The sequence below is a fragment of the Streptomyces sp. NBC_00104 genome, from assembly GCF_045160825.1.
Classification (GTDB): domain Bacteria; phylum Actinomycetota; class Actinomycetes; order Streptomycetales; family Streptomycetaceae; genus Streptomyces.
In genome coordinates, this window is record NZ_CP108215.1 from 2,244,702 (window position 1) to 2,360,044 (window position 115,343).

The window sequence follows — 115,343 nt, forward strand, 5'->3', positions numbered from 1 at the left end:
CGGGTGGCGGCGGCCAGCAGCCGCTGCGGTACGGGCGTACCGTCGCCGTCCGTCGTCCTGGGCACTGCCGCCACCTGCCTTCCGAGGTTCTGTTGTCGCCTACTGGTCGCCCGCCGGTCCTCGATCGGTTCCCCGACCGGCCGGAATCGGGCGCCCCCGCCGGAGGATCATCCCACTCTCCGGCACCCGGCCGCCGGGCAGGGCGGTCAGCCCGTCGTCTCCCACTTCCGCTGGATGTGGTTCATGTTCGTCAGCCAGCGGTCCGGATCGGCTGCCCTGGCCTGGTAGAAACCGGCCACCTCGGGGTGCGGCAGGATCAGGAAGCGGTCCTTGTCGATGCCCTCGAAGAGCGCGTCGGCGACGTCCTCCGGCTCGATCGCGGTCGGTGTGAGGACGAGGTCGCCGGCGCTGCCGGAGGCGGTCAGCATGTCGGTGCGCACCCCCTGCGGGCAGATCGCGTGGACCTTGACGCCCCGGTGCCGGTAGGTGAGGGACAACCACTCGGCGAAGGCGTACGCCCCGTGCTTGGTGACGCTGTAGGGCGCCGCGCCGATCATCGTCAGCAGCCCCGCCGCCGAGACCGTCGACACGAAACGCCCGCTGCCCCGCTCCAGCCACGCCGGCAGCAGCTCGTGGGCCGCCCTGACGTGCGCCATCACGTTCACGTCCCAGGCGAGCGCCCAGACCTTCTCGTCGGCCGCCTCCGTACCGCCGGAGGCGAGTCCCGCGTTCGCGCAGTACACATCCACCGTGCCGCCCAGCGCCTCCCTCGCCTCGGCGACGATCGAGGACGCGTCCCCGGGCACCGCGATCCCGCCGATCTCGTCGGCCACGGCCTCGGCCCGGTCACCGTCCAGGTCGTTCACGACGACCCGGGCCCCTTCGGCCGCGAACCGCCGCGCCAGGGCGGCCCCGATCCCACCGCCCGCTCCTGTGACGACCACACCCGCACCCTGCACGACATCCACGATCGCTCTCCCTCGACACGACACACCCGAACGGCTCCACTGCGACTGCCAGACTAACCGGTCGGTATGTGCCAGAGAAGAGCCACTCGATACCACGTCCCGCAGGAGCGCCCGAAGGGGCGCGGGGAACTGCGCGACCAGCCACAACCGCGTGGCAGGTTACAAACCACCTGCAGGGGCGCTTAGCTTGCCTGTAGGCCGTTTCCGCGACCGCGACCCGGAGGTCACCCCATGCACCTCTCCCGCCGCACCTTCCTCGCCGCCTCCACGGCAGCCACCGCGTCCACGGCAGCCACGGCCGGCCTCACCGCCGCTCCCCCGGCCGAGGCGGCCCGCCAAGGGCTGCGCACCGGCTTCGAGCGCCTGGCGCAGGACGGCTACAAACTCCTCGGCGGCCAGAAGGTCGGCATCGTCACCAACCCCACCGGCATCACCAGGGACGCCCGCCACATCGTCGACGTGATGCACACCGACGACCGCGTGGACCTCAGAGCCGTCTTCGGCCCGGAGCACGGCTTTCGCGGCACCGCCCAGGCCGGCGGCTCCGAGGGGCGCTACGACGACCCGGCGACCGGGCTGCCCGTCTACGACACGTACCTGAAGAGCGGCCGCCCCCTCGCGGACATCTTCACCGCCTCCGGCGTGGACACCGTCGTCTTCGACATCCAGGACGTGGGCGCCCGCTTCTACACGTACATCTGGACGCTGTACGACTGCATGGAGGCGGCCCAGTCGGCCGGAAAGCGTTTCGTCGTGCTGGACCGGCCGAACCCGGTGACCGGGCGGAGCGCTCAAGGGCCCGTGCTGCACAAGGAGTTCGCCACGTTCGTCGGACGGCAGCCCATCGCGCAGGCGCACGGGATGACGGTGGCGGAGCTGGCACGGCTGTTCAACGAAGAGTTCCTGACCACGCCCGTGGCGCTGGAGACCGTACTGATGTCGGGGTGGAGCCGTTCGCGGTTCCATGACGACTCCGGGCTGCCCTGGGTGCCGCCCAGCCCCAACATGCCGACGCCGGACACCGCGCTCGTGTACTCCGGGACGTGTCTCTTCGAGGGGACGAACCTGTCGGAGGGGCGCGGCACCACGCGGCCGTTCGAGCTGCTCGGCGCGGAGGGCGTCGACCGGCGGTGGGCGGCCGCCGCGAACGAACTCGGCCTGCCCGGCGCGCACTTCAGGGAGGCGTACTTCGCGCCGACGTTCTCCAAGTTCCAGGGGAAGACCATCGGGGGCGTACAGATCCACGTCCACGACCGGGCCGCGTACGACCCCGTACGCACCGGGATCGGCCTCCTCGTGACCGCCAGGAAGGTCTGGAGCGGCTTCGCCTGGCGGCCGGACAACTGGATCGACAAGCTGACCGGTTCGGCGCGGGTGCGGACGATGATCGACGCGGGGGCGGACACGGACGAGGTCGTGGCGGGCTGGCAGGAGGAGCTGGCCGCGTTCCGCAGGGTGCGCAAGGAGTACTTGCTGTACCGGTAGTCGGCGCCAAGGGCCGTACGCGACGTATGGCCATCCTTCGCCGCCCGCAGGACCATGCGCCTGAGCGCACCACCAACGGGGGCCGAAGGGGGCTCGTCATGGCGGATCCGGGAATGAGCGTGACTCCCTACTGGGAACTGACCTTCGACGCGGACGGGGACGTGGACACCGGTCAGCGGGACCGGCTCCTCGCCGGGGTCGGGGAGCGCGGGGTCGTGGATCTGGTCGTCTTCGCACACGGCTGGAACAACGACCGGTCCGGCGCGACCCGGCTCTACAGCAGCTTCCTCGCCCCGTTCCCGGAGCTCGCGCCGAAGGCGAGGCTGGGCTACGTCGGGGTGATGTGGCCCTCGATGCGGTTCTCGGACGAGCCGATCCCGGACCTCAAGCCGGTCCCGGCCGCGGCGCCCAGCCGTCCCGCGCTCGACAAGAACACCCGGCACGCCCTGTTGGAGGTCTTCCCCGGGCGGGCCACCGTCGTCGAGCAGCTCGCCCGGCTGCTGGACCAACGACCGGACGAAGGCGCCTCGTTGGAGGAGTTCGGGCGGCTCGTACGGCTGCTGGTGGAGGTGCCGCCCCAGGGGCCGCAGGGCGCGTTCACGGCGGACACCATCACGGAGGGGGTGCCGGAGGGCACGCCCGGGATGCTGTGCGGGGACGCGGTGCGGGTGTGCGCGGACTTCGCGGCGGCGCTGACGGAGGTCGAGGTCCCGGGGGTGATGACCGGGGCCGCCGTCACCCCGCCCCAGGCCTGGGACGGCGCCCATGAACTCCTGCGTCAGGCCACGTACTTCGCGATGAAGCGCCGGGCGGGGACGGTCGGCGAGCGTGGGCTGGGGCGGCTGCTCGGGCAGCTCGCGAGGACCGCGCCGCAGGTACGGGTGCACCTCGTCGGGCACAGCTTCGGCGCGCGTCTCGTGTCGTTCGCACTGCGCGGACTGCCTGAAGGGGTGCACTCCGTGAAGTCGGTGACGCTCCTTCAGGCGGCCTTCTCCCACTACGCGTTCGCGGCGCGACTGCCCCACGACGCACGCGCGAGCGGCGTGCTGAACGGTCAACAGAAGCGGATCGACGGCCCGTTGGTGTGCTGTCACTCCAAGCACGACTCGGCGCTCGGCACGATCTACCCGCTGGCCTCCCGGATGGCGGGCGACGCGCGCACCGTGCTGGGCCTGAGCGTGAACAGCCTGCTGGGCGCGAAGTGGGGCGCCCTCGGCTACGGCGGGGTGCGGGCGGTCAAGGGCACCCGGTCGTTCAAGCTGGCAGACGCCCTCAAGGCCCAGCTGCCGACAGCGGGCTGCGTGAACATCGACGCGGCGGCGGTGGTGCGGCGCGGCGGCGCGCCGTCCGGTGCCCACAGCGACATCTGCCACCGGGAGTTGGCCCGGGTGGTGCTGGCGGCGGGCCGTATCGTCTGATCCCGGCCCGCCGCCTCACTCACTCACTCACTCGCTCACTCACTCGCTCACCGGGGCTCACCTGTGCGAGGTGAACTCCACGACCTGCTGATAGGTGGGCCGGTTCTGCCAGCTGATCTTGTTGTGCTTGATGCCTCCGAGAGGCTGCTGGATGATCGAGTCGGCGCACCACTGGTCGCCCGCCGAGCAGTACTCGTCGCCGGGGTAGACCTGCGCGGCGGTCTTGCCGGCCGCCTCCTTGAGGGTGTTGATCAGGAGGGTGCGGCAGGCGCTCAGGCTGCCGCCGCCGCAGTACTGGTCCGCCAGCGGGCCCCGCACCGTCTCACCCAGCACCGAGCGGATGTCCTTGTCGACATAGCTCCACCAGCCGTACTGGAAGGAGCTGCCGGCGTGGGAGCCGGTCGGGCCGTGCGCGGCCGACGGGGACTCGTCGATGGGGAGGTTGGCGGTGATGGCGGTGTACAGGTCGGTGCCGAGGCCTGGTTCGAACTCGGCCTTCACCAACAGCGGCCACCAGGCGTCCAGGATGCGGATCGCCTCGGCGTTGGCGTAGGTCTTGGAGCCGGCGGAGGTCTCCGTGCGTTTCGAGCCGGACGTGACCCAGGTCTGGAGCTTGGCGACCGCCGCGGCGGCCGTGGAGTCCGTGACCGTGCTGCTGTTGACGACCTTCAGCAGGTCCGGGACGACGTCCTCGGCGCGCAGGTCGGCGAGGCCCGCCTCGGCCATGGCCTTCGTCAGCGAGGCCCGGGTGACGCCGCCGGCGGCGACCAGTCGCTTCACCCGGTCGTCGAGGAGGTTGCCGCGGTGGACGGAGCCGTTGCCCCAGGGGGCGGTGGTGTAGTCCTTGGCCTGCTTGTTGTTCCAGGAGATGTAGTAGTCCTGGTCGAGGGAGTTGGGGTGGGCCGAGGGGGCGGTGTAGTCGGCGGTGTTGGTGGCGGGGTTCCAGTTCCGCCACTCGTACGCCGCCTGCGCCCAGGCCGGGAACTCGGGGTCGACGTTCGCGGGGCGCACCGGGTTGTCGCCGCTGTTGTAGTACGCGGTGCGGGTGGAGTCGGCGTAGAACCAGTTGAAGGTGTAGTTGATGTTCTGGACGGCCTTCTGGAAGGTCTCGGGGCCCTTGACGTAGTTCGGGTCGTTCAGCATCTGGAAGCCGATGATCGACTCGGCCTCGTTCAGATACGAGGAGCGCAGGGTGGTGTAGGCGACCTTCTTGCCGCCGACCGTCGCGCGGTGCGTGACGGGGCCGTACTTGGTGCGCCAGACCTGCATGCGGTAGGAGCCGGCCGGGGTGTCGTCGGCGGTGGTCGGCTTCCAGGCGTTGGTCTGCTCGATCTTCTCCATGGCCGTACAGGTGCCGTGGTACAGGTAGTGCACGTCGTCCTGGCACAGTTCGACGGCGTAGGCGTCGATGATGTCCTGGCCCGAGGTGGTGGCGCTCCAGGCGTAGTCCTGGCCCCGGCCGAGTTCGACGTACATGCTCAGGCCGGCGAAGGAGGCGCCGCGGGCGCTGATCCCCGGGCCCTGGATCTCCTGGAGCATGAGCAACTGCGGGGCGAAGTAACCCGTCTGGGGCCCGAAGACGGCGACGGGGCGGCCGCTCGCGGTGTGCTCGCCGCTGACGACGAGGGCGTTGGACATGCCGCGCCGGGCGGAGCTGAGGGCGCTGTCGGTGGCCTCGGAGGAGACACTCGTCGAGGCCACCGTGGCCGCGCTGCCGGTGCGGTCGTGGACCAGCGGTTCCTCGGTGACGGTGCCATCGTCGGGAAGCGCCGTGCCCTGCGGGTTCGCGGGCTTGGTGGCGTAGGGGAAGCTGCCGTCGTGGACGGTGAGGGCGGCCTCGGGGTCGTTGCGCTCGCGGAAGGACTCCCAGACCTCGGTGCCCTCGGTGACGCCGTACTTCTCCTGGGCGGCCAGCAGGGACAGGGCGTTGTTGACCTCGCCGCCGCCTCCCGAGCCGAAGAGGGCGCCGATGACGGAGGCCAGGGCGACCAGGTCGGTGGGCTTGAACTTCTCGATGGTGCCGGCGTTGGTGACGGAGTCCTTGTGGCCGGTCAGGACGTACTCGCCGGGGAAGTAGCGGCCGCTGTCGGAGGCGTCGATGTAGGCGTTGATGCCGGCGACGTAGGCGTTGACGTCGGCGAGGGCCAGCTGCCCGCGCTCGCCGTTGGAGGCCACCGCCTTGTCGATCTGGGCCTGGAGGTCGGCCTCGGTGTAGGGGGCGTGGCGCCAGAACTCCTGCTCCAGGCCCTGGTTGGACGCGGCACCGCCCGCGAACGGGGTCAGCTTGCCGCGCCCGACGTGCCGGAAGACGTCCATCAGCCACAGCCGGTCCTGGGCGGCCGCGTAGCCCGCGCCGAACTCGGTGCCGTAGCGGGTGGTGCCCGTGATGTGCGGCACACCGGTCTTCTTGTCGCGGACGATCGTGACGTCGATGCGGCCTGCCGGGTTCAGGGTGGAGGCGACCTGGTCGGAGGCGACGCCGAAGGAGGCGTCGTTGAAGAAGGTGTTGATCGTGGAGTTGGTGAGGCCCGGGTAGCCGGTGGCCAGGTTGTTGTAGGGGCCGAGCTGGTTGCTCGCGTTCTCCGGCATGGAGCCGAAGCCCTGGTTGAGGAGGATCTGGGCGAGGGTGGCGTTGCCGTTCTGCCCGGGCGGCAGGATGTCGGAGCACTGGCCGCCGCAGTGGTCCGTCACCGCTGCCGCCTTGACGGCGTCGGCGTCGGTGTCGGCGGCCGCGGCCGGGGCAGCTGGGGAAAGAGGCGACAAAAGACCGGCAACGAGTGCGCATATGGAGGCGGCCTTGAGGAACTCCGGGAATCTACGGGGAGTTCTCACTCTGTCCGGTGCGTTGCGTGAGGTGCGTGGGGTGCGCCAGGGCATGGCAGCTCCTCCCGACGGGGGTGGGCCGGATGTTACCGCCGGTATCCCCGGCTTTGAAGATGAACATGCGTCACGTTTTTAGGATCACCGCCAACGGACAGGTGACTGACAGCGTGAACAGGTACTCAGAAGTAGTCGTAAGCAGACAAGAAGAAGTCAGAGGCAGTCAGGCGTAGGCAGGAACGGTCCGTGAACGGCTCAGCAGACGACTTATGGAGGTCATCGGAAATCGGATGGAGCCGAATCGCGTGTCGATACGTCTATTCGGCGACGTCCCCGACGACGACGCCGAAGTGACCGAAGTTCAGGTGCAGGTGTGACGGAGGTGCAGGGCGATGGCCGGTTTCCGGAGTCTGGCAAGACAGGTGCGAGATCCCAGGTGCGATCTGGCACTGCGGCGCTATTCGCTGCGCAAGTGCCTTGAGCGGTTCGCCCCCTACGGACATCGGGCGACCTGGGACCACTTGTGCTCACGGGCCGGGTTCGGCCCCGAGGACCGCGACCCCGATCCAGCGCGGCTCGTGGCCGCACTGGACGAGTTGGAGGAGGCCCGCTCCGTCTGGCTCGACTACGAGGTGCAGTTCGCGCAGCGCCGCAAGAAGGAGAAGCACGACGGGCTGCGCAGGCCGGGCAGTGTCGACGACTGGCACCGGCTGACCTGGGGCGGGTTCGGAGTCGCCTGGTGCGACGACCCGAAGGTCCATCCCGATGGACCGATGGCGGAGGTGCTGCGCCGGCTCATCGCCGCGCTGGAGCGCGAACCGGGCTCGACCTGCCCGGTGTGCGAGGGCGAGCGCCTCGTCTGGATGTACGACCTGGCCCACGAACCGTCCTCGGGCCCGGTCTGCACGGAATGCGGAATCGTGGTGCCACGGCCGGTGCTCACCTCCGAGGCCCTGGCGGAGTCCAGGCGCGGACGGCTGCTGGTCTCGGCCTAGCGCGGCGGGGGTGCGCCGGGGATGCCGCACCCCCGTGTATGAGCGGCGCGCACGACCGGAGTGACAGATACGGGCCCGATGCCCGCGCGGACACCTACGGCTTCTTGACGTCCGTGTGGATGGCGAGCTTGAACTCGGCGAGGGTCAGCGTCGTGGCCCGCTTGGTGTCCCCCGCCCCACGCGCGGATATCTTCAGTCCGAGCGGCATGCCCTGGTGGACGAACATCTGCCATGTGTAGGTGCGGAACTGCCCGCCCCGGGTGAGGGCGCTGTCCGTGGTACCCGTGGAGTCGTACTTCTTCTTCGTCAGGTTCAGCGGATCGCGCACGAAACGGGCCCGGTACTCCAGCGTCAGGGGGTCCGCCTCCCAGAACACCATCGCCGACAGCACGCCCCAGCCGTCGTGGCTGGGCCAGATCAGTCCGGAGCGCGGGTCGGGGAACTTCGACGCGGTCGCGCCACCGTTCGCCGGGTCGTGCATCTTCCAAGGGTCGTACGACTCCTCGGTCTTCTCGTACGGGAAGCGCACCAGGTGGTAGCCGTCCGAGTCGTAGGTGATCCGCTGCACCCCGGAGTGCGCCTTCTCCCACTTCAGCGAACAAATGACGACGCTCATCCACGTCCCTCCACTTGCCGGAGGGCACACCGCGAGGCCCTCTCTGTGTTCATGACACAGTCTCGGCGAAAGCGGTTGCGCGGGAGAGGCGGCTCTCGGGGGCACCGTCAGTCGATACCGAGAGCCGTGTCCACGTTCCGCGGAGACCAACGCTCGTCGTACGGCAGCGCGATGAGGGCGACACGTGCGGCGAGGGCCGACTCGCCCAGGGCCACGAGCCGTGCGTGGGCGCTCCGGACCAGCCACGCCCCGAGCTCCCGTACGCCGTTGTCCGGGACGTGGTCGTACCAGTGGAGCGGCGAATCGTCGACGAGCAGGTCGCGGGCCCAGGCACGGGACCGGTTCACGAGGTGGGTGTCGGCCACGGGATGTATCGGCCACCGGTCCAGGAAGACAGTCGCCGATCCGCCGATACCGGCGCAGGTCGCCAGTACGTCGTCGAGCGAGTACGGCGGCTCCGGCGTCAGCAGCATCGCCTCCCACCACGCGTACAGGAACGCCTCGATGGCGGCGGCCTGCTCGGCGGGCCATGTGCGCCAGTCCGTCCGGCTCAGCCCGTGGCGTCCCGATCCGATGTCGAAGCCGCCGTCCGCCATGGCCCGTGCCGTCTGCGGCAGCAGGCGGCGCATCACCGCGTCGTGGTCCTCGTAGTGGTCGCGCACCTTGTGGACGAAGGTGTGCAGCTCGTCCCTGGGCAACGGGACGTGCGGGACGCGCAGCAACGCCACCGCCTCGGGTGAGAAGCAGCGGTCGCATCCCGTCTCGGTGGGACTGGCGAAGCCGGCGAAGACGTGGTCGATGTCCGCGAGGGCGGCGTCGAGGGCGGGTGAACACATGGGAGTGATCCCGTCGGTACTCCGCGCCGGGCGGGCGGGTGCTCCGTGTCCGCCGGCCGAAGATCGCGACCCTACCAGCCGCAAATCCCCTCGCTCCACCCCTTTCCCGTACGGACAGTTGGGGGCGATGAAACAGCCCTGAGCGCCCCAGGAAACCCGAGGAGAGCCCCGATGTCGACGCTGCGCGTCACCGCCGAAGTGCTGACGATCCACGAACACCCGAACGCCGACGCGCTCGAACTGGCCCAGGTGGGCCTGTACCGAGCCGTCGTGGCGAAGGGCGCGTACCGCACCGGTGACACCGCCGTCTACATCCCGGAGCAGTCCGTGCTCCCGGCCGCGCTGATCGAGGAGCTGGGGCTGACCGGACGGCTCGCCGGCGGCAGGTCGGACCGGGTGAAGGCGGTACGACTGCGGGGCGAGCTGTCGCAGGGCATCGTCTGCCGGCCACGGGAGCTCGCGGACGTGGACCTCACGGCCGCCGTCACGGAGGGCACGGACTTCGCGGAGCGGCTCGGCATCGTCAAATGGGTGCCGCCGATCCCGCCCACGATGAGCGGCGAGGTCGAGTCGGCGCCGGATCTGCTGCCCTGGGTCGACATCGAGAACATCCAGCGCTATCCCGACATCTTCACGCCCGGCGAGCGGATCGTCCTGACGGAGAAGCTGCACGGAACGGCCTGCCTGGTGACGTACTTCGCCGAGGACGGCCGCGTCCAGGTGTCCTCGAAGGGCTTCGGCGCCAAGTCCCTCGCGCTGAAGGAGGACCCGCGCAACCTGTACTGGCGTGCCGTCCACGGCCACCGGGTCACCGAGGCCTCGGCCCGGCTCGCCGAACGGCTCGGGGCACGCCGGGTCGGGATCTTCGGCGAGGTGTACGGCGCCGGGGTGCAGGACCTGACGTACGGCGCCGACGGCCGGCGCGACACGCTCGGGTACGCCGTGTTCGACGTCTCGGCGGAGATCGACGGCGAGGTGCGCTGGCTCGGCTCGGCGGAGCTGTCCGAGCTGCTGGACGGCGAACTGCCGCTGGTACCGAGGCTGTACGAGGGCCCGTACTCCATCGACCGGGTCCTGGAGGTGGCCACCGGCCGGGAGACGGTCTCCGGGCGCGATCTGCATCTGCGCGAGGGCGTCGTGATCCGGCCGGCCACCGAGCGGTACAGCCCGGTGGCCGGCGGGCGGGCCGTCGCGAAGGCGGTCAGCCCGGCGTATCTGACCCGTAAGGGCGGCACCGAGTACGAGTGAGACCGGACCCCCACGGGATCTTCGGGGGACTCGTGGGGGTCCGGGAGCCCGGGAGTCGCTCAGCGGCAGCTCCTGGGCTCCTGCTCGTCGGCCGTCCGCCGCGACGGCCCCCCTCCGCTACGGGGCGTCTGCCGTACGGCGGCGGGCCGGCGCTCGACGAGGAGGCGGGAGCCGCTCTGCCGTTCACCGAAGACGTCGTCGGGGTTGGACAGCACGCAGGTGTCCATCGACAGGCAGCCGCAGCCGATGCAGTCGGTGAGGTGGTCGCGCAACCGGTTGAGCTGCTTGATCCGCTCGTCCAGCTCGGACCGCCAGACCTCGGAGAGATGGGCCCAGTCCTCGCGGGTCGGCGTCCGCCCCTCGGGCAGCTCGGCGAGCGCCTCGCGGATCGTGGCGAGCGGGATGCCGACGCGCTGCGCGGCCCGGACGAAGGCGACGCGGCGCAGGGTGTCCCGGCTGTAGCGGCGTTGGTTTCCCGTCGTACGGCGGCTGCTGATCAGTCCCTTGGACTCGTAGAAGTGCAGCGCGGAGACGGCGGCACCGCTGCGGGCCGACAGCTGGCCGACGGTCAACTCGTGGATCTTCTCAGGGATCTGGGGCACCCCTCCGACCCTACCCATACCCGGTGGCGCCGCCGTCCGTTGACAGGGGACGCGCGGCCGACCATGCTAAGCAGTTGCTTAGGCATGCGGGGATGCGTGCCGACATGGTTGACACGGATGCGCGGGCATCCGGGATGCGGGAGGCCGGGACATGGCAGAGCCGAGGATCTTCACGTCCGCCGAGGAACTCAAGGCGGCGGTGGGCGAGCAGCTGGGCCACAGCGAGTGGCTGGAGGTCGACCAGAAGCGCATCGACCTCTTCGCCGAGGCGACCGGCGACCACCAGTGGATCCATGTCGACCCCGAGAAGGCCGCGGCGGGCCCCTTCGGCACGACCATCGCGCACGGCTATCTGACGCTGTCGCTGCTCCCCCTGCTGGTGCCGCAGATCCTCAAGGTCGACAACGTCAGGATGGGTGTCAACTACGGCACCAACAAGGTCCGTTTCCCGGCGCCGGTGCCGGTCGGTTCGCGGCTGCGCGCGACGGCGACCCTCCAGGACGTCACGGAGGTGGGCGGAGGTGTCCAGGTCTCGGCCGCGGTCGTCGTGGAGCGCGAGGGCGGGGACAAGCCGGTGTGCGTGGCGGAGTCGGTGTCCCGGTACTACTTCTGAGGGCCGGCCGCCGGGCCGACGGTGAAGTGGCGCGGCGGTCGTGACCGCCGCGCCACGGGTGTGCCCGCTAGGGCGCGACGGCGCGGCCGGTCTGCGGGGAGATCATCCCGGCACACAGGCCCCGGCCGGTCAGACCCTGTGCGATGCGCGGGATTGCCGCCAGCGTGTTCGCGGACCAGTCGTGCATGAGGATGATCTGGCCGTGGGTGAGGCGGGCGGCGGCCTGCACGATCGCGTCCGTGGAGGCGCCGTTCCAGTCCCGGGAGTCGACGTCCCAGATGATCTGGGTCAGGCCGTACTTGGCCGCGACCGACTTCACCGTCGCGTTGGTCTCGCCGTACGGCGGCCGGAACAGCTTCGGGGTGCCGCCGCCCGCGCCCGCGATCGCCTGCTGGGTGCGGGAGATCTCCGAGTCGATCTGCGCCTGGCCGAGCCCGGTCAGATGCGGGTGGGTGTAGCTGTGGTTGGCCACCCACATCCCGGCGGCGACCTGGGCCCGGACCTGCGCCGGGTTGGCGGCGGCGTACTGGCCCTGGTTGAACATCGTGGCCCGCAGCCCGTTCCGCTGCAGCGCGCCGAGCAGGGCCGACGTGTTGCCGGACGGGCCGTCGTCGAAGGTGAGCCCGACGTACCCGTTGCAGGCTCCGGCGCGCGCCGGAGCCGCCGCGGCGGCCGTGAGCGCGAGGGGGACGGCACTCGCGACGGCCGTCGCGACGACGGCCAACCGCTTCCCCAGGACACGGAACGAGCGGCGCGGTCCGGTGTTCACGGCGCCACCGTGATGGTGGAGTTGCCGCTGCTCCGATATCCCTCGGTGGCCATGATCATGTAGTACCTGAAGCTGCCGAGGGGCATTCCGGCGCGGGCCCAGGCGTCGAAGTGGTTGCCGGTGGTGATGGCGCCACCCGTCCGCCGGGACTGACGGACGCTCCAGTACTGGTCGAAGGTACGGGTCCCCTCGACGGACGGAGCGTTGTACCGCGTCGTCCTGTAGATGTCGTACGTGCCGCCGTCGCTGGTGACCGTGCCCTTGTACGTTCCCGTGGGCCGGTAGGTGCCCCAGTTGTCGACGATGTAGTACTCGATGAGCGGACTGGTCGTCCAGCCGTAGAGGGTCAGGTAGGCGTTGCCGGACGGATTGAACGTGCCCGAATAGGTCACGGTCCTGCGGGAGCCGTTGCTCCAGCCCTTGCCGGCGACGAAGTTCCCGGTGTTGCTCCAGGAGGTCCGGTAGCTGCCGCCGGAGGCCAGGGTCATGGAGACCGTGCCCGGGGCGTCGGTCCAGAAGGAGTAGTAGAAGCCGTTGTTGGTGCCGGTCTGGTTGGTGGTGACGACCGTGTCCGCGTGGGCGGTGCCGGGCAGGGCCACCGCGGTCGCGGCGGCCAGGGCGGTCGCACCGAGACCGCCCATGAAGAGCCTGCGGCTCGGGGGCGGGGTGGGAGTGGGTCGGGGTGCGGGTGCGTCGTTCATACGCGCGCGTCCTCCTCGGGCTCGTGGGGTTCGCCCTTTCACCCAGGGAGTGTTGGCCTGCCCCTGTCAACTGTCAATAGTTTCGGCACCCACACCGAAACATTCGATCTAGTCGGAGAGCGGGAGAGAGTCCATAACCCCAGCTCAATAAGCATGAGCACACGCTCGAATGAGGGACAATATCAACAGCCCCAATTCGCCACCTATGCAGTGCGCGCAGATACTTCGAATGTTTCGAAGAGGATTCCGATCGCGCCAAGATCGGCCGGGCGACGCCTCGGGGTCACTTCTTCGCGCCCACCATGCGCAGCACGAGGTCCGCGTAGAGGGAGCCGACCTCGTCGGGGGTGCGCGGGCCGTTGACGTTGAACCAGCGGGCCACGTCGATGCAGAGGGAGAGGACGGCGATGGTGGTGCCACGGACGTCGGGCACGTCGAAGTCGCCGGCGGCGACGCCGTCCTCGATGATGCCGCGCACGGCCGCGTCGTTCTCCCGGCGGAGGGTGACGATCTCGGCGCGGGCGTCGGGACCGAGGGCGTCGAGCTCGTACTGGACGACCCGGGCGACGGTGTGCTGACCGGCGTGCCAGCGGACGAAGGAGCGTACGGCCTCGGCGAGGCGGTCGGCGGGACTGCCCTCGGTCTCGGCCGCCCTGCGCAGCACGTCGAGCGCCTTCTCGTGCCCGATGCGGCTGATCCGGTGGAGCAGCTCTTCCTTGGTCTTGTAGTGGATGTACAGCGCGGCCGGGCTCATCCCCGCGCGGCCCGCGATGTCACGGGTCGTCGTCGCGTGGTAGCCACGCTCGGCGAAGGCCTCCACGGCGGCCACCAGCAGCCGCCGGGCCGCGTCCGGGTTGACCTCGCCCCACGGCTGCGGCTCGTCGCCCGCCGTCTCCTCCGCCGCACTCATCGCTCGTTCGCCCCTTCCGATGGCTGGGCACCACCATACCGCCGAAAGGTGAGCGAGCGCTTAGAAGGCCCGCTCAGGGCTGTGCCGTACGGGACCGTGCCGTAGGAGACCATGCCGTGCGAGCCGGGGCTTGTCAGAGCTTCTCGAAGGGGTCGTGCTCCGCGAGGAGCTTCTCCAGTCTGGCCTGGTCGACCCGGCTGACGATCCGGCCGGCCTCCTGCCGGTCGCGGATCACCTTGGCCAGGGTGAAGGACGAGGTCACGAGGTAGAGGACCGCGATGGCCAGGAAGGCGCGGACCCAGGTGTCGGCGTCGAGGTTGTAGATGCCGACGGTGGTGGCCGCCATGGCGACGCCGAAGGACGCGACGGCCTGGCCGTAGAAGGCCGCCGTACTCTGCTGCTTGACCGATGTCTCACTCATGGGGACATGGTCCGGCAGGCGTGGCCGGGACCACATCCGTCGGGATACTCAGCCGGCGGCCTCACGTACTCAGGCGCGGACTCGGACTCAGAACGCCGAAACGCCCGTCAGCGCCCGCCCGATGAGCAGTTTCTGTATCTGGCTGGTGCCCTCGTAGAGGGTCATCACACGGGCGTCGCGCAGGAGCTTTCCGGCCGGGTACTCGTCGATGTAGCCGTAACCGCCGAAGACCTGCAGGGCGTTGTTCGCGGCGCGGACGGCGGCCTCGGAGGCGAAGAGCTTGGCCTTGCTCGCCTCGGTGGCGAACGGCAGGCCCCGGTCGACGAGGTCGGCGACGCGCCAGGTCAGCAGCCTGGCCGCGTCGACGTCGACCGCGATGTCGCTGATGAGTTCCTGGACGAGCTGGTGGTGGGCGATGGTCCTGCCGAACTGCTCGCGCTCGGTGGCGTGGCGCACCGCCACGTCGAGTGCGGCCTGGGCGATGCCGACGCAGCCCGCCGCGACCGACATCCGGCCCTTGGCGAGCGCGGACATGGCGACGGTGAAGCCCTTGCCCTCCGGACCGAGCAGGGCGGAGGCGGGGACGCGGACGTCCTCAAGGACCAGTTCGGCGGTGGCCTGGCCGCGCAGGCCGAGCTTGCCGTGGATGGCGCGGCGGGTCAGGCCGGAGGTGTCGGTGGGGACGAGGAAGGCGGAGACGCCCTTGTGGCCGGGGGCGTCGGTGGAGCGGGCGAAGAGGAGGACGACATCGGCCCAGGTGCCGTTCGTGATGAACATCTTGGTGCCGCTGATGACGTAGTCGTCGCCGTCGCGGACCGCGCGGGTGGCGAGGTTGCCCGCGTCGGAGCCGGTGCCGGGTTCGGTGAGGCCGAAGCAGCCGACGTACTCCCCCGCCGTGAGCCCCGGCAGCCAGCGGCGCTTCTGCTCCTCGTCGCCCCAGGCGGCGATCGTCTTCGCGACCAGGCCGAGGGAGACGGAGACGATGCCGCGCACGGAGGAGTCACCACGGCCGAGTTCCTCGGTGACCAGGCAGTACGCGAGGTGGTCGCCGCCGGAACCGCCGTACTCCTCGTCGACGGTGAGCCCCAGGAAGCCGACCTCGCCGAGCTTCTTCACGATGGCCCGGTCGACGTTCTCGGCGCGGTCCCAGGCGATGACGTGCGGGGCGATCTCGCGCTCCACGAAGTCCCTCGCGAGTCGGCGTACGGCGGTCTGCTCCTCGCTGAGCTCCAGGTTCATGCCACGCCGCCCTTCGACCCGTTCCGCTTTAAATTACCACTGCTAGTTTTATGTCGCAGCCCTACTATGTGCGCCATGGCCCGACCGCGCAAGCCCCTGTTGAGCACCGACCGCATCGTGGCGACGGCGCGGGCGCTGGTGGACGCGGAGGGGCTGGCGGCGGTCTCCACGCGCCGGCTCGCCGCCGAGCTGGGGGTGAGCGGGCCCTCCCTCTACAACCACTTCCGCACCATGGACCAGATCCTGGAGGCCGTCGCCGACTCGGTGAGCGCACAGGTGGACCTGTCGATGTTCGAGGACGGGCGGGACTGGCGGACCGCGCTGCACGACTGGGCGGTCTCCTACCGGGCCGCCCTGCGCGACCATCCGAACATCGTGCCCGTCCTCGCCAGGGGACCCGGGCGACGGCCGGCGGGGCTGCGGGTCGCCGACGTGGTCTTCGGGGCCATGGTCGAGGCCGGGTGGCCGGCGGCGCAGGCCACGTCCATCGGGGCGTTGATGCGGTACTTCATCATGGGGTCCGCGATCGGGTCGTTCGCCGGGGGGTTCGTGGACGACGAGAGCGCGTACGACCCGGCCGACTATCCGCACCTCGGGCAGGCCCACCTGCTGGCCGAGCAGCAGGAGAAGGTGGACGAGCGGGCGTTCGAGGTGGGGCTGACGGCGTTGCTGGACGGGTTGGAGCAGCAGTACGGGCGGGTCGCGCCCCACAGCCCCGAGCTGGGCGTCTGAAAACCGCGAGCTTTCGTGGCACTCCCCCACCTAGCCTCGGCTCCATGACGAACGGCTCCCGGTCCACGCCCACCCGCAAGGTCGAGCTGCTCGCGGCGGGGGCGGCCGCCGTCACCGTCGTGCTGTGGGCGTCGGCGTTCGTGTCGATCCGCAGTGCCGGGGAGGCGTACTCGCCGGGGGCGTTGGCGCTCGGGCGGTTGCTGGCGGGCGTGCTCGTACTGGGCGCGATCTGGCTGGTGCGCCGGGAGGGGTGGCCGCCGCGGGCCGCGTGGCGGGGGATCGCGGTGTCCGGGGTGCTGTGGTTCGGGTTCTACATGGTCGCCCTGAACTGGGGCGAGCAGCAGGTCGACGCGGGGACGGCGGCACTCGTCGTCAACATCGGGCCGATCCTCATCGCCCTGCTCGGTGCCCGGCTGCTGGGCGACCCGATGCCGCCAAGGCTGCTCGCCGGCATGGCGGTGTCGTTCGCGGGCGCGGTCGCCGTGGGTCTGTCGATGTCCGGCGAGGGCGGGGCCTCGGTGCTGGGCGTCGTCCTCTGTGTGCTCGCGGCCGTCGGGTACGCGGCCGGGGTCGTCGCGCAGAAGCCCGCGCTGGGCTCGGCGAGCCCGCTCCAGGTGACCACGTTCGGCTGTCTCGTGGGGGCGGTGGCGTGCCTGCCGTTCGCCGGGCAGCTGGTGCGGGAGGCGGCGGACGCGCCGGCCTCGGCGACCCTCAACATGGTGTACCTGGGCGTGTTCCCGACCGCCCTCGCCTTCACGACCTGGGCGTACGCCCTCGCCCGTACGACCGCGAGCCGGATGGGCGCGACCACGTACGCCGTGCCCGCGCTGGTCGTCCTGATGTCCTGGCTGGCGCTGGGCGAGGTACCGGGGCCGCTCACGCTGGCCGGTGGCGCGCTGTGCCTGGCGGGTGTGGCGGTGTCGCGGTCCCGCACCCGGCCGCGTACGCCCGGGGCGGTGCCCGGCGCCGAGGTCGCGGCCCCGGATGTCGTTCCGGAACCGCGACCCGGGCCGCCCGCGCGGGGCTAACCGTCCGTTCGTGAACCCGCCCTCCCCGCGAGGATCTTGATCGACACGAGGGCGATCACCGAGAGCCCGATGATGTACGCGGACACCGCCATGGACGTGTCGGTGGCCTCCAGCAGGAGGACCATCAGGAACGGGGCGAGGCCGCCGCCGAACACCGCCGCGATCTGGTAGCCGAGGGAGGCGCCCGTGTACCGCATCTCGGGGGTGAACAGCTCGGCGAACAGGGCGGCTTGGGGCCCGTACATGATGCTGAGGAAACAGCTGGCGACGAACGTGCCGACGGCGAGCCACAGCAGGGAGCCGGTGTCGATGAGCAGGAACAGCGGGACGGCCCACAGGGCGATGCCGACCGCGCCGAACGCGTAGATCCGGATACGGCCGACGCGGTCGGAGAGAGCCGCGGCGGCGGGGATCAGGATCAGCTGGGTGAGGCTGACGCAGAGGGAGACGGCGAGGACCGCACTGCGTTTCATGCCGAGTTCGCGGGTCGTGTAGTCGAGGACGCCGGTGATGAGGATGTAGAACGTCGCGGTGTTCACGGCGAAGGAGCCGCCGGCCAGGAAGACCGTGCCGAGGTGACCGCGGATGATCGTCCTGAGCGGGGAGCCCTTCTCACTCCTCTCCTTCTCCGTCAACTCCCGTTCCGCCGCTCTGAATTCGGGGGTCTCCTCGACGTGGCGGTGGATGTACCAGGCGAGGCCCAGGACGAACAGGCCGACCAGGAAGGGCACACGCCAGCCCCAGGCGGCGAACGCGGAGTCGCTGGTGGCGGCGCCCACGACGAGGAACATCGTGTTGGCGCTCACCACCCCGATGGGGACGCCGAGCTGGACGAAGCTGCCGTACACCCCGCGCTTGCCCTCGGGGGCGTACTCGGTGGCCAGCAGCATCGCGCCGCCCCACTGGGCGCCGACGGCGACGCCCTGCGCGACGCGGAGGAGGACGAGCAGGATCGGAGCGGCGATCCCGATCGTCTCGTAGGTGGGGAGGAGGCCGATCGCGGTGGTGGCCACGCCCATCAGGGTGAGGGCCAGGACCAGCATCGGCTTGCGGCCCCGCTTGTCGCCGAGGTGACCGGCGACGACGCCGCCGAGGGGGCGGGCGAGGAAGCCGACGGCGAAGGTGGCGAAGGCCGCGAGGACTCCCGCGGAGGAGCTGCCGGCCGGGAAGTAGAGATCGCCCAGGACCAGGGCCGCGGCTATGCCGAAGACGAAGTAGTCGTACCACTCCACGGCCGAGGCGAGCGCCGCGGCCGTGGCCACCTTGCGGTGACTCTGGGGGCGGGGAGCGGTGGGTGCGGGCGGTTGGGGGACGGAGGGGGAGGAAGGAGCGGTGTCCATGCGAGCACACTCCGATGGGTGCGGGGACGTTCCGGGGAACGTACTGACCGGACGGTATGGAGGTCAACGGTCGTGCACGGGTGAGTTCGCTCGAGGGATGGGTTGCCGCTGTGGGTGCGTGAGGGCTGGTCGCGCAAGTTCCCCGCGCCCCCGAGAAGCCCGGGGGCGCGCCCGGCGCCCTTTCAGGGGCGCGGGGAACCGCGCGAGCGACCACGCATCACCCGCGGCCGTTCTGATTCGGCTGCGGGCGACCACGAGTCACCCGCGGCAGAATCAGAACGTCACCAGAGCCCGGCCGCCCTTGCCCGCCCGCATGTTGTCGAAGGCCCCCGGGATGTCGTCCAGGGAGATGCGGTCGGTCACCAGGGCGCCCAGGTCCAGGCGGCCGGCCCTGATGTGGTCCGCGAGGAGCGGAACGTCGCGGGCGGGGTCGGAGTTGCCGTAGACGCAGCCGGAGAGGGTGCGGCCCCAGTGGAAGAGTTCCAGGGCGTTGAAGGTGACCTGCTGGTCCTTGCCGCCGATGCCGACGACGGTGGTGCGGCCGCCGCGCCGGGTCGACTCCCAGGCCGCCCGGATGGTGACCGCGCGGCCGACGCACTCCACGGCGACGTCCACGCCCTGCTTGCCGGTCAGGGCACGGATCGCGCGGGCGGTGTCCTCGGAGGCGACGACGTATTCCGTGGCCCCCGCCGCACGCGCCAGCTCCTCCTTCGCCGGGGAGACGTCCACGGCGACGATCCGGGACGCGCCGGCGATCCGCGCCGCCTGCAGCGCGGCCAGTCCGACCCCGCCCACCCCGAACACGGCGACGGTCTCGCCCTCGCGGACCCGCGCCGAGTGGTGGACGGCGCCGTAGCCGGTGAGGACCGCGCAGCCGAGCAGGGCCGCGTCGGTGAGCGGGACGCCGTCGGGGGCGGGGAGCACGCACCCGGCGGCCACGACCGTCTCCTCCGCGAAGGCGGCCACGTTCAGCCCGGGGTGGAGGTCGGCACCGTCGGAGGCGCGGCGGGCGTACACGTTCCCGGCGCCGAGCAGCGCGTTCGCGCACAGCCACACCTCGCCGAGCGAGCAGGCGTGGCAGCTCCCGCAGGAGGGAGCCCAGTTGAGGACGACGCCGTCGCCGGGCGCGACATGGGTGACCCCGTCGCCGACCGCGAGGACGGTGCCCGCCCCCTCATGGCCGAGCACGGCGGGCACCGGCACCCGCATGGTTCCGTCGGACAGCGACAGGTCGGAGTGGCAGACCCCGGCGGCGGCCAGCCGCACCCGGACCTGGCCGGGCCCGGGGTCCGGCAGCTCGATCCCGGTGATCTCCAACGGGGCACCGACGGCGGGCAGTACGGCGGCTCGAACGGCCATGGGGGACGACTCTCCTACGCTCGCTGGGAAACGACTCGCTCGGCCCGGCAGGCGGGAACGGTACGGACGGCGACGCGACCCTCGACCGGCGTCCGTCCGCAACCGCCCCCGCCGTCGGTCCGAACCCGCTCAGAACTGAAGGGACTTGGTCTGCAGGTACTCGGTCAGACCGTGGGCGCCGAGTTCGCGGCCCACTCCGGACTGCTTGTAACCGCCGAAGGGGGCCAGCGGGTTGAAGCGGCCGCCGTTGATGTCGACCTGGCCGGTGTCCATGCGGCGGGCGAAGGCCACGGCCTCGGTGTCGTCGCCGGCCCAGACGGCGCCGGCCAGCCCGTAGACCGTGCCGTTGGCGATCCGCAGGGCGTCGTCCTCGTCCTCGTAGCGGAGGATCGACAGGACCGGGCCGAAGATCTCCTCCTGCGCGACGGTCATCTCGGGGGTCACGTCGGCGAAGACGGTGGGACTGACGAAGTAGCCCTGTTCGCGCGGGGGTTCGGCGCCGCCGACGATCAGGCGGGCGCCCTCGGCGACGCCCTTCTCGATATAACCCCGCACCCGTTCCTGCTGCTTGGCGTTGACCAGCGGGCCGATGCGGTCGCCGTACTTCGCGGCGGCCGCGGCGGCCAGCTCGACGGCCTCGTCGTACTGGGAGGTGTGGACGAGCATGCGGGTCCAGGCGCTGCACGTCTGGCCGGAGTTGGACATGACGTTGGCGACGCCGACGCCGACCGCCTTGGTCAGGTCGGCGCTCGGGAGGATCACGTTGGCGGACTTGCCGCCGAGTTCCAGGGCCACCTTCTTGATGGCGGCCCCGGCGGTCGCGGCGATGCGCCGGCCCACCGCCGTGGAGCCGGTGAAGGAGACCAGGTCGACGCCGTCGTGCTCGGCGAGGGCCTGCCCGGCGACCGGGCCCAGCCCGGTGACCAGGTTGAACACCCCGGCGGGCACGCCCGCCTCGTGCACGGCCTCGGCGAAGAGCTGGGCGGTCAGCGGGGTGTCCTCGGCGGGCTTCAGGACGACCGTGCAGCCCGCGGCGAGGGCCGGGGCGACCTTGGCGACGATCTGGTGCAGCGGGTAGTTCCAGGGGGTGATCGCGCCGACCACGCCGATGGGCTCGTGGTGGACGGTCGAGTTGCCGACCTTCTCCTCGAAGGCGTGCTTCGCGGCCAGCTCGGCGTACGAGCCGGCGACCGCGACCGGCAGGTCCGCGTGCACCCGCTGGGAGAACGGCAGCGGCGAGCCGAGCTCCGCCGTCACCGTCCCGGCGATCTCCTCCCGGCGCGCGGCGAGCGCGTCGCGCAGCGCGCCGATGAGCGCGCCCCGCTCGGCGGGCGGGGTCGCGGCCCAGCCGGGGAGGGCGGCGCGGGCGGCCCGCACGGCGGCGTCGACGTCCTCGGCGGTGCCTGCCGGGACCCGGTCGATCACCTGCTCGTCGGCCGGGTTCACGACCTCGATCGTGTCGGTCCCGGCGGCGGGCCGCCAGGTACCGCCGATGTACATACCGTCGTGTGCCTTCATCGTGCTGCCTCCCGGGCGGGCTGTGTCGTCCGCCCCAAAAACTAGCTCTGATAGTTTTCCGGCACCAGAGCCCCGGACAGTGAGGCAGGACTCGTCACGACGGAACCGGCTGACGCGTCCTCGGCGAGGGTGGCGTACGCCGTCTGTCTGTCGGCCGACAGACAGACGGCGGCCACGACGGCGACCCGGGCCCGGGTGAAGGGGCGGGTGCGGGCTCCCGCCCGGCTCCGCGTGTCGTGCGGGTGCCGGTACTCGTGGGGATGGCAACTGTTCGCCGAAGGGCGCACATGGGGCCGCATTGACTCGATCGTGTGATGGTCGGCTTCCTGGCTTGTGGCGCCCTGGACCGTCCGGGTCAACGTGATCACGCGCTCTGGGACGCCGGATACGGCGCCGGCGTGCGGGGCCCCCGCTCCACCAGAGAGGTGGTCCGGGGCCTCCCCGTCGCCACTGGCCGTACCCAATTGCCCAGGTCGCGCAGGGCTGTGTTCATCAGCGGCCTCCGGCCGCGGGGGCCTCCCGGGATCGGACCACGCACAGGATGCGTGTCGCTGCCCCGGGGTCGAGTACGCCGGGGACCTGGGGGTACCTCCCACGCCCTTAAGGCAGTGGGGGAGCGCCCAAGACCGTTCGGGGCGTGCGACTGATCAGGCTCATTCTTGCTCAGTCTTCAGGAACGGTGGAGTGCAAGGTCATGCGTCCACCTCTACTGGGGCCGTCGCCTCCGGATCAGTCGGCCGCGCCGGGGGCGGGCCGCGTGTGCGCCCGTACGCCCCCGGGGCTCGCCAAGGCGCACGTCATGCGCTCTGCGCGCCGGTTCACGGCTTGCGCGCGGGTTCCCGGGTCGCGGTGAGGTGGGCGAAGACGACGACGTTGCTCGCGTAGCCCTTCCACCGGTCGTACGTCCCGCCGCAGGTGATCAGGCGCAGCTCGGGGCGGCCTCGGTGGCCGTACACCTCCTTGTTGGGGAATCGGGCCTTCTCGTACGTCCTCACGGCGTCCACGGTGTAGACGGCGGTGCGGCCGTCGGCCCGCAGGACCTCCACGATGCGGCCGGGCTTGATCACATCCAGCGCGGCGAAGACGGCGGGGCCCGTCCGGGTGTCCCGGTGACCGACGACGACCGCGGTGCCGGGCCCGCCGGGCGCGGGCCCCTCCGTGTACCAGCCGACCACCTTGGGTCTGTCGTCCGGCGGCGCGGGAAGCCGCCGCCGGCCGTCGAGGCGGAGCCCGATCACGGGCGCCTCGATGCCGAGGTACCGGATGGTGACGGTCTTCGCCGGGGAGGGCGGCAGCGTACGGGGCCGGGCGGGCCTCCTCGGCTCGGCCGGCGCGGTGGGGGGAGGCTGTGGGGGCTCGGCGGGCATCGGCCCGGCGGGTACGGCGGGAGTGGGCCGTGTCTGCTCGGCGGGCCTCTGGTCCACCCGCCCGGCCGGATCGGCGAGCCCCGGACTCACGCGCCCGACCGGCTCGGTGTACTCGGTCCGTCCGGCCGCTTCGGTCCGTCCGGCCGGTTCGGTCCGTCCGGCCGGTTCGGTCCGTCCGGCCGGTTCGGTCCGTCCGGCCGCTTCGGTCCGTCCGGCCGGTTCGGTCTGCGCGGTCCGTTTCCCGGCTGTCGCCCTCGGGGACGCGGCGTGCGCGGATTCGTCGGGTGGTGGGGGCGTGAGGTACAGGGACGCCTGGGCGCCCGGGGCCCCCGCGCCACGCGCCCCGGTGTCGGCCCAGGCGGAGGGCGCCTCGGCGGTCTCGCTCCGCTCCCTGCCCTCCGCCAGATGGACGCCGCCCACCACCAGCGCGACGGTCATCACGACCGTGCGCGTCAGGCGGTAGGCGCGCGTCCGGTACCAGGGCCTCGGCCGGCGTCTACGCGGCGCCATCGGCGCGGCGACGGCGCAGCCGCAGATAGGCCACCCCGCCGACCGCGGCGAGGCCCACGCCGGCCGCGCCGGCGACCGGCGCGAAGTCCTGGGTCATGGCGAGACCGCCGCCGCCGGCCGGGACGGCGCCTTCCGGGACGGCGCCTTCCCGGACGACGCCTTCCGGGACGACGCCTTCCGAGACGACGCGGTCGGGCCCCGCACCTCCGGGCCTGCCGGCTCCGGGCCTGCCGGCTCCGGGCCCGGTGAGCGGACAGTCGACGTCGATCTCCCTGCGCCCTTCCTCCAGCGTCCCGCCGATGGTCCGCCAGGTGAGCACGTAGTTCCCGTTGGGAAGCCGCGCCGCGTTCTCGGGCGCCACGGGCGTACTGTGCCCGGCGCCGTCGGGCCCGAGGGGGATCTCGCCCGTGGCGACGGGATCGGTGCGCGGCGCCGGGGGCTGCCGGTCGATCGTCCAGTTGATGCGCTGGGTCGGTGTGGGGTCCCTGGGGAAGTTGAAGGCAGCGAGGTAGAAGTCGCAGACCAGCTGCTGGTTGCGCTGATTGTCGAACGGGAAGCCCACCTTGTGGATCACGACCTCGGGGTCGCCGGGGGCGGCGACGGCGGCCGGTGCCGTGATGAGGCTGGCTCCCGTGACGGTGAGTGCCGCGAGGACGGCGGCGGCACTCACGCGCACTCCGGCGGGGCGCGGGCGGGACGAGGTGGACATGCAGAACCTCCGAGTCAGACGATTTTCACACAAATCGCTCTTTCGCCTGACTCTCTGTCACACCACACCGGGTACGGGGCGAGCCGCGCCCGACGACCCGTCAGATATCCCTCTTCCGGCCCAGGCACGCACGGGGCCGCGAGCCCTTCCTCTTCCTCTTCCCCTCCCCCGTCTCCTCCCCCGCCTTCGTCTCCGTCTCCGTCTCCTTCTCCTTCTCCTTCTCCTTCTCCTTCTCCTTCTCCGACGTGCCGCTCCCCCGCCCCGGCTGCGTCGGCGAGCGCAGGGCGATGCCCGACGACACCAGCAGCAGGGCGCCGAGCATCACGAACGGCGCGGCCACACCCGCGACGCCGGCGATCAGACCCGCGGCGGCGGGCGCCCCGGCCTGTCCCAGCCGGTTACCCGTGAGCCGCAGCGCGAGGGCGGTGGACCGGGCGTCGTCCGGCGCGGCCTGCACCACCGTCGTCATGGAGAGCGGCTGTCCGACCCCGAGGCAGAACCCGAGGGCGGCGAGTATCAGGGCCAGCGCCCACACCGGAACCGGCAGCGCGATCCCGGCGCACAGCACGGCCCCGAGCACACAGGTGACGGTGAGCAGCGCGGTCCGGCCGAGCAGCCGCAGCATCGGCGTCATCACCAGACGGCACGCGATGGTCGCCGCCGCGCGCAGACTCAGCAGGAGACCGATCACCGAGGGGGCGATGCCCCGGTGCTCGCCGACCACCGGCAGATACGCGGTGAGGATGTCCGTCGCCGACAGCACGGCGAGGCTGATGAAGATGCCGCCCGGCACCCCCCGGGTGCGCAGGATGCGGTGGACGGGTATCCGATCGCCCTGCGCCGTACGGGACTTGGGCTCGACCGGACGCTCTATCCGCCACAGCGAGGTGAACGAGACCGCCGCCCCCGCGCCGGCCACCACCAGCGCCAGGGCGCTCGTACGGACCATGTCCGCTCCGCCGATCAGGGCACCGGCGGCGACCGGGCCGACGAGTTGGCCGAGGGAGGCGCCGATGGTGAAGTGGCCGAAGTTGCGGTCGTGTTCGTGCGGCGCGGACTGGCGGGCCACCAGGGACTGGGCGCCGATCACGAACGAGAGATGGCCGAGGCCCATCACGCCGCTCCACACGGCCATCGCCACCAGCGAGTTCGCCAGTCCGCTCATGACACAGCCGCCGGATATGAGGACGACACCCACGGGCAGCAGGGGCGCGCAGCGGCCCTGGTCGGTCCTGCGGCCGAGCGGGACGGCGGCGAACAGCGGGAGCAGGGCGTAGACCCCCGCGATCACGCCGACCGCGCGCTCGTCGGCGCCCAAAGCGAGGGCCCGGTAGGACACGGCGGGCCGGGCCATCGACACCGCCCCCTGCGCGAAGCTGAAGGCGATGACGAGGCGGAGCAGCCAGCCGCGGTTCCTACCGGGCCTCACGATGCGGTTCCTCCTTGAGGAAGTTCACGCCGGTGCGAGGGAACTTCGCTCCGGAGCGGGGGAGTCGGGCGCCCCCGTTCAGACGATGCCGGACAGGGTTCAGATGATGCCGAACAGTACGCCCGCCCCGAGGATGATCAGCGAGGTCGCGGCCGCCCACTTCACCACGAACTTCGTGTGGTCGCCGAACTCGACCTTCGCCATACCCACGAGGACGTACACGGCCGGCACCAGCGGGCTGGACATGTGCAGCGGCTGGCCGACGAGGGAGGCGCGGGCGATCTCCAGCGGCGAGACCCCGTGGGCGGCGCCGGCCTCGGCGAGCACCGGCAGGACACCGAAGTAGAAGCCGTCGTTGGACATGAAGTAGGTGAGCGGCAGGCTCAGGAAGCCGGTGACGAGGGCCATGTGCGGGCCCATGCCGCCCGGGATGGCGTCGACGATCCACTTGGCCATCGAGTCGACCATGCCGGTGCCCTGGAGGACGCCGGTGAAGACGGCGGCGGCGAAGACCATGCCGGAGACGTTGAGGACGTTGTCGGCGTGGGCGGCGAGCCGCGCCTTCTGGTCGGGAATGTGGGGGAAGTTGACGGTCAGCGCGAGTGCGGCACCGATGATGAACAGCACCGGGATCGGCAGCCACTCCATGATCATGGCGGTGAGCAGCGCGACCGTGAGCAGCGCGTTGAACCAGTACAGCTTGGGGCGCAGGGTCGGGCGGTTGGGGTCCAGGCCCTGGAGGCGGACGTCGTCCTCGTCGTCGTCCTCGGAGTCGGTGCCGGAGCCCGCTCCGCCGGTGGTCTTGGCCGTACGGCCCTGGTCGTCACCGGATCCGGCGGCGGCGGACGAGGCGCCCGCGCCGACGAGCACGGTCTCCTCGGACTCGGACTTCTCCTCGTCCTTGACGATCTTCTCCTGCTCCAGCACCTCGTCGAGGCTCAGCACACCGAGGCGCTTGCGCTCCCGCAGGCCGAGGCCGTAGGAGAGGATGAAGACGAAGAGCAGGCCGACGAGGAGCGCGGGGATCATCGGGACGAAGATGTCGGCGGCGTCGAGCTTGAGCGCGGTGGCGGCGCGGGCGGTCGGGCCGCCCCAGGGCAGCGTGTTCATCACGCCGTTGGCGGTGGCGGCGACACCGGTCATCACGACCAGGCTCATCTTCAGGCGCTTGTACAGCGGGTACATCGCCGAGACGGTGATCATGAAGGTGGTCGAACCGTCGCCGTCCAGGGAGACGATCGCGGCGAGCAGGGCCGTGCCGACGACGATGCGCAGGGGGTCGGCCTTGCAGAACTTCAGGATGCCTCGGACGATCGGGTCGAAGAGACCGACGTCGATCATGAGGCCGAAGTAGACGATGGCGAACATCAGCATCGCGGCGGTGGGCGCGAGATTGCCCACCCCCTCGATGACGTAGTCGCCGAGATTGGCTCCCTTTCCGACGAACACGCAGAAGAGCGCGGGGATCAGTACGAGTGCCGCGATCGGCGACATCTTCTTCATCATGATCAGGACCAGGAAGGTCGCGATCATGGCGAAGCCGAGGATGGTCAACATGTGGATACCTAACGTTCGCCCTTGAACTCCCACCAGGGCACCGGCGGTGCGACGACGTTAGGGCGGGCCCGCAAGTCTTAACAAGACGTTGACATGCGAGCAATAAGAGCAGAACTCCAGGTCACAGCGTTGCGCCTGCTCGGGAGAGATCGACGGGGATGCCGTTGAGGACCGCGTTGCCCGACAGCGGGTCGAGCAGGGAGCCGTCGAGGAGTTGGTTGACGTTCACCCCGGGGTCGATCGCGGCGTGGCTCATACGGGTGCCCGGGCGGTCGTGTCCCCAGCCGTGCGGAAGGCTGACGACTCCGCGTCGTACGACGTCGGTGACCTCGACGGGAGCGGTGACCTCTCCCCCGGCGCCCTTGATCCGTACGGCGTCCCCGTCGGCGAGTCCGAGGCGGCTCGCGTCGTCGGGGTGGATGTGCAGGGTGCAGCGGTTGGTGCCGCCGGTGAGGGCGGGGATGTTGTGCAGCCAGCTGTTGTTGGACCGCAGATGGCGGCGGCCGATGAGGACGAGGCCGTCCGGGCGCTCCCGCAGGGCGGTGCGGAGCCTCGGCAGGTCGTCGACGATCGGCTGCGGCAGCAGTTCGATCCTGCCGCTCACCGTCTTCAGCGGCTGCGGCAGACGCGGCTTCAGCGGCCCGAGGTCGATGCCGTGCGGGTGGGCCAGCAGCTTCGCGAGGGTCAGCCCGTCCGGGTCGGCGCCGAAGCCGTCGCCGTACGGGCCGAGGCGCAGCATCATGTCGAGCCGGCGCTCGGGGCCACCCGTGCCGGTGAGCTGGGCGGCGAGTTCCTCGGGGTCGCGGCCGTGCACGGGCGAGTGGGCCTCCTTGACGGCCTTGCCCAGAGTCTGGCCGATGACCAGGTCGTCGACGGCGGAGGGGTCGGCGCCGTGCATGCCGGTGGCGGCGAGGACGAGCCGCGCGAGGATCTCCGTCTCGGACATGCGGCCGTCCTCCAGGGGGACGGCGGCGCGGTTGTAGCGGACCTGGTTGCGTACGGCCAGGGTGTTGAGCGCGAAGTCGTAGTGCGGGGCCTGGGAGGGCGGGGGCGGCGGCAGGACGACGTCGGCGTGGCGGGCGGTCTCGCCCAGGTACGGGTCGACGCTGACCATGAAGTCCAGGGAGTCGAGCGCCTTGTCGAGGCGGTCGCCGTCGGGTGCGGAGAGCACGGGGTTGGCGGCGATCGTGACGAGGGCACGGATCGGGCTGCCCTCGGGGGTGGCGGTGTCGATCTCCTCGGCGAGCGCGGACAGCGGCAGCTCGCCCTTGGCCTCGGGGTGGCCGCTGACCCGGCTGCGCCAGCGGCCGAGCGCGAAGCCGTGGCCGGGTCCGGCGGGCCGGGGCGTCCTGTCGGTCGCGGACTGCGGGAAGAGGGCGCCGCCGGGCCGGTCGAGGTTGCCGGTGAGGATGTTGAGCACGTCGACCAGCCAGCTGGCGAGGGTTCCGTGCGGGACGGTGCAGCTGCCGATGCGGCCGTATACGGCGGCGGTGGGCGCGGCGGCCAGTTCGCGGGCCAGCGCGCGGACGGTCGCGGCGTCGACGTCACAGGCCTCGGCCACGGCCTCGGGCGTGAACTCGCGTACGGCGACGGCCAGTTCCTCGACCCCTTGGACGTGCGGGGCGAGTGCCCCGAGGTCGACGAGGTCCTCCTCGAAGAGGACCTGCGCCATCGCCGCGAGCAACAGCGCGTCCGCGCCGGGGCGGATCGCCACGTGCCGGTCGGCGAGCTTGGCCGTGCGGGTCAGGCGGGGGTCGACGACCGTGAGGGTGCCGCCGCGGGCCTTGAGGGCCTTGAGCTTGCCGGGGAAGTCGGGGGCGGTGCACAGACTGCCGTTGGACTCCAGGGGGTTGGCGCCGAGGAGCAGCAGGTGGTCGGTGCGGTCGAGGTCGGGTACGGGGATGGCGTTGGCGTCGCCGTAGAGCAGTCCGCTGGAGACGTGCTTGGGCATCTGGTCGACCGTGGAGGCGCTGAACAGGCTGCGGGTGCCGAGGCCGCCGACGAGGACCGGCGGGTAGAGGCCGCCGGCCACGGTGTGCACGTTCGGGTTGCCGAGGACGAGACCGACGGCGTTCGGCCCATGGGCCTCGACGACGGGACGGAGGCCGGCGGCGACGGCGTCGAAGGCCTCCTGCCAGGTCGCCTCCCGCAGTTCGCCGTCCCTGCGGACCAGTGGGGTGCGCAGCCGGTCCGGGTCCCCGTCGGCCGCGCCCAGGGAGGCGCCCTTCGGGCAGATGAAGCCCTTGCTGAACACATCGTCCCGGTCACCGCGCGCCTTGGTCACCCGGGTGCCCTCGATGGTGAGGGTGAGGCCGCAGGTGGCCTCGCAGAGGGGGCAGACGCGCAGGGCGGTGCGGGAGTCGATGGTGGTGGACACGGGTCCTCCCGGAGGGGCGGCGGCGACGGTGACGCTCGGACGGGCGCCGCGCGCAGGGAGGCACGCGGCACCGAGGCCGAGCATACCGACCGGTATGCATCACGGGGAGGGGCTGCCGGGGGTCTTGTCGGGAAATCGCGAGACCCTCACCGGGCCGGGTCCCGGCCGACCCCGGCCGGGGCGGGGCCGTACAGCCCGCATCCCGGCTCGGACAGTCCGCACCCCGGCTCGCACAGCCCGCATCCCGGCTCGGACAGTCCGCGCCCGGGTCCGGCCAGGTGTCAGTCCAGCACGCGGGCGAGATAGGCCCGCAGCAGCTCCCGCATCTCCTGGATGATCCGCGCGTCGCCCGCCGGGGAGAGCCGGAAGGCCAGGTGCACCAGGGTGTCGGCGGTCTCGACGGCGATGAGGAAGGTGCGACGGAGATCCTCGTCGGGGGTGCGGTCGATGAACGCGGAGAGCAGTTCGGACAGCCGGTCGGCGACGCGGTGGTTCGGTTCCTGGCGGCTGCCGCCGACGGGGATCTGGTTGCCGAAGTCGATGAGGGCGAAGCCGGGGGCGTTGCGCTTCATGTCGAGGTATTCGTCGAGGACGGCGTCCATGGCGGTGCGCCAGTCCCGGCCGCCCGTCGCCTGGAGACGGCGGGTGACCCGGTCGGTGAAACGGTCCAGGTTGCGTTCGGCGAGGGCGTCGGCCATCGCGCGCTTGTTGCCGAAGAACCGGTACACGGAGCCGATGGGCACGCCCGCGCGCAGCGCCACGGCGCGGGTGCTCAGCGCGTCGTAGCCCACCTCGTCGAGGAGGTCGGCGCAGGCGTCGAGGATCCTGGTCAGTCGTTCGGCACTGCGCCGCTGCACGGGGGCGCGGCGCAGGGAGGTCGCCTGGGACACGGGCTTCATCGGAGTCCTTTCGTGGATCCCCTCGGCTTCAACCGGAGGAGGAAACGAAATCCCTGCGGAGCAGGGCAAGGAGCCGGGATCCGCCAGGGTGGATCCCGGCACTCTGACCTGGAGACCTAGGTTTCACATATAGCCATGTCAGTTTGTGAGGGTGACCACAAGCCATGTGAAGCGGGCATTCAAGTACCGCTTCCACCCGACCGATGCGCAGACGGCGGAACTGTCGCGCACGTTCGGATGCGTGCGGAAGGTCTACAACATGGCGCTCGCCGCCCGTACCGAGGCGTGGGCGCGTCAGGACCGGGTCAACTACAACCAGACCTCGGCCATGCTGACGGCGTGGAAGAAGACCGAGGAGCTGGCGTTCCTCAACGACGTGTCGTCCGTTCCGCTTCAGCAGGCACTGCGGCACCTGCAGACCGCGTTCACCCATTTCTTCGCAAAGCGGGCCAAGTACCCGCGCTTCAAGTCGCGCAAGAGGTCGCGGAAGTCGGCCGAGTACACCGTCTCCGGTTTCCGGTTCCGTGACGGGAAGCTGACCCCGGCCAAGATGAGCGAACCGCTCGACATCGTGTGGTCGCGCCCACTGCCAAACGGCGCGAAGCCGTCCACGGTGACCGTGTCTCAGGACGCGGCCGGACGCTGGTTCGTCTCGATGCTGTGCGACGACCCCACTGTCAGGCCCCTTCCCGCCACTGATGCAGCGGTTGGGATCGATGTCGGGCTGGACCACCTCCTGACCCTCTCCACGGGGGAGAAGGTCGTCAACGCGAGGCATGAGCGCCGTGACCGCGCCCGTCTGGCCATGGCACAGCGGGAGTTGTCCCGCAAGGCCAAGGATGACGGGACCAACCGGGCCAAGGCGCGGCGCAAGGTCGCCAGGGTCCACGCCCGGATCGCCGACCGGCGCCGGGACATGCTCCACAAGCTGACCACTCGGCTCGTGCGTGAGAACCAAACGCTCGTGATCGAGGACCTGGCCGTGCGCAACACGGTCAAGAACCACACACTCGCCCGAGCCATCTCGGACGCAAGCTGGAGCGAGTTCCGCTCCATGCTGGAGTACAAGGCCGCCTGGTACGGGCGGGAAGTGATCGCGGTGGACCGCTTCTTCCCGTCCTCCAAGCTGTGCTCCAGCTGCGGCACCTTGCAGAAAAGGATGCCGCTCGGCGTCCGTATGTGGACGTGCGACAGCTGTGGCACGACCCATGACCGGGACGTGAACGCGGCGAAGAATCTTCTGGCCGCCGGGCTGGCGGTGACAGTCTGCGGAGCTGGCGTAAGACCTCAACGGAGTTCTCCGGGCGGGCAGTCGGCGACGAAGCAGAAAACCCCACGGCGCGAGCCGTAGGAATCCGCCTCGTTCACGAGGGGGAGGAAGCCAAGATGCCTTTCCGCCGATGGTGATGGTGGTGGTGTGGTGGTTGGGGACGGCGGGCCCGCTGAGCCCTTCCGAATCAGTACGGCTGGTACCACCGCTCCCGCTCAGCCGTGGAGTACGACGGACAGCGAACATCCGCACGCCCACAGCCTGCCGGGAGACTAAGGCACCGCACTGACAGGACGGGTCTCCTCCCGATCCGGTTCTCCCTCTCCGCCCGATGCACCCGATCTGTCGACGTCCCGCCGGCGTCCGGTTGTCGCCCTGTCCTCTCGCCGCCCCCTGGCCGCCCACTTGCGCCCGCCCCGGCCGAATCCTACGGTGAAGCACAGGAATCAGGAGTGCGAGGGAGCAGGCATGAGCGGGGACGCGAGGAAGACGGCCGAGGGGCTGGAATACCTCTCCGGTTTCGGCAACGAGCACGCCTCGGAGGCGGTCCCGGGCGCGCTGCCGCACGGCCGCAACTCCCCGCAGCGCGCCCCGCTCGGCCTGTACGCGGAGCAGCTCAGCGGCACCGCGTTCACCGAACCGAGGGCCCACAACCGCCGCTCCTGGCTGTACCGGATCCGCCCGTCCGCCGCCCACCCCGCCTTCACGCGCACGGACCACGGTGCCCTCCGCACGGCGCCCTTCACCGAGACGGTCCCCGACCCCAACCGCCTCCGCTGGAACCCCCTCCCGGAGCCCCCCGCGGGCACCGACTTCCTCGGCGGCCTGTGGACCCTCGGCGGCAACGGCGACGCGGCGCAGCGCACGGGCGTGGCCGTGCACCTGTATCACGCCAATTCCGCCATGGAGCGGGTCTTCAGCGACGCGGACGGCGAGCTTCTGATCGTCCCGGAGCGCGGCGGCCTGCTCCTGCGCACGGAGTTCGGCCTGCTGCACGTCGAGCCCGGCGAGGTCGCCCTGATCCCCCGGGGCGTGCGCTTCCGCGTCGAGCTCCTGGACGCCTCGGCCCGCGGCTATGTCTGCGAGAACTACGGCGCCCCCTTCCGCCTCCCCGACCTGGGCCCGATCGGCGCCAACGGCCTCGCGAACCCGCGGGACTTCCGTGCGCCGGTGGCCGCGTACGAGGACGTCGAGGGCCCGGTGGAGGTGGTGAACAAGTTCTGCGGCAACCTCTGGGCGGCCACGTACGACCACTCACCGCTCGACGTGGTGGCCTGGCACGGCAACTCCACGCCGTACGTCTACGACCTGCGCCGCTTCAACGTCATCGGGACGATCTCGTACGACCACCCGGACCCGTCGATCTTCACGGTGCTGACCTCGCCGAGCGACACCCCCGGCCTGGCGGGGGTGGACTTCGTGGTCTTCGCGCCGCGCTGGCTGGTGGGCGAGGACACGTTCCGGCCGCCGTACTTCCACCGGAACGTGATGAGCGAGTACATGGGCCTGATCGAGGGCGCGTACGACGCGAAGACTGCCGGAAAAGGGGGGTTCGTGCCCGGTGGCGGCTCGCTGCACAACATGATGTCGGCGCACGGACCGGACCGGGAGACCTTCGACCGGGCGAGCGCGGTGGAGCTGGCGCCGCAGCGGGTCGACGACGGGCTCGCCTTCATGTTCGAGACGCGCTGGCCGATCCTCACGACCACGCAGGCGGCCCGGGCGGAGCACCTGCAGCAGGGGTACGACGAGGTGTGGTCCGGGCTCCAGCGCCACTTCGACCCGTTGCGCTGAACGCGCCGCGCCGGGTACGGATACCGTCGTGACCTCATTCGCTCCGGACTCGATCGTCCTGAACCGCAAACTGCCGCTCTGGTACCAGGTGTCGCAGTCGCTGCGCGCCTCGATACTCGGCCGGTCTCCCCGGGATCCCCTGCGGCTGCCCACCGAGGAGCAGCTGGCCGGGCACTACGGGGTGAGCGTGCTGACCATGCGGCAGGCGCTGAAGGAGCTGGAGGACGAGGGCCTGATCACCCGGCACCGCCGGCGCGGCACGTTCATCGAGCCGAGCGCCCAGCGGGGCTCGCCCGTACGCCTGCTCGGCTCGGTGGACGCGATCGTGGCCCAGCAGTCGGGCATGACGACCGAGCTGCTGGACCAGGGCAGCACCCCTGTGTCGGGTGAACTCTCGGAGTACTTCCCCGACTTGACCGAGGTGGCCACGTACCACCGGTTGCGCGGCGACGAGAAGACGGGCGAGCCCACCAACCACGCCCGCAACTACGTCCGCCCCGAGTTGGCCGAACGCATCGACCGCGACGACCTGCTCCGCTGGCCGATGACGAAGGTCCTCCGCGATGTCGTGGGCGTGGCCATCGGCCGGATCACCGACACGGTCGAGGCCCGCATCGCCGACCCGGAGACCGCCCGCCTCCTCCAGGTCCCCCTGCTCAGCCCGATCCTCCACTACACGGGCGTCACCCACGACGAGTCCGGCCGCGTCCTGGACGTGGCGGTCATCCACTACCGGGGCGACCGCTTCTCGTTCACGGTCACCCTCGATGCCCACTGATCCGTCACCGTCCCCCTCGACGCCCACGGATCCGTCACCGTCCCCCTCGACGCCCACGGACGAGGTCGTACGATGCCCAGCGTGACGCTCGACGACGCTCCGCTGCTCGCGGACCTCATGCCGTGGTCCGTCGCACCGCCACGGCTGGGCCGGGCGTGGCCGACGGCGCCCGACGCGGCCTCCCTGAAGGCCCGCTGGGACACCCTGCTGAAGGCGGAGGGCCCGGACCGCGAGGCCCTGTTCGCCCCCACCCGCTCCCGCACGCTCACCTCGGCGGTGGCCCAGCTGCCGGGCCGGTCCGGCGGTACCGGCCGGCTGGCCCGCGAGACGGGCCCCTGCCCCGAGCCCGTCCGTGTCCTGGCCGCCCCCTTCGACGAGCAGTGGCTCATCCCCGACCACCGCCTGATCGACGCCGCCCGCCCCGAGCTGTGGCGCGTGGCGGACGAGCGGCAGGTCTTCGTGGTCGAGCAGACGGTCGCACCGGAGTCGTCGGGCCCCGCTCTCCTGGCCTCCCCCGTCCTGCCCCTGCCCCCCGCCCACGGCCCACGCATCGGCCGCGTCCGCCCCCTGTACCGACGGCCGGGCGGCGTGGAGCCGAACCTCGCACCCGGCCTGCGGGAGTACGTCGGCGAGCGTCTCGGCACCGGCCCCGTCGATCCCGTCGACGTCCTCGCCTGGATCCTGGTGGCCGCGCGCCCCGGCCCCCACCGCGTCGATGTCCCCCTGCCCACCGACCCCGAAGCCTGGTCCCACGGCGTCGAGCTGGGGCGCCGCACCCTGTGGCTCATGCGCCGCGACGGTGACCGCCCCAAACTCCCCGGTGGCCGCCGCCCCTACGTCCGCGCCCCGCTCCCCTCCCGCCCCGTCGAAGTCGTCTACGACCGCGACGAGGAGACCCTGCTCGTCGACGCGGGCCGTGTCTCCCCCGTACCGGCCGACGCCTGGGACTTCCAGGTGGGGGGCGTCCGCGTCCTGGAGGAATGGTTCGCCCGCAGAACGGAACAGGCGGAGCCGGGCACGCTGGCGGCGATCCGCCCGACGACCTGGCCGCAGACCTGGACGTCGGAGCTGCTGGAACTGATCACCGTGCTCGCGTTGCTGGCGGAACTGCGGCCGCGGCGGGCCGGGCTGACGGTCGACCGGCCGATCACGACGGCGGACCTGCGCGAGGCGGGCGTCCTCCCTGTCCCGGAGTCGACCCGCGGGCCCGCCTCGGTCCTGGACCACCACGAGGAGGGCCCGGAGGGCCAGTTCACCCTGCTGTGAGAGGGGCGGGCACACGGCTTCGCCGTTCTCGGGGTGCGGGGAGCCGCGCGACGAGCCGCGAGGAACCCGTGGCCGCCCACCGCCCGGCCCCTACGGCGCGAACGAATCCAGCACCCTCCCGAGCATCCACTCGAACACCTGCTCAAGATCGATCGGCCCCGAGTCCTCCATGAACGCCGCGGCCAGCCTGGGAAACTCCCCGGACGCGATCTGACTGCCCAGGTAGGCGATCCGCACCGCGTTCTCCTGCTCCTCCGACCACGGCAGTGAGCGCACGCGCTCCGCCGTCGCCAGCTCGTTCGCGACGTACGTCGTCACACACCCGTTCAGCATCCCCAGGAGCTGCATCTTCGTCCCGTACGGCGCGTCGAGCGTATCCATGCAGGCCATGCAGTGCTCCAGGTACCGCATCGCGTTGGGGCTGAACCCGTAGACCGGCGACATCAATCGCGGCATCCAGGGGTGGCGGAGCAGCAGGTCCCGCGTCTGGTGGGCCACCCGCCGCATGTCGGCCCGCCAGTCCCCGCTGGGCTCCCACAGCTCGTGCTCACCGCCGACCGCGTCGACCATCAGCTCGTACAGGTCCTCCTTGCGGGGCACGTAGTTGTACAGCGACATCGTGCCGCAGCCCAGCTCGGCCGCGACGTGCCGCATGGACACGGCGTCGAGACCGTCCGCGTCGGCGAGCCGCACGGCCGCCGCCGCGATGTCCGCGCGACGGAACGCGGGTCTCGGGCCCCGGCCGGTGCGCTCGGCGCGCGCCCAGATCACTTCGGGTTCGGCCGCTCGGCCAGCCATCGGTCATCACCTCGACCACCATCCTAGTTACGTACAGCGTACGTAATGCGCTATGGTCGACCCATGACTACTACGTACGCTGTACTTAGTGAGGGTCTGGAGAAGAGCTTCGGGGACGTCCACGCCCTCCGCGGCCTCGATCTGGCCGTGGCGGAGGGCACGGTGGTCGGGATGCTCGGTCCGAACGGGGCGGGCAAGACGACGGCCGTCCGACTGCTGGCGACACTGCTGCGGCCGGACGCGGGTTCGGCGCGGGTCGCGGGCCACGACCTCGTACGGGAGCCGGACGCGGTCCGGCGGGCGATCGGGGTGACCGGGCAGTACGCGTCGGTGGACGGTGACCTGACCGGGCGGCAGAACCTGCGGCTGTTCGCCCGGCTGCACCGCGTCCGCGACACGGCGGCCCGCGCGGGCGAACTCCTCGACCGTTTCGGCCTGACCGAGGCCGCCGACCGGCCGGCCTCCACCTACTCGGGCGGCATGCGCCGCCGGCTCGACCTGGCGGCGAGCCTGATCCGGCACCCGGCGGTGTTCTTCCTCGACGAACCCACCACCGGGTTGGACCCGGTCAGCCGCAACCAGATCTGGGACGCCGTGCGCGCCCTGAAGGCGGAGGGGACGACCGTGCTGCTGACCACGCAGTATCTGGAGGAGGCCGACCAACTCGCCGACCGGGTCGTGCTGATGGACCGGGGCCGGATCGCGCACAGCGGCTCGCCGCCCCAGCTCAAGGCGCTCATCGGCTCGTACGCGGAGGTCGTCGTCGCCCACGCGGACGCGATGACGAAGGCGGCAGGCGTCCTCGACCAACTGACCGGCGCGGAACCCTCGTTCGACCACGACCGGCACGCCGTCGGCGTGGTCACCCTCGACCCGACACTCACGCTCCCCCGGCTCGTCCGTGAACTCGACGCGGCGGGCGTGCCATTGGTCGACGCGAGCCTGCGCCCGCCGACCCTCGACGACGTGTTCCTCCGCCTCACCGAGGGCACCCTCGCCGACCGGACCGACCTCAAGGAGCGTGCGGCATGAGCACGTTGGCGTACGACGGCACGGCGATGCTGGGCCGGCAGCTGCGGCGGGTCCGCAACAACCCGGCGCTGCTGATCCTCACCCAGATCATGAGCATCTCGATGCTGCTGTTCTTCGGATACGTCTTCGGCAGCGCCCTCGCGGTGCCGGGCGAGGAGTACCGGCGGTTCCTGGTGCCCGGTCTGCTGGTGGCGACCGCGGCCGGCGGGATCATGACCGGCATGTTCCAGGCCGCGCACGACACGCACCGGGGCGTGATGGACCGCTTCCGCACCCTGCCGATGAGCCGGGCCGCCGTGCCGCTGGGCCAGGCGCTGGCGGACGTGCTCGTCACGGCCGCCGGGACGGTGCTGTTCCTGCTGGTCGGGCTCGCGGTGGGCTGGCGGGTCGAGGGGGACGCGCTCGCTGCGGCCGGCGCGTTCGGGCTGCTGCTGCTGTTCCGGTTCGCGGCCGTGTGGATCGGCATCTTCCTGGGCCTCCTCACCCGGAACGAGGAGGCGGCCGGCCAACTGGGCGGCGCGACCTTCCTGCTGCCGCTGCTGTCCAACGCGTACATCCCGACCGAGGGCCTGCCGGGCTGGCTGCGCACGGTCGCCGAGTGGAACCCGATCAGCGCGGTCGCCACGGCCCTGCGCGACCTCTTCGGGAACGCGCCCGTGCCGGAGGGAGCCGCCTGGCCGGTCGCCCATCCCGTCGCCGGGTCGCTGCTCTGGTGCGCCGTCCTGCTCGCGGTGTTCGTGCCGCTCGCGGTCCGCACGTACGCGGCCGGACCCAAGTGACCTCCGGCCCGCCCGGGGGACGGGCCGGACCCCGGTGAGCCGGGGCGGGACGCCGGGGCACGTGACGCTCGGCACGCCCCGGTGACAACGGCGCCCCGGCGGGGACATGATCCACGGCATGCGCCCACTCCCCCACACCAGCGATCCCCTGCCTCTCGACGGCATCACCGTCGTCGCCGTCGAGCAGGCCGTCGCGGCCCCCTTCGCCACCCGTCAGCTCGCCGACCTGGGGGCCCGGGTGATCAAGGTCGAGCGGGTGGACGGCGGTGACTTCGCCCGCGGCTACGACACGGCCGCCCGGGGCCTGGCCTCGCACTTCGTGTGGTGCAACCGGGGCAAGGAGTCCCTGGCCCTGGATCTGAAGGACCCGCGCGGCCTGGCCGTCGTACGGCGGCTGGTGGCGGACGCGGACGTGTTCGTGCAGAACCTCGCGCACGGCGCGGCGGCCCGGCTCGGGCTGGACGCCGCCACGCTGTGCGCCGCGCACCCCCGGCTGATCGCGGTGGACATCTCGGGCTACGGGGCGTCGGGGCCGTACGCGGACAAGCGGGCCTACGACATGCTCGTGCAGTGCGAGGCCGGGCTGGTGTCGGTGACGGGGACTCCGGAGCAGCCGGTGAAGGCGGGCATCCCGGCGGCGGACATCGCCGCCGGGATGTACGCGTTCTCGGGGGTGCTCGCGGCGCTCGTACGGCGTGGCACGACCGGCCGGGGCGGACCGGTGGAGGTGTCGATGCTGGAGGCGCTGGCCGAGTGGATGGGGCACCCCCTGCACCACGCGATGCACGGCGGGAACGCGCCGGCGCGCACCGGGCTCGGGCACGCCGTGATCGCACCGTACGACGCCTATCCGACGGCGGACGGCGGGCGGGTGCTGCTGTCGGTGCAGAACGACCGGGAGTGGCGGCGGCTCGCCGAACAGGTGCTGGGGCGGCCGGATTTGGCGGACGATCCGGCGTTCGCGACGAACCCGGCGCGGGTCGAGCGCCGAGGGCGTACGGACGAGCTGGTCGCGCAGGCGCTGGGCGTGCTGGACACCGACGAGGCGCTGGCGCGGCTGGAGGCGGCGGGGATCGCCTGTGCGCGACTACGGGACGTGACGGAGGTGGCGGAGCATCCGCAGTTGGCGGCCCGGGACCGGTGGCGGGAAGTGGGTTCACCGGTGGGGCCGCTCAGGGCGCTGCTGCCGCCCATCACGCTGCCGGGCGGGGACGAGGCGCGGATGGGGGCGGTGCCCGCGCTCGGGGAGCACACCGGGTCGCTGCTGCGTGCCGCGGGGATGACGGACGAAGAGATCGCAGCGCTGCGCCGGGACGGCGTGATCGCCTGAGCGCGGGCCTCCGTCGAGGAAACCCTTGGTGCTGTGGTGCTAGCGGCTGCCGAACAACGAACGGCGCAGCCTCTTCAGGGGGGCGAACAGCGAGACCCGGCCGACGCGCGTGTCCTTGCGGCTACTGCGCTCCTGCGGGGTGCGTGCCGTTATCTCCAGCATCAGCGAGGTCGCCTCGTCCGTCTCACGCTGCGGCACGGCGGGGCCGCTCAGCACCGAGAGATGGCGGTCGAGCCGCGAACTGGTCGCGCTGCTCCCGCAGGTGATCGCAGGGACTCGCGCCCTGCGCACTGTTATCTGTTCCATGTCACTCCCCACCCGTACGAGTCCACCCGGCCCGGGCAGCGTAACCATATCGCCCCGTTGGAGCACTCGGGAATCACGTCCCCGGTATTCACCTACCCCGTAACGGTGTTGCTGATTACTCTCCGAATCCGACCGATTCCAGGGCGAGTTGGACAACTGGCTGGCTGGTGGGCTGCGCTGATCCACCATCCGGTTCGACGGTCACCGCGAGTGACGTCGCGTCGGTGTTCATTCCGTCGGCGACCAAGGGCGTGTCGCCGTCGAAGAGGCCCAGGGAGCGTGGTTGCACGTCGGGGCGCATGAGCCAGAGCTGATGCACCCGGCTCTTCGGGAGGTCCTCGAATCCGCTGAGGGTCACGATCGCGCTCCCCTCCTCGGCGGAAGCGATCACTCCGATTGCGTGGCCCTCGGCGTCCCGGTCGCTGGTCGTGCGGGCGTCCGGCGCGGCGAGAACGTGGGCGATCTCACTCGCCTGTGCGCGCTCGGCGGCCAGTTGGTCCTGGGTGCGTTCGGCCTGGACGGCGAAGAGGGACGCCACGACGAGTGCGGCGGCGGCCGTGACGGTGGCCAGCGGGGCGAGCAAAGAGCGCATCCGGGGCGCACGGGCGCGCGACTTCGGCGGCGGCTCGGTGCCCCACACATGCCGCGGCAGATGCTGGGGCCGCGACGGCTGGGCGCTCCAGGACTGGTTGTCCTGGGGTGTGTTGCGCACGGCGGCGAAGACGCGGTCGCGCATCGCCGCCGGGGCCGGCGCGGCCGTCGACCAGGCGAGCCGGACCGCGTCCTCGGACAGGGCGCGCACCTCGGCGGGACAGCGGTCGCAGCGCTCCAGATGCTTCTCGAAGCGGCGCCGCTCGTCGGGCTCCAGGGCGTCGAGCGCGTAGGGAGCGGCGAGCGAGTGCAGGTCCTCGCGACGGAACAGGCTCATGCCGCGCCTCCCTGGGACGCGGACGCCCCACGGGGAGCGTGCCGGGCGCCGTGGACGCTGTGCGGGAGCTTCACGACACCCCCTTGGCCGATCAGGGCGCTCATGCGACTCCTCCCAGGCATTCGCGCAGCCGTGTGAGTCCGTCGCGCATACGGGTCTTGACCGTGCCGAGGGGGCAGGAGAGCCGCTCGGCCACTTCACGGTAGGTGTAGCCGTCGTAGTAGGCGAGGGTGACGGACTCGCGCTGGAGGGTGGTGAGTTTCTCCAGGCAGTGGCGCACCCACTGGCGTTCGAGTCCGGCCTCGACCTCCTCGGCGACCTGGTCGAAGGCGGGGTGGTGGTTGCGCCGCCCCTCGCGCTGCTCACGCTCGGTGGCGGCGCGGGCGCTGCGCACCCGGTCGACCGCACGCCGGTGCGCGAGGGTGAGTATCCAGGACAGGGCACTGCCCCGGGCCGGATCGAACCGGCCCGCGGAGCGCCAGAGTTCGAGCAGCACCTCCTGAGCCACCTCCTCCGACTGCGCGGGATCCCGCACGACCCGGCGCACCAGCCCGAACACCGGGCCGGACACCAGGGCGTACAGCTCCTCGAACGCCCGTTGATCGCCTCCGGCCACTCGGACCAGAAGCTTGTCCGCCTCCACCCGCTCCCCCTCGCCTCCGGTCGTGCACGGCCATCCCCGTGCGTAGGGCATTCGCAACCGACCCACCTCCGGATGGGGTTACGGATCCGGAAGACATCCCGATCAACAAATCCCGCTCTCCGCTGAAACAACCTTTCAAACGCGCCGTAAGAACGTTTGGGATTCGACCAATCCACCCTGCCGACCGCTCCGAATGGCGTTCGTCAGGCAAGTTGGGACAGAGGACGGACGGCATGACACCTACTTCCAGGAGCGGCTCGGGACGCAGGAGCGTCGCGTCCCTCATCTGTGCATCGCTGGCCGCCGGAGGCCTCGCAGCCGCCGGCGTGACCGTGCTGGAGCCGGGGGCGGCCTCCGCCTCCAGCCACCGGGAGGCCCCGCTGATCTCGGGGGAGCCCCAGTTCGACAACACCGACGTGTACGCGTTCGTCAGCCCGGACAAGCCGGACACGACGACGGTCATCGCGAACTGGATCCCCTTCGAGGAGCCCGCGGGCGGACCGAACTTCTTCACCTTCTCCGAGGACGCGCAGTACGACATCCGCGTCGACCAGGACGGCGACGCGCAGGAAGACCTGATCTTCCGGTACTCGTTCAAGACGAAGACGAAGAACGACAAGACCTTCCTGTACAACACGGGCGTCGTGGAGAGCCTCGACGACCCGGACCTGAACATCACGCAGACGTACGACATCGAGCTCATCAAGCTGAAGAACCGCCGCCAGGTCTCCAAGACACAGCTCGCGGACGACGTCTGGGTCGCGCCGTCGAACGTCGGCAAGGCGTCGATGCCGAACTTCAAGAAGCTGCGCGACGAGGCGGTCTACAAGACGGCGAGCGGGGTGACGACGTACGCCGGTCAGGCCGACGACCCGTTCTTCCTGGACCTGCGCGTCTTCGACCTGCTGTACGGCGGTGACCTCTCCGAGGTCGGGCGGGACACGCTCAAGGGCTACAACGTCAACTCGATCGCCCTGCAGGTGCCGAGCGACGCGCTCGTCGAGTCCAAGGACCAGCCGATCGTCGGCATCTGGTCGACGACCCAGCGCGCGGGCGCCGACGGCCAGTACCACCAGGTGTCGCGCCTGGGCATGCCGCTGGTGAACGAGGTCGTCAACCCCATCGGGGACAAGGACAAGTTCAACGCGTCCTCGCCGGTGGACGACGCCCAGTTCCTGAAGAACGTCACCGAGCCGGAGCTGCCCAAGCTCATCGAGGCGATCTACAAGATCCCGGCGCCCAAGGAGCCGCGCAACGACCTCGTCGACGTCTTCCTCAAGGGCGTCGAGGGCCTCAACCAGCCGCCGCACGTGACCCCGTCGGAGCAGCTGCGCCTCAACACCTCCATCGAGCCCACCAAGAAGCCGAAGCGGCTGGGTGTGCTGGACGGCGACAACCAGGGCTTCCCGAACGGCCGCCGGCTCACCGACGACGTGCTCGACATCGCACTGCAGGTCGTCGAGGGCGAACTGGTCGACGCACCCAACGACCTGGGTGACGCGGTGAACAAGAACGACAAGAAGTTCGGCAAGTACTTCCCGTACGTCGGTCTGCCGACGGCCGGTTCGCGTGGCAAGACCGTCCAGGGCAACACCACGAACAGCGTCCGCAGCGCGATCGGCACCGGTGTCGAGAGCGGCACCGAGGACACCACGCTGATCGCCGCCTCGGCCGGCGCCGGCGCGGGCGGTGTCCTGCTCATCGGCGCGGGCCTGCTGTGGTGGCGTCGCCGGAACGACCGGGCGTACTACTAGTCCGCCCCGGCCGGGCCTCCCCCGAAGAGGCCCGGTCACCGTGACCGGCGCGGCCCGCTCGTATCCATCCCCCACGGCGGGCCGCGCCCCACGATCACCACCACCGCACTCGGCAAGGATGTTGAGGAGAGGGCATGTCCCCGCGTACGAACGAGAGCGCGTCGCAGGACGGGCATCCGCGTCCCGGCGAGGGGACTCCCGAGGACGACCGGCGTGACATCGCCGAGTCCGGCCCCGCGTCCGACGCCGAGCCCGGCCCGGAGCCCGCTCCCGAGCCCGACCGCCGGCCCGTGTCCGAGCCGGCCCGGGGGCGGCTGCTGCGGCTCACCGCGTGCGCGGCGGCGCTGGCCGTCGCGTTCACCGGGTTCGCCGTGGCGCTGGGCGCCCAGGACGACGACCGGACGGTGGCCATGTCGACCTCGCCGGGTGTCTCGGCGGCCCAGCTCGCCGGTGGCGACCTCGACACGGCGGTCGAGCGGCTCCAGGCCCATCTCAGGGAACAGCCCAAGGACTTCGGCTCCTGGTCCACGCTCGGCCTCGCCTACGTCGAGCAGGCCCGCGTCAAGGGCGACCCGTCCCGCTACCCGCAGGCCCAGAAGGCCCTGAAGCGCTCGCTGGAGCTGCGGTCGGACAACGACCCCGCACTCGCGGGTCTCGCCGCGCTCGCCGCCGCCCGCCACGAGTTCGAGGACGCGCTGCGGTACGCGGACCGGGCGCTGAAGGAGAACCCGTACAGCGAAAGGGCGTTGTGCAGCCGTGTCGACGCCCTCGTCGAACTCGGCCGCTACGACGACGCGTTGAAGGCGGTACGTCTCGCCGACACCCGCCGACCCGGCATCCCGGTCTTCACCCGGTACGCCTACGTGTACGAACTGCGCGGCGACGTGAAGACCGCCCGGCGCGTTCTGGAACGGGCCCTGCGGTCGGCGGCCACGCGGGGCGACATCGCCTACGTGGCCACCCAGCTCGGCCAACTCGCCTGGAAGCAGGGCGACCACAGGACCGCGCTCGACCACTACGCCCGCGCCCTCGGCGCCGACGACACGTATCTCCCCGCGCTGGAGGGCCGCGCCCGCGCCCAGTGGGCGAGCGGCGACAGCGCGGAGGCGATCCGCGGCCTGGAGCAGGTCGTGTCCTCCTATCCGCTGCCGGGACCGCTCGTGGTGCTCGGCGAGCTGTACGAGGCGAAGGGTGACAGGACGAAGGCGCGCGACCAGTACGCGCTGGTGGACGCCTACACCGCCATCGCCCGGTCCAACGGCGTCAACGCCGACCTCGACACCGCCCTCGCCGCCGCCGACCACGGTGACGGGAAGGCGGCGCTGCGGGCCGCCGAGGCGGAGTTCAAGCGCCGGGAGACGGTCCACACGGCGGACGCGCTCGCCTGGGCCCTGCACGTCAACGGCCGCGACGACGAGGCACTGCCGTATGCCCGCCGCGCCACCGCCACCGGCTACAAGGACGCGACGTTCCTGTACCACCGGGGCATGGTCGAGTACGCGGCCGGCGACAAGAAGGATGCCCGGGCCTCGCTGAAGGCGGCGCTCGACCTCAACGCCGGCTTCTCGCCTTTGGGCGCGGCGCAGGCCCGCAAGGCCCTGAAGGCTCTGGAGACCTCCAAGTGACCTCGCCCCGGCGCGCGTTCGCCTCCTGCTCGGCCGTTCTCCTCGCCGCCGTCGCACTCGTCCTCGTCCCCACCGGGACCGCGAGCGCCCACCCGCTCGGCAACTTCACCGTCAACCGGTACGACGGCCTGGTCGCCGCCCCCGGACAGCTGAGGATCTTCCACGTCGAGGATCTGGCGGAGATCCCGGCGACCCAGGCCGCGCCCGCCATCGAGCGCCAGGGGAGGACGAGTTGGGCCCGTGAGCGGTGCGCGACGGCCGCCGGGGGCAGTGAGGTCACGGTCGACGGGCGTGCCGTCGAGGTGACGGTGACGTCGAGCCGGGCCCAGGAGCGGCCGGGCCAGGCGGGGCTGAAGACACTGCGCGTGGAGTGCCGGCTGACGGCCGCGCTGCCGGACCGGGCCACCGACGTACGCTTCCACTCCGCCGTCGACTCCGGGCCCGGCTGGCGCGAGGTCACCGCCCAGGGCGACCGGATGACCCTGGCCGGGTCGGACGTGCCCGAGGAGTCGGTCTCCGATCAACTCACCAGCTATCCGGAGGAGTTGCTGCAGTCGCCGGAGGACACGGCGACGGCCTCCCTCCAGGTTGAGCCCGGTGGCCCGGCACTGGCCGAGCAGCGGAGCGACGCGCCCGGCGCCTCGATCCTCCCGCGTGGCGCGGACCGCTGGACCAGGGCCCTCGACGACCTGGTCTCCGGCCAGGACCTCACCCTCGGCTTCGGTGCCCTGGCCTTCGGTATCGCCCTGTTCCTGGGCGCCATGCACGCGCTCGGCCCGGGCCACGGCAAGACCCTGATGGCCGCGACGGCCGCCGCCCGCGACCGGGCCCGGATGCGCGACGTCCTGCCCATGGCCGCGTCCGTGACGGTCACTCACACACTGGGCGTCGTCGCCCTCGGCCTCCTCGTCCTCGCCGGCTCCGCCGCCGCCCCGTCCGTGATCACCTGGCTGGGCATCGCGAGCGGCCTCTTCGTGATGGGAGCGGGCGTGACCCTCGCCCGGCGCGCCTGGCTGAACCGCAAGCTGGCGCTCACGCAGGGGCAGGCCCACGGACACGGACACGGACACGGACACACGCACGGTCACGATCATGACCACGACCACGAGCACGGTCACGGGCACTCCCACAGCCACGGTCACAGTCACGGTCACGAGCACGAGCACAGTCATGGGGAAGGGCACTCCCCCACGCACGACCACGCGTCCGAGCCAGAGCCCGAGCCCGACCGGGAACTCGTGCTCGCCCGGGCCGCGTCGCACACCCACGCGCACAGCGAGACCTCCACGCACACGCATGCCTCGGTCGCGACCCACTCGCACGCGCACGCACCGGCCAAGGCACACACCCACGACCATGACCACGACCACCAGCAGGGCCATGGTCACGCCCACGATCTCCAGCACGACCACGACCACAGCCACGACCACGACCACGCCCCCGAGAAGAAGCGCTCCCTCTTCGGCGGCGGCGTCACCCACACCCACGGCGGCTTCACGCACACCCACCCCACCGCGCCCACCCTGCGCGGCACGATCCTGCTCGGCTTCGCGGGCGGCATGGTGCCGAGCCCGTCGGCCGTGGTCGTGCTGGTCGGTGCGGCGGCACTCGGAAAGGCGTGGTTCGGGCTGCTGCTCGTGCTGGCGTACGGCATCGGGCTGGCGCTCACGCTGACGGCGGCCGGTTACGCCGTGGTGAAGGCGGGCGGCTGGGTGACGCGGGTGATGGACCGGGGCGAGGGCCGGCTCGGCGGGCCGACGGCGGCGTTGGTGCGCAGGACCGTGCCACTGGCGTCGGCCCTGCTGGTCGTCGCACTGGGGGCCACTTTGGTGTTCAGGGGGGCAACATCCGCACTCGGCTGAGCTACTTTTGTGAGGAAATCGCACGGAGTGGAGATTTCAGGCGGATGCGAGTGACGGGGGACGGCCGTGTCCGAAGAACCGGGCAGTGAACGGGTGATCGCGGGCCGCTACCGGCTGCTGACCCCGCTGGGCGAGGGCGGCATGGGAACCGTGTGGCGCGCCCGCGACGAGGTGCTGCACCGCGAGGTCGCCGTCAAGGAGGTGCGGGCGCCGGGCGGGATCCCGGTGTCCGACGTCGAGCGGATGTACGCCCGCCTGGAACGGGAGGCGTGGGCCGCCGCCCGGGTCGCCAACCGCAACGTCGTCACGGTGTACGACGTGGCCATGGAGGACGGCCGCCCGTGGATCGTGATGGAGCTGGTGCGCGGTCTGTCGCTCGCCGACCTCCTGGACGCCGAGGGCCCCCTCTCCCCGCAGCGCGCCGCCCACATCGGCGCCGAGGTGCTGTCCGCGCTGCGCGCCGCGCACGAGGCCGGGGTGCTGCACCGGGACGTGAAACCGGCCAACGTGCTCATGTCCAACGAAGGCCGCGTCGTCCTCACCGACTTCGGCATCGCCACGGTCGAGGGCAGCTCCGCGCTGACCATGACCGGCGAGGTCATCGGCTCCCCCGAGTTCCTCGCCCCCGAGCGCGCGCTCGGCCGTGCCTTCGGCCCCGAGTCCGACCTGTGGTCGCTCGGTGTGCTGCTGTACGCGGCGGTCGAGGGCAACTCGCCGTTCCGCCAGAACACCCCGCTGAGCACCCTGCGCGCGGTCGTCGACGAGGAGCTCCCACCGCCGCACCGGGCCGGTCCGCTGGCTCCGGTGATCGAGGGGCTGCTGCGCAAGGATCCGGCCGAGCGGATCTCCGCCGAGCAGGCCGAGCAGGACCTGCGCATCATCGGCGCGGGCGGCACTCCGCACTCCGACACGGTCGCGACGACCCCCTACAGCCCGACGGCGGTCACCCTCCCGAGCCCGGGCGTGAACACGGGGCCGGGCACGAACCGGTTCGGGCCGCCGACGCCGCCGCATCCGGTCCCGGCCGCCGCGCCCCACCCTGCCGCGGTGGCGACCCGCGAGCCGGACCGCAACCGCCGGGCCCTCGTCTTCCTGATCGCCGGTATCGCGGCGATCGCCTTCGCCATCGCCGGCCTCACGTACGCCCTGATCAACCGCGACGGCGGCGGGAACGACGGCAACCCCACCAACGGGGCGGGCACGGTGGGCGGCGCGAGCGAGGGGACGGGCGACGGGGGTACGGGCGAGGAGCCCGGTGGCGGCGACGACACGGGCGACGGCGGCGACACGCCGTCGGAGACACCCGACGACGAGGAGTCGACCACCGAACCGCCCGCGCAGTCCGTCGAGGTGACGGTCGAGGGCGTGCACACCGACTACTCCGGGACCTGTCCGCCGCCGGACGCCGAGGTGCCCACCTTCACCGCGACGTTCACCGTGGGCAGCGTCCCCGTGGACGTCGACTACCGGTGGGTGGCGAAGAACGGCGAGGTCGAGGATCCCGGCTGGAAGACGCTGTCGTTCTCGTCCGGCGGTGAGAGGACGAAGCGGGACCAGGTCGTCGTCTCGACGAACGGCAGCTACGCGGACGAGATCGGCGTCGAGGTCCGCGGCCCGGTGAGCACGAAGTCCAACTCCGTCGCGTTCTCGGTGACGTGCGAGACGGAGGCCCCGACCACGGGCGGGACCTCCCCCTCCGACGACGCGGAGAACCCCGGCGAGTACAGCGGCGCCGGCTCCGGCTCCGGCTCCGACTACGAGGCCGGAGCCGTGAACGGAGCCGTCAGGCCGCGTTCCTGAACACCGGCAGATAGCCGCCCGACTGCCCCGCGGCCTTCGGGTGGTACGACTCGCCCACGTTCAGCAGGTTGAGGCTGTGCAGCCACGCGCTGCCCGAGCACAGTTCGTGCCCGGTGAACGCGGAGCGGACGTCGCCGAACGTGAAGCCGTGGTCGGCGACGCGTTTGGCGATCGCGGTGTTCAGGTAGTCGGCCGCGTTGTTGATGGCGGACCGCTTGGTCTGGGAGAGGCCCGGGCAGGTGCCGCCGAGCTGGTAGAAGCGGGGATAGCCGAGCACCACCACATGGGCGGCCGGTGCCTTCGCGCTGATCGCCGAGTAGACCTTGTCCAGTTGGCCGGGGAGCGTCGAGTCGACGTACGCCTTCGCCGTGTTGATGCGCGAGACACAGGCGCTGTCGGACTGGAGGACGCAGGTGGTCATCACGTCGGCGAAGCCGGCGTCGTTGCCGCCGACGCTGACCGAGACCAGCCCCGTGCCCGCGCCGAGCGGCCCCATCTGACTCGCCAGAACATCACCCGTTCGGGCGCCCGAGCAGGCCGTGAAGTCGAAGGACGAGGGTGCGTTGGCGGTCGCCCAGAGGTACGGGTACGCCTTCGTGCTGCGCTTGCAGTCGCCGCTGGAGGAGAGGTAGCTCCCCGCGCCGACACCCGAGGAGTAGGAGTCGCCGAGCGCCACATAGCCGGTGGCGACGGCCTGCCCGGACGCCTGCGCCGTCGCGGCCCCGGTGAGGGTGGCGCCGACGGCGAGGAGGAGCGAGGTCATGTATGCCGCAAGTCGGGAACGTCTCATGGAACCTCCCTATAGCAGGATCTCTGCCTCAATCGTCGTACCAACTACGCGGGTTGATCGGAAGTGTTCATGTCAATACTTTCCCGCTCTCAACGGAACGTACCCGCCACGTTCCACCCCCGTTCGATTTCACTCGTGTGACAGAAACATGACAACGCGTCAACTCCCTTGAGCTACGCCCGTAGATCACCCAATCTGCTTATCAGCCGCGAGCGGAACGCGACGCTCCCCGGCCGTGAGTGCGATCTCGCACGCACCCCCCACAGACGCGCGCCCCACCCAGGCGTGCGCCGCCTATGAGGAGGAACACCTCGTAATGGCACACCTGCGTATCAAGAACATCCGTGTCGCCGCCGTCACCACCATGGCGACCGCCGCCCTGCTCGGCGGCCTGACCGCGCTCCCCGCCCAGGCCGCTCCGGCCGAGGGCAAGGTGCTCGCGGCCGGCTCCCCCACCGCGGTCAAGGGCAGTTACATCGTCACGCTCAAGAAGGGCGCGGGCCTCAAGGCCGCGTCGAGCGCGGGCAAGGACCTGGTCGAGGAGTACGGCGGCTCGGTGAAGCGGACCTTCAAGTCCGCGCTCAACGGCTACGCGGCCGAGCTCTCCGCCGCCGAGGCCAGACGACTGGCCGCCGACCCGGCGATCGCCTCGGTGGAGCAGGACCAGGTCTTCACCGCCGACGCCACGCAGTCCAACGCCCCGTGGGGCCTGGACCGCTCCGACCAGGCGGCGCTGCCGCTCTCCGGCACGTACACCTACCCGGACTCCGCGGGCACCGGCGTGACCGCGTACGTCATCGACACCGGCGTACGCATCTCGCACAGCCAGTTCGGCGGCCGGGCATTCAACGGCTACGACGCCGTCTCCAACGACAACGTGGCGCAGGACGGCAACGGCCACGGCACGCACGTCGCGTCCACCATCGCGGGCTCCACCTACGGCATCGCCAAGCAGGCGAGGATCGTGGCCGTGCGCGTGCTGAACAACGCCGGCTCGGGCACCACCGCCGGTGTCGTGGCGGGCATCGACTGGGTGACCGCGAACCACAGCGGCCCCTCGGTCGCCAACATGTCGCTCGGCGGCGGCGCCTCCACCGCCATCGACACGGCCGTCCGCAACTCGATATCCAGCGGCGTGACCTACGCCGTCGCGGCCGGCAACAGCAGCGCCAACGCCTCCTCGTACTCCCCGGCCCGCGTCACCGAGGCGATCACGGTCGGCGCCACCACCAACACGGACGCCCGGGCGAGCTACTCCAACTACGGCTCGGTCCTGGACATCTTCGCCCCGGGTTCGTCGATCACGGCCGGCTGGTACACCAGCGACACCGCGACCAACACCATCTCGGGCACCTCGATGGCCACCCCGCACGTCGCGGGCGCGGCCGCCGTCTACCTGGCCGGCCACACCTCGGCCACCCCGGCCCAGGTCGCCTCGGCCCTGACCGCCGGCGCCGTCACCGGCAGGGTCACCAGCCCGGGCACCGGTTCCCCGAACCGTCTGCTGCAGATCGTCCCGTAACGGCGACCGCCTCACCGTGAACCGAGGTTTCCCCGGAGGCGCACGTCGCCTCCGGGGAAACCTCGTACCCGGCCGAGAACGTCTTCGCCGATACGTCACAACCGGCCGTACGGGCCCGTAGCGTGTCTCCACGTATTGACTCCCCCGCGCCCGCTGAGCGACATTGAAGCCCGGCATCCGGCGCTTCAGGGGGCAAAGTCGCCAATGCAGACCTTGGGTATCAAGCCAGCTTTGTCAGGCAGTGGCGGACCACTGCTGGCGGGCGTGGCCGCGGCCGTGGCGGGGGTCGGCGCGGTGCTCGCGTTCGCCGACGCGGACTCGGTGCTGCGCGGCCCGTTCACCCTGTTCTTCCTTCTTGTCGCGCCAGGAGCCGCCATCGGGGCAGTGCTGCGCGGGCTGGATCCGTTCGGCCGGGTCGTGACGTCCGTCGCGGGCGCGATCGCGGTGAACCTCCTCGTCGCCCAAGGCATGATCGCCACCCACTCGTGGTCGATGACCGGTGGGATCGCGGCCGTGACCGTGATCAGCTCGCTCGTTCTCCTGCCGAGTCTGGTACGGCCCCTGCGCGGCCGTACGAAGAGAAGACGGACCTGAGACGTGGACATCAGTGTGTACCGCCCCGGCGAGCTGACCGCCGCCGACCGGGCGGCCTGGACCGCTTTGCAGTCGAAGGCCCATCTCCACGGCGCGCCCGAGCTCGCGAACCCGTTCCTCTCCCCGGAGTTCGCCCTGGCGGTGGGCCGCTGCCGGCGCGGGGTGCGGATCGCGGTCGTCCGGGAGGGCGGCGAACCGGCCGCCTTCTTCCCGTACCAGAGATCCGCCGTCGGAGTGGGCAGAGCCGTCGGTCTCGGCCTCTCCGACTGCCAGGGCGTGGTCCACCGCCCCGGCTTCACCTGGGACGCCGAGGCGCTGCTGCGGGCCTGCGGGCTCTCGGTGTGGGAGTTCGACCATCTGGCCGGGGGCCAGACGCCGTTCGCGGCGCATGTCACCGGCACCTTCCCGTCCCCGGTCATGGACCTGGAACAGGGCTACGAGGCCTATCTCGGCCAACTGCGCGCCGACTCGCCGAAGTTCGTCCGCTCGACGCTCGCCAAGGAACGCAGGCTCGGCCGCGCGGCGAGCGAGGTGCGCTATGTGCACGACGAGCGCGACCCGAGGGCCCTGCGCACACTGATGGCCTGGAAGTCGGCGCAGTACCGCAGGACAGGTCGCAGCGACCGCTTCGCGCACCCGTGGATCACCCGGCTGGTGCACCACCTCTTCCACACCCGCTCCGACTCCTTCACCGGCCAGCTGTCCGTGCTGTACGCGGACGACAAGCCGGTCGCGGCTCATTTCGGGCTGCGCTCCGAGCGGGTGCTGACATGCTGGTTCCCGGCGTACGACCCGGCGTTCGCGAAGTTCTCGCCGGGTCTGCTCCTGCATCTGCACATGGCCGAGGAGGGCGCGGCCGACGGCATCGCCTACCTGGATCTGGGCCGGGGGCAGAAGCAGTACAAGGATTCCCTGAAGACGCGGGAGATCTCCGTGTCGGAGGGGTGGGTCACCCGACGCCATCCGGTGGCACTGGGACACCGGGCTCGCCGAGCCCCGGTCCGGGCGCTGCGGAACGTGGTGTTGGCACGACCGGAACTGTTCGAACCTGCCGACAAAATGTTGAAACGGATCGGGAGAATCCGGTCGAGAGGTCAGGTAACGGACACAACAACAAAAACGTGAGGCCTAGTAATAGGTCTTGCCATACGGGCTCAATCATCAATACCGTCGTACATCCACCCGCATCGGTCCGTCAGCACTTGCTCCAAGGGGAGGGCTCGAGGAGCGCGACGGCCCCGGCGCGGGGCGCGGTAGGGGGGTGCCGTGCTCGGTGACCACACCGTTTACCGAGTCGTGCCGCGCGACCGACTGCCGAGTCGCGACAGTCGGCCGGTTTTGCCAGCTCACCCGGCATGCACGGAGATCGACTTCGGCATGCCATGAGTGAGAACCCCCCTTTCGAACAGGCCGGACCACCCAGGGGCGGGTGGTTCACCGGACGAGAGGGATCAGACTCATGAGCTCAGTTCTGCGCCCGGCGATATCCGCATCCGAATCCGATACCACCAGCGCCGGGCCGCCGGCGCTCGCGAAGTACCGGCCGATCTCCAACCACCTGGCCATCGCGCCACCGGTGAGTGTGGTGATACCCGCCATGAACGAGGCGGAGAACCTTCCGTACGTCTTCAAGACACTGCCGGGCTGGATCCACGAAGTGGTCCTGGTCGACGGCAACTCCACCGACGACACCGTCGAGGTGGCCCGCGAACTGTGGCCGGACGTCAAGGTCGTCCCGCAGCAGGGCAAGGGCAAGGGTGACGCCCTGATCGCCGGCTTCGAGGCGTGCACCGGCGACATCATCGTGATGATCGACGCGGACGGCTCGGCCGACGGACACGAGATCGTCTCGTACGTCTCCGCCCTAGTCTCGGGCGCCGACTTCGCCAAGGGCTCCCGCTTCGCCAACGGCGGCGGCACCGACGACATGACCCTGATCCGCAAGTTCGGCAACTGGGCGCTGTGCACCACCGTGAACCGCAAGTTCGGCGCCCGCTACACCGACCTGTGCTACGGCTACAACGCGTTCTGGCGGCACTGCCTGGACAAGATCGACCTCGACTGCACCGGCTTCGAGGTGGAGACCCTGATGAACATCCGGGTCGTCAAGGCGGGCCTGAAGGTGCAGGAGATCCCCAGCCACGAGTATCTGCGCATCCACGGCGCGAGCAATCTGCGGGCCGTGCGCGACGGACTGCGCGTACTGAGGGTGATCCTGCACGAACGCTCCAACCGGCGTGCGCTGCGCCGCCGTTCGCACGCGACGATGCTCACCGCAGGCCGGGGAGAGTCGTCTTGAACGAGCCGGCCGTCTCGGTCGTCGTCTGTGTGTACACCGAGGACCGCTGGGAGGACATCCTCGCGGCGGTCGCCTCGGTGCGCGCCCAGTCCCGGCCGGCCCTGGAGACGCTCCTGGTGGTGGACCACAACCAGGCCCTGCTGGAGCGTCTGACCAGGGAGTACAAGGAGCACCGGGAGAGCGGCGCGGTGCGCGTGCTCGCCAACGCGGGCCCTCGCGGGCTGTCCGCGGGCCGCAACACGGGCATCGCCGCCTCCCACGGGGAGATCATCGCCTTCCTCGACGACGACGCCGTCGCCGAACGGGACTGGCTGCGGTACTTCGTCGAGGGGTACACCGACCCCCGGGTCATGGCCGTCGGCGGCCGTACGGTGCCCGCGTGGGCGTCCGGCCGCCGCCCGGCCTGGTTCCCGGAGGAGTTCGACTGGGTGGTGGGCTGCGCCTACAAGGGTCTGCCCGGCGGTGTCGCCGAGGTCCGCAACGTGCTCGGCGGCAACGCCTCGTTCCGCCGCACCGCCTTCGACGCGGCCGGGGGCTTCGCCACGGGCATCGGCCGCGACGGGGACAAGCGCCCGCTGGGCTGTGAGGAGACGGAGCTGTGCATCCGCCTCTCCCGGGCCAGACCGGACGCGGTCCTGCTGCTCGACGACCGGGCAGTGATCCACCACCGGGTGCCCGACGCGCGGATGCGCTTCGGGTACTTCCGCACGCGTACGTACGCCGAGGGCCTGTCGAAGGCGCTGGTGGCGCGGAGCGTCGGCGCCGGCAAGGGGCTGGAGTCGGAGCGCCGGTACACCACCCGGGTGCTGCCCGCCGGCGTGGCGCGCGGTCTGCGTGACGCGCTGCTCGGCCGCGCGGGGGGCGCGGGACGGGCGGGCGCGATCGTCGCGGGGGTGGCGGCGGCGGCCGGGGGGTACGTTGTCGGGAGCGTCCGGGCCCGCAGGGGCGATGTCACGTTCTCGGTCGGCGAGATTCCGGGCGGCGCGGCCGGCAAGGGGGGCGAGGGGGGCTCGTCATGACGGGAACGACGGGGACGGCGGCCGCAGCCGTACCGATCCTGATGTACCACGCGGTGTCCGCCGCGCCGAACGAGGCCACCCGGGACCTGTCGGTGTCCCCGGAGGCGTTCGCGGAGCAGATGGCGCTCATCGACGACCTGGGCCTCACCCCGGTCGGCACGGCGGATCTGGCGGCGAGTTGGCGTCTGGGCCGCCCGCTCCCCACCCGGCCCGTGCTGGTCACCTTCGACGACGGTTACGCGGGCGTGCACCGGCACGCCCTGCCCGTCCTCGCCCAGCACGGCTTCGCGGCCTCGCTGTTCGTCACCACGGCCTGGATCAAGGGCCCGTACGACAACGGCGACGCCCTCGACACCATGCTCGGCTGGGACCAGGTGCGCGAACTCTCCGACCACGGCGTGGAGATCGGCGGGCACAGCCACACCCATCCGCAGCTCGACATGCTGGACGACGACCGGCTCCGGTTCGAGCTGCGGCGCTGCCGGCAGATCGTCGCCGACGAACTGGGCACCCGGCCGGTCTCGTTCGCGTACCCGTACGGCTACTCCAGCCGCCGGGTGCGCGTCGCGGTGCGGGAGACGGGGTTCGCCCAGTCGCTCGCGGTCGGCAACGCGCTCGCCCGGCGCGCGCAGGGCCCGTACGCGCTGCGGCGGGTCACCGTACGGCGCTCGACCGGCATCGCGGAGTTCGAGCAGCTCATCGAGGGCCGTGCGATCGCCCGCACCTTCGCCCGGGACCGTGCCCTCACCAAGGGGTACGCCATGGTCCGAAGAGCACGACAGGTCCGGAAGGCCATCCGTTCCCGTGTCTGACACGACGACCACCACGGCACACGAGGCCGACAGCACCGAGCCCGAGGAGACCGAGCGGCGGTCCGGCTCCGTCCGCGGGCTGCGACTGCCCGGGCTGGGCAAGAGGGCGGGGGGCGACCAACTGTTCCGCAACGCCTATGCCCTCATGCTGAACACCGGTATCTCGGCCGTGCTGGGCCTCGGTTTCTGGCTGGCCGCCGCCCGCTACTACACCGAGGCCTCGGTCGGTCAGGGGTCCGCCGCGATCGCCGCGATGAAGCTCCTCGCCGGGCTCACCGCGCTGGCGCTGACGGGCGCCCTGGCCCGGTTCATCCCGGTCGCGGGGCGTGCCACCGGCCGGCTGATCTTCCGCACGTACGCGGGCAGTTCGGTGATCGTGGCGCTCGCGGCGGGCGTGTTCCTGCTGACGCTGGGGGTGTGGGGGTCGTCGTACCGGTTTCTGCACGATCCGCACAACGCCGTGTTCTTCGTGCTCGCGGTGGTCGCCTGGTCGGTGCTGACGCTCCAGGACGGGGTGCTCACCGGGCTGCGCAGCGCGGTGTGGGTGCCGGTCGGCAACACCGTGTTCTCGGCGGTGAAGCTGGTGCTGCTGGTGGTGTTCGCCGCCGCGATCCCGACCATGGGCGTGTTCGTGTCCTGGGTCGCGGCGATCGCGATGTCCGTGCTGCCGCTGGGCTGGCTGGTGTTCCGGCGGCTGATCCCCAAGCATGTGAAGGCCACCGCGGAGCACGCGCACCCGCCGTCGCTGCGGGAGATCGGCCGTTTCCTCGCGGGCGACTACACCGGCTCGCTGTTCTCGCTCGCGGTGGTCTATCTGGTTCCGGTGATCGTCGCCGCCCAGGTCAGCTCCGCCGACAACGCGTACTTCTACATCACCACCACCATCGGCGGCACGGTCAACCTGCTCGCCATCAACATGGGCGCCTCGCTGACCGTCGAGGGCGCGCACGATCCGGCCCGCCTCGCCGCCAACACCCGGGCCGCGCTACGGCGGATGGCCCGGATCATGCTGCCGGTGTGCGCGGTGCTGTTCTTCGGGGCGCCCTGGATCCTTGCCGTCTTCGGACAGGCCTACGCGGACGCGGCGACCCCGCTGCTGCGCTGGTTCGCGATCGGCGCGGTCCTGCGGGTCGTCATGGAGACGTACTTCGCGGTGCTGCGCGCCCAGAGCCGCACGGCCGGACTCGCCTGGCTGCAGGGCCTGCTGTGCGCCCTCGTCCTCGGCCTGACCCTGGTCCTGCTCCCCCGCATGGGGCTGACCGGCGCGGGCGTCGCCGAGATCTCCAGCCTCGCGGTGATCGTGCTGATCGCCGCGCCCCGGCTGTACCGGATCCTGCGCGCCGCCGGGCCCGCCGAGGTGCCCGCGGACGCGCCACCGGACGGCGACCTCGCCGACCTGGGCCGGGTGGCCTCCGCCGCGAAGAAGCAGAGCGGAGCCTGGAGCCGGCGTCTCGACTCCGACACCCTCGCCCTCGGCATCCATCTCGACTTCGACCACCTGGAACGCCGCCCGGACGTACGGCCCGGCCCCGGCACCCCGCCCACCGGAACGGCGTCCCCGCGCAAGGACCACCGGCCGGCCTGGGCCCAGGACCGGCCGACCCGTCCGCTCAAGCTGCCGCCCGCGCTGGGCCTGCCGGTGGAGGCCCGTGAGCCGGGCTCGGAGTCGTCCCTGGGCCCGGCGGAGGTCCCGGAGGTGGACGCGCCGTTCGAGGAGGCCGTACGGGAACCGGCCTTCCGGGAACCGGCCTTCGTGAGGAAGGCGGAGGCACCGGAGAAACCCGACGTGGAAGCCCCGGTCCAGGAGGCCCCGTCCGCCGAGGAGGCACCTCGGGTGCCCCTGCGCGAACGGCTGCCGCACCCCACGATCACCGGTGCGGTCCTCGGCTTCCTGCTGCTCTCCGCGCTCCTGCTCTACTGGGTGCCCGCGCTGACGCTGGACGACTCCGACCTGGACCGGATGGGCGGACTCGGCCTGATCTCCGTGCTGCCCGCGCCGACGCTGGTCGGGGCGGCGCTGCTGGCCGCGGTGTTCGCCTCGCTGCTGTGGCCGGCCCGCGAGCACCGCGCGCTGCTGCTGGTCACCCTGCTGGCCACCGTGTTCTCGCTGCACGCGCTGCCCGCCGTGATCGAGGCCGAACCCCGGTTCGCGACGGCCTGGCAGCACCTGGGCTTCATCGACTACATCGACCGCACCGGCTCGGCCGTACCCGACCTGGACGCCCGCTGGAGCTGGCCGGGCTTCTTCGCGGCGGCCGCGTTCGTCGCCGAGGCCTGCGGGATCACCGACTTCACCGAGATCATCCGCTGGTGGCCGACCGCCATCCAACTGCTCTATCTGCCCCCGCTGTTCCTCCTCGCCCGCCATATGCGGGCCGGCTGGCGCGCCCGGTGGACGGGCATCTGGATCTTCGTCCTGAGCAGCTGGGTGGGCCAGGACTACTTCTCCCCCCAGGGCTTCACCTACCTCCTCTATCTGGCCTTCGTCGCGATCCTCCTGGTCTGGTTCCGCGCCCCGCACATGCTGTGGGGCACGGTGCGCCCCGGCGAGGCGGAGGTGGAACCGACGGACCGCCCCCGGCGCGCGGTCCTCCTGATGGTCCTGATCGCGCTGTACGCGGCGACGGTCCCCGCCCACCAGCTCACCCCGTTCGTGATGCTGGGCGTCCTCGCGGCCCTCGTCCTGATCGGCCGCTGCGAACTGCGCGGCCTGCCCATCCTGTTCGCCGTGCTGGTCGCGGTCTGGGTGGGCTTCCTGGCCGAGCCGTACTGGTCCGGCCACTTCGACGAACTCTTCGGCGGGGTCGGCGGCGTGGGCGGCAACGTCACGTCCTCGGTCTCCGGCCGTATCGGTGAAGGCAGTTCGACGCACAAACTCGTCCTCTACGCGCGGGTGGCCCTCGCCGGCACGGTCATGCTCCTGGCCTGCTACGGCTTCTGGCGCCGCCGCGCGAACAAGTACCGCGAACGCTCCCTGCTCGTCCTGACCTTCGTACCGTTCCTGGGCTTCGGCATGCAGTCGTACGGCGGTGAGATGGCCCTGCGCGTCTTCATGTTCGCCCTGCCGGGCGCCGCGCTGCTGGCCGCCCTCGCCCTCTTCCCCCGCACCGGCGTGACCGCCGAGGAGCGTGACAAGGACCGGGTGAGCCTCGCCCCGCTGGCCGCCCTCGTGGCCGGCCTCGTCCTCATCGGCGGCTTCCTGATCGCCCGCTGGGGCAACGAGCCCTTCGAGCGCGTCCGCCCGGGCGAGGTCGCCGCGATGGAGTACGTCTACGCCCATGACGACCCGACCGTACGGCTCCTGTGGCTCAGCGACGATCCGGTGAACAGCGTGACGCCCGCGATGCCGTGGGGCGCGCGGGACATGGAGAAGGTCGAGTACGTGCCGACGCTCGCGCCGAGCGACCCGGTCCTGGTGTCGGGCCTGGCCAAGGCGCTGAAGAACGCCGGCGCCCACTCCTATCTGATCGTCAACCGCAGCCAGGTCACCTCGCTGCAGATGGACTCCGGCTACTCCAGGAACTGGGAGCCCCGGCTCATCCGGAACCTCGACGAGCGCGACGACCTCAAGCGGGTCTTCTCCAACGCCGACGCCACGATCTTCGCCCTGCGCGACCAGACCGGAAAGGCCCCGGCCCCCGACCCCGGCCCGATCGGCCCCCAGGTCACCTGGACCCCGTGGTCGGTGGTGGGAGGCCTGGCCGCGATCGCCCTGATCGTCCTGCTGGGCACCCGCGAGGTCGTCCGCGTGGCCGTGCGGCCCGGCGTCCGCCAACTCCGCCGGCTCCAGAGCAGCTTCTGGTTCAGCCTGCCCATGCTGGCGCTGTTGCTGGCGTCGTTGGTACAGCGCTTCTTGACGATGGGCTCGCCATAGCGCCCTGAAGGGGCGCGGGGCTGTATCGATGTGCGGCTGCGCCGCGTGGCCGCGCGACCAGCCACGACGGTCCGTAGTTCCCCACGGACCTCACGAGGCACTCACCTCTTGAGCCACTTCACCTCGTACGCACCCATGTCGAACTTCGAACCGTCGATGTCCGCACTGATCTTGCGGTCGAGGGTATTGACCACGAGCACGGCCCTGTCATCGGCCAGCACCCGGACATTGGGTTTGTCGTCCGCCGCGACGGACACCGTCTCGTACGTCGTCCCCGGCGGGAACTCCTCGCTGAACCGGGACAACAGCCCGTACATGGGCAGCGACTCGCCACCGTCCTTCGTGTCCGTCGGCGACCACAGGCACCCGGGGCACTCGGGCCCCTTCTCCTCCTCCGGATTCCAGTAGAAACCGGAGGAGGCACCGCCCTTGGCCATGGCCATCAGCCCTGAGGCCTGGACGGCGACCCGCCGGTTCTCGGACCATCCGTCGCGGTTGTCGTCACCGTCGGCGGGCTCGACGTAGTACTCGGCCCACCACAGCGGCAGACCGGCGGTGCGTTCCCGCACCCACTCGCTCACGGCCGTGAACTTGTCGGTCGCCGCGAACTCGTCGGGGATCAGATCGTCGTCCTTGGTGTAACTGGACCCGTCCACCACCACGAAGTCCGCGCCGGCCTTGTTCTTGTTCCAGTAGTCGAAGGCGTCGAGGATCCGCTGGTCCATGGCACCCCACGGACCCTTCAACGACGTCGACGCGTCCTGCTCCTGCCGCGGGTCGACGCTGTCCATGACGAGATACGGCCCGCCGACCATGATGTCCTCGTCGACCTTCTTCAGGGCCTTGAAGACGAGGTTGTACAGCTCGGTGTACCCCTCGTAGTCCCAGCGGGCCTCCGCGTCGTTCCAGAAACCCTTGAACTCGTTCCAGACGATGAAGTGCCGTACGTCCGGGTAGCGCTTGGCGACGGTCGCGGCGAGGGCGGCGTAGTCCGCGAAGTGCTCGGGCTCGGGCGCGGTCTCCAGCGCGGCCTGACTCCAGTCGGTCTTGTCGGCGCCGGACCGGCCGCCCTTCATCCAGTCGGGCGCGCAGCACAGGGTGACGACGGGGGTGCCGCCGGTGGCGCGGACGAAGTCGATGCGCCGGTCCATCTCCTCGAAGTCGTAACGCCCCTCGACGGGTTCGGGATTGTCGGCACCCCAGCCCATGATGTGCTGGATCTGCGGCAGGGGCCGCTCACCGAGACGTTCCTCGACGCGCTCGACGGCCGTCCCGCTGCCTACGTCCGCGCTGAACTGGGTGTGGGTGAAGCCCCAGCCCACCTCGGGTGCGGTGTCGCCGGGCGGGGTGGCGGGCGTGCCGTGCACCTTGTCGCCGTCGGGTGTGGTGCCGGCGGTGCTGCCGTCCCCGGGAAGTGTGTTGAGCAGGGTCACGACGAGGGCCAGAACGGCCGCTCCCACGCCCAGAAGCGCGGTGAGCCGCCACCGCCGGTCCCCCGAATTCCACCCACGACGTCCCATCATGGGCAACAGTAACCGCGCGGCGAGGTGGTGGGGGAGCTTCCGGCGGTGAACTCCTGGGCAATCGGACCAACCGTGTGGACGGGGAGCGCGGCCTCTCGCCGACGCGACCGGCGCACCAGGGAACGGGGCGCGGGCCGACACCACCGGCGCACTACGGAAAGCGGATGCACGGGGAGCCCTCGGTGACGGATCATGGCGACATGTCTGCCAACCCACACGACGCACTGCCGATCCGGCTCAACGTCGACGACAGCGACTCACCGTCCGATGTCGTCGACGCGCTGTTCCTCGGCCGTTTCGCGACGGGCGAGCAGCCGTACGCGCACGCGGCGAACATCGACCGGGTACGGTCCGGGGCCACCCTGCTGCCGCCGGGCGCCCGGGTGCTGCGGGCCGCGCGCGACGACGACCGCAGCGCGACCCTCGCCGAGGGCGACGGCTGGACCGTGCTGATCTCCCGCTGGAACCGCGGCGCCGACGTCACGGTCACCGCGACCACCGCCGAGCTGGCGGAGAAGGTGCTGGGCCAGGCCACCGACGGCGCGGCCGACGAGCCCGAGCCGCAGCCGGAGAACGTGACGATGGGCTTCTGGTACGTCTCGCCGCGCCGGGGCCCGCACCGCACGACCCGGCAGATCTCGGCGGGGACGTGGGAAGAGGTGCGGCCGAACTACACGGCGCCGGTCGCGGACGCGATGGACCACCTGATGAAGACGACCCCCGAGGACATCGCGGGCCGCCTCCTGCTGCTGCACGGCCCGCCCGGCACGGGCAAGACGTCTGCCCTGCGCACGCTGGCCCGTTCCTGGCGGGACTGGTGCCAGGTCGACTGCGTCCTGGACCCCGAGCGGCTCTTCTCCGACGTCGGCTATCTGATGGACATCGCGATCGGCGAGGAGGACTCCTCGGGCAAGGACCGATGGCGTCTGCTGCTCCTGGAGGACTGCGACGAGCTGATCCGCGGCGAGGCCAAGCACACGGCCGGCCAGGCGCTCTCCCGGTTGCTGAACCTGACGGACGGTCTGCTCGGCCAGGGCCGCAACGTCCTGGTCGGCGTCACCACCAACGAGGACCTGGAGCGCCTGCACCCCGCCGTGGTCCGCCCCGGCCGCTGTCTCGCCCGGATCGAGGTGGGCGCCCTGACGCGCGCGGAGGCGATGAGCTGGCTCGGCAGGGAGGCCGTCGGCCGGGAGGAAGCCGTCGGCCGGGAGGGTGCGACCCTGGCCGAGCTGTACGCACTGCGTCGCGGCACGTCACCGACGTCCCTGCCGGAGCCGAGGGGCGGGTCGGACGCCGGCCTGTACCTGTAGCGGGCCGCCGGCGGTGGCCGGCAGTGTTTTGATGGATGTATGACCCTGTTCGTCGGCACGTCGGGGTGGCAGTACAAGGACTGGCGGGGCGCCTTCTACCCGGAGGGCTGCCCCACCCGGCTGTGGCTGGAGGAGTACGCGGCGCGGTTCGCCACGGTCGAGATCAACAACGCGTTCTACCGGCTGCCGACGCGCGAGAACTTCGAGGCGTGGCGGGACAGAGTGCCGGGGGACTTCGTGGTCGCGGTGAAGGCGAGCCGCTACCTGACCCACATCAAGCGGCTACGGGACCCCGAGGAGCCGGTGAACCGTCTGATGAGCCATGCGGAGGGTCTGGGCGACCGTCTGGGCCCGATCCTGCTCCAGCTGCCGCCGACACTTCGGGCCGACGCGGAGCTGCTGGGCACCTGTCTGGGCCGCTTCCCCTCCGGCACCCGGATCGCGGTCGAACCCCGCCACGACTCCTGGTGGACCCCCGAGGTGCGCGAGGTCCTGGAATCCCACGGCGCGGCCCTGTGCTGGGCCGACACCCACTCCCGCCCGGCCACCCCCCTCTGGCGCACCACGGACTGGTCCTACCTCCGCTTCCACCAGGGCCGAGCCCACCCCTGGCCCCACTACGGCCGCCGGTCCCTGACGACCTGGGCCCACCGCATCGCCGACACCTGGCCCGCTGCCGCCGACGCATACGTCTACTTCAACAACGACCCGCACGCGGCGGCCGTGGAGGACGCGACGACGTTCGCGAGGGCGGCGCGGAGGGCGGGCCTGCGGCCGACACGCACACCGGAACGTCTGGCGCGTGCATAGAAACGCGGGCATGGAAATGCGTCTGCCCCGCTGCTCCGCTGCTCCGCTGTTCCGCTACTCCGCTACTCCGCTACTCCGCTACTCCGCGTACGCGGCCCGCAGGGCATCGCGGGCCGCTGACAGGGCTTGCGCCTCGCTGAGCCCCAGTCGGCGCGCCCGCTCCGCGTACGCTCCCGCCGCCGTCGCCGCCTCACGCTCCGCCGCCGAGCCGGCGGCAGCCACGAACGTTCCGTTGCGCCCCCGCGTCTCGATCACCCCGTCCGTCTCCAACGCGCGATACGCCTTGGCGACGGTATTGGCGGCGAGCCCGAGCTGCTCGGCGAGCCCCCGTACGGTCGGCAGCCGGTACCCCACGGGCAGCGCGCCGGAGCGGGCCTGTTCAGAGATCTGGGCGCGCACCTGCTCGTACGGCGCACCCCCGTCCACGATGCGAATCTTCAAGGTCACGCGGCGATTGTCCCGTACCCACCGGAAATTCGGAGGCAGCCCACCGTTCGCCCCGCGTACCGTGCGCACACATGACACCGATCGTGCGCGACCTCCGCGCCGCCGATCCCGCGGACGCCGCGGCTTTCGTCGAGGTAAGACGGCTGGCCCTGCCCTTCCTGGTCAGCACTGCCGAGTCCCTGCTCCACGTGGCCACGCTCGCACCGCCCGAGGCCCACCACCAGCAGCTCGTCGCCGAGGCGGACGGCGAGGTGATCGGCACCGCGCAGCTGTCCATCGCCCACGACAGCCCGGTACCGGGCCAGGGCGACGTCAATGTGTACGTACACCCGGCCCATCTGCGCCGGGGCGCGGGCGGCCTGCTGGCGCGCACCGCCGAGGAGCGGCTGGCGGCGGTGGGCGCGCGGCGGCTGCTGTCGTGGGTCCTGGACACTCCGGAGAACCGCGCGTTCGCCGAGCGGCGCGGCTACACACCCAGCCGCTCCGCCCACTTCCTCCGCCTGGACCTGGCCCACGGCGCCCTCCCCCCGCCGCAGTCCCCGCCCCGGGGCGTGCAGTTGCGTACGGCCGCCGACTTCACCGACGACCCGCGCCCCCTGTTCGACCTGGACGCGGAGACGACGGCGGACGAACCGGGCGACGTCGAGGCGGAGTTGGACGACTACGAGCAGTGGGTCGAGGAGACCTACCGCCACCCCCTGCTGGACCACTCCCTGAGCACGGTGGTCGTCGTGGACGGCACACCCGCCGCGTTCACCGCGGTCCATACGGACGGCCGGGACCGCTACTTCACCGCCATGACGGGCACCGCCCGCGCCTTCCGCGGCCGGGGCCTCGCCAAGCTCGCCAAGAACGACTCCCTGCACCGCGCCCGCGCCGCCGGCTACACGGAGGCGTTCACGGGCAACGACACCGGCAACGGCCCGATGCTCGCGATCAACAAGTGGTTCGGATACGAAGTGTGTGCGACGGAGGTGCGCCATGTCCGCGAAATCGGCTGAGCCCGGCAACGAGTCGTACGAGGTGGAGGTGGACGTCGTCCTGCTCAAGGCGGGCCGTACGAAGATCCGTTACCCCGCGCGGCTGTTGAGCGACGACGGGACCCGGATCGCGGTCCACGCCGCCTGGGCGAGCGAGGGTGTACGGGACTTCGGCTTCGTGCGGTTCGGGCCCGGTGACGTCTTCACCGAGTACTACTGGCGCGACCGGTGGTACGCCGTGAAGGAGGTCCGTGACGCGCGGGGCGGGCTGAAGGGCTGGTACTGCGACATCACCAGGCCCGCCACGCTCTCCGGCGGCGAACTCGTCGTCGAGGACCTCGACCTGGACCTGTGGCGCTCCGCCGACGGCAGGACCGTACTGCGGCTGGACGAGGACGAGTTCGAGGAGAGCGGGCTCGCGCAGAGCGACCCGGAGGCCGCGGCGGCCGCCGTCGCCGCCCTCGACGAACTGGAGGCCCTCGCCACCACCGAAGGCGGCCTGGAGTCGCTGCTGACCTAGCCGGCGCCGACGTGGACGGCTCTGACGCGGTGGCGGCGTGGACGGCTCTGCCGCGGACGGCGCCGGCATGGAAGGTCAGAGACGGGCCACCACCGCGTACCGCTCGTCCTCGACCCGCTTCCCCCACAGGGGCGTGTCGTCCGACAGCCCCACCACCACCGCGTCGGACACGAGCGGCGCGACCAGCCCGTAGAGCCGGTCGGCGGGTATGCCGACCGGGCTGACCGTGCCCCACACCCCCTCGACCAGCACGAGCCGGCCGCCGGGCCGCAGCAGTCCGCACCAGTGGCGCAGGGCGCGGCCCGGGTCGGACAGGGTCCACAGCACATGGCGGACGAGGATCACGTCGAACCGCTCCTCCCCCACGGGCGGGGCCGCCGCGTCGCCGACGAGGAACACGGCGGAGCGCCCGGCGAGTTTGGCGCGGGCGAGGGCGACCATGGCCGGGGAGGCGTCGACTCCGGTCACCCTGTGCCCCTGCTCGGTCGCGAGGAGTGACAGGCTGCCGGTGCCGCAGCCGAGGTCGAGCACGTCGGAGGCGCCGTGCGGCAGCCAGTCCCGCAGCCGGGCCGCCCAGGCCTCCCGGATGGCGGGTTCCCGCAGGCCATGATCGGGTTCGTCGTCGAAAGAGGGGGCTTCGGCGTCCCAGTCGACGGTCCCCGCAGGGTCATCTGCCGCCGGGTTCTTCGGTGTTCGAAGGGCTCGGGAGGTTTCGCCGTCGTCGATGTTGGTCATGCCGCCAGAGTGACACCTGCCACTGACAGTCCCGATGGTGACAGCCGCCACTGACAGAGCACGAACGATGAGTAACGCTCCCGGAAAAGGTCTACCTCCGTGAAAACGCGGAACCCAGTAGACGCAAGGAGGCAGCCATGCGCCGTACGACCGTGCAGAAGCCCCTGAGGAAGTCCACGTCCCGCCGGGTGCGGGACGAGGCCGACGAGCGCCCCGTCGAGCGCCGGGAAGTGCGAAAGGACATCGCGCGCACCTGGTGGCCGGACGGCTGAGCGCCCACGCCCCAGCCCGCCCGACCACGAGACCCGACCACCCCGACCACCCCGACCACGAGATCAGTCCCGTCAGGCCAGCCTCTTGCGGTAGTGGATCCGGTCGTAGGGCCCGTCCACACGCCGCTCCACGACCTCGTACCCGAACTTCGGGTAGATCTTCTGGTTCTCCCACATGAGCGCGTTCGTGCAGAGCCTGACCTCGGGCAGACCGAGGTCACGCGCCCGCCTGTCCACGAATTCCAGCAGCCGCCGCCCGACGCCCCGACCGTGGGTGTCGGGGTGGACGGCGATGTTGTCGAGGAAGAGATGGTCCTCGTACGCCTCGACGACCACGAGCCCGATCACCGGGTCCCCGGTCACGAAGACCCGCCCCGCGGCCACGTTCGCCGCGTGGTCCGACTCCATGGGCTGCGGCAGCCGTCCGATGCGCTCGATGTAGTGGTGGTAGGCCGCGTCCGTCACGGCCTTCACCGCGGCCACGTCGGCGGGTCCGGCCACCCGGATGCCCTGGTCGCCCTGCTCGCGCGGGGCCTCTGTCATGACCGGGGCCGCGGCAGGGTGCGGTCCAGCAGGTCCAGCAGGGCGGTCCAGTGGCGTTCCGTCGCCTCGGCGTCGTACGCGGAGGTGTCGGACTGCGTGTACCCGTGCGAGGCGCCCGTGTAGACCTCGGTGCGGTGGCGGACGCCCGCCTCGGTGAGTGTCTTGTCGAGCAGGTCGATCTGCTCCCGGGGCAGGGACGGGTCCTCGTCGGCGTGGCCGAGGTACACCTCGCCGGTGATCCGGGCCACGGCCAGGTGCGGGCTGTCCGGGGCGTCGGTCGCCAGGCGTCCGCCGTGGAAGCCGGCCGCGGCGGCGACCCGCTCCGGGAAGGCACCGGCGGTGTGCAGGGCCAGCCGGGCGCCCATGCAGTATCCGGTGATCCCGACGGGCCCGGCGGCGGCGTGCGGGCTGTCGGCCAGCCAACCCAGGTACGCGGCCGCGTCCCGCAGCGCGGGTTCCGGCGTCAGCGTCAGCATGACCGGCAGGATCTGGTCCCATATCTCCGGACGCGCGGCCGGGTCGATGAACTCGGGCAGGTCGAAGACCGGGGTCCGTCCCGACCGGTAGAAGACATTGGGGACGAGGACCGTGTACCCGGCACCGGCCAGCCGGTCGGCCATCGCCCTCAGATGGGGCCGCAGCCCGAACGCGTCCATGTAGAACAGGACCGCCGGATGCGCGGCGTCGTCGTCGGGGCGGACGAGGTAGGCGTCGGCGGTACCGTCCTCGGTGGTGATGTCCACGGATGTTCCGCGTACGGCGGTCATGCGCGCGTTCCCTTCTCTCCAACGGGCACGAAAACGGGTACGAACAGGCCTCAGTGTCACGCACCGAGGTAAGAATCGGATCTTCGCCAGGATCTTGGCAGGGTCTTCGGCGGGCTCTTCCGTGGGCCCTTCCGTGGGCCCTTCCGTGGGCCCTTCCGTGGGCCCTTCGCTGGGCTCTTCGGTGGGCCTGGCGACAGCCCTTCGGCGAGCCCGGCGACGGCCCTTCCGCAGATCCTTGGCGGGCCCTTCAACTGGCTTTCCTCAGCCCTCGGTTAGCCCATCCTTAACGCCACCATAAGGATCCCCCGCGCCCGCCCTCAGCAGGCGATTTCGCGGCTCCTCGGGGCTAACTTGCTGATCGCCCCCGGCGCCCGGAACCCATCCGGTGCCGTCCAGGACCGCTTCGAGGAGTGCCCCGCCATGCCCGCTGTCCGCCGCAAGGCCGCCGCGTTCGCCACCGCCGGTGTCGTCGGTGCCGCCCCGCTCGCCCTGACCGGGTTCGCCGCCGGGCCGGCCCTGGCGCACGGGTCGATGGACGCCCCGGTGAGCCGGGGGGCGCAGTGCTACGCGGAGGGCCCCGAGAGCCCGAGGTCGGCGGCCTGCGGGGCGGCGGTCGCGGCCGGCGGCACGCAGGCGCTGTACGACTGGAACGGCGTACGGATCGGTGACGCGGCCGGTCGGCACCGGGAGCTGATCCCGGACGGCAAGCTGTGCGGCGCGGGCGACGAGGCGTTCAGGGGCCTCGACCTGGCCCGCGCCGACTGGCCGGCGACGAGCGTGCGCGCCGGTTCGTACACCTTCAGGTACCGGGTGACGGCCCCGCACAAGGGCACCTTCGAGGTGTACGTCACCAAGCCCGGTCACGACCCGTCCCGACCGCTCGCCTGGGACGACCTCGACCTCGCGCACCCGGTCGCGACGGCCACCGACCCGGCCGCGTCGGGCGGGTTCTACACGTTCTCCGGCACCCTCCCGCAGCGCTCCGGCAAGCACCTGCTGTACGCGGTCTGGCAGCGCTCGGACAGCCCGGAGGCGTTCTACTCCTGCTCGGACGTCACCTTCGGCGGCACATCGGCCCCGCCGAGCGCGTCCGCGCCCTCCGAGGAGCAGATCGAGGACGGTGCCGACGAGTCGACCGTCGAGCACGGCGGCCACGGTGACGACGACGCGGGCACGACGACGGACCCGACACCGAAGGCGTCCACGAAGGCGTCCACGAAGGCGTCCGCGAAGGCGTCCGCGAAGGCCGCTTCCGGCGACGCGTCACCGACCGCGAAGTCGACGAGCGACGAGGCGGCCGCGGGAGCCGACACCGCCGGCCTCGCGGAACCCGCCGGAGGCAAGGAGGGCCTCGCCGACACCGGCGGTGCCGGCGTGACCCCGTATGTGGCCCTCGGCGGCGCGGCCGTCCTGGCGCTCGGCTCCTCCCTCCTCTTCGCCGCGGCCCGCCGCCGCGCGACGACCGGCGGCCGACACGGCCGCTGACGACTTCCGGGGTCTGTCGGGCGGCTCAGGCCGGACAGGCCCCGGCAGCATGCGTACGCACCACCGGGCGGTCCCGGTGGTGCGTACGCACACGTGTCAGCCGACGACCGAGAGGCAGGTCGTCGGGGTGGCGTGGGCCGGGTCGAGGGCGTTGGCGACCTCGTGGAACGCGACGCGGTCGAGGAGCCCGATCGCCGCGTGCTCGGAGAGGTCGAGCGCGCAGAGGTCCTGGATGACGACGTTGCGTACGTTCGGCCCGTCGAGGAACTGGGACCGGTACGGCGTGACCACCTCGTCGTACTTCGTGGCGAGGACGGTGTACGTGACACCGGGGACGGTGTCGCCGCCCGCGTTGAGCTTGGTCATGAAGGCGGATCCGGCCACCTGGTCGGCGAGGGCCGGGGTGGCGGTGGACAGCAGGTCGCCGGCGCCGGGGAAGTGGTCGAGGAGTTGGGTGAGGCCGTTCAGGGTGGTGCCGTGGTTGGAGGGGGCGATGCCGACGAGGGCGTTCACCTCCGCGGCCCCGCCGAGGAACTTCAGGTAGTAGCGGGGCATCATGCCGCCCTGCGAGTGGCCGACGAGGTCGGCCTCGGCGGCGCCGGTCGCGGCGAGCACCTGGTCGACGAAGGCGTCGAGCTGCTCCGCCGACCTGTCGATGGCTCCGAGGCCGTTGAAGAAGGCGACGCCGGGGAGTTGGCCGTAGTCGAGGGAGTAGACGCAGTAGCCCCGGTTCACGAGGTACGGCGCGAGGCCCAGCCAGTTGTCGACGGAGTTCGCGAACGTTCCGTGGACGAGGACGACGGGGCGGGGGTGGGCGCTGGAGGGTTTGCAGGAGTAGTCGTTCCAGCCACGGCCGGGTGCGGCGGCCGTGTCGGCGGCCTCGGCGGCAGTGGCGGGGACGACGGTCGCCGCGGCGGCCAGGCACAGGGCGGCCAACGGTCTGATCAGGCGCTTCCAGGGCAGCATCGGGTGATCTCCTTGCGGCTCAAGGGACGTGCGACGACGTTCGCCCTGTGATCCGGATCACGAGGATGCTGTGCTTCTTCGCCAAGTTACGGGCGAGTAGCAAAAGTGGGAAGTTACGCGTCAGTAAAAACTTCAAGTGATGGTCGAGGACGCTGACACGTGACGTCGAACCGTCACCAGGCGGGCCTGATGGGACCCCAGGGCGCGATACGCGCCAACTGATCACGCAACACCCGCATTTCACCCTCCCCGCCGAGCGACTCGACCCACCCCGCGACGACCTCGGCCGCCGCCTCCTCCGCCGCCCGGGTGCAGGCCCACCCCCGCTCGGTCAGGACGACCAGGCGAGCGCGGGCATCACCGGGATGCGGCCGCCGCTCGACGTACCCCTTGCGCACGAGTTCGTCGACGAGCTGACTGGCGGCCTGCTTGGTCACCCCGAGATGGACGGCGAGGTCGGTGACCGTCGCACCGTCCGGGGCGAGCCGGGTGAACGCGAAGCCGTACGAGGGCCGCGCCTCGAAGCCACGGGCGGCGACACCCTCGTCGATGCGACGCGCCAGGTCACCGGCGGCGGCGAGCAGGACGGCGGTCAGGGCCAGAGCTTCGGAGTTCTGCACGCGTGCATTGAAACACCCTTGACGAATTGGTCAAGCAGCTTGACCATGTAGGCAACGCAGATGGTCAACCTTCTTGACCATCTCTTCCAGAACCCAGAACCCAGAACCCCAACCTCAGAACCTCAGAAGGCCTAAAGGAGGCCCCATGCCTGTCATCCGCCCTGCCGAAGCCGTCGTCCACGAGATTCACGGCGCCCGCTTCGTTTCGTACGCCACTCCCCGCACCGGCAGCAAGGAACTGGCCGCCTGGCGGGGCGAGATCCCGCCAGGGACCAAGGCACCCGCGCACACCGTCACCAAGGAGGAGATCCTGCATCTGCTCAGCGGCGAGTTGCTGGTCACGCTGGACGGTCGCACCGAGCGCGTCGCCGCGGGTGACACGCTGATCGTCAACTCGGGCGCGACCCTCGCCGTCGAGAACCCGACGACGGAGACCACCGTCACCTGGGTCACCACCTCCCTCGGCCTGGAGGCGGAGCTGGCCGACGGCACGCGGATCGTGCCGCCGTGGGCCAACTGAGCGCCGCGTGAGGGGAGTTACGCGGCCAGCGTCCCCGGCATCACCGCATGCGGGCCGAACTTCGCTCGGGCGCGGTCGGCGACCTCCTCGATGCGGCGCACCTTCTCGTCGACCGGGTCGAAGGCGAGCTGGTGGGAGGCCTGGTCGGCGGGGGTGAGGCCCTCGGCGCGCAGGGCGATCGCGCGGACGCGGGCCCGCTGGAGACCGAGGGCGTCGTACATGCCGTAGGCCACCGCGGTCAGCGCCGGGGAGTGGGCGGTCGGCTCCTTGAGCGTGCGGGTGCGGGTCGTCGAAGAACGGTCGGCGTAGCGGACGGTGAGGGTCAGGGTGCGGCAGACCTTGTCCAGGGCGCGCAGCCGGGAGCCCAGTTCGTCGGTGCCGGCGAGCAGGGCGCGGCGGTGCCGGTCCGGGTTCAACTCGTCACGGGAGAAGGGATGTTCGGCGGCGAGTGAGTGCGCGACGGCGTTCGGTACGACCCGGCCCCGGTCGACGCCGTTCGCCTTCTCGTGCAGTTCGCGGCCGATCCTCGCGCCGACCAGGCGCTGGAGCGTGGACAGGGGCGCGCACGCGACCCCGCCGAGGGTGTCCAGGCCGTACTCGCACAGGGTGCGGGCGGTCGCGGTGCCGACGCCGGGCAGCGCGCCGACGGGCAGTTCGGCGAGGAAGTCCACGACGAGTTCCTCGGGCACCGCGCACGGCGACCCGGGCGCCGCCGCCCCCAGCGCCAGCCGCGCCGTCAGCGGTCCGGGCCCGGCGCCGATCAGGCAGTCGACGCCGTACAGCGCGAGGGCGCGGACCCGGATCAGCCGTGCCAGTTCCTCGGCGTCCCGGCCGAAGTACCGTTCGGCGCCCCGCAGATCGGCCAGCGCCCCGTCCGGCGGCAGCGCCTCCACGACCGGGGTGAAGTCCTCGATCAGACCCAGGAGACCGGGCAGAGCGGCCTCGTACTTCGGCGGCAGCTGGAAACGTACGCAGAGGATGGTCATCCCGCACTCCCTGGACTCTGGTGCCACAACTTCCGTACCTGAGAAGGACCTTGTGAGGGCTCTCCGCCCGCGGGCCGCAGATCGGCCCATGGATGCATCTCGTAGCCGGTGGACATACGGATCCGGCGGCCGGTGTCACCGCGTCGGCCGCCGTCGGAAGCGCCGTCGGTGTCACCGCGTCGCCCGCCCTCGGAAGCGCCGTCGGTGTCGCCACGCCCGCCGTCCGGGCCGCCCCCGGTGTCCGCGGGCTCCGCCAGCCGGGGCGCCACCGCGTCGAGGCCGCCCTCGCGCCGCAGCTCCACCAGCTCGGCGAGGTTCCAGGCGGCCGCGCCCACCACGCTGAGGCTGCGCGGGCCACGCCGCTGCACCACTCCGCGCACCAGCAGCAGCCAGGAGTGGAAGACGGTGTGGGCGCACGCGTCGTGGGAGTCGTCGAAGAAGGCGAGGTCGACCAGGCCGGTGCCGTCGTCGAGGGTGGTGAAGACGACCCGCTTGCCCGAGCGGATGGGCGGGGTCTGGGTCGCCGCCTTGGCACCCGCGACCAGCACCGTCTCCCCGTGCCGCGCCTCGCGCAGCCGCCGCGCCGACACCACGCCCAACTCGTCGAGGAACTCCCGGTGGTCGTCCATCAGATTGCGCGAGACGTCCATCGACAGCACGCCCAGCTCGGCGCTGAGCCGCTCGGCCGAGGACAGGTCCGGCAGTCCGGCCGGCTCGGTGCGCCGTCCACCCGCCAACGGCAGCTGGCCACTGCCCGCGCCCCGGCCGCCCCGGTGCAGCTCGGTCAAGTGCAGTTGCAGATCACGCCGGTTGGCCCCGAAGGAGTCCAACGCCCCCACCTGGGCCAGCCGCCCGGCCAGCGGACGGCTCGGCCGTGCCCGCTCCCAGAAGTCCAGCAGTGAGGCGTACGGCTGCCCGTCCGCGATCCGCGCCGCCTCGGCCTCGCTGATGCCGTGCACATCACAGAGGGCGAGCCGGATCCCCCACACCTTCGCCTCTCCCGACCCGTCCTCACCACTCCTTGATTCAGACACCAGTTCGATACAGTGGGCGACCGCCGACCGGTTCACGTCCAACGGCAGGATCGGCACCCCCCGCCGCCGCGCGTCCGCCAGCAGCAGCCGCTTCGGGTACATCCCGGGGTCGTGCGTGAGCAGCCCGGCGTAGAACGCGGCCGGATGATGCGTCTTCAGCCACGCCGACTGGTACGTCGGCACCGCGAAGGCCACCGCGTGCGCCTTGCAGAAGCCGTACGACCCGAAGGCCTCGACGATCTCCCAGGTCCGCGCGATCGTCTCGGCGTCGTACCCCTTCGCGGCCGCGTGCTGGGCGAACCAGATCCGGATCCGCCCCTGCGACTCGAGGTCGGAGAGTCCGCGCCGCACCCGGTCCGCCTCGTCCCGGCCGCAGCCGGTCATGAGGTGCACGATGTCGATGACCTGCTCGTGGAAGACGACCACGCCGTACGTCTCCCGCAGCGGCTCCGCCAGATCGTCGTGCGGGTAACGGACCGGCGCCCGCCCGTGCCGGGCCGCGATGAACGGACGCACCATGTCGGCGGCCACCGGACCGGGCCGGAAGAGGGAGATGTCCACCACCAGGTCGTGGAAGGTGGCCGGCCGGAGCCGCCCCACCAGATCCCGCTGCCCCGGCGACTCGATCTGGAAGCAGCCCAACGTCTCGGTGGAACGGATGAGTTCATACGTCGCCGGGTCACCCTCGCCCCGCTCGAAGTCGAGCGCGTCCAGGTCGACCCGCTCCCCCGTCGCCCGCGCGACCTCTGCCACCGCGTGCGCCATCGCCGACTGCATCCGCACGCCCATTTTCGCCGCAGTCCCCGTGTCCACTCCACATCGTGTCGCGATTACGGGCGAACGGCCACGTGGCGAGCGTACCGGTCGGCCGCCTCTCGATGTCGCGATTCCACTTGAGGAGAGGAGCGCGACTGTGACTGAGATCACATGACCGCATGGCGACCAGTCGCCGCGGCAAAGCGGTCGGGATGCAGGCCTGGCCCGCTGCGGGGCAGCGCTGTGCTTTCGACCCGCATGGAGCTCACATCAGTGCGGCGACGCGTGCCAGGTCGCGTCGCCCCAGAGCCACAACTGCCCTCAACATCCCCCCGTGACGACCACGAGGAGGGTGAACGACGCAATGCGGCTGGTCAGTCAGCTGGGATCTGACGATGAGCGCAGCGCTGTGGTGCCATCGTTCGTGACCGCAGCGGTTTCGTGGCGGCGGCGGTCGTAGAACCACTTGGGTACCGGCGGGCCGTCCCTCCGCAGGAGGTAGGTGGCGTCCTGAAGGCGTCGGCATTCTTCGGCTGGGATGTCTGCCGGCCTGGCCTGGTACGTGGTCCATACGTCGTGAATGTCGTCCTCGACTTGTCGACGCTTGGTGGACTGCTGCCAGTGCTCGCGGGCGAGTTCGATGGTGTCGAGAAGCGCGGCGGCGCTGGGCAGGAAGAGCGCTACGAGGAAGGTGAGCAGCGTCATGTCACGTACCAGGGCGAACATGATGATCGCGACAGCCCAACTACCGCCACCGATCGCCAGGAAGGCGCCATAAGCATGGTGATCCCGACGGCTCCAGACTGCGCTTTGCCGCTGACACAGAAGGACGTCGCCGGGCCAAGGGGTGTCACCCAAGTCGATGCTGTACCAGTCGAGATAGGGGCCGTGCTCACGGATGTGACGAGCAGCCGAGGAGACATCGTCAGGGACGGGCTGTCGGCCGACGAGGGCTTGGTTCCAATTCAGGTGGAAGAGCTTGGTGTCGTACAGCTCCTGGATGTTGGCGGCCCTCAGGGTGGCGCTTCCCTCCATGCCTTTGAGTACGGTCTTCCCGAGTACCAGCCAGGCGGCGGCGATCGCCCCGCGGGTGCTCGCCCCCGCCGGGAGGAACACCGCAAGGAGCGGCGCCGTCAGGGCCAGAAGGACGTTGCCCCACGTCCTGATGCGGCGCCACCACATCGCTGTCTTGTACAGGTGGGAGTAGGCCAGCAGTCTGTTGAGGTGTTCTGGCTGATCTTGGCGTTCCTTGATCCGGGCGGAGGCACCCGGTTGCACAGGAGACTGTTGGCCGACGGTCATGACTTGGTGAAGAGCGGGCCGAAGAGAAACTGCCACTGCGCCAGCGCGTCGCCGGTACGTCTCGCACGTTCGAGCCGAAGTGCCTCGGTGCACGCAGCCTCTGCGGCTCGCAGGGCCGTCTGGGCGGCCTGGAGCTTCTCGGGTTGGCCGTCGAAGATGTCGGAGACGTCCGGGCCCAAGTGGGCCGGGTCCGGCCACCGCTCCGCGACGGCGTTGACGGCAGTGGCGAAGAACTGTCGCAGCTCCCGTGGGTAGGGCCCGACCCACTCGCCCTTGACGAGTTCCAGGGCCATGACCTCGATGAGGAATGACGCTTCGATGGGGTGGCCGTGGTGCCGATTCCAGGTCTTGATCATCTTCACGAGGGGCTTCCACCGCTCGGAGAAGTCCTTGTTCGCCTGGACCGCAAGATCTTCGTGGACCTTTGGGTTGGTGGGGATCCACTTGGCGAGTACGTCGTCGGGGATCAGGTAGTGGTCGTCCTCGGTGAAGGCGGGCACGACGTCGAAGGAAACCACGTCGCCCGTGAGGTCGTCGACCAGTTTCACGCCGAAGTCGACGCGCACGGCACGCCGGTCACAACAGACGCGGTCCTCGCCGTAGATCGGCGCCAGGATCGCGCGTACGTCCTCGAGGACCTGGTGCGGATGCTTGTCGAGGTAAGTCCTGTCGTCGAGCACGGCCATGATGTCGACATCGGCCAGCGGCTTGGTCTTGGTGGCCCGCCGGTAGGCACCGGTAAGGAACGTGTCGGCGATGTCGAGGGTGCTGTCGTCGAGGTGCTCGCGCATCCTCTGTTGACGCTTGCTGGCCTGCACCGACTCGGTCGGTGTGATCTCCAGATTGCCGCTGAAGTTCTCGAAAGCCTCACTGACGCTGATCATGATCCCGTCCGGGTGTAGTAGGAGAGCCCGGCACCGAGGCTGCCGCCGCCGATGGCGGTGCCGACGTCGTGGCGGGTGAATCCGGCGGTGGAGCGCAGGCTGGTCGTGGACCATCCGGCGACGTCCGGACGGCCGGGCTCGTTGTCGGCGACAATGCGGTAGTCGCAGAGGGACGGGAAGGCTCCGGCTTTGCGGACGGTGTAGTAGACGGTGTCCGGGTCGAGCCACAATTCGCCGTCGGCGTCCGGGTAGTAGCCGTAGTTGATGGTGAAGTCGAAGCGCCCGACGAGATCGTCGCCGTGACGTCGGCTCGGGTCATGGATCTCCAGCACGAGGGACCGCAGGTGCCTGGAGGTGAGCCAGACCTCGACACCGTTCTCCAGAGTCGGCCACTGGTTGGTCATCTTGGCGGGGTCGAGCCCGCTCTCCTTGATAATCTGACGCAGGCTCCTGATGAGGCCGGTCGACACGTGAGTGACAGCGTGCGCATGAGTGTTGACGTGGACGGCGGTGCTCACAGCAGCTCCAACTCGTCGGTGTTGATGACGATCCGGGCGGAACCGGCGCGGGCCTTGGTCTCGTCAGATACGTCGTCGTCGAGGGCGCGGACACTGATCTGCGAGTTTCCGGCGAGGGCCGCGCGCAGCTCGTCCAGGTCGTCCTCGGCGCAGGGCAAAGACAGACGCCAGCCCGGCTGATCCAGCGGGCGGGACATCAAGGGCGTCTCGTCCCCTGCGGCGTCGACAGCGTCACCGCCGTGGGCCGTACGGATTCTGATACGCGGGCCTTCGGCGGGGAGAACCACGATGGCAGCACTGTTCGTGTACTCCTCAGCAATGATCACCGACGCCGGTCCGGTGACCTCGAGCAGAGCGGTACGGGCCGATCCGGCACTCGGGGCGAGCAGGTCGACGATCGCCTGCCAGGTCTGGGAGGAGGTCCGATGGGGCACCGAGGCGACGCGGCGCGCGATGACACTCATACGGTCCCCCGAGCGTGCTCGATGGCACCCAGGAGATCCTGAACGGTGACGCGGTTCGGGTCGCCCTGGGTCTCCGGCCTGTAGGCGCACGCAGCGGCGACGGCCTTGCGCAGGCGCCGGCCGTCCAAGCCCTCGGCCTGCTCAGCGGCCGCGTCAAGGGCATCGGCGGCGGCCAGTGACTGGGCTCCGGGGAACGCGTGGGCAACGGCCATGACGGTGTGCTCCAGGATCCAGCGCCGAGCACTGCGGTCGGGAAGCGGCACCTGGATGACGTTGTCCGCGCGGGAGGCGAGAGCCGGGTCGATCGCGTCGGGGAAGTTGCTGGTGGCGAGGACGAATACGTCGGTGTGCCGACGTGCGAGCCGGTCGAGTCCGACAAGGGCCGCGTCCACTGCGCGGTGTACGTCGATGGGGTTGGCGTCCATGGACAGGGCCGCGCGATCGGTGAGGAGCGTCTCGACCTCGTCGACCAGCACCACCAGGGGGCCGGCGAACGCCAACTCCTCGATGACGGTGCCGAACAGGGCCTCCACGCTGCGCTGGCTTCGGCCGAGTGAGGCGCTGGCCAGAGCATGCGGGTCAACTTCGATGAACAACCAGGGGGTGGAGGAGCCGAGAGTGCGGGCGATCTTGTCTGCGAGTCCCCGGGCGACGGTGGTCTTGCCGACCCCCGGTGCACCCGTGAGCAGCGTGATGCCGTGCAAGGGCACGGCGTCGAAGGGAACGGCTTTGCGCAGTCGAATGCTGGCCACCGCGCCTCGGAGCATCCGCTCCTTCATGTCAGTGGGCAGTGCGATGCTCGACCAGGCCTCCCGGAACTCCTGGTCCGGCAGCAGGCGGGCATCCGCGATCCCCTGGGTCGACTCATCGGGCAGGGAGCGGGGCAAGGCGTGCAGTCGTGCGGTTTCGCTCATCAGGCGGTCCCTTCCGGATCCACGCGGCAAGGCGAACAGAAGTGCACAGCGGTGCTGGGGGTCCGGAATGCAGCCAGAGAGACCAGCATTGACTCACACTGTACGACGTGTACCGGCAGAGGTACAACTGACTTAGGAGGCACGTTGCGGAGGGGTGGAATGATCACGCCCAGGTGATCGTCCTAGAGTCACCACGCTACGGTGCGCTGGAAGACGCCCGGCGGAAGGAGGTGGCAGGCATGGACGAACCGATCGACGTCGAGGCCCTGCAGACGCTTGTACAGCAGCACCGCGCTCAGCAGGGGCTGAGCCTGCGGGCGGCAGCGGAGCAGGCCGATGTACCGTTCAACACCCTGGCCAGGGTGGAAAAGGGTCACTTGCCGGACCTCGCCAACTTCACCCGGATCGTCGACTGGCTGGGGCTCCCTCCGGAGCGCTTCTTCCAGCCCACACGGCTCCGCACGGAGAGCACCCCGGACGTCATCGCCTATCACTTGTCACGCGACCCCAACCTCACCGACGCCGCAGCCGAGAAGATCGCCGGACTGGTCAAGGAGCTGTACGGCAGTCTGGCGGCTCGCGAGACCGAGGTGAAGGTGCATCTGCGGGCGGCCTCTACTTTCACGCCCCAGGCCAGCCGTGTGCTCGCCGACCTTCTCGGCACCATGCAGAGCAAGCTGGTGGCCTCGGAAGCGGGCCGCTCGCCCCAGGAAGGGGGCTAGGAAGTGCGACGAGGGTTCAAGTCAGAAGCGGAACGGCTGGCGGACCGCGTGCGCACACAGCTCGGCCTGCGTTCCGATGTCCCCCCGGACATTCGTCAGCTGGCTGAACACCTGCGCGTCGAGGTTGTCGACGCGCAGGAACTGGTCGGCATGGACAGTCTTCGAGAGCTCGAGGCACTGCAGCCCGGCGCGTTCTCTGCGGCCACCTTCCACCTGCCGGGTGGACGCACCGTGGCCGTCTACAACCCTTGCAACGAGCCTGCGCGCACCAAGAGCGACATCGCCCATGAACTGGCTCATGTCTTGCTCGGCCACGAGGTTCGCGAACTGCAGCAGATCGGAGGGCACGCGTTCTTCACATGCGACCCAGAACAAGAGGAGGAAGCCAACTGGCTGGCCGGCTGCCTGCTGCTCCCCCGTCAGCTTCTGCTCCGCCACGCGTACGCCGGAGCAGACGCTGCGACCCTCGCAGCCGCAGCCGGCGTCAGCGTTCCCATGGCCCGCTTCCGCCTGAACACCAGCGGCGTCCTGCTCCAGGCCCGCCGTGGTCGGACAGCCGGTGGCCGCGGACGGTCTTGACCGGCCCTGAAGCGAGAGTGCGTCCTACCCACACGGCACTCTGGCCGCCGCCACAACGAGCGCCTTCCACGCGTTCGTGATCGTCGTCGGCATGCTCAAGGGAGGGACCGGCAAGACCACCTCCGCCTGGTTCATCGCCCTCTACAACGCCGTCGTACTGGGCCTGCCCACCCGGCTGCTGGATGCCGATGCAACCAGCCAGTCCGCCTACGACTGGTCCAAGGTCGCCCAGGCCGAGGGCTTCGAGATCCCCGAGAGCCTGATCGTCGAGCGGTACCCGTTCGATGACATCGCCGAGTACATCCGTACCAGGCGCGCCGAGTTCGACGCGATCGTGGTCGACGCCGGCGGCGGCAGCGCAAAGCTGTTCCACGAGGCTGTTACCGAGGCGAACCTGCTGCTCGTGCCGGTCGCCCCCACCAAGATCGAACGCCGCAAGCTCGTGGCCACCTTCGACGAGGCCGAGCATGCTGCCGCCCGCAACGAGCGCGACGTCACGCCCACGTCGTGATGGTGAAGGCCGACGACCGCACCAGCCTGCCCCGCACGGCCAAGGACAAGCTGCTCGATCCCGCCGAGGGTGAGGGCATCGGCCCGGACCGCGACGAGCCGTTCCCCCTCGCCAAGACCGTCAACCACTCCTGGGTGGACTACATGCAGGCGTTCGGCGAGATCCCGACCGAGCTGAGCGAGTACGCCGAGCTGATGAAGGAGCTGACGGCATGACCGAGCGTATGAAGCCGCCGGCCCGCGCACCGGTCGCACGCTGGGCGGGGCCAGGAGGCGGCCCCGCCGCCTCCTCCTCCGGCCGCTGAGCCCCCTGGCCAGCGCTCAGCCGAAAACGGATGCGCGATCCGTTCGGGTGTGGCGCGACAAGATGGGCGAACTGGCCGACGAACTCAGAGCCTCGGGCGTCTTCCGCTCTTCGCGTGAGCCCGCTCGACGCATCCACCCTCCCCACCCGGCGACCGAACTGCTCCCCACGTCAAGAGGTCGACGCATGCCGCCGTCACCGACCAACAGTCTGAGAAACTTGCGCGGGAGATCTACGAGAGGATGTCGAGTCCCCCCTCGAATGTAGGCAGCACGAGGGGGCGGGTTGCGAACGGGGGATCAGGGATGCGCCGTCAAGCCCTGGTGGTAGGCATCGAAGGCCTTGCCGGAGGCTCTGCTGACGAGTCGCCACCGAAGTGGCGGCCGCTCGTGTACGCGGAGCCGTACGCGCAACAGTTGCGCGAGGTGTTGGGCAAGCAGTACGCCTACCTCATCTTGGAGCCCGATCCGGACCCCGCCTCCACCGCGGCCGCGCTCGGTGACGCGCTGACGAAAGCCGTCACCGGCAACGCAGACTTCTCAGTCATCCACCTGCTTGCGCATGGGGAACCCATGCGGAACGGCCATGGCCTCCATGCCGTCGGAGGAGATGGTCAGCCCACTGAGACGCTGGCGCGCTGGATCAACATGGCCGAGAACCGACAGAGAGACGGTGATGCAGAGCCAGCCGTACTTCTGATACTCGATCTCTGCCATTCGGGCACGGTGGCGACCCAACACCTTGTGTCACTGGACCGCCCGGAACTCCGGCGCGTATGGGTGTTGGCCGCCTGTCACTCTGACGAGTCCGCATACAACGGCCGTCTCAGCCTCGCGGTCGCCGAAGTCCTCCGCGGCTTCGCCTCCGGAGACCTGAAGCTCGACGAATCGCGAAGGTACATCCCGATCGAGTACTTCTGCCGCGAGGTGGTTCGCAGCGTCGAGGAGCAGAGCGCGGGCTCCTACCCACAGACAGTCATGCCTCCATTCGCCGCAGTCGGCGCTGACCTGTCACACCTCCGCTTCTTTCCCAACCCACGCTATGAGCCGACGAGCCTCCGCAGCCGCACCGGCGTCAATCCCGCGGTGTTCACGCTCCTGGACGAGGTGGCCGACTCGCACCACTTCGTCGTCCGTGCTCAGGGCGCCAACAGCGCTTTCGAGGACAGCAGCTTGCCGACCTTCACAGGTCGCAGCGACGAACTCCGGGATCTCTCGACGTGGTTGGACGGTAAAGGATCACATCTTCGCGTCGTCACGGGAGTACCAGGGGTCGGCAAGTCCGCGCTGGTCGGCGTCCTCGTCTGCGCCGCGCATCCTCAACTCCGCGAAGCCACGGAGCAGGTCTGGAAACCATCCTCCGGCGATCTGCCGGAGGCAGCGGAGGGGCTGGCCGTCGTACATGCGCGGCGGCGAACCCTCGAGGAGATCCTTTCCTCCCTCGCGGCCCAGTGGAACCTGGATGAACCCGCCCATGGAAAGGCGTGGAGCACTGACCAGCTGGTGGCCGCGCTGCGCACGAAGGCCGAACCGCCTTTTCTGATCATGGATGCAGTGGACGAGGCCGAGCACCCGTCCGATCTCGTCAGCGCACTGTTGCTGCCCTTGGCTTCAACCCAACGAGCGGGCATGAAGCCGCTATGCAGGATGCTGATCGCAACCCGTCGCGAAGAGGGACTTCGGCACCTGCTCGAAGCCGCCGACGCACTCGGCGGATTGATCAATCTCGACGACGTTCCCGTCGATCGGCTGCGAAGGGATTTGGTGAACTTCGTCAGCCACGTGCTGCGGCCCATGGACAGCGGTGCATCGGCATGGTGTTCACTGTCGGCGGCCGAAAGCCTGGGCCGGGCGATGGCCGACACCCTTCTGAGCGGAACCCGAGAGTGGGGTGAGTTCCTCGTCGCCGGGCTCTACCTGCGCCTCCTTCAAGACCAGAAGATCCCACCGTCCACCAACACAGAGGCCGAGGCCCTGGGCAAGGACGTACCCCGTACTCTCGGTGCCATCCTCGACCTCCACCTGGAGTTCCTCGCACAGCCTGGGCTACGCGAGCTCCTGGCTGCGCTGGCGTGGGCCGAGGGGTCGGGTATGCCGGAGAAGCTACTCTCCCACGTCGCAGGCATCAGGCCGGGAATGCGTCACGAAGGGCCTTCAGACTGCTCAGAACTCCTGCAAGCCGCACGCTTCTATATACGCCGAAACGTCGATCGCGACGGCACACCGCTCTATCGCCTCTTTCACCAAGGACTCGCCGACGAACTGCGTGACCGACCCGTCCTGAACGCGGCCACAGTTTGGGAACGACTTCTCGCGACGGTGCGAACAGGCCGCACAGGCAATGGGCGTTGGGCGACAGCCGAGCTGTACCTGTTGCGCCATGCCGCCCGCCACGGTGCGTTGGCCAGCAAGCTCGGCGAGTTGCTCGAGGACGCCGAGTTCCTGGTCTTCGCGGATCCAGCTCCTTTGGCGGACGAGCTCTACCACAGTGAACCGCACCATCTCGGCGCGGTCTATCTGACGTCGTACGGCACCCATCACGACTGGACGCCCGATCAGCGACGCGACGTCCTCGCCATCGACGCGGCACGACACCAGCAGTGGCATCTGGCCGCCGAGTTGTCGAGAGAGACACCCTGGAGCATTCGCTGGACGGCCGGCCGCGCACTGCATCCCGGCCTGCTGGCGACGCTCACCGGCCATAAAGGTGCGGTCTCCGATCTCACGACTCTGATGATCCGCGGGCGCCCTCACGCCCTGACAGCCGGACGAGACGGCACGGCACGGCTGTGGGATCTGGATTCGGTAGAGACGACACATGTACTGAGCGACCACGATTCCCCTGTGAACTGTGCCGTCGCCGGAGACGTAGACGACATGTTCATCGCCGTAACGGGGTGCGACGACGGCGTCCTGCGAGGATGGGACTTGACGACAGGGCGCTGTCTCTGGAAGAGGGAAGCGCACCAAGGGCCCGTTCGGTCCATTGTGATGGTGCCCTACGAAGGGGTTTCCGCGGTCGCCAGCGCCGGCCGGGACAAAGTGATCCGGTACTGGGAGTCCTCGACCGGGAAGCCGCTGTCGATCACACGGCTTCAGTCGTCCCCTCCCGTCTACGGCGAGGTCTGGCAGCTCTCGCTCGTGACCATCCCTGACTTCGGTGCCTGTGTCGTCGTCTGCTACGACGAGTGGCTCACGGTCCTCACCGTGCAGGGCCAAGAGTTGGGCGATGAAGACCTCCCGTTCGACTGGCCGGCACGACCGACCTGTATACGCTATTTCGAGCTCGCCGGTCTCGAAGTGTTCTCGGGTGACGCCGACGGCACCGTGTGGATCGGCTGGCAAATTCTGGACGAGGGAGGGCACGCGGATGCCGTGACCGATCTCGCCTCGGTGGTCCTGGCGAATTCCGCCTACATCGTCAGCGCGAGCAAGGACGGGACTGCGCGACTACTCGAAACGGCACCTCCTTGGCGCAGGCGCCAGGTCGCCAGTCACACCACGAAGATCAATCGCATCGCAGTCGTCCAGGACTCAGGCCATGCTCGGCTCCTGACGGCAAGCGCCGGCGGTACCGTCCGGATCTGGGACATGACGGCAGATGCAGTTCAGCAACAGCATGCCGGACACACCCACACGATCACCGCCTTGTTGGCGCTGCCCGGCGCCCGATTGGTGTCATGCAGTGCCGACGGGACGTTGATCCAGTGGAACACCAAAACAGGCGAAACGAGAAAAACGACCCTCCTCTTCGAGACCGATGGCCACGTTCTGAACGACGCAGCCACCGGCATCGCGGTCCTGGAGGACGGGGAGCGCCTGCGAATCGTCGCCTCATGCGCCAATGAGGGCTTCGCGCTGTGGGACACGAGCGTGACGCAGGAAACCCTCAAGGACCGGATTGACGGCTCCCTTTCCGGTACCGAGGCGGTCCTCTCGGTCACGATCGACGGTATCCCACACATCGCATGCACGGGCGCCGGCATTGAGCTTTTCAGCACCGACCGCGTGAACTACCTGGCCGGCTTGCCTGACAACGAGGTGGAGGACCCTTCAAGGGTGCCTGCAGAAGAACGCACCATCGGATTGCCCAGCGGCGCCATCTGCCTCGCAGCCTCGGCCACTCACATCTTCGCCGGGTACGACTCTGGATCCATCTGGTCGGCACCGCTACAGAAAGCGACAGATCGACGGGAGTTGGTCCGACACAGCTCGGCCGTATACGCCATGGCCACGGTCGATCTCGACGGACAATTGCACGTCATCAGTGGCGATGGCGTTGGCGGACTCCGGCTTACGGCTTTCGGCACCTCCTCGCAGATCGATCTCGTCGGACACACACGAGCGGTCCTCGCCGTCACACCGGTCACGCTCCATGGAAGACCTCACGCTCTCACCGGCGGCCTGGACCGTTCCATGCGTCTCTGGGACCTGACGGCCGGCAGACAACTCGACGCCTTCTGGTTCCCGGCCGGCGTGGTCGCCATCACCGTGGCCGAAGACGGCACCGTATTCGTCGGAGTGGGCCCGGACATCATCAGCCTGACCCCCGATCCCCAGCGCCTCCCCCTTCGCCCCTACACAGCCCCCGACCAAGGAGCCACAATCAGATGACCGCCATCGTGGCAGTACACGGCGTAGGCCACCACGCCCCCGGCCACTCCCCAGAAGAGATCGTTAGCGCCCGCTCGGCCACCTGGGCCAAGGAAGTCGCCACCGGACTCGGCACCTCCCCCGACCGGATTCCTCTCACCTACGCCTACTACGCCCACCACCTCCACCGGAGCAGGCCGGTGGCGCAAGGTACGGACGGCCTGGAGCAACTTGAGCGCGAACACCCGGAAGCGATCCAGGAGATCGCCCGGTGGGCGGAGTCATTGGACGAGTCCTTGGACCTCGGGCTGCCATCGGTGACGGCTCAGGGGCGTCTGGCCGTCCCGCTGCGACAGCTCGTCTCCGTGATCGCCGAGCGGCTCAGCCTCGACGGTCGGCTGACGCGAGCCTTCATCGCCCTGTTCTTCCGCGACGTCGCCCTCTACCTCGGAGACCACGAAAATCCTGCCCGCATAGCAGCCCGCGAGGAGGTCGCCGCAACCATCGCCTCGACGGGTGCCCGTGTGGTGATCGCCCACTCGCTCGGCAGCGTCGTCACCTACGAGGCCCTCCACGCCCACCCGGAACTCGAAGTTGAACTGCTCCTGACCCTCGGCTCACCGCTCGCACTCCCCCACGGCGTGTTCGACCGGCTGTCGCCGGTCCCCGTCGACCACACCGGGCAAGGCCCGGCAGGCGTACGCCGCTGGGTCAACCTGTGCGATCACGGCGACATCGTCGCCATCCCTCGGCCCCTCAAGCAGCGCTTTCCCACCGTAGATCTCGACCTGACGGACAGCATCGCCCCGTTCGACTTCCACAGCGCGGCTCCCTATCTGCGCTCCGCCGCGGTGGCTGCGACCCTCGCTCCGATTCTGGGGACGACGCGCTGACGGCCCGTCTCACCTGCGTGACGCCGTCGACGGCCTCGGCGAGAGTTCGGCTCCACCGAGCTGCGGACGGCATTCGGCGGATGAAGGCTCATGGAACGGCGACTCGACCGGCGGAACTGTTGAGGGCCGACCGCGCTTCGACGCCCCGTTGAACGGGACGACTTGAGGACATCCACGAAGCAGGGACTTCGTCATGGTCACGGCGGGCCGAGGCAAGGCCGTAGCGGTCCACCCGCCGCTGCGTGTTCAACTCCCTTGGCGGCGCCTGAGCTGGCACATCACCTCTGCCCGAGGTCTTGGTTCTCATCACCTTTGTCGGTCGCGTCGTCTAGATTCATATGCAGTCGGGACAAACGGCGTTACACACGTCCGACCGGCATGCGGCGTCAACGTGGGGGCTGGGATTGCAAGACTGGGATAGAGCAGGGTCACGGGATGTCAGCGTCGTCGTCGAACGAGCCACCGGATGCTTGGGCGTCCACCCGACGGGGGAGCTTCGAGGCCTTGCCCGTGTGGCGATCTCACAGCCGACGGCGATCGGTCGCTTGGCGGTTCAACCCAATCCGACCGGACATATGACTGGTCGCAATGCCGGTACTCCAGCCACGAGGTGCGCTCGCCCATGACAATGACACGACAGTCTTGGACGCCGGACGAGAGCCTTGCGCAAGAGGTCAGGGATCAGTTCGACAGGGCCATCGCCTCCTATCAGGCGAATACGCACCTCATCTCCGAGCATGCGAACCACGAGGAGTCCATCCGGGTCGGCGGCTATGCCAATCGGACACTCCTCGAACTCGTCCAGAACGCCGCCGACGCCATGTCGGGGGCAGGCGACGATAAAGGGGATTCGGCCGGCCGCGTCGAGATCGTCCTCGACGTGGAGGGACAAACCCTCTACTGCGCCAATGCAGGTCGCCCGTTCTCGAAGAGCGGGCTCACCGCCATCACGCACGCGCACCTCAGTGGCAAGCGTGGCGACGAGATCGGGCGCTTCGGCCTCGGGTTCAAATCCGTGCTCGCCGTTTCGGATGTTCCGCAGGTGTTCAGCCGCTCGGTGTCGTTCGAGTTCAACTCACCCTCAGCTCGGGGCGAGATAGCCCGGATCATGCCGACCGCGAAGCGCCATCCGATCCTCCGCACCCCGACCCTGATCGACCCGGTCGCCGCGTTCGCCGCGGATCCCATCCTTGCAGAGCTCGCCGAGTGGGCGTCCACCGTCGTGAAGCTCTCACACGCGTCAAGCCTCGGACGGATCCGCAGAGAGATGCAGGAGTTCTCCTCGGAGTTCCTCCTCTTCGCCGGTGCCGTGCGGGAGGTGAAGCTCAGGGTGCTCGGTACCGACGCGTTCGAGACGAGTCACACCTCTCGCGATCTCGGTGGGGGCGTGTTCAGGATCGAGGACCCGAACGGCGGCGGCGACGAGTGGATCGTCGAAGACCGGATGCACGAGCCGTCTCCCAACGCTCGAAAGCAGGTCGGGGAGGCCGTCTCGCGGGCACAGGTCAAGGTCACCGTAGCGATCCCGAAACGCCACGCACGGCAGCGCATTGGGCGGTTCTGGTCCTACTTCCCGCTCCAGGATCAGACCTCGGCATCGGCTCTCTTCAACGCTCCATGGAGCGTGAACGACGACAGGACCACGCTGCTCAAGAACGACTACAACCGAGAGATCCTCGGAACGCTGTCGGAGATGTTCGTCGGCATGTTGCCGCGGGTGGCGACGCCGGACGATCCGGCGGCCCACCTCGACTACATGCCAGCGCGAGGAAGGGAGCAGCTCTCGTTCGGCGACGAGCTGCTCTGCGCACACGTGCCGCGGAAGTCGGCGTCCCTTGAGCTCGTTCCCGACGCCACGGGCGCCCTGAAGCGCGCCGCCGAACTCCACCCGCTGGACTTCGCCGTCGAGGTCGATCCGGCCGTCCATCAAGCGTGGATCGAATCTCCGAACACCGGAGACGACGTTCCGCATTGGCGGTGTTACACGTCCCGGCAACGGTTCACGCGTCTGCGGCAGGTCTTCGCGGCGTCGGTGTCCGACAGCCTGCTGGACCGCGACGACAGGGATATGAAGCGCGCCCTGGGGGCGTTGCCGAAACGAGGGATTCTCTCCTGGCTGCGTGAGTGGGCCGAGGGAGCGGACGCTGTGTCCGCCGCGAACGCGTTCAAGTTCGCGCTCGGAAGCAAGAGCCTGTCTGATACCGATCGGGCCAAGGTGATCCCCACCACCGACGGCATGCGCGCGCTTGAGGACAGGAGCACCGTCTTCCTACATCAGGAGGAGGGCGTCGAGATCGAAGGAGCGGTCTTCGTCTCCCCCGGTTTCCTGGCACAGCCCGGGGTGGACGACGGCCTCAGGAGAGCCGGTTTCCGGGACCTGGACCCGCTCGCGATCCTCAACGCACGCCTTGCCGTTCTCTCGGGCACATCGGGCGACGACGAACTCTCCAAACTCTGGGACGCCGTCCTCGGAGTATCCGATCTCGACGCGGTGAAGGCATTGGCCCGCCACTCGACCACGGTCAAGGTCCCGACTCTCGATGGTGGATGGGCATGGCCTCACCAGGTCTTCGACCTCGGGGAGCCCTTGGGTGACGAGCACGCCAAGAGGACGCTGGACCGGCAACGCTGCACGCCCGCGGTCGCCCATGGGCTTGGGGTCGTTCGCAAGCCCATGAAGAATTACTCCGTCGAGGACGAGCCGTGTCTTGAGCAGTACCGGGAGTGGGTCTTGGCGACCCTCAACTCGCAGCAGGGCCCCGGTGAACGGCCAATCGAGAACGTCGAGTTCTACCCCGGTGAGGGCCCGGGCCCGTTCTCCGTACTGTTGATCCTGCGTGACGCGGGGGCGTCGAAGCCGTTGCGCGAAACCTGGACCGTCGAGTTGCTTCAAGCGAGCGGCTCCGATTGGACCTGTGAAGATCTCGACACGGGCAGGACTCACGCTGTTCGGCCGCCGGTTCGCTGGGCAGCGGACCGTGCCGGTCTGCTGCGGTCGAACCGTGGGTTTCACTCGCCGGCCGAGGTCGTCGCACCGTCTCTCGTCAGGTACGCGAACCTCCTCCCGCTGTACAAAGGGCCACGGCAGGTCGCCGATGTCCTGGAACTCCCGGACAAGCTCGACGCGGTGCCACCTCGGGTTCTCAAGGAAGCGCTCGAAGCAGATCTGTTCGCACCGGGCACCGAGAACACCGTGCTCGTCGACTTCATCCGAGCGGCGTGTCGCATCGCCTATCCGGGCGCTCACCCTCCCAGCATTCCCGCCAGAGTCAAGCGTGCGATCGAGCCGCGCTCTCCGTCGGCGGTGTACCTCGCCACGACGGACGAGCAGGAGGAGTACCTCTCGACACGCCAGCGCCCTTATCTGAGGGTGACGGACGATCAGATCGACGAACTTGTGAAGTCCGTGGGTTGCCGCCGATTCGAGGACAGCTTCGCGTTCTCGATGGTGATCGAAGGGGACCAGGAGAGCGAGCGTGTGGTCGACGTCTTCACCGGGCTCCGGAGCACGCACGTCGCCGACAGACTGGTCAACGCGACGGTCACTCGGGCGATCCAGGTGGTCAAGCGTGTGACCACAGAGAACGGTGTCGAGGATCAGTCACTCCCGTGGCACCTCGACGGGTTGAGTCTGGTGGCTCGCGGTGATGCCGACGAGCGCCGGCTCCTCGGCATCGTCAACGAGGCTTTCGACCTGCGCCTCACGAGCGCGGACCTCGAGGGAGTCCTCAAGACGGGCCTGGACAATCGGCTCCAAACACTTCGGCAGGAGGCCAAAGCCGCCTCGTCCGACGCAGAGCGGCTTGACGTCTATTTTGGCCCGGACGACCTGCGCGACGCCCTACCCAAGGGGCTTTGGCCGGCGCTCGCGGCCCAGGGTTTGGTCGATGACCGCACTTCCGTCCCCGATCTCTTCCTCAAGGTGTATGGCGCGGACTCGATCAGGCTGCTCGCCGCTCCATTCCGGGAGGTCGGCTTTCCCGACGTTCCGACGAAATGGGCGGGTGGTGGGGCGACCATCTCGTGGCTGAGGAAGATGGGATTCTCAGCCGAGTACGCCGGTCGTCGCACAGAACACCAGCCCCATGAGTTCATCGTCCCCGGTGCCGTGAAACTCGACCCCCTCCATGACTTCCAGGAGGAAATCAGCCGGCAGCTCAGTGCCGTGCTCACGCTTCGTGAGGCAGATGGTCGTCATCGCAAGGCGATGGTGGAGCTCCCGACCGGTGCGGGCAAGACTCGCGTTGCTGCGGAGACCGTGCTCAGGCTCTTCATGGAGGAGAGCCTTCGTGGCCCCGTGCTGTGGATCGCACAGTCGCAGGAGCTCTGTGAACAGGCCGTGCAGACCTGGAGCACGGTGTGGCGAGGGCTCGGGGACGAGCGCCCGCTGACGATCGGGCGTCTGTGGGAGAACGGCGTCGTGCACGAGCCCGACACCGAGTTCAGCGTGATCGTGGCGACGGATGCCAAACTCGATGTCATCCTCGGCGACGCCGAATACGAATGGCTCAGCAAGGCATCGGCGGTCATCGTCGACGAGGGGCACCGCGCGGGCGCTTCCGAGCTGTACACGCGGATCCTGAATTGGCTCGGGGTGGCCGGCCGCGGCTGGGAACGCCCCCTGGTCGGCCTTTCCGCGACACCGTTCAAGGGCACGTCCGAGACGGCGACCGCCGCGCTTGCGAGCCGGTTCGGCAACCGCAAACTAAAAGCCTTCGAGGGAAACGCCTACCAGGAGCTCGCAGAGCGCGGAGTGCTCGCGCGGGTCCAGCACGAGGTGTTGGACGGCATCAAGGTCGACCTCCGACCGGAGGAAATCGCCGAAGCCACACGACAGCGAAGGATCAGTCCGACCGTTCTGGAGCGCATCGGCCAGAACCAGGCCCGCATGTCGATCCTCGTCGAGCACATCATGGGCCTGGACGAGAGCTGGCCGGTGCTGGTGTTCACTCCCAACGTCCTTTCGGCCCAGGTGCTCGCCGCGACGCTGCAGTATCGCGGCATCGAAGCGGCATCGGTGAGCGGACAGACCGGTAGGCAGCAGCGCCGCGACATCATCGCGAGATTCAAGGACAACGAAATCCGCGTTCTTGCGAACTGCGATCTGCTGATCCAGGGCTTCGACGCGCCGGGCGTCCGCGCGCTCTACATCGCCCGCCCGACCTTCAGCCCAAACGCCTACATTCAGATGGCCGGTCGTGGCCTCCGCGGCCGTGCCAACGGTGGAAAGGAGGAGTGCCTGATCGTGGACATGGCGGACAACTTCGGGGACGTCACCGAGCTGCTCGGGTACCGCGAGTACGAAGACCTCTGGCAGGAGCAGCGCGCATGATCCTCGTTCCCGACCTGAAGGACATCGAGCGGAACGCCGTCAGCGACGCCGAGCGCAGAATCGCCCGTCTGCTGCGGGAGATCCACGGCGACCCCGATGCAGTCGCCTTCCATTCGGTGAAGTTGCGCGCCCATGCCTACAAGCAGCAGGCCGAGGCGGATTTCGTCATTCTGTGGAAGAAGGTCGTGATCGTCGTCGAGGCCAAGGGCGGAGGAGTCAGCAAGCACGACGGAGTCTGGTATAGCGTCGACCGACGAAACGACTGGCACAAGCTGTCCGGCTCGCCGATGGAACAGTCGCAGTCCGCCATGTACGCGCTGAGGGACATCCTCCAAGAGGAGGGCATCGGCTGGTTCGCACACGAGGCCATCGTCATCACGCCCGACGTCGACACTCCTCCACACGCGATCGAATGGCAGCCGACCCATTGGCTGGCCAAGGACGACATGAGCGTCACGGCATTGGGCGGCGCTCTCAACACGGTGGCGAAGGCCGCACGAACGCCTCCCGCTGGGCGGAAACTCGCAAGGACCGAGGACCTGCGGGCGCGCCTGTTCGGAGAGTTCACGAGGATGCCCGTGATCGATGCCCAGCGGGGAGCGGTCATCGAGGAGCAGAACCGCGCCACAGCTGGCCAGTCCAGAGTCCTCGCCTCGTTGGCGCGCAACCCCCGGGTCATGGTGTTCGGCGGTGCGGGCACGGGAAAGTCGCTCGTCCTGGTCGAGGCGGCCAAGCAGGAGGCGGATCAAGGACGATCCGTACTGATCACGTTCCGCTCTCCGGAGCTCCTGGGATTCTTCGCTCCACACGTGGTCGATCGCGACATCGCCCTCATCCCATTCGAACAGCTGGGACCGGACGAGGCCTACGACGCGGTGTTCGTCGACGAGGCACAGGACCTGATGACCGCCGAGGAGATGGACACGCTCGACGCGGTCGTCGTCGGTGGACGAGCCGCGGGCCGGTGGCGCATGTTCCTCGACATGAACAACCAGGCGCACGTCGACGGAGGTTTCGACGAGGACGTCTTCGAGCTCATCGCCCCCGAGGCACTCTCTGTCGACCTGGACCTCAACGTCCGGAACACCCGAGCGATCGTGCACATGGTTCAGGAGTACCTCGGAGCGGACGTCGGAGACCCGGGCATCGTCCACGGGGAGAAGGTCCAGTGGCACACGCCCGACGGGGAATCCGACATCGACCAGGCCGAGTCCGTGGCCGGGCGGTTGGTGGCCGACGGAGCCCGCAGGGACGACATCTGGATCATCAACGCGAGGTCGAGCGCCGCCCCCACCGTGACGGCCGAGGGCTTCGTCGTGACGAGCCCGAGGTACGCGAAGGGCCTGGAAGCGGAGCACGTCGTCGTCTGCAACCTCCCCCCGGTCTTCGACGACACCGGGACGGCGGCCTTCTACGTCGCGGTGACACGCGCTCGTGTCTCGCTGCACATCCTCGCGTCCAAAGACGACAGGCGACGCCTCCAGCAACTCGTCCGACAGCGGCTGGTGACGCGATGATCCTGACCAGGGCGCAGAAGCGCGCGCTGAAGCACCTTCGTGCGGCCTACGTCGGACCGGACGGCGGCGACGACGAGGTCGTGTTCAACAGGCCGGATCGTCAGTACGCCGTCGGGATGTTGTTCCCGTCCGGATCGTCGGCGCCCGGCCCCGAGAAGGCCGAGCAAGAGCCTGATGTCGAAGCCGATGTGGTCTCGGGAGACGTTGAGGAAGGCGGCGCAGGCGTGCCGCTCGCCGAGGACTGGCGCCCCTCGTCCGTCGCGATCTCCTTCGTCACCGACCGGCCCACGGTCTACTGCGACTTCTCGGGAGGGACCTACCAACCGATCACCGGAGACGGACCTCCACGTTGGCGACGCCGCCTGTTCCAGTTCGGGAAAGACAAACTGGAGCTCGCCCAGAAGATCCCCCCGAAACCGCTCGAAGCGGGTGACGTCTCGATCGAGATCGGATCGCGATGGCGCCCCTACGGCGACGCCCATCTCGTGACGGTGCACGCACGTGTGCGGTCGGAGTCGACGGGGAACGACCGGCTCGACATCGGTCGCATGCTCTTTCAGGTCGCGCTCAACGTGACGCCTGCACCTGGTGGGCGGTTCCTGGAGTACGACACGTCGAGGTCGTTCGATCTGGACGACGAGTCGACAGAACTGCGACTTCGCTACCGGGACAAAAAGGTCTACGCAGTAGGCCACGGCATGGCGGCCGACTGGGAGCTCGAAGACGGTGAGTGCGCACGTGTCTTCCTCGACCCTGTGCCAGCGTTCGTCGTCCCCGCAGTCGAGACCATCGGGTTCGATACCGAGTCCGAGGCCGCTAAGGCGCTTCGTCTCGACAATCTGTCACGGATCGACGCGCGGCCGGGCGAGATCGTGCCGATGCTGGACGAGTTCGTCAGGGCCTTCTCCGATTGGGTCTCGGAGCAGGAGGACTGTGTCGACGGCTTCGGAGCCGACGCTTCGGCCGCGCGATCGATCACCGACCGCGCGCGTAAGGCCTTGGGCCGCATGGAAGTCGGCGTCGACCTGCTGCGCGACCCGAAGCAGGAAAGGCTGAGAAGCGCCTTCGCGCTGGGCATGGCTGCAATGCGACTGCAGATGCGCCAAACCTCGGTCAAGCGTGGCGCGGAGCCGGACAGGGTGGAAGAGCCTCGATGGCGCCCTTTCCAGCTCGGCTTCCTGCTGGTTGCTCTGGCGTCCACGGTCGACGAGACACATGACGACCGGGAACTCGTCGATCTGATCTGGTTTCCCACCGGTGGCGGAAAAACAGAGGCGTACCTCGGCCTGGCGGCCATCGAAATCTTCCGTCGCCGTATCGCTCATGGCACACAGGGCGCCGGAACCGCAGTGATCACTCGGTACACCCTCCGTCTCCTGACGTCCCAGCAGTTTCAGCGGGCGGCTTCGCTCGTCTGCGCGATGGAGCTTCTCCGATACGATGACCGGCGGGCGAAGGGCATGCCTCGGTTCTCCATCGGGCTCTGGGTCGGCAATGAGGTCACCCCCCGTACGAGAGCGGATGCCAAATCCGCCCTCGACCGCCTACACAAGGCCGCGAGGCCCGAGGAGGCGAACGGCTTCCAGATCGAGAGCTGCCCGTGGTGTGGTGCCGCGCTTCTGCCCGAGTCGAGGTCCCACGATCTGGATCGATACGGCTTTCGTCGCGACGGCAACGACGTCGTCATCCACTGCACCAGTGGTAGCTGCCGATTCAAGGGCGAACTCCCCGTGGCCGTGGTCGACGACGTCCTGTACGAGGAGCCGCCGACGATCCTGCTTGCGACCGTGGACAAGTTCGCCCGCCTCCAGTTCAACACGAAGGCAGGCAGTCTCCTCGGCCTCGATACGCCGTTCCGGCAGCCGTCGATGATCATCCAAGACGAGCTGCACCTGCTGTCGGGGCCGCTCGGCACGACGGTCGCCGTCTTCGACGCCGTGATCCAGATGCTCCTGAACAGAGGGGGTACGGCACCCAAGATCATCGCCTCGACAGCCACGATCCGCGCGTCCGAGGAACAGGTCCAAGGGCTGTACGGGCGAGGCGTCGCGCTCTACCCGCCGGCGGGGTTGCACGGCGATCGAACTTTCTTCTCCCGCCCTGTGGAGAACGGCGAAGGCCGCCTGTACATCGGCCTGATGCCGCAGTCCCTCTCACAGATGTCCGCAGTCGTCTCCGCAGCCGCACCCCTGATCGAAATCCCGGAGGTGCTGGCCCAGCATCCCGATCCGGGTACGACGCGGGACTCCTACTGGACGGCCGTGATGTACCACAACAGTCTTCGCGAGCTCGGCCGCTCGGGCACGCTGGTGGTCGACGACGTGAACGGGCGGCTGGAACCGCGTGCAGACCGTTTGAGCCTGCCGTTGCGTCGTGTCCGAGCCGGCCGCGTCCTGGAACTCACCAGCCGGCGGGGCCCGGAGGAGCTCCCCAACGATCTGCGTGAGCTCGGCCGGAGTGCCGATATCACCGATCAGGCCATCGACGTCGTCCTCTCCTCGAACATGTTGTCGGTCGGCATCGACATCCCCCGCCTCGCCCTGATGCTGATGGTCGGCCAGCCGAAGACGACCGCTGAGTACATCCAGGCCACCAGCCGGGTCGGCCGTGGGGAGAACAACGGCATCGTCACGACGTTGTTCCGGTCGAACCGGGCGCGTGACCGGTCGCACTTCGAGACCTTCCGCGCCTACCACGAGGCGCTCTACCGCAACGTCGAGCCGACCAGCGTCACCCCGTGGTCGACGGCGTCCCGCGATCGGTCGTTGGCAGGCGCCCTCGTAGCACTGCTGAGGCACTCCGTGCCCGCTCTCGCCGCGAACGACTCCGCGTCCCGTCTCGACCTCGACGACGGCCGAATGCGTGGCGCGATCCAGAGGCTCGTCGCGACGTTCGTGGACCTGGTGAGCCGCTCGGAGCACATCGAAGCTGAGGAGACCGAGCAACAGGTGTGGCACCTCCTGCACGAGTGGGATCGCCGCGCAAGGCTCGCACGCGAGGCCGGAACCTCGTTGCTGTACGACTACGGGAAACCGGACGATGAGGCGCTGCTGAAGCGGTTCGGGCAACGCAGGGAAGGATGGCTCGTCGCCGACTCGATGCGATCCGTCGAGCCGAACGTCGCCGTCCAGGTACGTGAGCCGTTGGAAGGAGGGGTCGGCCGTGGAGCGAATCCTGCATGACCTGCGTCTCTCGGAGACGATCACACCGTTCGGTGTAGGGGCCATCGTGGATGTGCTCGGGCAATCGCTGATCGCACCCGACACGTCGTGGTGGGAGCGCAGGTACGCTCCCGAGATCAGCTGCGAGCGACTCCTCGCGCGACTGGGCGCCGGCGTCCTCCGGCAGGCACCCGCTCACGCGGGGCGCGCGGCCAGGGAGACAGCGCACCTGCTCTACTGGCGCTTCCCGGCCTGGCGGTTCTGCGAGCGGTGCACGAAGCTCTCTCAGCTCACCGGCAAGAACAAGGGCCGCTGGAGCAACAAATGCGAGTGCGGCGGCTCGCTTGTGCCGATGCGCTACGTCGCCGTCTGCGAGAAGGGCAGCCACATCCAGGACGTTCCCTGGTTCAAGTGGGCGCACCGCGGCAACGACGAAGGTGTCACCGACGCCGTGCGGTTCTGTCGCGCGTACAAGGAACTGAAGTTCGAGCGTTCGTCACGACACGGAGAGGGCCTGGCCTCTCTCCGTGTTCACTGCAACGGGTGCAAGCGGTCCCGTCCGCTCTCCGAACTGGTCGGCAAAGCGTCGCTGCACCGCGACAACATCCGCTGCGACGGCATCCAACCGTGGGAGGAACAGAAGCCCGACAACGCCTGCGAGCATCGCCTCACCGCCGTCCAGCGCGGTGCCACCGGCAACTACATCGCCGAACGCCTCTCGGCGCTCGACATCCCCGAGGAACGCCCCCAGTCCGCGGAGAAGGCGGATCGCGTCCGCAGCCACGTCTACTTCGAGAAGGTGGTCGCCGACAACGGAGGTCCGCAAGCGGAAATGGTGGCCGGGTGGATCGCAGACGAGATCGGGGTGACTACGGAGGACGTCCTCGGCCTCGCGGCCGGTGGCGATGACTCCGCAGACACTCCGCTCCTCGATCTGAAGGACGGCGAGTGGGCCGCTTTCCTCAAGAAACTCGAGGGCGGCAGGGATCACGGCGCCAGCGACTTCGTCGTCGACGGCTGGAAGGTGCCCGCAGAATCGAAGTGGCCGTCGGCGCTGACCAACCGACTCGTCGGCGTGGGCCAGGTGCGTCGCGTCCGGGAGGTCAGAGCACTTCGCGGCTTTCGGCGTCACAGCGCCGAGGCTGACTTCATCCCCGCCGACCTCGGTCCCGACAGAAGGCGAAAGCCGGTTTACCCGGCCGTCGAGATGTTCGGCGAAGGGATCTTCCTCCGGTTCGACGAGGACCGGATCTCCGAATGGGAGATCCTGCCGGGAGTCCGCAAACGGGCAGGCATTCTGGTGGAGCGGCGGCAGTCGAGTCAGTGGGCTCACCGCCTGGACGTACCCGAGCCGCGCTTCATCGCCTTGCACACGATCGCCCACCTGCTCATCCGCAGGCTTGCCTTCGCCAGTGGCTACTCGTCGGCGGCACTTCAGGAGCGTATCTACGCCAACTCCGATCGCCGAGATCGGACTGCGGGCATCTTGATCTACACGGCCGCCGGCGACGCGCAGGGGACGCTCGGTGGGCTCGTTCGGCTGGGCGAGCCGAACAAGATCCTCCAGCTTCTGTTGGCCGCCTTGAGTGACGCAGACGTCTGCTCGAATGACCCCGTGTGCATCGAGAGCGACCATCAAGGGTCGTCGCAGCTCAATATGTCGGCGTGCCACGGATGTGCGCTCATCAGCGAGACATCGTGCGAGACGGGCAATCGTCTGCTGGACCGTCAACTCGTCCTAGGCGGAGCGAACGTGCCCGGTCTCCTCGACCATGTGCTCGATCAGGTTCGGCATAGGACGGGCTCGTAACGAGGTTCAAAGACGATTTCCGATGCGACCAGTGCCCATGTTCTACGACTTGTCTCCCCCGCCCACAGAGATGACAGGACCAGGCGCCCATACCGTGTGGTGAGGGCTTCGACTGTGGCGGCGACCAACAGTACACAGGCAGTTACGTTGCAAAGCGCTCCATCGGCAACAGATCCGGTGACCGCAGCACGCGCTGGGTCGGCTTCGACGCTGGCGATCGGGGTCTGACACAAGTTCCGTGAGTCGGTCACGCAGGGTCGCGCGAGCGCAAGAACTGCGGTGACTCGGTGAGACGCGGGTTCCACTTCGAGGTCGTCAACAACGCCACCCCGGACGGGAACCGGACGGTCGTCCTGCACGAGTACGGCCACGCGACGCGGGCCTCGACGCCCCCGTTGACGTCGCCCAACGACCGTCATCGGTGGTCGCGTTCAGCTGTCGCCGTTGTTCCAGTCGTCGCCGAGCACCCAGCGCAGCGCCGACAGCTCACCTAGCAGGTATGCCGCGTTCCACGTCTCGTGGTCGTCGGAGGCGATGATGAAGTCCGGGTCATCGGTGTACTGCGTTTCCATCTGACGCATGGCGTCCTTGATCAACTGGTCCGTCTTCGGGTCCAGAGGCTCCCGCTGGCCGATCTCGACGAAGTGATACAGAAGCTGCTTGCGCGAATACCACAGTTTGTTGGTGCGGTACTCCTCAGCGGCGACGATCTCCGCCTCCGTGCGGGGCCGGGCGTCGACGTAGCGAGCGATAAAATCATCACGTCCCTCAAGCAGCTTTTTCAGCTGCGGCTGCTCCCAGTACTTCACCCTGAACGGCGGGCGGTTGTTGAGCTCGTACGCTTTCAGGTACTCCTTGCACGGGTTGGAGAGGAAGCTGCTGGCGATGATCAGCGCCACCTCCGCCCGCTCCGCGCCGGCCCACGTGAGGAGCCCGGTGATCTTGTCCGGGGGGACGCCCCTCGTGTACTTCTTGCAGTCCACGAACCAGCGCTGCACGTGAACCGAGCCGTCGAACTCCTCCACCTGGCGCTCGGCAACGATGTCCCGGCCGTTGTCGGCCGGGCTCGCATTCAACCCAGTGCCCTTGCGCCAGTCGACGTTCACGAACCCGAGTTCCTTCATGAGCTCGAAGCAGAACTCCTCGAACTCGGTGTCTGTCATCTCGTCGTACGGCATCAATTCATCACTTGCCACGCCATCAGGGTAACGATCGCCACCGACAACGTGCCCCTTCGACCATCAGCGCCGATGAGCGCACGAGCGATGGCGTGAGGTGGGTCACCAGCAGTGCGACGACCAATGCATGGGAACCACCCCTACGACGGCGCCGACGCACCTCCGGCACCGCGACCGTGCCTGAAAGCACCAGCTCACGGCGGCTACGGGCCCGTACAGATGCTGTCGGTGCCCCGCCGGGGGCTCGAACCTGCACAGTGCGGATCGAACAGAGCGGTGCGCTCACCGTGTCAGTCGACCGCGCGTTCTCGAAGTATGCCGGCGTCGTCACGACGAGCGAACGTCCACAGCTCACAGTGGGCGTGGCACGACCAGCCCTTGACCGCGGCGCTGCTCAGGCCTCGGGCCCGAGGCCAAACCGCTGCAGCAATTCATACGTCGCCGCCGCAAGGTTGTGCCCGCCAGGCGATAACAACGCCGGGAAACGCCGCAGCCTCGCCTCGCAAGTCACCGCGGTCGCCAGGGCTCAATGGGGAGGCTGGCCCTTCTGTCCGTCTACCCGATCGCGGAGCACCTCGGCTTCGTCGCTGCCAGTCCGGCGTACGAGGGCGGTCAACTGCCTCGATCGTCTTGCGCCCACGCGCAGCTCTTTCCGTAGGGTCTCTGCCTACGCGGGTAGGTAGTGCAGCTCCCGATGCCGGGCGTCAAGCATCCGAGCTCGCACCAGTAACGGATCCTCGCCCCGCTGCCGTCGCTCGCCCTTCGCACGTCTGCTGACCCCGGAGGGCTGCAACAGACCGACCGTAGCCAGGAGCAAGAGGCCGTCCACGGACAGCGGCCACACTGAGGCACTCACTGCATCCGCCCCGCCCTGCAGCGCGAACTCCCGCTGGTGAACGCACGAGGCATACGCGGCGACCCGGCAACAACCAGTGCGCACAGAGGCCGAATCCACGCGTCGAGGTCAAGGCCCCGGTTGCTGCCAGCCCCCTCCGGCTGTAGGAGCGCATTCGGAATGTCCCGTTCCGCTGTCGTGGCCAAGGCCTTCCCAGTTATCTCATTTGAGGGACACGGCATTTCTGTCTCATGATCTTGTCCCCTCTCAGAGGTCATCGGCAGGTCTATCCCTCTCCAGGTCTTCTATAAACGAACGGATGCCCGGGGTGGGAGCGGTCGTGCCGGGCGACATCGACGGGGCCGTTATCGCCGACAGCGGTGACGATCAGTTCGTCGCCGAGGAAGTGAAGGGGCACGGAATACAACAGTCGCGGTCGCCGGATGCCCAAGACGTGCTGGCGGACGAAGGCACCCGCACCCCGGCGCCCATCGCCTGCGCCTGTTCTGCGCCGCAGCATGGCACGGGTGCTGCGCTTGGGCTGGTGACACCCTGGCATACCGGGGCTCCAAGGGCTGTAGACCATACGCACGAGCACAGGTTTCCGCGTGCGAGGTCGTGTGATATGCCGTAGCGTCAGTTGAGAGGACGCTTTCGCTGGGGGCGGGGAAAGACAAACGTCAAATCTGCAATTTCTCTGTTGCTTCGGGAGCCCTGCATGTATCGACGCGCGATTTCCGTGGCTGCCGTATTTGTGGCAGCGTTCACATTCAGTCCTTACATCCCTATCGCGGCTGCATCCGAGCCTCAGACGGCAACTCGCACTGACTCGGCAGCGGAGAGGCCGCACCCCGAAGTGCTCCGCCCCATGTCGCAGCAAACCTTCGATGCGGCCTGCAAGCAACAGGGATACGCCCAGGGCGTGACTACGGTCGGGAACGACGCGTACTCCATCCGGTGCGTCAATGAAGACGGAAGCCTCCAGTCATTCCGTCCACGAGAGGAAATCCACAATTTCGTAGCCCAGGCATGCCAAGACACCTATACCGATGTCAGAGTGACGGATCGCCTCGCCACTATGGGCCGAACCTACAGTGCTTGGGAATGTGCCGACTATGGGTCGTATGCAGGGGGCCCAGACCTCAAGAAATGGTGTGAGTCCAAAGGGCTCAAGCTCATCAATAGTTCGAGTGCTAAGTACCCGGCCTACCAATGGTTCTGTGCGAATTCATCGAGGACCAGGGTGGAGGGCATCCCCGTAGATGATGTCTGCGCGTCACAATTTGATGAGTCCGCTCTCGACCGTGTGTTCAACGTGTACGGGAAGACTGTTGAAGATGCCTGGGACTGCTTCTATACCCGGTGAGCCCACCGGCCGGGCTTCCACCGATCCCAGACGAGCCGACTAAGAAGTCGAAGGCGAGATTGGTAGCTCCCACAGGCGCGCTTGGTCCTACGCCCTTTGCTCCCGTGAGCCTCGGTCTGAAGGCTGATCAGCCAGGGAGACAGAATTGGGCGGGGAGGTCCGTATGCATGAGACAATGCGACGGCTTGCCGCAGTCGGTCTGGCACTCGTTATGGCGGGTGCCGTCCATGTGGCAACTGCGCCCCGAGCGAGCACGGTTTCACCCTCCGCGCTTGCGAACAGTGTCTCGATGCCGTCCGCTGGGGACAAGGGCACGCGGTCACACGTCGCTGCCGCTGCCATCGTCTGCACACCGACGCTCATGATCGGGGTCCGCGGCTCCGGCGAGAACCCAATAGGCCCCAATCATCCAGGGGGTGCCCATGGTCTTGGTGTCCCGCTGGAAGCGGTCTACGAAAGGCTTCCCAAAGGCACAGGCGTGTACGGCCTGCCCTATGAGGCGCGCGCTGTTCCACAGCTCTTCATTGGGAGCGTCGCTGAAGCCGCAAAAGGCCAGCGGTCGTTGAAGTTTGGAGGTCCTCCACCGAAAACCACCGAAGTCGGCGCGTCTGAGCTAGTGGACCAATTCCGGCTCCAGGTCAAAGTCTGCGACAAGAAGCTAAAGAACAAGCAGAGGATCGTGCTCGGCGGATACTCGCAGGGATCGTTGGTAATCCGCTTGGCATTGAATCAGCTTGAAAGTGAGCCTCTGATCCTCGATCACATAAAGGGCATCGTGCTGCTTGGAGATCCCTCGCGGGACCTGGTCGCGGCACCCGCTCTAAGCAGCGATCTCCTGAGTCGAAGAATGTCCGTCTGCCTGTTCGGCGACCTGATTTGCAAAGGGCCCAACGATAAGGCTGCCCGAAAGACGGCGTCAGCGTGCATCGCGGAGTCCACGTTTGGCTGTCCACACTTTCAGTACGGGGGCAAGGCGGCTCTTGATGCCGGTACAGGGCGGACAGCGTGGAAGGCGGCGGACTACCTGAAATCTGCCCTCCAGCGACCAGACATCGACTGGCGGAACCGCACCTATAACCTGACGTGCGACGATACCGTCAAAGACCCGGTGAAAGTGGCCCTTCGCGATGGTAAGGGAACTGCGAGAGGCGAGGCCATCGGGGGCTATGACCGTTGGGACGTGCGAATTCAGCGGATCACGCAAGGGAAACTGCCGTCCCTCGGCAGCGTGACCGCTGTCCTTTTCTTCTGCACTCCCCAACCGAGTAACTTCTTCACGCAGGAGTTGCGTGTCTATCGCTCCAGCAACGGAAGTGAGATAGCGCGCGTTCCACACTTGAGTGGCGGAGAATGGCTGCCTCCGGAGTATCAGCCAGAGTCTGTGGCGATCAGGAAAGATCGGATCGTCGCTGATCTAAAATTCTACGGGCCGGGAGACCCCCACGGTTCCCCGTCCAGGCTTCGCCATCTCAGCTGGACGTGGGACGGCAGGCAGTTCGTGACGCACGACGCTGGCGGAGATTCGCCCGCCCTCAGCCGGATTGAATTGAGCCGCGAACGTGTCACTGTCAATGGGATCGGCCCCGTGAAGTTGGGCATGAGCCCCGAGGAGGCGGCGAAGGCGATCGGTGCAACGATTCCTGTGGAGAGCCGTGGTCCGACCTGTGTAGACCACACCGTGGACGGAGGACCGACAGGACTCTTTCTGAGGTTCACGCAGGATCGCCTCGTTGCGGTCGGCGTCAGGCCACCGGCGACGGAAATCCACACCGCCTCCGGCATCCATATCGGCAGCACACGAGACGATGTCATGGAGACCTATGCCGCAGAGATTGAAGCCACGACATCGGTCCACGGCAATGAGGAGCTTGTGTTCGCACCAGCCGCTCCGGAGTTCGCGGGCAAAGTCATCGCCTTCGGCATGGTCGATGGTACTGTCGGGCTTTTCATAGCCGGTGAGCGTGACTGGGCAACACTTACTGGCCCATGTGGCGGCGACTGAACCTTTAGCCGCCAGCGCCACAGCTCGGGGGCTACGCCAACGTCGCAGGCTCAACGAAAGTGCGTCTCATTGTGTTGTCCCTTGGGCCAGACGAAGGCCATCGTCAATGAGAAAGGGACACGCGAAATACGAGCCTACACCGGCGATTCGGTGATCTCACTCATCGAACCCACCGCCCGGCACCGTGCACCAGTGCACAACGCGTGCACACTTGCGCGGGAACTCCCCGGAACCCGCAGGTAGAAGCGGGATGTGCCGAGACACGACAAAGGCCCCGACCGGGCAAAAGACCAGGTCGGAGCCCTACTGGCAGACGAGTCGGGCTATACGCCGGGTTCAGTCCCAAAACGCAACAGCATCGAACCCCCGGCGAGGTGCGCAGCAGTCAGTCGGCCAGAGTCGCTGGGCGGATGGCCCAGGGTCCAAAGCGGCGGCGGGCGCGGTCGGCGGCGGCTTCGGCCACGCGGGCGCGATCGTCACCCGGATCCATGGAGAGTTGGCGGTAGGCGCTGTCGGCCGGCAGCAGTGCGTGGGCGCGGATCACGAAGGCGCGAACTCTCGCCCGCTGCAGCCCAAGGGCATTCAGCAAACCCAGGGCGGTTGCCGCAAGGGCGGGTGAGTGGTTGGTGGGTTCCGGCAGCGTGCGCGTACGTGTGGTGGAACTGCTGTCGGCGTACCGCACAGTGAGGGTGAGCCGACTGGTGATCTGGCGTTCGCCGCGCAGGCGTTGGCCTATCTGGTCGGCGAGCCCCAGGACTGCTCGGTGATGCTGTGCCGGGTCGAGACAGTCCCGCTCCAGCGCCAGGTCGGCGACCAGATGCGCCGCTGGTTCCACCGAGGTGACCGGGCGTGGGTCGTGTCCACGGGCGCGCTCGGCCAGCAGCCGGGCGGGACCTGCGCCAAGCAGTCGCTGCAGGGTTCCGGCGGGCAGATCGACGACCTGCCCGATGGTGTGCAGGCCGTATCTGCGTAGCGTCTCCGCTGTGGTGCGGCCGATCCCGGGCAGGGCAGTGATCGGCCGGGGATACAGCCAGTCGGCCGCTTGACCCATGGGAACACAGGTGGTGTCTCCCGGTGCAGAGGCGTCGGCGGCCATGGCCGCCAGCATGCGGTTGCCCGCGAGCCCGGCGCTGCTGTCGATGCCGTACAGCGCCTTCAGTCTGATCTTCGCCAACTGGACCACGTTGTAGGGAGACAGATCGAAGTACCGGAGCGCCGATGTCAGGTCCAGTTGCACAGCGTTGGGCAGGACGGCCTGGACATGAGGCGTGACACCAGACATCAGTTCGATTACATCGGCGTACTGATCCCCGGTCAGCACGGCGTGCAGGTAAAGGTGGGCAATGTGGCGCTGCCGCGTGGTCATCCCATTCATCCCGCGCTCCCGGGGCTGCGGTGGCCGAACTTCTTCAGGTCGGCGGAACGGGTGCCGGCGGGCTGGAGGTCGGCGTAGGGGTGGAGGCGGGCGCCGGTGGTGCCGTTGGCCAAGGTGCGCTGCGGCTGGGCGGGGGTCGGGTGCGGGCGGCTCTCGCCGAGGAGGGCGAGGGCGGCCTCGGGGCCGTGGTCGCGGCGGGCGGCGGCGATCTCGTCCAGGTCCCAGGCCATGGTGCCGACGACGGTGCGGCGGGTGCCGCGCACCTGGACCGTGCCGCGCACCAGCAGCAGCCCGCTGTGGAAGACGGTGTGCGCGCAGGCGGGATGGGAGTCTTCGAAGAAGGCCAGGTCGACCAGGCCGGAGCCGTCCTCCAGGGTGACGAAGATGATGCGCCGGCCGCTGGCGATCGGCGGGGTCTGGGTGGAGGCCCGGACGCCGGCGACGAGGACCTGCTGCCCGGCGCGCAGGCTGGCCAGGTGCGCCGCGTCGGTCGCGCCGATCTCCCGCAGGAGGCGGTGGTGGTGCTCCATCAGGTGCTTGGAGACGTCGATGCCCAGGGTGCTCAATTCCGCACTCAGGGCTTCGCGTCCGGTCATCTCCGGCAGGCCGCTCGGCTCCGCTCCGCCAACAGCGTTCGCGTCGATGGGCAGTTGCCCCTCGTGCGCAGAACGGGTGCGGGACTGCCGGTGCAACTCGGCGATCTGGAGCAGAAGATCACGCCGAGTGAGGCGGCCGTCGTGGAGGCAGTTCAGGGCACCGATCTCGGCGAGGCATTCGGCGACCGGTCTGCTGGGGCGTGCCCGCTGCCAGAAGTCCGACAGCGATCCGTATAGCTGCCCCTCGTCGATCCGAGCACACTCTTCCTCGCTGATGCCGTGCACCGCGGACAGCGCGAGCCGCACGCCCCACTGGTCTCCGTCGGTCTTTTCCACGGTGTGCTTCGCCTGGGAACGGTTGATGTCGACGGGCAGGATCTGTACGCCGCCCCGGCGGGCGTCGGCGACCAGGACGCGCTTGGGCCACATACCGGGGTCGTGTTCTAGGAGGCCTGCCAGCAGGAACGCCGGGTAGTGCGCCTTGAGCCAGGCGCTCTGCAGAGCCGGTACGGCGAAGGCGACCGCATGCGCCCGGCAGAAGCCGTAGGCGCCGAAGGCCTCGATGGTCTTCCAGACCTCGTCCCGGACCGCCGCACTGTAGCCACGCGCGCGTGCCAGGCCGTGGAACCACTCCCTGATCTGCGGCAGCCGCGCCTTGTCCCCGAGCGCCCGCCGGGCGATCTCCGCCAGCGCGTAGTCGCAGCCGGTCATCACCGACAGGGTCTCGATGATCTGCTCGTGCCAGATGGTCACGCCATAGGTGTCGGCGAGCACCGGTTCCAGGTCCGGATGGGCGTACGACGGTGTGCCGCCATGGCGTGCGGCGATGTACCGCTCGGGCATGCCGCCGGCGACCGGTCCGGGGCGGAAGAGGCTGATGTCGGCGATGACGTCCTGCGGGTTGCGCGGCTGCAGCCGGGACAGCAGGTCTTGCTGGCCGGGCGACTCCAGCTGGAACAGGCCCAGGGTCCGGCTGTCCTGGATGAGCCTGAACGCGAAGACGTCATCGAGCGGCACCTGTTTCGGGTCGTCCAGGTCGATGCGGTTGCCGGTCACCCGTTCGATCTCGGTGATCGCATGAGTCATTGAGGACAACATCCGGACGCCCAAGACGTCCAGTTTGATATTGCCCAGCGCCTCGATCTCCTCCTTCGCGGCCATGGCCATGGGGTAATCGCCCTGTGGGGTGGGTTGCACCGGCAGTCGGTCCAGGAGGGTGGCGTCGCTGATGACCACGCCGCAGGGGTGCATGGCCATGCCGTGGACCAGGGAGTCGAGGCCTTCGGCGAGCTCCCACAGCGGACCGTAGCGGTGCGCCTCGGCAGCCAGTTGGCGCAGTTCGGGCAGTTCGGCGAGGGCGCCGGTGATGTCGGAGGCGCGGAAATGCGGGAAGCTCTTGGCGATCCGGTCGACGTCCGCGGGTGCGATGCCGAGGGCGAGGCCGGTGTCACGCAATGCCCGGCGGGCCCGGTAGGTCTCGGGCATGGCGGTGACGGCGACGCGTTCCTTGCCGAACCGGTCGAAGATCGTGTCGTAGCACTCCAGCCGTCGGGCGGATTCCACGTCGATATCGATGTCGGGCAGCGAGGCCCGGCGCACGCTGAGGAAGCGTTCGAACAGCAGGCGGTGATCGAGCGGGTTGGCGGTGGCGATGTCCATCGCGTGGCAGACCATCGAGCCGGCGCCGGAGCCGCGGGCCGCGACCCGGATGCCCTTGGCCCGGATGTCGGCCACGACCTGTCCGACGGCGAGGAAATACGAGTCATAGTCCAGCGCGGAGATCACCTTGAGTTCTTCGTCCAGCCGGTCGAGCGCCCTTCGGTCACGGTCGAGGCCGCGTCGAACCATGCCCGCCTCGCACCGCCGCCGCAGCAGCTGCGCGGCTGCGCCCGCTCGGGGCTCGGCGCCGAACAGCGCCGGTTCCGGGAAGTGCCGGGCGCCGAGCCCGAGGTCCGCCACCGGATCGACGGTGCACTCGGCCGCCGTGGCGGCAGTGTCCGCTACCAGGCGGCGGGTCCGCCGAATGTCCCCTCCGGCACATTCGGCGATCATTCGCGCGACGGTCTCCATTCCTCGCTCGTCCTTGAGCCAGCGCTGTCCGCTGTCCAGGCAACGCCGGTCGATCGGCCTCAGTAGTCGTGCAGCGTCCAGGACGTCGGCGAGGCGGTGCTGGTCGGGGTCGGCGTAGCGGACGGCATTGGAGAGCACGGCGGGGGTGTGGGCGCGGTCGGCCAGGGCGAGAGTGCGGGCGGCCAGACGCAGGGATCCCGGACCGACGCCGAAACGTTTCTGCGCAACGGCTTCCAATCGGACCCCCATTCCGAAGATCTCCTTCCAGGGCGCCAGCAACTTCATCGCGACGCCCTCCCGGCCCACCGACAGCGCCCGCACAGGCTCCGAGAGCGGTCCGAGCAGCACGGTCAGGCCGGGACCGCCGTACTCGCGCAACGCCTCCCACGACACCACCGGCGCTGTACCAGACACAGCACCGACGTGGGCGGCCGACGTGATGCGGCACAGCCGCGCCCAGCCCGCCCGGTTCTGTGCGAGCAGCACGAACCGCAGCGGCGGCTCGACAACGTGTGCACCGCCACGCGCCGGGGCGCGGCGGCGCTGGGCGGGTGGCGAGGGCGCAAGGGCTTCTACTGCCAGATCGACGCCGAAGAGGGGCCGGATCCCGTCCTTCGCGCAGGCCTGCGCGAACCGGACGGCGCCGGTGACCGTGTCCCGGTCGGTGAGCGCGAGCGCGGACATGCCCCGCTCGGCCGCCCGCCGGGCGAGCTGCTCGGGGTGAGATGCGCCGTAGCGAGCGGAGTAACCGGACGCGACGTGCAGATGAGCGAAGCCCGCCATGCCGCACCTCCATCACTCCACCCCTTTTCGACCATAAGCCCGATATGCTCATCGTACGCTCGTTCGATTACTCTAACCCCATCAGTCCCGGTCAGCGACTAGATTCGAACACATCAGCGATTCTTTGGCGAGGTGAGCAACGAACGAAACAGGCACCACCCCGCCACCTCCCCATCCAGGCAGCGCAGTTGGGAAAATCACCCCTTCGACGCCCCTCACGCAGGCGTGATGCAGTAACCCATGACGGGGCGGACGGGTAACGGTTTGCAGCCGACCGACACCTTTCGTAACGAATCAAGCACCGGGCGGGTCGCGTCAGCCCTCGGGACTCACACCGCCGCCCGATCGGCCGACCGCCTGCCGGCACCGACCGCCCTTCGGCAGCAGCTCCCAGCACAGGTCTCCTGAGGCAAGGGCCACGCCCCAGGAGGCGAGGGATGCCGCCATTCGGTCGAGCACTGAAAACAGAGCCGCAGGGATGAGTCCACACTCACGCGCGATCCGATCCGTCTCAGTACACCCTCGACCGGCCGATGGGTCCGTGTGTGCCGCAAGACAGAGGGCGGTCAGCCGCACAATGGGGTCATCAGTGCCCGCACAGCCGTCTTTCGCCATGCGCAGCGCCCAGTCAGCAGCACTCCTGCGGTCTGGGCGTGCGGGGGCAAACAACATTTCGTCGAGGATCTGGGCAACCACCACCCTGCTGGCAGAGCCCGGGGTGGTCGGCGTTCTACGGAGCCACCGCGCCTGCTCCAGTTCGCTCCACGGCAGCGGATCATGGCCGAGGCGAAGGCTGCGCAGGACTCCAGTCGGCAGCCGGACCCGTCCCTGAGAGTCCATGCGTAGTGCGCACTGCACAGCGAGCAGCCGGGCCCCAGCCCCGGTGTGGATTGGCAGGGCTGCGGCCAGGTAACTGAGCATCTCCCGGACCCGAATCTGGTCGCCCGGCCCCCTGGGCCGTCGCTTGCGGCGCCGCGCGACACTGTCCGACGACGTCACCGCCGCACGCAGGAAGGTTTCCGGAACCATGGCGGCCTGCTCCGTCACCGACGCACAGGCCGTACACGCATCGGCGAGGCGCCAGAGCCGTCCACCCCGCTCACGCGCCAGAAGCAAACGGATAGGACCGGCGCAGCCACGGTGCCGGGGGTGCCAGCGGCAGCCTCGTTCATGGCACTGACAGGTGCGCAGGTATGTCGGCAGAACGTCACGCCGAGCATGTCCAGCCAGATGCTCGAGCGCCGCGGAGCGCGCGGATACGGCAGCGAGCAGCGCGCCCCGGTGGTCGCACTGCCGGCACACAAGCTGCGGCCCGCCAGAACTGGGCCGCAGCTCCACAATCCAGGCACGCCGCGCCGTCGGGTGTGTTGTGCGGAGCCTCATAGTGCGCGCGCTCCTCCCAGTCCTGTCCCGCGCCGTTGTCCGCTCAAGAGAGAGCGACGGCCGCACACGGTAGTGCAGACGTCTGCCCTCTCGCCCGCGCCACCACCTGGGGAAATAGGGCAGAGGTCTGCACTGACAGGGCAGGGGTCTGCCCCGTCGGATGGTCAAGTGACGATCTTTCCGCCCGATCCGGACTTCGAGGCACTCCGCCTGGAGCTCGCGCGCCTGCGGGCGGCCCGAGGATGGAGCTATGACGAGCTCGCCGCCCGTAGCGGCCTCGCCAGACGGACCCTTATCGAGATTGAGCAGGGCCGGACGATCGGGACTCTGAAGACCTGGCATGCCCTCGCGCACGCCCTGAGTACCCCGCTCGACGAGCTCTTCGCCACCTTGTGCAACGGACACGAGCCCCCCGAGAAGGTCGACGGCTGACAGCCCTCGGGGCGGCGATCGCCAACCGCCCGAATGGGTGGCCCGATACGAACGCGCGAGCGCATTCCCGAATGTCAGTCTCACTCGATGCGGCAGTCCGAGGGACACCTGCGGTAGTGACGCCGGTTGAATGGCGTGTCGGCTGGCAGGTTCACCCGCATGCGATCTACACCCCCTTCCCCACGTCGTTGGGACGGCAGCTTCGTCCATGTTCGCGCGAGGCGTTCCCTACGCGTAGACGGCGATAGCGCCAGCCGTTTGTTGCGGTGCGGTCAGAGTGACCGCTGCCGGGATTGCGGCAACCGAGTCGAGTGGTACCACCGCACCGGCGAGCGGCCCATCCGCCTGCATCCTCAGGAGTTGCCTGCCGAGAAGGTGCCCGCTACCTGCCACTGGCACGTCAGCTGCGGTGTCGCTCATCCCGCAGGCGACGGCAGTGGCTGGTGCCGCCTGCCGCACGCCATGCTGTGCCCCGCCCACGACGCCCTTCCGGTCGTACCCGAACTGGCAGGACTGCGCCGCGCTCTGGCGGTCAACAGCCGGCGCCTGATCGACAGCGGAGCATTCGTTCCCCGTTCCGCCCTGTCGAACACCCAAGCCCCACCGACGACTACCTGCCGGCCGGCCCGTCCTGTCGTGCAGCTTCTGTACGTCCGCTACCTCGCCAACCGACCGGTGGACGAGATCCAGTGCGTCGCCCAGGCTCGACGCCGCCACCGCTGCACGAGTCCACTGCTCACACCTGAGACCCGGGCGGGCGTGTGGACTCTCGTGCCCACCATCACAACGCACGGCCAACTTCCCTTGCCCGGCGCGGCAATGGCCGTCTACGCGGTCACCGGTCTGCCTTATGCCGAGCAACTGCGGTGGAGGGCTCAACGCTGCCCCGAGCATGCCGTCACTCCCGCGGCCCCCGATGTGACAGTGACCGAGTGGGAGTCCTTCGATCCGCTCATCCACCACGAGCACATCCACACCCGGCTACCGACACTCGCCCGACCTCATGGGCCTGCCGGCCGGAGCAGGAGGGCCACGCAGTCGTGACCGCGCATCATGCGATTGAGATCACCCTGACTCGGCCCGCCACCGACTGTGAGCTGCGTCGTGCTCGTCGTGTTGTAACTCTGGCGAGTAACACCGACCACACCCGACTGCTGACTCTGCAGCGCGCGAAGACTCCTGGGCGCGCGCTGCGAGCACTTCGGCATCGACTCGATGCTGTGCTGCCCATCGATGTACTGACCAGTCATTACCCGGACCGGCAGGGCTGTGTCCTGCTGAACCTCGCTCTCAGCCACACTGCCCGAACTGCCCTACGACAGGCTGCGGCAGCCTGCGGTCAACGGCCCCGGGACTTCCTGAGAAAGACCGTGACCGACACCGTTGCTCGGCACGAAGAAGAGCGCGCCCGCCATCTGACGACCCAGCTGGAAGCGCTGCTGGCACAACACAGCCCGGAAGAACTGCTGCTCTGCGCAGCGAGCACTCTCATCAACCATCACAACCGCCGACCAGGCGGCAAGCCTTCCGCCACCCCTTCCTGAGGAGCCTTTGTGCCCACACCGACCGACGAGCAGGTCCAAGCCGCCGACGCCTTCCAAGCAGGACGCCATCTCGTCCTGCAAGCGGGAGCCGGAACAGGCAAGACCACGACGCTCACGATGCTCGCCGCCAGCACCAAACGACGTGGCCGCTACCTCGCCTTCAACAAGGACATCGCTCGCGACGCCGCCACACGCTTCCCACGTACGGTGACGTGCAGGACTGCCCATGCGACCGCATACGCAGCACTCGGCCACCGTTATGCCAGCCGACTCAACGGCCCCCGTCAGCCTGCCTGGAAGACCGGCCAGGCCCTTGGCATCACCCGGCCGACCCGCATCGGCGAACACGAGATCAGCCACAAGACGCTCTCCCACACAGTGCTACGCACCGTGACGCGCTTCTGCTACTCAGCCGACCGCGCGCTGGCCCGCCACCATGTACCGCAACTTCGTTGCCTGGGGACGCACGCCGAACACACCCAACTCGCCGACACAGTCCTACCGTTCGCAGCCAAGGCTTGGACTGACCTGCAAAACCCGGACCAAGGCGCGGTCCGCTTCGAACACGACCACTACCTGAAGATGTGGGCCCTGACCCAACCCAAGATCGAAGCGGACTTCCTCTTCCTCGACGAAGCCCAGGACACCAACCCCGTACTGGAACAGGTCTTCAACACCCAGCGCGCCCACGCCCAACTCGTCATGGTCGGCGACTCTGCCCAGGCCATCTACGGCTGGCGCGGCGCCCGCGACGTGATGACCGACTTCGACGCCACCGCCCTCATGCTGTCGCGTTCCTTCCGCTTCGGCCCCCTCCTCGCCACCGAGGCCAACCGCTGGCTCGAATTCGCCGACGCGCCCATCCGCCTGACCGGCAGCGAGATCATCCCCACTGAAGTCGGCGACATCGCCCACCCAGATGCGGTGCTGTGCCGCACCAACATCGGCGCCATGGCTGAAGTCATGCGACTACTGTCCGAAGGCCACCGCGTAGCACTCACCCGTGGTGGGCACACGCTCGCCGCACTGGCGCTGGCGGCTCGCGATCTCAAGGAAGGACGTCGCACCAACCACCCCGAACTCGTCCTTTTCTCTTCCTGGGGCGATGTCCAGGACTACGCGGTCTACGACCCTGCCGGCGGCGACCTCCAGCCCTTCGTCGACCTCGTCGACACGCACGGTCCCGATGCGATCCTCGCCGCGGTCGATGAACTCACGGACGAGGAGCACGCCGACGTGACCGTATCCACGGCTCACAAAGCGAAAGGGCGCGAATGGTCCACCGTGAAGATCGGCGACGACTTCCCACCGCCCAAGGACACTGACCAACTCGATGCTCAGGGACAGCCGGTGCCGGAACCGATCACCGACACCGACGCCCGCCTCGCCTACGTCGCCGTCACACGCGCACGCCACCGACTCGATCTCGGTGGTCTCTCCTGGATCAACGCCCATCCAGTGGGGTAAGTACGCTCTTCATAATCGGCGAGCCTTCTTCAGTAAGGATTGATCACTTCTGACCCGGAACCCTCCCAACGAGCGGTAGAACTGCGCCACTGACGTTCAGCAACTCCCGAAGCCGTTCGATCTCGTCATGCTGGGCGGCCAGTCGTGACAGAGCCAGCTCACGGAAGCTGTCGTGCTCGGTTTCCTTCGCCTCGCTGACGGCCAATCGCTCTTTCAATTTCGCGATCGACTCCTTCAAGCGGGCGATCTGCGCGTCCCTCGGGTCGGGGATCGCCCCGCTTTCACGTAAGGCAGCCAACCTGCGCTCAAACTCATTGCGCAGATGCTCGTACGGGCGACCGCTGTAGAACGCGGCCCGCGCCACTTGAGCTTCGGCCGCCAGAGTCTGTACGTCGCACCTGCCACCGGCTGGAATCTCGCCTCGCAGCAAGCGATCCATGGCGGCGCGGATCCGGTCCTCGTTCTGCCGCCTCTGCTCGGCTGTGATCCTCACGTATCCGCTCCTGCGGCGTCGATCTCTGCCAAGACACGCTGAGTCCGCTCCAGTTCGGCCTGCTGGCGCGGGCCCTCCAGCTTGCGCGTAACACCGAGTTGCCCGAGGAAAACCTTCTGCTTACGTTCGTGTTCGGCCCATACAGGCCGATGTCGTTGGTGATGGGTTGCCTGCGGGCATCGGGCCGAGTCGCACATCCCGATCAGGGGCTGATCCGTGTCCGTGGAGCCGGCCAGGATCAGACAGAGCGCCCGAGAAGGATCGGCGAACCAACAGTAGTTCGCCAGCCCAACGTGGAGGATGCTCGCGCGTTTGCGCATCAGCCCCAAGATCTCGGTATCGTTCATGAGCACATTCGTCTCGTCCGCCGCGTGCTCCTTCACAAGCTCGTCGATGTGCTCGAAGAACGTCACGAGTTCAGTCGCTCCCCGGCCGGCGGGCATGATTCCGTCCTGGAAGTTCTCGAACTCCTCCACGAGGATCTCCACGTTGCGGGTCTCCTCCAGGCTCTGGACCTCGGCGAGGAACTTTCCCTGGGCGCCACCCGGGCGGCGTGTGTAGCCCTCGGTCGTGGTCGCATGCAGATGTTTCAGTGCAAACTTCGTCGCCATCAGCCCGTGCGGCCGGTATGCCATCTCCACAGCGAGCGTCCGCCGCAGCATCCTCAACGTGACCGCGCCGTCCGGGATCGGATCAAGTCCGAGACGACGTCCAGCGTGCCCGTTGACCCAGGCGCGAAACTGATTGGACCATGAGTCAAAGGCGAATCGTCCGAAGATTCGGCCGGCCCGCTCACGGGTGGGAGTCACAGCTGCTGCAGTCCTCATAGCGTCCCACACCTCCTTCACCACGACCCACTCGTCACGAACTCCGCCCAACTTCTGCCCCTTGATCAGTTTCCCCTGGACGCGATAGCGAAAAAGTCCCGGAGCACGCTCTTCAGGCGGCAAACAGCAATCACGCTCGAATTCCATCAACTCACACGACCGCATGCCAGCCACAGCAGCCACTACGATCACCGCTGCTGCCCAAACCAGCATGGGCATCTGGAGAGCGACGTCCCGGGGCGATACCGGATCTGTCCAAGGAACCTCGCCCTCCCCATCTGCCCGTCTGATGAGCTCCGCGTCCCGCCCGTAGGGGTACTCGATACCTACTTGGTCTACGGCTTCCTCGAAGAGCGGCCGCAACTCATCGAGCCAGGGGCGACGGAACTGCCGGAAACCCGCCTCCCTCGCCAGATGCGACAACGACAGCAACAGCAACGGGTCCTCTGCTGACCAGCCATCATTGAGCCGTTCAACGACCTTTGCGACGTAGATCTGAGGGAGCGGAATCCCGGACCGGACGTACCGCTGGAGAAGCTGTTGGAACTCCCGGATCGGCGGCTTTCTTGGGTACCGATTCCCTGAGGCCGGTGCCTCATCGGGTACCTGCTTGCGCAGCTCGACGATCCGCGGCGCGATGTGCTCCGTCACGTACAGGGCGGCGGCCAGCAACGGGCGTAGCAGTTCGTCTTCCACCTCGGGAGTACGGTACGCCGTCCACGTATCCGAGGTTCCGTCAACAGTGCCCGGATGCCTGCCCTTCCAGGGAAGATAGCCTTCCGCGTAGGCGTCATCCGGGAAGAGGCCGCCATAAAAAGCCAGCTCGATGACTGGTCTGGTTGTAGCGCGTACCTCGCCGTCTCCAGATGTGCGCACCACAGCGCCAGTGTTACGGTCTCGAACTTTGCGGGCCTCAATCAGATAGCCATCGCATTCTCGGTCGCCGACCTGAGCAAGGGAGAGCACACCGTTGCGGCTGAGCCAATTCAGCCAGCCCGCCAGGCGCCCGAACTTGGCAGAGCAGGTGCGGATGCTCCGTGCTGTGCGGTACGCAAGCGGCAGATGGGCAACTGCCGGATGGGTGGGCGCCATCAATGCGAAGCTGTACTCCTTCGCTACCAAACGCCATACCGGGTTCTCCACGTTATGGAAGTTAAAGCGTAATTCGGACGCTCCCCATTGGGCTGGCAATCCCACGACATCAGCGAAATCCCACATGTCGTCGTCAAAGCAAGGCCCAGGTACACCAGCAGGCATGGGCAGATCGGCCTCCGCGCACACCCAAAGACCTGCGAAAATCGATTGCCGTACAGCGACGGTCTCGATTTCATGCTTCATGCTGTTGTCTCCTCAGGACGCAGAGGCAGCGCACTCTGCTCCGTCTCCAGGCACCGACGGGCGCAGTCAATGACACCGACTTCAAACCTGCGAATCACCTCGTCGACCCTGGCGGAGTAGTAGCCGAAATGCCGCATGAACTCACCTGACGGCATCTGCCGCCATTGCTCTGTAAAGAATCCCTTCAGCCGCAGAAGGTTTACCGCATGGCGGGGCGCAAATACGGCCAGCGGGCAGGCCAGGCACACCCACGGGCGTGCCGGGCACGGCTTACCCTTCGGCCCGAACACGCCAGCAAAGATGTCCACGCAGGAGGCAGCGAACACGTCACGCTCCACGCCTACCAGTTCAGCGATCACGGTCTCATCCAGTTGCAGATCTGCTACAACTTGCGGCAGCTGCTGTGCGGCTTCCGCTGCGTCTTGCGCAGTCACCACCCTCAGCGGAATGCGTGCCCGCTTCAGCATGTCGCCTTGGCCGTCCTCGATGACGGAGTCCAGCAAGTCGCGCTGTTTGGGAGTCGGCTTGCCCACGTAC

The 115,343-nt window shown here is 69.3% G+C and carries 92 protein-coding genes and 1 pseudogene (2 of these 93 cut by a window edge); 47 read left to right on the forward strand and 46 right to left on the reverse strand.

Going from position 1 to position 115,343, the window contains the following annotated elements; translation table 11 throughout:
* Together OG272_RS09755 and OG272_RS09760 are read right to left on the reverse strand one after the other, a co-directional pair.
* Window positions 1-65 carry the 5' portion of a TetR/AcrR family transcriptional regulator gene (locus OG272_RS09755; RefSeq protein WP_326583914.1) on the reverse strand. 529 nt of this gene lie to the left of the window's left edge, so 65 of the gene's 594 nt are visible here — the first part of the coding sequence; it begins with the start codon at window positions 63-65; its stop codon lies off the left edge, out of view.
* Window positions 66-206: 141 nt separating this feature from the next.
* Window positions 207-971 carry an SDR family oxidoreductase gene (locus OG272_RS09760; protein WP_327732296.1) on the reverse strand — a complete coding sequence of 255 codons (765 nt, stop codon included), beginning with the start codon at window positions 969-971 and terminating at the stop codon, window positions 207-209.
* A 228-nt stretch (window positions 972-1,199) separates the two neighbouring features.
* Between OG272_RS09760 and OG272_RS09765 the strand changes: the two genes are divergently transcribed.
* Both OG272_RS09765 and OG272_RS09770 read left to right on the forward strand, forming a co-directional pair.
* Window positions 1,200-2,453 carry a DUF1343 domain-containing protein gene (locus OG272_RS09765; protein ID WP_326583913.1) on the forward strand — a complete coding sequence of 418 codons (1,254 nt, stop codon included), beginning with the start codon at window positions 1,200-1,202 and terminating at the stop codon, window positions 2,451-2,453.
* 98 nt (window positions 2,454-2,551) lie between these two features.
* On the forward strand, window positions 2,552-3,871 hold the full coding sequence (locus tag OG272_RS09770; protein WP_327730455.1) for a serine-threonine protein kinase: 1,320 nt from the start codon (window positions 2,552-2,554) through the stop codon (window positions 3,869-3,871).
* Window positions 3,872-3,928: 57 nt separating this feature from the next.
* On the opposite strand, the gene OG272_RS09775 is transcribed toward OG272_RS09770, so the two are convergent.
* Window positions 3,929-6,748: a penicillin acylase family protein gene (locus OG272_RS09775; protein WP_405893084.1), complete on the reverse strand. Its 2,820-nt coding sequence runs from the start codon at window positions 6,746-6,748 to the stop codon at window positions 3,929-3,931.
* 335 nt (window positions 6,749-7,083) lie between these two features.
* Here OG272_RS09775 and OG272_RS09780 point away from each other — a divergent pair, with 335 nt between their 5' ends.
* The gene (locus OG272_RS09780) at window positions 7,084-7,686 is read left to right on the forward strand and encodes a hypothetical protein (protein ID WP_326583910.1); all 603 of its coding nucleotides are present in this window, start codon (window positions 7,084-7,086) and stop codon (window positions 7,684-7,686) included.
* 94 nt (window positions 7,687-7,780) lie between these two features.
* Here the strand turns inward: OG272_RS09780 and OG272_RS09785 are convergent, their stop codons facing one another.
* Window positions 7,781-8,302 (reverse strand): hypothetical protein, encoded by a 522-nt coding sequence (locus OG272_RS09785; protein WP_327730453.1) that lies wholly within the window; start codon window positions 8,300-8,302, stop codon window positions 7,781-7,783.
* Window positions 8,303-8,409: 107 nt separating this feature from the next.
* Window positions 8,410-9,138: a hypothetical protein gene (locus OG272_RS09790; RefSeq protein ID WP_327730452.1), complete on the reverse strand. Its 729-nt coding sequence runs from the start codon at window positions 9,136-9,138 to the stop codon at window positions 8,410-8,412.
* 171 nt (window positions 9,139-9,309) lie between these two features.
* On the opposite strand from OG272_RS09790, the gene OG272_RS09795 reads away from it, so the two are divergent.
* Window positions 9,310-10,386: an RNA ligase (ATP) gene (locus OG272_RS09795; protein WP_405893085.1), complete on the forward strand. Its 1,077-nt coding sequence runs from the start codon at window positions 9,310-9,312 to the stop codon at window positions 10,384-10,386.
* A 59-nt stretch (window positions 10,387-10,445) separates the two neighbouring features.
* On the opposite strand, the gene soxR is transcribed toward OG272_RS09795, so the two are convergent.
* Complete coding sequence (gene soxR, locus OG272_RS09800) at window positions 10,446-10,988, reverse strand: redox-sensitive transcriptional activator SoxR (protein WP_327730450.1); 543 nt, start codon at window positions 10,986-10,988, stop codon at window positions 10,446-10,448.
* Between the two features lie 151 nt (window positions 10,989-11,139).
* On the opposite strand from soxR, the gene OG272_RS09805 reads away from it, so the two are divergent.
* Window positions 11,140-11,601, forward strand: a complete 462-nt coding sequence (locus OG272_RS09805; RefSeq protein WP_327730449.1) for a MaoC family dehydratase — start codon at window positions 11,140-11,142, stop codon at window positions 11,599-11,601.
* Window positions 11,602-11,668: 67 nt separating this feature from the next.
* Here OG272_RS09805 and OG272_RS09810 read toward each other — a convergent pair whose 3' ends face one another.
* The 5 genes from OG272_RS09810 to OG272_RS09830 form a co-directional block, all read right to left on the reverse strand.
* Entirely contained in the window at window positions 11,669-12,370 is a 702-nt protein-coding gene (locus OG272_RS09810; protein WP_328222642.1) for a polysaccharide deacetylase family protein, read from the reverse strand.
* Window positions 12,367-13,071: a glycoside hydrolase family 11 protein gene (locus OG272_RS09815; protein ID WP_326583903.1), complete on the reverse strand. Its 705-nt coding sequence runs from the start codon at window positions 13,069-13,071 to the stop codon at window positions 12,367-12,369. Before OG272_RS09815 ends, OG272_RS09810 begins: the two co-directional genes overlap by 4 nt.
* 283 nt (window positions 13,072-13,354) lie before the next feature.
* Window positions 13,355-13,981, reverse strand: a complete 627-nt coding sequence (locus OG272_RS09820) for a TetR/AcrR family transcriptional regulator (RefSeq protein WP_327730446.1) — start codon at window positions 13,979-13,981, stop codon at window positions 13,355-13,357.
* Window positions 13,982-14,114: 133 nt separating this feature from the next.
* Entirely contained in the window at window positions 14,115-14,402 is a 288-nt protein-coding gene (locus tag OG272_RS09825; protein ID WP_326583901.1) for a YiaA/YiaB family inner membrane protein, read from the reverse strand.
* Between the two features lie 87 nt (window positions 14,403-14,489).
* A complete protein-coding gene (locus OG272_RS09830; protein ID WP_327730445.1) occupies window positions 14,490-15,641 on the reverse strand; it encodes an acyl-CoA dehydrogenase family protein in 1,152 nt (383 codons plus the stop codon).
* Between the two features lie 75 nt (window positions 15,642-15,716).
* On the opposite strand from OG272_RS09830, the gene OG272_RS09835 reads away from it, so the two are divergent.
* Both OG272_RS09835 and OG272_RS09840 read left to right on the forward strand, forming a co-directional pair.
* Window positions 15,717-16,373 (forward strand): TetR/AcrR family transcriptional regulator, encoded by a 657-nt coding sequence (locus tag OG272_RS09835; protein WP_326583899.1) that lies wholly within the window; start codon window positions 15,717-15,719, stop codon window positions 16,371-16,373.
* A gap of 44 nt (window positions 16,374-16,417) precedes the next feature.
* On the forward strand, window positions 16,418-17,401 hold the full coding sequence (locus OG272_RS09840) for a DMT family transporter (RefSeq protein WP_327730444.1): 984 nt from the start codon (window positions 16,418-16,420) through the stop codon (window positions 17,399-17,401).
* Here the strand turns inward: OG272_RS09840 and OG272_RS09845 are convergent.
* The 9 genes from OG272_RS09845 to OG272_RS09885 all read right to left on the reverse strand — a co-directional run bounded on the left by OG272_RS09845 (window position 17,398) and on the right by OG272_RS09885 (window position 30,466).
* Window positions 17,398-18,741, reverse strand: coding sequence for an MFS transporter (locus OG272_RS09845; RefSeq protein WP_326583897.1), 1,344 nt, complete (start codon window positions 18,739-18,741; stop codon window positions 17,398-17,400). The two genes, OG272_RS09840 and OG272_RS09845, sit on opposite strands and share 4 nt — an antisense overlap.
* Before the next feature lie 273 nt (window positions 18,742-19,014).
* A complete protein-coding gene (locus tag OG272_RS09850) occupies window positions 19,015-20,100 on the reverse strand; it encodes a Zn-dependent alcohol dehydrogenase (protein ID WP_327730443.1) in 1,086 nt (361 codons plus the stop codon).
* Between the two features lie 129 nt (window positions 20,101-20,229).
* Window positions 20,230-21,618, reverse strand: coding sequence for an aldehyde dehydrogenase family protein (locus OG272_RS09855; protein WP_327730442.1), 1,389 nt, complete (start codon window positions 21,616-21,618; stop codon window positions 20,230-20,232).
* Between the two features lie 818 nt (window positions 21,619-22,436).
* Window positions 22,437-23,423, reverse strand: a complete 987-nt coding sequence (locus tag OG272_RS09860; RefSeq protein WP_405893086.1) for a class F sortase — start codon at window positions 23,421-23,423, stop codon at window positions 22,437-22,439.
* Between the two features lie 58 nt (window positions 23,424-23,481).
* Window positions 23,482-24,204: a hypothetical protein gene (locus OG272_RS09865; RefSeq protein WP_327730440.1), complete on the reverse strand. Its 723-nt coding sequence runs from the start codon at window positions 24,202-24,204 to the stop codon at window positions 23,482-23,484.
* Between the two features lie 100 nt (window positions 24,205-24,304).
* Window positions 24,305-25,633 (reverse strand): MFS transporter, encoded by a 1,329-nt coding sequence (locus tag OG272_RS09870; RefSeq protein ID WP_405893087.1) that lies wholly within the window; start codon window positions 25,631-25,633, stop codon window positions 24,305-24,307.
* A 99-nt stretch (window positions 25,634-25,732) separates the two neighbouring features.
* Window positions 25,733-27,190: a citrate:proton symporter gene (locus OG272_RS09875; protein WP_326583891.1), complete on the reverse strand. Its 1,458-nt coding sequence runs from the start codon at window positions 27,188-27,190 to the stop codon at window positions 25,733-25,735.
* Window positions 27,191-27,311: 121 nt separating this feature from the next.
* Window positions 27,312-29,567, reverse strand: a complete 2,256-nt coding sequence (locus OG272_RS09880; RefSeq protein ID WP_328222646.1) for a molybdopterin oxidoreductase family protein — start codon at window positions 29,565-29,567, stop codon at window positions 27,312-27,314.
* A 281-nt stretch (window positions 29,568-29,848) separates the two neighbouring features.
* Window positions 29,849-30,466, reverse strand: a complete 618-nt coding sequence (locus OG272_RS09885) for a TetR/AcrR family transcriptional regulator (protein WP_326583889.1) — start codon at window positions 30,464-30,466, stop codon at window positions 29,849-29,851.
* A 151-nt stretch (window positions 30,467-30,617) separates the two neighbouring features.
* On the opposite strand from OG272_RS09885, the gene OG272_RS09890 reads away from it, so the two are divergent.
* From OG272_RS09890 to OG272_RS09905, 4 genes are all read left to right on the forward strand, one after another.
* On the forward strand, window positions 30,618-31,817 hold the full coding sequence (locus OG272_RS09890) for an RNA-guided endonuclease InsQ/TnpB family protein (protein ID WP_405893088.1): 1,200 nt from the start codon (window positions 30,618-30,620) through the stop codon (window positions 31,815-31,817).
* A 387-nt stretch (window positions 31,818-32,204) separates the two neighbouring features.
* Window positions 32,205-33,530, forward strand: coding sequence for a homogentisate 1,2-dioxygenase (gene hmgA, locus OG272_RS09895; RefSeq protein ID WP_405893089.1), 1,326 nt, complete (start codon window positions 32,205-32,207; stop codon window positions 33,528-33,530).
* Between the two features lie 28 nt (window positions 33,531-33,558).
* Window positions 33,559-34,308, forward strand: a complete 750-nt coding sequence (locus OG272_RS09900; RefSeq protein ID WP_327730435.1) for a GntR family transcriptional regulator — start codon at window positions 33,559-33,561, stop codon at window positions 34,306-34,308.
* Window positions 34,309-34,380: 72 nt separating this feature from the next.
* Window positions 34,381-35,574 carry a type ISP restriction/modification enzyme gene (locus OG272_RS09905; RefSeq protein ID WP_326583885.1) on the forward strand — a complete coding sequence of 398 codons (1,194 nt, stop codon included), beginning with the start codon at window positions 34,381-34,383 and terminating at the stop codon, window positions 35,572-35,574.
* A 90-nt stretch (window positions 35,575-35,664) separates the two neighbouring features.
* On the opposite strand, the gene OG272_RS09910 is transcribed toward OG272_RS09905, so the two are convergent.
* Window positions 35,665-36,372 (reverse strand): TetR/AcrR family transcriptional regulator, encoded by a 708-nt coding sequence (locus tag OG272_RS09910; protein WP_326583884.1) that lies wholly within the window; start codon window positions 36,370-36,372, stop codon window positions 35,665-35,667.
* Between the two features lie 63 nt (window positions 36,373-36,435).
* Here OG272_RS09910 and OG272_RS09915 point away from each other — a divergent pair, with 63 nt between their 5' ends.
* From OG272_RS09915 to OG272_RS09925, 3 genes are all read left to right on the forward strand, one after another.
* Window positions 36,436-37,404, forward strand: coding sequence for an ATP-binding cassette domain-containing protein (locus OG272_RS09915; RefSeq protein WP_405893090.1), 969 nt, complete (start codon window positions 36,436-36,438; stop codon window positions 37,402-37,404).
* Window positions 37,401-38,183 (forward strand): ABC transporter permease, encoded by a 783-nt coding sequence (locus OG272_RS09920; RefSeq protein ID WP_405893091.1) that lies wholly within the window; start codon window positions 37,401-37,403, stop codon window positions 38,181-38,183. The genes OG272_RS09915 and OG272_RS09920 overlap by 4 nt, the downstream gene beginning before the upstream one ends.
* 106 nt (window positions 38,184-38,289) lie before the next feature.
* Entirely contained in the window at window positions 38,290-39,513 is a 1,224-nt protein-coding gene (locus tag OG272_RS09925; RefSeq protein ID WP_405893092.1) for a CaiB/BaiF CoA transferase family protein, read from the forward strand.
* A gap of 39 nt (window positions 39,514-39,552) precedes the next feature.
* Here OG272_RS09925 and OG272_RS09930 read toward each other — a convergent pair whose 3' ends face one another.
* From OG272_RS09930 to OG272_RS09940, 3 genes are all read right to left on the reverse strand, one after another.
* Window positions 39,553-39,819: a hypothetical protein gene (locus tag OG272_RS09930; RefSeq protein ID WP_326583880.1), complete on the reverse strand. Its 267-nt coding sequence runs from the start codon at window positions 39,817-39,819 to the stop codon at window positions 39,553-39,555.
* 115 nt (window positions 39,820-39,934) lie between these two features.
* Window positions 39,935-40,747, reverse strand: a complete 813-nt coding sequence (locus tag OG272_RS09935) for an anti-sigma factor (RefSeq protein WP_328222652.1) — start codon at window positions 40,745-40,747, stop codon at window positions 39,935-39,937.
* A 100-nt stretch (window positions 40,748-40,847) separates the two neighbouring features.
* A complete protein-coding gene (locus OG272_RS09940; protein WP_326585891.1) occupies window positions 40,848-41,390 on the reverse strand; it encodes a sigma-70 family RNA polymerase sigma factor in 543 nt (180 codons plus the stop codon).
* A gap of 233 nt (window positions 41,391-41,623) precedes the next feature.
* On the opposite strand from OG272_RS09940, the gene OG272_RS09945 reads away from it, so the two are divergent.
* The 4 genes from OG272_RS09945 (at window position 41,624) to OG272_RS09960 (ending at window position 48,431) form a co-directional block, all read left to right on the forward strand.
* The gene (locus tag OG272_RS09945; RefSeq protein WP_326583878.1) at window positions 41,624-43,144 is read left to right on the forward strand and encodes a DUF4331 domain-containing protein; all 1,521 of its coding nucleotides are present in this window, start codon (window positions 41,624-41,626) and stop codon (window positions 43,142-43,144) included.
* A 134-nt stretch (window positions 43,145-43,278) separates the two neighbouring features.
* Complete coding sequence (locus OG272_RS09950) at window positions 43,279-44,769, forward strand: tetratricopeptide repeat protein (RefSeq protein ID WP_328222653.1); 1,491 nt, start codon at window positions 43,279-43,281, stop codon at window positions 44,767-44,769.
* On the forward strand, window positions 44,766-46,631 hold the full coding sequence (locus OG272_RS09955) for a nickel transporter (protein WP_405893093.1): 1,866 nt from the start codon (window positions 44,766-44,768) through the stop codon (window positions 46,629-46,631). The genes OG272_RS09950 and OG272_RS09955 overlap by 4 nt, the downstream gene beginning before the upstream one ends.
* Window positions 46,632-46,697: 66 nt before the next feature.
* Window positions 46,698-48,431 (forward strand): serine/threonine-protein kinase, encoded by a 1,734-nt coding sequence (locus OG272_RS09960; RefSeq protein ID WP_328222655.1) that lies wholly within the window; start codon window positions 46,698-46,700, stop codon window positions 48,429-48,431.
* Here the strand turns inward: OG272_RS09960 and OG272_RS09965 are convergent.
* Window positions 48,415-49,221 carry an SGNH/GDSL hydrolase family protein gene (locus tag OG272_RS09965; RefSeq protein WP_327730429.1) on the reverse strand — a complete coding sequence of 269 codons (807 nt, stop codon included), beginning with the start codon at window positions 49,219-49,221 and terminating at the stop codon, window positions 48,415-48,417. The genes OG272_RS09960 and OG272_RS09965 overlap by 17 nt on opposite strands.
* Before the next feature lie 316 nt (window positions 49,222-49,537).
* Here OG272_RS09965 and OG272_RS09970 point away from each other — a divergent pair, with 316 nt between their 5' ends.
* From OG272_RS09970 to OG272_RS10000, 7 genes are all read left to right on the forward strand, one after another.
* Window positions 49,538-50,743 carry a S8 family peptidase gene (locus OG272_RS09970; protein ID WP_326583873.1) on the forward strand — a complete coding sequence of 402 codons (1,206 nt, stop codon included), beginning with the start codon at window positions 49,538-49,540 and terminating at the stop codon, window positions 50,741-50,743.
* Between the two features lie 231 nt (window positions 50,744-50,974).
* Complete coding sequence (locus tag OG272_RS09975; RefSeq protein ID WP_405893094.1) at window positions 50,975-51,337, forward strand: hypothetical protein; 363 nt, start codon at window positions 50,975-50,977, stop codon at window positions 51,335-51,337.
* A 3-nt stretch (window positions 51,338-51,340) separates the two neighbouring features.
* Window positions 51,341-52,462 carry a GNAT family N-acetyltransferase gene (locus OG272_RS09980; RefSeq protein WP_405893095.1) on the forward strand — a complete coding sequence of 374 codons (1,122 nt, stop codon included), beginning with the start codon at window positions 51,341-51,343 and terminating at the stop codon, window positions 52,460-52,462.
* A gap of 334 nt (window positions 52,463-52,796) precedes the next feature.
* Window positions 52,797-53,636 carry a glycosyltransferase family 2 protein gene (locus OG272_RS09985; protein ID WP_327730426.1) on the forward strand — a complete coding sequence of 280 codons (840 nt, stop codon included), beginning with the start codon at window positions 52,797-52,799 and terminating at the stop codon, window positions 53,634-53,636.
* Complete coding sequence (locus tag OG272_RS09990; RefSeq protein ID WP_327730425.1) at window positions 53,633-54,655, forward strand: glycosyltransferase family 2 protein; 1,023 nt, start codon at window positions 53,633-53,635, stop codon at window positions 54,653-54,655. The genes OG272_RS09985 and OG272_RS09990 overlap by 4 nt, the downstream gene beginning before the upstream one ends.
* Window positions 54,652-55,467, forward strand: a complete 816-nt coding sequence (locus tag OG272_RS09995) for a polysaccharide deacetylase family protein (protein WP_405893096.1) — start codon at window positions 54,652-54,654, stop codon at window positions 55,465-55,467. The genes OG272_RS09990 and OG272_RS09995 overlap by 4 nt, the downstream gene beginning before the upstream one ends.
* On the forward strand, window positions 55,460-59,341 hold the full coding sequence (locus tag OG272_RS10000; protein WP_327730424.1) for a lipopolysaccharide biosynthesis protein: 3,882 nt from the start codon (window positions 55,460-55,462) through the stop codon (window positions 59,339-59,341). The genes OG272_RS09995 and OG272_RS10000 overlap by 8 nt, the downstream gene beginning before the upstream one ends.
* Before the next feature lie 101 nt (window positions 59,342-59,442).
* On the opposite strand, the gene OG272_RS10005 is transcribed toward OG272_RS10000, so the two are convergent.
* Entirely contained in the window at window positions 59,443-60,861 is a 1,419-nt protein-coding gene (locus OG272_RS10005; protein WP_327732295.1) for a GH39 family glycosyl hydrolase, read from the reverse strand.
* Window positions 60,862-61,064: 203 nt separating this feature from the next.
* On the opposite strand from OG272_RS10005, the gene OG272_RS10010 reads away from it, so the two are divergent.
* The gene (locus OG272_RS10010; protein WP_405893097.1) at window positions 61,065-62,174 is read left to right on the forward strand and encodes a DUF5925 domain-containing protein; all 1,110 of its coding nucleotides are present in this window, start codon (window positions 61,065-61,067) and stop codon (window positions 62,172-62,174) included.
* A 39-nt stretch (window positions 62,175-62,213) separates the two neighbouring features.
* Window positions 62,214-62,984, forward strand: coding sequence for a DUF72 domain-containing protein (locus OG272_RS10015; protein ID WP_326583864.1), 771 nt, complete (start codon window positions 62,214-62,216; stop codon window positions 62,982-62,984).
* A 78-nt stretch (window positions 62,985-63,062) separates the two neighbouring features.
* Here OG272_RS10015 and OG272_RS10020 read toward each other — a convergent pair whose 3' ends face one another.
* On the reverse strand, window positions 63,063-63,431 hold the full coding sequence (locus OG272_RS10020) for a GntR family transcriptional regulator (RefSeq protein WP_326583863.1): 369 nt from the start codon (window positions 63,429-63,431) through the stop codon (window positions 63,063-63,065).
* 71 nt (window positions 63,432-63,502) lie between these two features.
* Between OG272_RS10020 and OG272_RS10025 the strand changes: the two genes are divergently transcribed.
* Window positions 63,503-64,432, forward strand: a complete 930-nt coding sequence (locus OG272_RS10025) for a GNAT family N-acetyltransferase (RefSeq protein ID WP_405893098.1) — start codon at window positions 63,503-63,505, stop codon at window positions 64,430-64,432.
* Entirely contained in the window at window positions 64,413-64,931 is a 519-nt protein-coding gene (locus OG272_RS10030; protein ID WP_326583861.1) for a DUF402 domain-containing protein, read from the forward strand. Before OG272_RS10025 ends, OG272_RS10030 begins: the two co-directional genes overlap by 20 nt.
* Before the next feature lie 75 nt (window positions 64,932-65,006).
* Here OG272_RS10030 and OG272_RS10035 read toward each other — a convergent pair whose 3' ends face one another.
* A complete protein-coding gene (locus OG272_RS10035) occupies window positions 65,007-65,666 on the reverse strand; it encodes a class I SAM-dependent methyltransferase (protein WP_327730422.1) in 660 nt (219 codons plus the stop codon).
* A gap of 137 nt (window positions 65,667-65,803) precedes the next feature.
* Between OG272_RS10035 and OG272_RS10040 the strand changes: the two genes are divergently transcribed.
* Window positions 65,804-65,938, forward strand: coding sequence for a hypothetical protein (locus tag OG272_RS10040; protein WP_086751667.1), 135 nt, complete (start codon window positions 65,804-65,806; stop codon window positions 65,936-65,938).
* A gap of 72 nt (window positions 65,939-66,010) precedes the next feature.
* On the opposite strand, the gene OG272_RS10045 is transcribed toward OG272_RS10040, so the two are convergent.
* Complete coding sequence (locus tag OG272_RS10045) at window positions 66,011-66,481, reverse strand: GNAT family N-acetyltransferase (protein WP_326583859.1); 471 nt, start codon at window positions 66,479-66,481, stop codon at window positions 66,011-66,013.
* On the reverse strand, window positions 66,478-67,248 hold the full coding sequence (locus OG272_RS10050) for a dienelactone hydrolase family protein (protein WP_405893099.1): 771 nt from the start codon (window positions 67,246-67,248) through the stop codon (window positions 66,478-66,480). Before OG272_RS10050 ends, OG272_RS10045 begins: the two co-directional genes overlap by 4 nt.
* A gap of 420 nt (window positions 67,249-67,668) precedes the next feature.
* On the opposite strand from OG272_RS10050, the gene OG272_RS10055 reads away from it, so the two are divergent.
* Window positions 67,669-68,733, forward strand: coding sequence for a lytic polysaccharide monooxygenase (locus OG272_RS10055; protein WP_405893100.1), 1,065 nt, complete (start codon window positions 67,669-67,671; stop codon window positions 68,731-68,733).
* A 96-nt stretch (window positions 68,734-68,829) separates the two neighbouring features.
* Here the strand turns inward: OG272_RS10055 and OG272_RS10060 are convergent, their stop codons facing one another.
* On the reverse strand, window positions 68,830-69,699 hold the full coding sequence (locus tag OG272_RS10060) for an alpha/beta fold hydrolase (RefSeq protein WP_326583856.1): 870 nt from the start codon (window positions 69,697-69,699) through the stop codon (window positions 68,830-68,832).
* 173 nt (window positions 69,700-69,872) lie between these two features.
* Window positions 69,873-70,319, reverse strand: coding sequence for a MarR family transcriptional regulator (locus tag OG272_RS10065; RefSeq protein WP_326583855.1), 447 nt, complete (start codon window positions 70,317-70,319; stop codon window positions 69,873-69,875).
* Between the two features lie 145 nt (window positions 70,320-70,464).
* Here OG272_RS10065 and OG272_RS10070 point away from each other — a divergent pair, with 145 nt between their 5' ends.
* Entirely contained in the window at window positions 70,465-70,839 is a 375-nt protein-coding gene (locus tag OG272_RS10070) for a cupin domain-containing protein (protein WP_326583854.1), read from the forward strand.
* Between the two features lie 17 nt (window positions 70,840-70,856).
* On the opposite strand, the gene OG272_RS10075 is transcribed toward OG272_RS10070, so the two are convergent.
* The 7 genes and pseudogenes from OG272_RS10075 to OG272_RS10105 form a co-directional block, all read right to left on the reverse strand.
* Window positions 70,857-71,825, reverse strand: a complete 969-nt coding sequence (locus tag OG272_RS10075; protein WP_327730418.1) for a DNA polymerase thumb domain-containing protein — start codon at window positions 71,823-71,825, stop codon at window positions 70,857-70,859.
* Window positions 71,822-73,648: pseudogene (locus OG272_RS10080) on the reverse strand (OB-fold nucleic acid binding domain-containing protein); the annotation flags it as partial. The gene OG272_RS10075 and the pseudogene OG272_RS10080, both read right to left, overlap by 4 nt.
* Window positions 73,649-73,993: 345 nt before the next feature.
* Entirely contained in the window at window positions 73,994-74,917 is a 924-nt protein-coding gene (locus OG272_RS10085; RefSeq protein WP_405893101.1) for an S-4TM family putative pore-forming effector, read from the reverse strand.
* Entirely contained in the window at window positions 74,914-75,801 is an 888-nt protein-coding gene (locus OG272_RS10090) for a CBASS oligonucleotide cyclase (protein ID WP_405893102.1), read from the reverse strand. The genes OG272_RS10085 and OG272_RS10090 overlap by 4 nt, the downstream gene beginning before the upstream one ends.
* Window positions 75,798-76,319, reverse strand: coding sequence for an HORMA domain containing protein (locus OG272_RS10095; protein WP_405893103.1), 522 nt, complete (start codon window positions 76,317-76,319; stop codon window positions 75,798-75,800). The genes OG272_RS10090 and OG272_RS10095 overlap by 4 nt, the downstream gene beginning before the upstream one ends.
* Complete coding sequence (locus OG272_RS10100; RefSeq protein ID WP_405893104.1) at window positions 76,316-76,783, reverse strand: hypothetical protein; 468 nt, start codon at window positions 76,781-76,783, stop codon at window positions 76,316-76,318. Before OG272_RS10100 ends, OG272_RS10095 begins: the two co-directional genes overlap by 4 nt.
* The gene (locus OG272_RS10105; RefSeq protein ID WP_095749560.1) at window positions 76,780-77,697 is read right to left on the reverse strand and encodes an AAA family ATPase; all 918 of its coding nucleotides are present in this window, start codon (window positions 77,695-77,697) and stop codon (window positions 76,780-76,782) included. Before OG272_RS10105 ends, OG272_RS10100 begins: the two co-directional genes overlap by 4 nt.
* A 239-nt stretch (window positions 77,698-77,936) precedes the next feature.
* Here OG272_RS10105 and OG272_RS10110 point away from each other — a divergent pair, with 239 nt between their 5' ends.
* The 10 genes from OG272_RS10110 (at window position 77,937) to drmB (ending at window position 97,117) form a co-directional block, all read left to right on the forward strand.
* Complete coding sequence (locus OG272_RS10110) at window positions 77,937-78,419, forward strand: helix-turn-helix domain-containing protein (RefSeq protein WP_405893105.1); 483 nt, start codon at window positions 77,937-77,939, stop codon at window positions 78,417-78,419.
* 150 nt (window positions 78,420-78,569) lie between these two features.
* Complete coding sequence (locus OG272_RS10115; protein WP_405896004.1) at window positions 78,570-78,998, forward strand: ImmA/IrrE family metallo-endopeptidase; 429 nt, start codon at window positions 78,570-78,572, stop codon at window positions 78,996-78,998.
* Window positions 78,999-79,089: 91 nt separating this feature from the next.
* On the forward strand, window positions 79,090-79,509 hold the full coding sequence (locus OG272_RS10120; protein WP_405893106.1) for a hypothetical protein: 420 nt from the start codon (window positions 79,090-79,092) through the stop codon (window positions 79,507-79,509).
* Window positions 79,506-79,724, forward strand: coding sequence for a hypothetical protein (locus tag OG272_RS10125; protein ID WP_405893108.1), 219 nt, complete (start codon window positions 79,506-79,508; stop codon window positions 79,722-79,724). Before OG272_RS10120 ends, OG272_RS10125 begins: the two co-directional genes overlap by 4 nt.
* Before the next feature lie 393 nt (window positions 79,725-80,117).
* Window positions 80,118-84,425, forward strand: a complete 4,308-nt coding sequence (locus tag OG272_RS10130) for a hypothetical protein (protein WP_405893109.1) — start codon at window positions 80,118-80,120, stop codon at window positions 84,423-84,425.
* Window positions 84,422-85,297, forward strand: a complete 876-nt coding sequence (locus tag OG272_RS10135) for a serine peptidase (protein WP_405893110.1) — start codon at window positions 84,422-84,424, stop codon at window positions 85,295-85,297. The genes OG272_RS10130 and OG272_RS10135 overlap by 4 nt, the downstream gene beginning before the upstream one ends.
* 622 nt (window positions 85,298-85,919) lie before the next feature.
* Window positions 85,920-90,629, forward strand: a complete 4,710-nt coding sequence (locus tag OG272_RS10140; RefSeq protein WP_405893111.1) for a sacsin N-terminal ATP-binding-like domain-containing protein — start codon at window positions 85,920-85,922, stop codon at window positions 90,627-90,629.
* Entirely contained in the window at window positions 90,626-92,146 is a 1,521-nt protein-coding gene (locus OG272_RS10145; RefSeq protein WP_405893112.1) for an NERD domain-containing protein, read from the forward strand. Before OG272_RS10140 ends, OG272_RS10145 begins: the two co-directional genes overlap by 4 nt.
* The gene (locus OG272_RS10150) at window positions 92,143-95,328 is read left to right on the forward strand and encodes a helicase-related protein (protein WP_405893113.1); all 3,186 of its coding nucleotides are present in this window, start codon (window positions 92,143-92,145) and stop codon (window positions 95,326-95,328) included. The genes OG272_RS10145 and OG272_RS10150 overlap by 4 nt, the downstream gene beginning before the upstream one ends.
* Complete coding sequence (gene drmB / locus OG272_RS10155) at window positions 95,309-97,117, forward strand: DrmB family protein (protein WP_405893114.1); 1,809 nt, start codon at window positions 95,309-95,311, stop codon at window positions 97,115-97,117. The genes OG272_RS10150 and drmB overlap by 20 nt, the downstream gene beginning before the upstream one ends.
* 431 nt (window positions 97,118-97,548) lie before the next feature.
* Here the strand turns inward: drmB and OG272_RS10160 are convergent, their stop codons facing one another.
* Together OG272_RS10160 and OG272_RS10165 are read right to left on the reverse strand one after the other, a co-directional pair.
* Complete coding sequence (locus OG272_RS10160) at window positions 97,549-98,313, reverse strand: restriction endonuclease (protein ID WP_405893115.1); 765 nt, start codon at window positions 98,311-98,313, stop codon at window positions 97,549-97,551.
* 649 nt (window positions 98,314-98,962) lie between these two features.
* A complete protein-coding gene (locus tag OG272_RS10165; RefSeq protein WP_405893116.1) occupies window positions 98,963-99,250 on the reverse strand; it encodes a DUF2637 domain-containing protein in 288 nt (95 codons plus the stop codon).
* A gap of 1,607 nt (window positions 99,251-100,857) precedes the next feature.
* Between OG272_RS10165 and OG272_RS10170 the strand changes: the two genes are divergently transcribed.
* Window positions 100,858-102,498 carry a cutinase family protein gene (locus OG272_RS10170; protein WP_405893117.1) on the forward strand — a complete coding sequence of 547 codons (1,641 nt, stop codon included), beginning with the start codon at window positions 100,858-100,860 and terminating at the stop codon, window positions 102,496-102,498.
* 385 nt (window positions 102,499-102,883) lie between these two features.
* On the opposite strand, the gene OG272_RS10175 is transcribed toward OG272_RS10170, so the two are convergent.
* The gene (locus tag OG272_RS10175) at window positions 102,884-103,864 is read right to left on the reverse strand and encodes a DNA polymerase thumb domain-containing protein (protein WP_405893118.1); all 981 of its coding nucleotides are present in this window, start codon (window positions 103,862-103,864) and stop codon (window positions 102,884-102,886) included.
* A gap of 5 nt (window positions 103,865-103,869) precedes the next feature.
* The gene (locus OG272_RS10180; RefSeq protein ID WP_405893119.1) at window positions 103,870-107,322 is read right to left on the reverse strand and encodes a DNA polymerase III subunit alpha; all 3,453 of its coding nucleotides are present in this window, start codon (window positions 107,320-107,322) and stop codon (window positions 103,870-103,872) included.
* A gap of 1,551 nt (window positions 107,323-108,873) precedes the next feature.
* Between OG272_RS10180 and OG272_RS10185 the strand changes: the two genes are divergently transcribed.
* The 4 genes from OG272_RS10185 (at window position 108,874) to OG272_RS10200 (ending at window position 112,148) form a co-directional block, all read left to right on the forward strand.
* Entirely contained in the window at window positions 108,874-109,137 is a 264-nt protein-coding gene (locus tag OG272_RS10185; RefSeq protein ID WP_405893120.1) for a helix-turn-helix transcriptional regulator, read from the forward strand.
* Between the two features lie 159 nt (window positions 109,138-109,296).
* On the forward strand, window positions 109,297-110,181 hold the full coding sequence (locus tag OG272_RS10190) for a DUF6083 domain-containing protein (RefSeq protein ID WP_405893121.1): 885 nt from the start codon (window positions 109,297-109,299) through the stop codon (window positions 110,179-110,181).
* The gene (locus OG272_RS10195; protein WP_405893122.1) at window positions 110,178-110,681 is read left to right on the forward strand and encodes a hypothetical protein; all 504 of its coding nucleotides are present in this window, start codon (window positions 110,178-110,180) and stop codon (window positions 110,679-110,681) included. The genes OG272_RS10190 and OG272_RS10195 overlap by 4 nt, the downstream gene beginning before the upstream one ends.
* Window positions 110,682-110,690: 9 nt before the next feature.
* The gene (locus tag OG272_RS10200) at window positions 110,691-112,148 is read left to right on the forward strand and encodes a UvrD-helicase domain-containing protein (protein WP_405893123.1); all 1,458 of its coding nucleotides are present in this window, start codon (window positions 110,691-110,693) and stop codon (window positions 112,146-112,148) included.
* Between the two features lie 43 nt (window positions 112,149-112,191).
* On the opposite strand, the gene OG272_RS10205 is transcribed toward OG272_RS10200, so the two are convergent.
* The 3 genes in view from OG272_RS10205 to OG272_RS10215 are tightly spaced (each overlapping or abutting the next) and all read right to left on the reverse strand, a layout consistent with a single transcriptional unit that may run on beyond the window.
* Window positions 112,192-112,641, reverse strand: coding sequence for a hypothetical protein (locus OG272_RS10205; RefSeq protein ID WP_403466450.1), 450 nt, complete (start codon window positions 112,639-112,641; stop codon window positions 112,192-112,194).
* Complete coding sequence (locus OG272_RS10210; protein WP_405893124.1) at window positions 112,638-114,806, reverse strand: site-specific integrase; 2,169 nt, start codon at window positions 114,804-114,806, stop codon at window positions 112,638-112,640. The genes OG272_RS10205 and OG272_RS10210 overlap by 4 nt, the downstream gene beginning before the upstream one ends.
* A protein-coding gene (locus OG272_RS10215; RefSeq protein WP_405893125.1) for a hypothetical protein crosses the window boundary here: on the reverse strand, window positions 114,803-115,343 show its 3' end. Its footprint extends 1,163 nt past the window's final position; 541 of the gene's 1,704 nt are visible here — the last part of the coding sequence; the start codon falls outside the window, past its right edge; it ends in the stop codon at window positions 114,803-114,805. The genes OG272_RS10210 and OG272_RS10215 overlap by 4 nt, the downstream gene beginning before the upstream one ends.

Excerpts from the sequence above, each read along its gene's own strand:
- OG272_RS09930 (WP_326583880.1), bottom strand. The coding sequence starts at position 39,819 with ATGGAACAGATAACAGTGCGCAGGGCGCGAGTCCCTGCGATCACCTGC.
- OG272_RS09905 (WP_326583885.1), top strand. The coding sequence starts at position 34,381 with ATGCCCAGCGTGACGCTCGACGACGCTCCGCTGCTCGCGGACCTCATG.
- OG272_RS09985 (WP_327730426.1), top strand. The coding sequence starts at position 52,797 with ATGAGCTCAGTTCTGCGCCCGGCGATATCCGCATCCGAATCCGATACC.
- OG272_RS09865 (WP_327730440.1), bottom strand. The coding sequence starts at position 24,204 with ATGTCCACCTCGTCCCGCCCGCGCCCCGCCGGAGTGCGCGTGAGTGCC.
- OG272_RS10175 (WP_405893118.1), bottom strand. The coding sequence starts at position 103,864 with ATGACCACGCGGCAGCGCCACATTGCCCACCTTTACCTGCACGCCGTG.
- OG272_RS10060 (WP_326583856.1), bottom strand. The coding sequence starts at position 69,699 with ATGCTGCCCTGGAAGCGCCTGATCAGACCGTTGGCCGCCCTGTGCCTG.
- OG272_RS10190 (WP_405893121.1), top strand. The coding sequence starts at position 109,297 with ATGCGATCTACACCCCCTTCCCCACGTCGTTGGGACGGCAGCTTCGTC.
- OG272_RS09805 (WP_327730449.1), top strand. The coding sequence starts at position 11,140 with ATGGCAGAGCCGAGGATCTTCACGTCCGCCGAGGAACTCAAGGCGGCG.
- OG272_RS09820 (WP_327730446.1), bottom strand. The coding sequence starts at position 13,981 with ATGAGTGCGGCGGAGGAGACGGCGGGCGACGAGCCGCAGCCGTGGGGC.
- OG272_RS10150 (WP_405893113.1), top strand. The coding sequence starts at position 92,143 with ATGATCCTGACCAGGGCGCAGAAGCGCGCGCTGAAGCACCTTCGTGCG.
- OG272_RS10090 (WP_405893102.1), bottom strand. The coding sequence starts at position 75,801 with ATGATCAGCGTCAGTGAGGCTTTCGAGAACTTCAGCGGCAATCTGGAG.
- OG272_RS10055 (WP_405893100.1), top strand. The coding sequence starts at position 67,669 with ATGCCCGCTGTCCGCCGCAAGGCCGCCGCGTTCGCCACCGCCGGTGTC.
- OG272_RS10040 (WP_086751667.1), top strand. The coding sequence starts at position 65,804 with ATGCGCCGTACGACCGTGCAGAAGCCCCTGAGGAAGTCCACGTCCCGC.
- OG272_RS10170 (WP_405893117.1), top strand. The coding sequence starts at position 100,858 with ATGATCGGGGTCCGCGGCTCCGGCGAGAACCCAATAGGCCCCAATCAT.
- OG272_RS09860 (WP_405893086.1), bottom strand. The coding sequence starts at position 23,423 with ATGACCGTCGCGCTGGTGGTGGGCGGCGTCCATCTGGCGGAGGGCAGG.
- OG272_RS09970 (WP_326583873.1), top strand. The coding sequence starts at position 49,538 with ATGGCACACCTGCGTATCAAGAACATCCGTGTCGCCGCCGTCACCACC.
- OG272_RS10145 (WP_405893112.1), top strand. The coding sequence starts at position 90,626 with ATGATCCTCGTTCCCGACCTGAAGGACATCGAGCGGAACGCCGTCAGC.
- OG272_RS09945 (WP_326583878.1), top strand. The coding sequence starts at position 41,624 with ATGACACCTACTTCCAGGAGCGGCTCGGGACGCAGGAGCGTCGCGTCC.
- OG272_RS09915 (WP_405893090.1), top strand. The coding sequence starts at position 36,436 with ATGACTACTACGTACGCTGTACTTAGTGAGGGTCTGGAGAAGAGCTTC.
- OG272_RS10010 (WP_405893097.1), top strand. The coding sequence starts at position 61,065 with ATGTCTGCCAACCCACACGACGCACTGCCGATCCGGCTCAACGTCGAC.
- OG272_RS10110 (WP_405893105.1), top strand. The coding sequence starts at position 77,937 with ATGGACGAACCGATCGACGTCGAGGCCCTGCAGACGCTTGTACAGCAG.
- OG272_RS09925 (WP_405893092.1), top strand. The coding sequence starts at position 38,290 with ATGATCCACGGCATGCGCCCACTCCCCCACACCAGCGATCCCCTGCCT.
- OG272_RS10115 (WP_405896004.1), top strand. The coding sequence starts at position 78,570 with ATGGACAGTCTTCGAGAGCTCGAGGCACTGCAGCCCGGCGCGTTCTCT.
- OG272_RS10005 (WP_327732295.1), bottom strand. The coding sequence starts at position 60,861 with ATGGGACGTCGTGGGTGGAATTCGGGGGACCGGCGGTGGCGGCTCACC.
- OG272_RS09795 (WP_405893085.1), top strand. The coding sequence starts at position 9,310 with ATGTCGACGCTGCGCGTCACCGCCGAAGTGCTGACGATCCACGAACAC.
- OG272_RS09765 (WP_326583913.1), top strand. The coding sequence starts at position 1,200 with ATGCACCTCTCCCGCCGCACCTTCCTCGCCGCCTCCACGGCAGCCACC.
- OG272_RS09855 (WP_327730442.1), bottom strand. The coding sequence starts at position 21,618 with ATGAAGGCACACGACGGTATGTACATCGGCGGTACCTGGCGGCCCGCC.
- OG272_RS09790 (WP_327730452.1), bottom strand. The coding sequence starts at position 9,138 with ATGTGTTCACCCGCCCTCGACGCCGCCCTCGCGGACATCGACCACGTC.
- OG272_RS10025 (WP_405893098.1), top strand. The coding sequence starts at position 63,503 with ATGACACCGATCGTGCGCGACCTCCGCGCCGCCGATCCCGCGGACGCC.
- OG272_RS10180 (WP_405893119.1), bottom strand. The coding sequence starts at position 107,322 with ATGGCGGGCTTCGCTCATCTGCACGTCGCGTCCGGTTACTCCGCTCGC.
- OG272_RS10070 (WP_326583854.1), top strand. The coding sequence starts at position 70,465 with ATGCCTGTCATCCGCCCTGCCGAAGCCGTCGTCCACGAGATTCACGGC.
- OG272_RS10140 (WP_405893111.1), top strand. The coding sequence starts at position 85,920 with ATGACAATGACACGACAGTCTTGGACGCCGGACGAGAGCCTTGCGCAA.
- OG272_RS09920 (WP_405893091.1), top strand. The coding sequence starts at position 37,401 with ATGAGCACGTTGGCGTACGACGGCACGGCGATGCTGGGCCGGCAGCTG.
- OG272_RS10130 (WP_405893109.1), top strand. The coding sequence starts at position 80,118 with ATGCGCCGTCAAGCCCTGGTGGTAGGCATCGAAGGCCTTGCCGGAGGC.
- OG272_RS09785 (WP_327730453.1), bottom strand. The coding sequence starts at position 8,302 with ATGAGCGTCGTCATTTGTTCGCTGAAGTGGGAGAAGGCGCACTCCGGG.
- OG272_RS10050 (WP_405893099.1), bottom strand. The coding sequence starts at position 67,248 with ATGACCGCCGTACGCGGAACATCCGTGGACATCACCACCGAGGACGGT.
- OG272_RS10035 (WP_327730422.1), bottom strand. The coding sequence starts at position 65,666 with ATGACCAACATCGACGACGGCGAAACCTCCCGAGCCCTTCGAACACCG.
- hmgA (WP_405893089.1), top strand. The coding sequence starts at position 32,205 with ATGAGCGGGGACGCGAGGAAGACGGCCGAGGGGCTGGAATACCTCTCC.
- OG272_RS09910 (WP_326583884.1), bottom strand. The coding sequence starts at position 36,372 with ATGGCTGGCCGAGCGGCCGAACCCGAAGTGATCTGGGCGCGCGCCGAG.
- OG272_RS10045 (WP_326583859.1), bottom strand. The coding sequence starts at position 66,481 with ATGACAGAGGCCCCGCGCGAGCAGGGCGACCAGGGCATCCGGGTGGCC.
- OG272_RS10100 (WP_405893104.1), bottom strand. The coding sequence starts at position 76,783 with ATGAGTGTCATCGCGCGCCGCGTCGCCTCGGTGCCCCATCGGACCTCC.
- OG272_RS10135 (WP_405893110.1), top strand. The coding sequence starts at position 84,422 with ATGACCGCCATCGTGGCAGTACACGGCGTAGGCCACCACGCCCCCGGC.
- OG272_RS09885 (WP_326583889.1), bottom strand. The coding sequence starts at position 30,466 with ATGAAGCCCGTGTCCCAGGCGACCTCCCTGCGCCGCGCCCCCGTGCAG.
- OG272_RS09850 (WP_327730443.1), bottom strand. The coding sequence starts at position 20,100 with ATGGCCGTTCGAGCCGCCGTACTGCCCGCCGTCGGTGCCCCGTTGGAG.
- OG272_RS09875 (WP_326583891.1), bottom strand. The coding sequence starts at position 27,190 with ATGTTGACCATCCTCGGCTTCGCCATGATCGCGACCTTCCTGGTCCTG.
- OG272_RS10030 (WP_326583861.1), top strand. The coding sequence starts at position 64,413 with ATGTCCGCGAAATCGGCTGAGCCCGGCAACGAGTCGTACGAGGTGGAG.
- OG272_RS09835 (WP_326583899.1), top strand. The coding sequence starts at position 15,717 with ATGGCCCGACCGCGCAAGCCCCTGTTGAGCACCGACCGCATCGTGGCG.
- OG272_RS09775 (WP_405893084.1), bottom strand. The coding sequence starts at position 6,748 with ATGCCCTGGCGCACCCCACGCACCTCACGCAACGCACCGGACAGAGTG.
- OG272_RS10075 (WP_327730418.1), bottom strand. The coding sequence starts at position 71,825 with ATGACCATCCTCTGCGTACGTTTCCAGCTGCCGCCGAAGTACGAGGCC.
- OG272_RS10105 (WP_095749560.1), bottom strand. The coding sequence starts at position 77,697 with ATGAGCGAAACCGCACGACTGCACGCCTTGCCCCGCTCCCTGCCCGAT.
- OG272_RS10015 (WP_326583864.1), top strand. The coding sequence starts at position 62,214 with ATGACCCTGTTCGTCGGCACGTCGGGGTGGCAGTACAAGGACTGGCGG.
- OG272_RS09935 (WP_328222652.1), bottom strand. The coding sequence starts at position 40,747 with ATGAGCCTGTTCCGTCGCGAGGACCTGCACTCGCTCGCCGCTCCCTAC.
- OG272_RS09965 (WP_327730429.1), bottom strand. The coding sequence starts at position 49,221 with ATGAGACGTTCCCGACTTGCGGCATACATGACCTCGCTCCTCCTCGCC.
- OG272_RS09830 (WP_327730445.1), bottom strand. The coding sequence starts at position 15,641 with ATGAACCTGGAGCTCAGCGAGGAGCAGACCGCCGTACGCCGACTCGCG.
- OG272_RS10120 (WP_405893106.1), top strand. The coding sequence starts at position 79,090 with ATGCTCAAGGGAGGGACCGGCAAGACCACCTCCGCCTGGTTCATCGCC.
- OG272_RS10210 (WP_405893124.1), bottom strand. The coding sequence starts at position 114,806 with ATGAAGCATGAAATCGAGACCGTCGCTGTACGGCAATCGATTTTCGCA.
- OG272_RS09815 (WP_326583903.1), bottom strand. The coding sequence starts at position 13,071 with ATGAACGACGCACCCGCACCCCGACCCACTCCCACCCCGCCCCCGAGC.
- OG272_RS09950 (WP_328222653.1), top strand. The coding sequence starts at position 43,279 with ATGTCCCCGCGTACGAACGAGAGCGCGTCGCAGGACGGGCATCCGCGT.
- OG272_RS09840 (WP_327730444.1), top strand. The coding sequence starts at position 16,418 with ATGACGAACGGCTCCCGGTCCACGCCCACCCGCAAGGTCGAGCTGCTC.
- OG272_RS09845 (WP_326583897.1), bottom strand. The coding sequence starts at position 18,741 with ATGGACACCGCTCCTTCCTCCCCCTCCGTCCCCCAACCGCCCGCACCC.
- OG272_RS09770 (WP_327730455.1), top strand. The coding sequence starts at position 2,552 with ATGGCGGATCCGGGAATGAGCGTGACTCCCTACTGGGAACTGACCTTC.
- OG272_RS09825 (WP_326583901.1), bottom strand. The coding sequence starts at position 14,402 with ATGAGTGAGACATCGGTCAAGCAGCAGAGTACGGCGGCCTTCTACGGC.
- OG272_RS09780 (WP_326583910.1), top strand. The coding sequence starts at position 7,084 with ATGGCCGGTTTCCGGAGTCTGGCAAGACAGGTGCGAGATCCCAGGTGC.
- OG272_RS09995 (WP_405893096.1), top strand. The coding sequence starts at position 54,652 with ATGACGGGAACGACGGGGACGGCGGCCGCAGCCGTACCGATCCTGATG.
- OG272_RS10085 (WP_405893101.1), bottom strand. The coding sequence starts at position 74,917 with ATGACCGTCGGCCAACAGTCTCCTGTGCAACCGGGTGCCTCCGCCCGG.